Genomic DNA, 115,343 nt, shown 5'->3' with positions numbered 1-115,343 from the left:
AAGCGTATCTCCTTCGCCGACCTCCAGCATACGGCCCTCCGTCAGCGCACCTGTGCCGAAGAACTGCTTGATCATGGTAAATGTTTTCGCATTTCCCACGAGCTTCATCTCCGGGTACCTTTGCGCCAGATGCATGAGGCTGCCGGAATGATCCGGCTCCATGTGTGTGACCACAAGATAGTCGGGGCTACGCCCCTCCAACACCTGCGCTACATTGGAAAGCCATTCCTCCGCCGCCCGTGCGTCCACGCTGTCCATCACGGCGATCTTCTCATCCAGAATGACATAGGAGTTGTAGCTCACTCCCATAGGCTGGACGGGGTACTGGTTTTCAAAGAGTGTCAATGTGTTGTCGTCCGCCCCTACATAGCGGATCGCATCCGTTACCGTTCGAATGGCCATCGGAAAAACACCTCCTGATCTTCTGTTTGGAACCGGCATTATCCGGTTTTTCTATCTGAATCGAATGCCCCAATAGGGACGGAAGCAGCTCCGCTACACCCGGCACACGGCCGCCGCGCGATGCCCTGCGGGCAGGCCGTCCGGCGCATCCGGAGAAAGCTCCCAGCGCACCTCTCCCGCCCACCGGGAGGCGACAGCGGAGAAGTGGAGCAGCACGATGCCCAGATCCAGCGCGGCGTCAAGGTTGTCGGTGTAGGCGTCCTCCTGCTGCACCAGATAGATGCTGTGGCCGCGGACAAGGAAGCCGTAGGGCTGGCGGTTGAGGTAGCTGGGGGACAGGGAGGCGGCGTAGAATGCCTGCCAGAGCATATCGTCATAGAAGTCCATCATTTCATCAAGACCGGACTTGTTGCTCCAGCTTTCCATGTGAACCAGCTCATGCACGCTCTTTTTCGGCGCGTAATACTGCTGCTCGGCCTGCACGTCGATCTGCGACATGCTCTGAATGTTCATCCGCAGCTTTTTCGCCGTCTTTTCCCCGTAGCCGAAGGCCACGATGGCCGCCACCTCCAGCGGGGTGGTAAGGGACAGAGCCTTTTTGATCTTGTCGCTGTCGGTAAAGGTCAGCCAGCAGGTGTCGATGTCCAGCTCCGTCAGCTTGAGGACAAGATCCTCCATCATGTACCCGGCGTTGACGCCTGCGTGGATGTGCCGGGCGGACATAAGGAGCAGATAGTGCGGCGCACCGATGAGGAACTGCTGGTAGCCCGCGGAGCTTTCCAGTGCCGGCTGCGCGTCCTTATCCAGCACGATCAGCTCCGTGGCGATCTCCGGAACAAGGCGGGGGCAGGTCTTTTCGTAGTAGGTGCGAAGCTGGGCGAGTGCCTCGTTCGGCACCTCCTTTCCGCGAAAGGCGCGAACGGACTTGCGGTTTTGGATCATAGCACTGTAATTCATGGTAGCATCTCCTTTCCGAAACTCGTTTTGTTACGTTCTGACTTGCTGTGCCTCTTTTGGAAAAAGGGCGGACAAGCGCGGGATCGTGCTTGTCCGCCCCATCTCGCGGAATGCGGTCTCCCCGGCAGGGAGGCGGCAGCCTATTTCTTTCTTTCACTCCCTGCGCCGGTCACTGCACGGACTCCAAAATCGCGTCCGCCAGCGTTTCCAGCTCAACGGCCTTGTCCTCCCCCAGCGAGGAGGCAAGACTGAGCCGCTCGTTGAGCACCGTCATGTTCTTCAGCTCGTCGTTGACGAATTTTTGCATGAGGTCGCCGGACTTCACCGCCCATGAGCCGTTTTCAATGAGGGCAAAGGTACGGTTTTGCAGGTTCAACGCCTTCATGTCCATAAGGAAGTCGTGCATGGCGGGGTAGATGCCCAGATTGTAGGTCACCGAGGCCAGCACGATGTGGCTGTACTTGAACGCCTCGGAGATCAACTGGGACACATGGGTGGAGGACACGTCGTACAGCGCCACACGGCGCATGCCCTTGTCGCAGAGCCGTGCCGCAAGTGCCTGCGCCGCGTTCTCCGTGTTGCCGTACATGGAGGCGTAGACGATCAGCACGCCCTTTTCCTCCGGCGCGTACCGGCTCCACGTGTCGTACTTCTCAATGAACCAGCCCAGCTTCTCCCGCCACACCGGGCCGTGGAGGGGGCAGATATACCTGATCTGATCCAGGATCCCGCCGGCCTTTTTCAGCAGGAGCTGGATGTGGGGGCCGTACTTGCCCACGATGTTGGTGAGATAGCGGCGGGCATCGTCCAGCCAGTCCCGCTCAAAGTCCACCTCGTCGGCAAACAGCTTGCCGTCCAGCGCGCCGAAGGTGCCGAAGGCGTCGGCGGAGAACAGCACGCCGTCGGTAACATCGAAGGTCACCATGGCCTCCGGCCAATGCACCATGGGCGCGCCCACAAAGGTGACGGTGTGCCGGCCGAAGGAGAAGGTGTCCCCCTCCTTCACCTCGATGCACTCGTGGTCGTCCACGTGGAAGCCGAACTGCCGCATGAGCATGAAGGCCTTTTCGTTGGAGATGACCTTCACCTTGGGGTGCCGCAGCAGGATCTCCTCGATGCAGGCGGCGTGATCCGGCTCCAGGTGGTTGATGAGCAGATAGTCCAGCTCCCGCCCGTTCAGGACGTGGTTCAGGTTCTCCAGCAGCTGGCGGCAGGCGGACCAGTCCACGGTGTCGAACAGCACCGTTTTCTCGTCCAGCAGACAGTAGGCGTTGTAGCTGACGCCGCGGGGAATGGGGAAGCAGTTTTCAAACAAGGCAAGGCGGTGGTCGTTGGCACCCACCCAGTAGAGGTCGCTGGTCACATTACGCACACAATACATATCTCATACCCTCCCGGCTCAAGCCTTCACAAATTGATCCTTGCCCTCCGCGCACTCCGGGCATACCCAGTCGGCGGGGAGCTGCTCAAACAATGTACCCGGCGCGATCTCGCCGTCCTCGTCGCCCAGCTCCGGCACATATTCGTAGCCGCAGCCGCCGCACACATAGGTGTCGCCGATGGGCGTGGGCTTGGGCGGCGTGGGACGCTTCATCTTCACCATCGGCGGCGCGGGCAGCTTCTCGCCGCTGTCCATCGCGGCAGTGAGCAGGGGCAAAATCTCCATCACGTCGCCCACGATGCCGTAGTCGCAGTTCTTGAAGATAGGCGCGTTGCCATTTTTATTGATGGCCACGATGGTGGAGGCATCCTTGATGCCCTTGAGGTGCTGGGTGGCGCCGGAGATGCCGCAGGCGATATAGAGGTTGCCGGTGAACTTCTGCCCGGACATACCCACATAGCGGTCAAGGGGCAGATATTTCAGCGTCTCCGCCACGGGACGGGAGGAGCCGATAGCCGCGCCGGCGGCCTTGGCCAAGCCCTCCACCAGCTTCATGTTCTTCTTCTCGCCGATGCCCTTACCGGCGGAGACCACACGCTCCGCCTTGGGAATGGGCGTATCCATGGGGATACCCACGGAGAAGTCATGGCCGTCCTTTTTCAGTGCCGCCACCAGATCGTTGACCTGCTGGGCGGCGTCGCCCTCCCGGAAGATGGTGCGCTTGCGGATACCGGTGATGGGCGCGGGCTTCTTGGCCGTTGAGCGGCTTTCGCCGCCGCTGCTCTTGCCCAGCCTGCCGATGAGATGGGAGGCGATGACCACCCGCTGGATCTCGTTGGTACCCTCATAGATGGTGGTGATCTTGGCGTCGCGGTAGGCCCGCTCCACCTCCATCCCCTTGAGGAAGCCGGTGCCGCCGTGGATCTGCACGGCGTCGTTGGTGACCTCCAGTGCGATGTCTGAGGCGTACATCTTCGCCATGGCGGACTCCATGCCGTAGGGGGCGTGCTGCTCCTTCAGCTCCGCCGCGGAGTAGACGAGGAAGCGGGCGCAGCGCAGCTTGGTGGCCATATCCGCCAGCTTGAAGGAAACGGCCTGCTGTGCCGCGATGGGCTTTCCGAACTGGACGCGCTCCTTGGCGTAGGCCAGCGCGTGCTCAAAGGCCCCCTGAGCGATACCCAGCGCCTGCGCCGCGATACCGATGCGGCCGCCGTCCAGCGTGGACATGGCGATCTTAAAGCCGTCGCCCTCCTTGCCCAGCAGGTTCTCCTTGGGCACCTTCACGTCGTTGAAGATCAACTCCGCCGTGGAGGAGGAGCGAATTCCCATCTTGTCGTAGTGGTCGCCGAATTCAAAGCCCTTCCAGCCCTTCTCCACGATGAAGGCGGAGATGCCCCGGGTGCCGATGTCCGGCGTGGTGACGGCGAATACCACATAGGTGTCCGCCTTGGGCGCGTTGGTGATGAAGATCTTGCCGCCGTTGAGCAGGTAGTGGTCGCCCTTGTCCAGTGCTGTGGTTTCCGTGCCGCCGGCGTCCGACCCTGCGTTAGGCTCGGTAAGGCCGAAGGCACCCAACTTCTCGCCTCTTGCCAGCGGCACGAGATACTTCTGCTTCTGCTCCTCCGTGCCGTAGGCGAAGATGGGCCACGCGCCCAGCGACACGTGGGCGGAGAGGATCACGCCTGCACCGCCGTCCACACGGGCCAGCTCCTCCACCGCCATGGCGTAGCTGAGAATGTCAAGGCCCGCGCCGCCGTATTCCTTGGGGAATGGCAGCCCCAGCCAGCCCAGCTGTCCCATCTTTTTGACAGGTTCGTCAGGGAATTCATTGTTCTGATCCAGCAGGAATGCAAGAGGCTTGATCTCCTCCTCCGCAAAGGCTCGGATCTTGGCGCGCAGCTCCTCGTGCGCGGGTGTGGTCTGAAACAGCATACGGTGTACCTCCTTATGTCACATTTGTTGGGTCATTTCCTCTTTTTGAATTGCTTCGCCGGTCAGCAGCCGGTGCAGGCTCACGGCGCGGAACGCCTCGTCCTGCTTTCGCTGCAGCTCCGTTAGCTGGCAGTGGATGGCGCATTTCCCATGTTCGCTTTGCCAGCGGCAGTCATACCCCGGCTCCATGCAGGCACACAGGACGTCATGCTCTCCCATGACGACCATGAGGTCGTAGAGGGAAACGCCACACAGGTCGCAGGACAGCCGGCAGCCGCCGGCTGCGCCCCGGCTCACCTGCACCAGCTCCCCAGCGGAGAGCTTTCGCAGGATCTGATAGGCAAACTGCATGGGGATCAGCTCCGTTTCCGCCATCTCGGCGGCGGAGTGCTTCTCTCCGTCCAGCAGCACCCGCAGCATCCGCAGCGCATAGTCCGTTTCCCTTGTGATGAGCATATCCCTGCATCTCCTTTTTTGTTATATACCCATTCTATCAATCTTGATAAATCTTGTCAAGATATTTTCGGAGGAATTATACCGTCATTCTGTCATATTCCGAAAAAACGCACCGCCTTGCCATGCAAAATATTGGTAGAGACAGCCTCGGCGTGGAGAACCATTGCGCACGAGAAAGACCATGCCCGCTGAAAATCAGAGCGGCGGGGCAGTTTACTGTCCCGCCGCCCATGGTTCAAGCTTCTGTTAGACTGATAGATTGAAATGGATGGAGATGCCTTTGTTCAGGCGTTTGGCGACGCTCCCCCGGTTTACCAATGTGTAGCATTGGTAATCAACGCCGTCTGTCCGTCCGTCACGGGAATGAAACCGCAAGTTGAATTTGTTTCCGCACTGGCAAATCATCAACCGTCCGTAGACAGTGGTATGCTGCATAGAGATTTTCCAGACGCTGTCTGGAAAATCTGCGGGTAAGCCTTAAAAGGATTTCGGCAAAAATTATTGTCCGTGTCCACTTTTGAAAAAACAACTTCTGCAAAAATGTTCCTCATGTCTACTTTTGAAAAAGTAAATTAAAAATTAATATTTTTCGTGTCTACTTTTCTTGACTGCTACACTTATTGATGCGGTTAAAAGAAAAAGTGTCAATTTATAATCGCATTTCCCTTGAAAAAGTGTCACATCATAGGTATAATAACCTTGTAAAACGCACAGGATAGATGTGGAGGTGCTGATGATGCTAAAAAGGAAAATTGAAAAAGAGATTATGCACTGGATCGAGAGCAGCGACAAGGCTTTGCTGATCTATGGTGTCCGTCAGGCTGGAAAGACATTTATTATTCGGGAGTGTCTGAAAGCGGCGGGGTGTGACTATATCGAGTTCAATCTCATACGGCAGCCGGAAATTGTCGAAATTCTGGCCGGTGCAACAAGCATTGATGACCTGATTCTGAAGCTATCCCTGTACAGCGATCAAAAAATAGTTCCCGGTAAGACCGTCTTTTTCTTTGATGAGATTCAGAAATACAAGGAGATCGCCACGAAGGTCAAGTTTCTCGTGGACGATAAACGATTCCGGTACATTCTGTCCGGCTCCCTGTTGGGTGTGGAGATCGTGAATCTGAAATCCGCACCGGTCGGCTATTTGCAGACGCTCAATATGTACCCGCTGGATTTTGAAGAGTTCCTGCAAATCTTCCATGTCGGCCAGCCCGTATTGGATACGCTGCGGAAGGCGTTTACATCCAAAACGCCCGTAGAGGAAGTCATTCACGGGAAAATCATGGAGATGTTCAATCTCTATCTGATTATCGGCGGGATGCCTGCTGCGGTGGAAAAATACCGGACGACCGGAAGCATTGATGATGTGATGGATGAACACAGAGCGATCATCGAGCAGTACAAGCTGGATTTTACGCAGTATGAAGCGGAAAACCGCAAACTGCTCCTCACGCACATTTATGAACTTATCCCGGCCGAACTGAATGAGAAGAACAAGCGGTTTATGATTGCGGACATCAAGAAAGGACTGCGCTTTGACCGGATCGAGGACAGCTTCACCTGGCTTTGGAAAGCTGGTGTTGCTTTGGGTGTGTTCAACACAACGGAACCTACGGTGCCGCTCATGCTGAATGAAAAAAGCACGCTGTTCAAGCTGTTCCTGTCAGATGTGGGACTGCTCACCACCTTATACGGAAAAGCCTGTAAGCTGAAAATCGTCACCAAAGAGAAAGATATCAACAAAGGTGCCGTCTATGAGAATGTGGTGGCTCAGGAACTTTATGCCCACAAATATTCCCTGTATTATTATAACAGCAAGAAAAAGGGGGAACTTGATTTTGTTGTCGAGCAAGCAGGGCGGGTACTCCCCATTGAAGTGAAGAGCGGAAAGGACTACGAAAAGCACTCGGCACTGGACAATGTGATGGCGGTTCCGGAATACGGGATTCAGGAAGCCTATGTATTCACGAATGATAATGTAAAGACTGACGGAAAGCTGACCTATCTCCCCATTTACATGGTCATGTTCCTGCAAGACGAACCGATTGGGTTTATCGATATTTCTGTGGATAAATTCAAACTGTGAAATACCAGAACGGCAATGGAAGCACTCCGTTCCCTAAAAGGGATGCGGGGCGCTTCCATTATATCCTTTCCTGCGCCAATGCTTCTGCCTGAGTGGATATGGGACTGCTCTTATGTTTCACGCTGGATATAAATCGTTTTAGAGGTACAGGTGTTTGAGCTTTTAGCTGCCCAGAGCGTTTGCCGCCATTATTGGGGACTTCCTTGCGATGCTGATCGAAATGGAAGTAGCGAAATGAGATTTGTTTTCCATGATTGATGGCCGTATTGATGTTATCTACCAGATAGTATATCTGCTCATTGAACGACTTGACCCGTTCGGAGACATACAGATTGCTTTTTAACTCCGCAGCCTGGTATATGCTGCTCATCCGGGAGAGCTTTTCGATAAGCTCTGCGCTTTTCTTGGCTGTAATAAACTTAGAGGATTCCACGGCATCGATCAGTAGCTTCAATTCCGGCAGCGTAAGCAGATGACTGCTCAAAGAATAGCGATTTTCCCGGCTACGCTCCTCCTCAATGTCAATGCCAATGTCACAGAGCTTCTGAATATCCCCGGGTATAGTCTTCCGGTCGCAGCGAATATCATTCTCCCGCAAGTATGTAAGGATATCCCCGGTCGTGGCATAATGCTCAGCATCTGTTTTTAGCCAAAGATATTGCAAAATATATAGGAGTCTGCTCTTAGACTCAGCCATACATCCACCCCATTTTATCAATTCTTCTGTGATTATAGAAATGGCCTCCCCTGCTTGCGATAGGGTCAAGCTGGGGAGGTCATTTCATATCCGGGTTATTTCCGTGTACCACTATGATTTATTGTTCCACCGGGAACTTTGACAGCTTTCCGTTTGCTACACGGTAGATCAATGCAGCATCCGTCGTGTTCACGACACCATCACCATTTACATCAGCTGCCAAAAGTTGATCCGCAGACAACTGATATTTTCCATTTGCATAACGGTAGACAATGGCGGCATCCGTGGAATCGACTTTACCATTCCCATTTACATCACCGTATTTGACCTCGGTCTGGTCCCCAATGGTCAGGGTCAGGGTAGTCATGGGCTTATCGCAGTGGACGCCGTATTCCATCTCCAGGGTGTCGCTGTTTTCTCGGTTTTGGTACATGGCGTAGGGGAAGGTGATCTGGAAGTCGGTATCACTGGCCTTCAGCGGCTTATCGGACCAGGTGACATACTTTGTCACATCACGGGTCATGCCGTTGGCGTAGTAGGCCGTTACCTGCATACCGGTGGGGTCGAAGGTGTCTTTTACATTGTAGGTCGTCTTGTCCGGCAGCTTCGTGACCTCGATGCGTTCAATGGTGCTGCCCACGGCCATCAGGTAGGCGGAGTCGTTTTTGAAGTAGATCGTGCCGTACTCATCCATGATGGGGCTGCAAATGGCATACTGGGCCTGTGCGCCGCTGGGCGTAAAGATGTTGTAGGGCGTCGTATAGGTCTCCGTCTGGCCGCTGGCCGTGTTGGTCTCCATGGTCTTCAGAGACACCTCGGTTTGGCCGGGCTTGTCCTCCAGCACCCGGAGCTTGCCGGGGGTGAAGTTATCGAAGAAGTACACATAGACGCAGCCTGTCTCCTCCATATAGGCCGTGGTCAGAACACCGCTGGTCTGGGGATAGCCGTGGGTGCGTACCGTATAGGCAATCTCCCAGTTGGGGATGTCGATGACCGTAAGGTTATGGCCACTGTATGCGCCGAACTGTGCCGTGCCGGAGATGCCGATATAGGCCCGCCCATTGTAAATGGTGGGTGTGCAGGTGGACATGGCGGGATTGGCGGGATCGTCCGCATAGTTGTAGAGCTTCAAGGTGCGGACATCCTCAATGGTACCCTTTTCGTCCACAGTGGCCTCGTAGAAGTAGCCGCCCTTGCTGGTGAAGTAATACTTGCCGTTGTAATGGGTGATAGAGCTGCGGATGTCGCCGGTCACATTCATCTTGTAGGAGGACAGCAGTTCGCCGGTTTTGGGGTTAAAGGACAGCAGACTGGGCTTGCCGGTGGTGTAGCCGGAAGCGCCGTCATCCGTGCCGATCAGCAGGAAGTCGTCGCACACATAGGCACCGGCCCAATAGAAGCCGCCCTTGCTGGTGTAGTACCAAGTGGGGAGCTTTTCTTCCATCGTCTGGGTGGGGTCCTCGTCGGTGGCGCTCAGGCAGACATAATGGGCTTCGTTGATCTCGCCTACCCAGAAGCCGGTGTAGATGTAGCCGTCGTGATAGACAATAGAGCTGTTGGGCTGACCGCCGATGGAGTCCCGGTAGATCCACAGGGAGTCCAGGGTATTGGCGTCGAACGCCTGGATCGTGCCGTCAGACAGGCCCACGAAAATCATGCCGTTGGCGTAGGTGGGCGGGTTGATGGCGAAGCTGGAGTTGTGATCCATGGGCTTATCAATGAGAATTTCGCCGGAGATAGCATCCACCTTGTAAATGCGGGAGCCGGAGTAGGTGTAGATGGCACCGTCCACCAAAATGGGGCAGCCGCAGGCGTTCACATCGTAGCCGGATCCAATGGAGGTAGCCCAGTACAGCTCGGCATCCTTGGCGTAGACCGGCGTCTTGTAGTCCACCACACCGTTATTCTCATTGTTTTGGCGTAAGTGGGGCCACGCAGAATCGAAATTGATGAGCTTGTCGTTGGCTGGAGCCTTCTTTAGCGTAATGGTCAGTGTACCGTCCTTGTCGGGGGCGGTATAGTGCTCCACCGTTTGACCGATGTACCCGGCGCAGGTGGTAGTGTAGGAATAGCTGGCACCGGGGGTCAGGCTGTAGGTGCCGTTTTTCTCCACGATGCGCTTGCCGTTCAGGTCGTTGGTCAGGAACACCGTGGCATCCGCCGGAGTCGTTTGGATGGTCAGTTGGATGGGGTCACTCTTCTGAACATGGACGGTATAGGTCAGCTCAATGCTGCCGGTATCTGCGTGGCAGACCTGTACCGAAATATCCTCATTATAAAGGTCTGTGTTCAGAACCGCTTCCGCGCCGGCCAGCGCATCATAGCGTACGCCGTTGACCTTGGCATAGTACCCGCCGCAGCAGGCGGTGTCTGTGCTGCTGTTGGGATAGGTGCCGGAGAGGTAGAGAGCGGTGGTCTCCCGGTCTACCTTAACATAATAATCCGTGGTATCTCGATCAAAGCGGGCCGTTCCGCCCTTTAGAGTTACAAAGGGCAGTGTCTCATCCTTTGTGGCAATAGTCAGGCTGGACAGGTGCAGCTGCCGCAGCAGCTGAATATCGTAGTCCTGATAGTAGGTAGTGCCGTTTTCTGTCTTGGAAATGCGGATCGTCACCGTCTGGCCGTAACCGGCCTTGGCCACGGCGTAGGTCAGGCTCTGAGCAAGACCCGTTTTGCTGACAGGCGTTGTGATCGTCTCCATCCGTGCGAGATTATGAATCTCCGGCACGGTGCTTTGGGTCCGATACAGCGCCGTCACGGTTCCGGTTGCCGTGGCCTGCATGGCAACGGAGCTGTTGCAGTCGGACACCGTATAGTTGTAGGTGTGGTCTGCCGCCGTGAAGGTCTTGTCGGCGGCGTAGGCGATCCGGCTGGAAGCATAGGTGCCGTTGTAGAATGCCAGATCGGTCAGCCAGTCGGTGGTGACAGGCTCCGGGACGGACACATTCAGTCCGCTGGAGGCCGTGAAGGTGATCTGCGTATGATACCAGGTGTTCTTCGTGGCGATGCAGGTATAGCTCTCGCCGGGGACCAGGTGATAGATCCCGTCCACCGGGGCAATCTCGGAGCCTGCTCCATTGATCACCTGCACCGTTGTTCCGGAAGGCACAGCCAGCGTCACCGGTACGGAAGCTACCTTCTGAATGTGGAGGGTATAGGTGCTCTGCTCCCCGTTGGGCGCTGCTACCTGAATCATGTGATCCTGCGTGTCTCCGGTCAGCTGCACCGCCCCGGTTCCGGTGACGGTATAATCCTCACCAAATGGTGCGGCGTCAATATCCACAGTGGAGGACACGGTTTTTAGGCTGTACTCCCGGGTGTTGGGCGCAAACTCCAGGGGCAGCTTGGTCCCCTCCGCCGTGGCTGCCAGAGCCTTCAGCGTGGGCACACGGGTCACGGTGACATCGTAGGACTGAATCTGCGTGTAGCCGTCCGAGCCTGTATACTGTGCTTCCAGCGCGAAGGTCTTGCCCTCCATGCCAGAGGTCAGCAGATAAGTAAGGGATGTGGCTGTGCTGTTCCAGCTGCGGGATATGCCCGACATATCCTTGCCGTTGGTGCCGGTATAGATGGTGCGGAGCTTGGTGGTCTTGGTATTCGGGACATTGCCCATCGCCGCATTCAGATACACGCTGCTCAGAGCATTGGCTGTATCCTCGATCCAATACTGCGCCGTGTGGTTTGCACGGTTTTGTGCAGCGCGGTAGGGTTCTTGATCGACATCCAGCAGCCGGATATTGCCGAACCACTCGCCGTAGGGCAGGGTCGCAGCGACCTGGGCGTCGGCGGAGACCGTCAGCGTTCCCTCTGTGCGGTTATATCCGCCGTCGGACACACAGAACTTATAGTCGCCGGCGATGACTTGGACGCTGCCGGTGCCGGTGGTAACATTGCCATAGACATCCGTAAGGGAGAGGATCGGTGCCTCCACCGCATTGCCGTTTTGGGTTGCTGTGGCGGAGACGGTGTATTTGGTCCCGTCCAGAAGGGCCGCATATTCGGCAATGGCGTCTTTCAGGTTTTTCAGCAATGGTCCTGCCGAGTCGGCAGTTGCCGTCCGCAGGCCCTTCAGCGCCGTTGCGTAGGCATTGGCCGCTGCCGGATAATTCTGCACATGGTTGGTCATGTCCAGGTAATCCGCCATTTGGATAATCAGCTGGATAGCTGCGTCCGAATAAGTCGAAGATACATGGAAGCAAAGGGCCTTGACGGAAGAAGCCGGAGCGTCCAGCTTATAGCCACCCTTGTCATAATAGAGCAGGTAATTGGCGGAAACGCCGTTGATCTCATAGACGAATCCGTTTTCCAGGCCGACAAAGTCAATATCTGAATCCGCCAGCGCCTGTTGAATGGTTTGCCCAGATTTATACTGGATACGGGTCGGCTCCACGATGGTGCTGTTGGCGTTCATAGCCACAAGCACAAAGCTACCGGCGTACTCCTCTGCGGCCATCGCCGTGACCGGCATGGCGGCAGAGAGCAGAAGCACCAGACTCAGCAGCAGAGCCATTACTCTTTTGTGCATTTTCCTTCCTCCTTGTTTTCAATACAGGCAGTTCCATAGCCGGTACCGTATTTTCTCCCAGGTTGTCCAGCTGCCCTTGCAGGCATCCAGTACACGCACGGCAAATGAGTCAACCTGCTTGCGCTGCTCCGGGGTCATCTCCTGGGTGCTGAACAGCGCCTTTTGATTCAGTTCTGCGGCCTCCGCAGCATCCTCCGGGAACTGCACCGTACTGTGGCGCAGCAGGCAAACGGCATAGCCATAGCGCATGGCAATGGCCTCCCGGTCGTTTGCGGCGTCGATAGCGGCCATCTTCTTCCGAAACACCCTGCGGCGATGGAAAATGCACCCGGCCAGCAGCAGGATCAGCAGCAAGGGAAGAAGCAGTAGGTAGTGGGCATTCAGTGAGAAGGTAAATCGGTCCTGCTTGTGCTCGTTGATCTCCTCTGGCTGCTCCACCTCTACAAATTGCTGGGTGTTGTTCTCATAGGTATTCTCATCAGGGCTGTCGCCGCCCAGGGACAGTTCCTCGTCGTCTATGTAGCCGGGAGTCACCTCGAACGGCACAAAGCCGACACCGCTGACATAGTATTCCGCCCAGGCGTGGGCGTTTTCTTCCGTCAGGGTAATGGTCTCACCGGCCTTGTAGCGGGCGGCATCCTCTGCCGAGAGGTAATATCCCTCCACATAGCGGGCCGGAACGCCCATGTAGCGCAGCATCAGCACCGCTGCCGTGGCGTAATGGACGCTGTAGCCGTGTCCGCTGCGCTCCAGCGTATATTGCAGGAAGTCGCCGCTGCCGTTCATGGTCCGGGCAGTCGCATCGTAGGTCATGGCTTCCCGTAGATAGTCAAAGATGATGGTGCGGATGTCGCTGATGGTCCGGGTCTGGGTGTCCAGCTTCAATTGCCGCTGGAGGACGGCCCAGCTATCCTGGGTCATTTGCAGGTCCACGGCCCGGAGATAGTCGGCATAGGCCTGCTCCTTGGATAGATAGGTCTCGATGTTTTCCCGGCCCTGGGCTGTGGAGAGGTTCCGCTGGATCTGATACCAGTCCGGGACGCTGCCTTTCAGATAATACAGGCTCTCTGCCGGGGGCAGATTCGTGTCCCCGATGCGGTCCGCTGCCAGCGTTTCGCTGCCGTAGACGGCGTAGGGGTAGTAGCCGTGGGCGGAACAGGCGGAGAGATTTCGTATAGTCATGGACAACGGTGTGGCCGTCTCCGTATAGCCATCCGCCAGTGCAATTTGACTCTGGCCGTAGAAACCCGCCTCATGGAGCCAATAGAAAAGGTCCTCATATTGGGCAGTTTCTTCGGTATCGGCTGCTTTCCAGCCGGTGCCGGTGTAGGTGTCGTAGACCTGCCCACGCAGATACACCTTTTCCGGCTGCTCCATTGTGACTTCCAGCGCCGGGGTGTCGCTTTTATTCCAGGCGGGTAAGTTCTTGAGGTTTCCTTCCGGCATGGAATTGGTATCGCTGTCGTAGTGCCGCTGGTGAAGCTGGGTTTGCATCGTCTCGACCATGTCTGTATTCAGCTTGTCTTGGCAGGACAGGCCCATCAGCAGACACAGCGCTGCACACAGGACCGGCAAGATCAGCTGCGCCGGAACGCCTGCAAGGGCTTCTCCCTCTGCCGTGTGCTGCACCATCAGCAGCACCGTGCCAATAATCAGCAGCCCACCGCCGATGCCTATGGGAAACAAGCCCAGCAACAGGGCTGCATAGCAGGGCAGCAGAATCGGCAAGGCCAGCAGCATCCGTCCGCTCCATGCGCTACGGCTGAGAAGCAGCGACACCGCCAGTAGCAGAACCGTTACCGCCAGAGGCAGAAATTGGGCATCCGCTGCCGCAAGGTCCAGGTAGATCTTCCCGGTCTTTTTCGTCAGCAGGGTCAGGAAATCATTTGCCAGTGTTCCAAAACCGGGTAGGACAAATTTGTTCAGTGCCAAGCTCAGAAGAAGCAACACGCCGATGCCCGCTGGAACGAGCCAGTTCCCGATTCTGGTTTGGTATACTATCAGCAACGCCGCCTGCACCAAAATCGCAGCTGCTGTCATGGCCCACCATGGGTAGGGAACAGAGGGAAATGCAGCGGTTAAAAGCAAGCAGAAGCCCACCGTCAGAACGGCACAGACCACCCAAGCACCCCAGGGAAAGTGCAGCTTTTTCTGTGCCGTTTCGGTGACAATCCACTGGAGTCCGTTTTCATTTTTTCGCATGATGGATTAAACCTCCAGTCGCTGCATGGCCTCGGAATAATTCTGCGGGGCAAAGGTGGTCGCACCGGGGTACTGTTCTTCGGTACAGAGGATGAAATGCACCCGTCCGTCCGTGAGCAGCTGTTCTTCCGGCGCTGTGCCGAAACAGAGAATTCGGCTGTAACCGTCAGTTTTGGGCAGGCGGCACTCAGCGCTGCCCCTGGTTTTTACCAGAGACGGGATGGCCTGCAAAAGCTGGTTTTCCTCTGAAATGTCCTGGACCTGCAGATCGTCCCGGTCCGTCCAGCACAGGGTATAGGGTACACCACTTTGCAGCAGTGCCATGCCTGCGGAGGACACGACCTCCGCCAGTGCGTCCATCTGCTGGGGGTTACCGCCGGGACGCTTATCCCAGAATACCAAAAGGGAACGGCTCTCCGGCTGGCTGGCCTCTTTCAGAATCAGCTCATCTAACTTGGAGGACAGCTTCCAGTGAATTTGCCGGATATCATCGCCGGGGCGATACTCCCGGAGCTGGTACACCTCGCTGCGGTCCTCACCCCGTCGATTGGAAGTGCCGTCGTCGGCATAGGCCGGTCGGGCGGTCATGTCCGCCTCCATTGGATACAGGTCCGGGAGGATGGTCAGACGGGCATCCGCTTTCACGAGGGCCTTCATGGGAAGCAGGCCCAGATAGTCCAGCAGGGTAAACCGGCTGATCTGCACATACACTCTGCCGCAGAAGCTGCTTTGCAGCAGGATGGTTTGGCTGCTTTCGCCCTTGGCTCCGATGCTGCCGGTCAGCGTCACTGTCTGGTCTTCCTCAGTGAGATCATTGCGGATAGAGACCTGACAGCCATAGCGCATTACGGGCAGAAACGCTCCGTTGCGGATACGCACCCGACAGCTGACTGCCGTGCGTTTTGCCGCTGTGGCCGGGGTCAGAATGTCCGCCTGCAGGTGCCTGCGAACATAGAAATTGACCGCCCAGGAGGCCAGGGGCAGCAGGAGCAGCAAGCAGAGTCCGGCCAGCGCCCAGAAGGAGCCGCTTGTAAGAAGCAGCGCCGCCAACGCCAGCAGCAGGATCAGATAACACAGGGCGCTGCCTAAGATCGTTTTTCTCATTTGCTGGAAAATTCCCGGACATCCGGCTTCTGGACGGAGGTAAGTACATTTTGCAGGATCAGTGCCGCTGTATAGTCCTGGAGCCGCGCCTTGGAGTTGAGGATCAGACGGTGGACGCACACATCCGGGAACACGGCGCACACATCGTCAGGGATCACATAGTCCCGGCCCTCTAAGTAGGCGTTGGCCTTGGCCGCACGGGTCACAGCCAAAGCGCCACGGGGACTGACACCCAGGGTCACATAGGCGTTGGAGCGGGTCAGATCCACCAGCTCTGCAATATAGTCATAAATTCGGTCTGCCACATGGATATTGCTGACCTCTGCAATGAGCTTTTCCAGCTCGGCAGGGGAAGTCACTGTCTGGCAGGCAGAGAGCGGGTCCACATGATGGCGATCCTTCAGCAGTGCCGCCGTGCTGGCCCGATTGGGATAGCCCATGCTCAGTTGGAGCATAAAACGGTCCAGCTGGGATGCGGGCAGCATCTGCGTACCCGCAGAACCCACCGGGTTTTCCGTTGCCAGCACGATAAAGGGCTTCGGCAGGGGCCGGGTCACGCCGTCCACGGTGACCTGCAACTCCTCCATAGCCTCCAGCAGAGCGGATTGGGTCTTGCTGGAGGTACGGTTGATCTCGTCCGCCAGCAGCAGATTGGTCATAATGGCTCCGGACTGATATTTCAGCTTGCCGTCTGCCTTATCGAATACGGAAAACCCGATAATATCCGATGGCAGGGTGTCGGAGGTGAACTGGACACGCTTGGAGTCCAGACCTAGCGTTTTGGAAAATGCCTTGGCCAGCGTCGTCTTGCCCACGCCGGGGACATCCTCCAGCAGCACATGGCCCTGTGCCAGGATGGCCAGCAGCACCTTGCGGACGATGTCCTCCTTGCCCAAAACGACCTTGTTGACCTCTGCCTGAATTTGATCTGTCAGCTTGTTCATGCCTTTTTCCTCTTTCTGCCGATGATGTAGATCGCACCGGCGGCGATTACGACTACCGCACCGATCACGGCGCAGATGATGATTCCATTTGTGCCGAATGCCTCACGGGGCGCTTGAGTGCCGTCAAAATGCAGCACCCACGGCTGCCCGGACCGCACACGCTGCACAGCCACTAAGGCCAGGACGGATTGGGCCGTTGCCAGGCCGTCGCCGGCCCCCTCCAGCACATGGCGGTAGGTGCCGTCCGCTTCCCGGAACTGGGAAAGCTCCGTCAGCAGGGTGTGCTCGTCCTTGATAAAACGGCTATCCGTCTCCGGGTCAATGCCCAGGGCGCACAGGGCCAGGATGACCTGGGCTGTGCTTTCCGCGTTCTCATCGCCGTAGGCGATATACCCGCAGGTGTCCGTCAGCTGGCCGGAAAGATAAGTAAGCGCTGCGTCGATCTCGGTCTCCAGCTGGTTCCGATAGGGGGCCAGTGCCTGCACCGCCATAGCGGTGATGTCCACATCCGATTTTCCGGGGATCAGGCCAAAGCCGCCGTCCGGCTCCTGGGCAACGGCAATGGCATTTACCATGTCCTCTCTGGAATACCGTGCATCGTCCGGGACCTCCGTATCCTCGGCATCCAGAGCCAGCAGCGCCCATATCCAGCCATTTAAGCCCTGAGCGCCCGGATCACCGGCGTAGTTATAAGTACCCTCTGCGATCAGGTCAATGGCCGAGCCGTCGGGCTTCGTGCCGAAGTTGGTGGGGTTGCCCCCCAGTGCCAGCACCGTTAAAGAAATCCGGTGGTATTCCGTGGCCTTGTTGCGGTCCAGGCATCCGTTTTTGGCGTATGCGTCCTCCACATGGGCCTTCAGTTCCGCCAAATAGTCGGAATAGCTCTCCCTTGTGCCGGACAGCGCCATAGCTATGGCCAACCAATCGCAGACGGAATCGCCTGCAGGAAACAGTTCCCGGTCTTTCAGCAATTCACCCTTCTTGCCGCCCAGAGCGGACATTCCCTCCGCACTCTGTGCGATCTGTTTTTCCAAAGAAGGCTGCGCTTGCGCAAAGACCACCGTTGGGAGCAGAAGCAGCACACAAAGAAGTGCCGCTAATATTCGTGTTGCTCTTTTCATGCAGTATCCTCCATCGTTCGTTTCAACGCCCTTCTACTTTACCGTTCCCGTGTCCCGTTAGAGCGTTTCCCATCCTCCGCCGCATCAGCCGGTCCTATTCGAAAGTTGGCTCTGTGGGCGTAGGGTCACTGGGGTCCGTGGGACTTGGTTCGGTGGAGTCCGTAACGACCGGGTCGCTGGGTTCCGTGGGCGTCAGTTCCGTGGGGACCGGCTCCGTAGGGGCAGGCTCTATTGGCTCCGTTCCGCCGCCGGTGGCCGGGAGAATATCTGTTTTCTCCTCATGGCACTTGGAGCAGCAGTAGTGGATGTAACCATCCTCTGTTTCGGTGGGTTCCAAACGGTCCGTCTCCACGAAGTCGTGGCCCAGGGCTTGGTAGCTGCCGTTGATCCACAGGCCGCAGTAGCTGCTCAGTGAACCGTAGCCGCCTCCGGTGGAATCGTAGCCGCCGATGTCCTTGCCGTAGGACAGGGTGAAGCGCACATAAATGGTAATGCCGTTGCGGACCTTGTAGCCACTCATGCCGGTACCCTCATACAGGGTGCCGTTGATGGAGTACATCCAGCCCGAGCCTTGGGTATAGTCAAACTCCCCGATGCTGTCCCGGTCATAGTTGTCATTGGTGGTGATGCCGTCCCGCAGGATCAGCTCCCAAAGATGCTCCGGGACATTGGCACGGTAGGCAATGTCGCCCCGGCTAATCCGGCGCAGATAGAAGTTCATAGTGGTGGACCCCTGGTAATCCGGCTCATAACCGCGCTCCTGCAGGAAGCGCAGCAGCACGGATGCCGCCGTTTCGCCCTCCACGATGTCCAGCGTACCGGTATCCAGAATGCCCAGGCCGATGGTGGTCGCATCCAGCACCACATCCACCGAGCCTGCCGGGTCGCCCTCACTGATCTGGTGATAGGTGACGGTGTAGACCTTCATGGTGGAGTTTCCGTTACCATCCCAGGCCAGCACCCGGACAATGTGGGTTTCTTCATCGCCCGACTGAGGGGGATCGAAATACAACTCGTAGGTGGGTTGAGAATCGCCGTAGCTCTTTTCCACAGTTTTGCCGTCCAGCGTGACCCGAATTTGATTGGAATAGATCACACCGGCTCCCAGCTCTGCGTTGGCACGGGCAATCACCGTCAAGGGGAAGGTTTGGGAGCTCATGTCCAGGCTGGCCCCGTCCAGATTGGTAACGATGGAGGGTGGATAGTCCCCCACCGTCGGGTGGGTATCGTCCGCAAGATTCGCGTAATAGCCCACCCGGTACTGAACAAGTCCCAAAAAGGTCTCCCCATCATAAAGAGACAGCACAAAGAGGTTATCTGCGTTGAAATCCAGCTGTGCCTCGTAGTCCTGGTTATTCTGAGAAGTAAGCAGCAATCCGTTTCCGGAATTGGTCTCATTTTTCAGCCGGACACGGATATGCAGATCGCCCTTACCCAGGGGATAGGCCACAAAGGTCAGCTTGCTGTCGGGCAGCTCTGCCTTGGTAAGCTGCTGGGTTTTCAGTGTCGTATAAATGCGGGGGGTATCATCCTCCTCACCGCCGCTGCCGTGGTCACCTCCGCTGCCGCCGTGGTCCCCATCGTCTCCGCCGGTGCCATCACCATGGTCACCGGAATCCTCGGAGCCGCCTTTGTTATCGTCTGACTTGGAGCCGCCCTGGTCGCCCTTGCCGGGGTTATCCGTGGGGTCTGTGGGGCCCGATGGATCCGGCTTGGTGTCATCGGGTTTCTGCGTGTCATCCGGCTTCTGTGGCTCATCAGGTTTCTGCGGCTCGTCGGGCTTCTGCGGCTCGTCGGGCTTCTGCGGCTCTGATGGGTCCTGGGCAGTATCCGTATTCTCTGTATTATCCTTGCCGGAGCTTTGTCCGCCGGTGCTGCCGGAGCCTTGCAGCGACTCTGCCTGGAGCCGATCCGGCTGAGTGCTGATGGGATTCTCCGGCCTTGTCCGACCGGAGGAAAGAAGTGAGAGGCTGATCCCTGCCACCAGCACAATGACCAGCAAAATACTCACGGCGCTATATAGGCCGCTATGTTTTTTCATACGGGTATCCTCCAAATGCTTATTTTGGATTCTTACCATCGTCTCCTAAAACAGGAGGCAATGGTAAAGCCTCAAAATATGGCGAATTGCCTCCCCTCCCAAAAGGGAGGGGAAGCTATGGCCCCGCCTGGTTTTATTTGCTGTTTGCGATGATCGCAACGGCGTCAGTGGAGTTGACGACCTTATCTTTGGTCACATCCGCGCGCAGAAACTTCCGCACAGAGACTTTTTCGAAGTCGGTGTACTTGCCGCTGTAGATGTCATAAGTAAGTTGAGCATCGTTGATGTCCACAAGGCCCGTCTCGTTGACATCATAGCTCTGGGTCACTTCCTCGGCAGTAGCACTGGCCTGCGTGATCTTGGCCTCAGCCGCAGCCTGGTCGAATGTCTCATTCTTGTCCACGATCACCAGCCAGCTGTACACATTCTCACCGTAAGCGGTAGTCTTATACATGACATTATCGCCGTAGGCAAAAGCCTTGCCCTCTTCGGGGGTGCCGGTCACGGTTACCAGAAACACGGTCTTGTTATCCATCTGCACATACTCGGAAACAGCTACCTCCATGGTCAGAGTGGATTTCTTCTCGATGGTGATGACCAGATCGCCGGTGACATTGACGATAGTGTAGGTGTTATCGGCTCCCTCGGTGATAGTCACATTCTTGCCGCCCATAGTGGCAGTGATGGTGTACTCAAAGTTCTTCTGCTTGGCCACGGTGAAGGTGTAGTTAGCCTTTTCCTGAACGGTGCTCTCGCCGGTAGCATCACCTGCGCCGGTACCTGCAAAGGTGACCTTGTAGGTTTCCAGCGGCTTGACCTGCTTATTGCTGTTGATGACGATGTCGCCGATCACATCCACACCGGGGATGGTGTAGGTGGTGGTGCCGTCGTCATTTACCTTGGCCGTAAAGCCGGTGTATGCCTTGTCGCCGATGGTCACAGCCATCTTGTAGACATAGCCATCCACAGGGGTCAGCTTGAAGGTGTAGTCAGTCTGGTAAGTAGCAGTCGCAGCACCGGTGGTATCCGCGCCCAGGGTGACGTTGAAACTCTTGGCGGTCTTGGTGCTGGAGACAAACACATTGCCGTTGACATTGGGCACGGTGTAGATGCCATCCTCGTCCGGGCTAACTGTCGTTGCCTCACCGCCGCCGACGGTGACGGTGACAGTGTAGTTATAGTTGGGGTCTTTGGGAACGAAGGTCAGGTTGCCGCCTGCTGCGATCACGGAGCCCTCCGCGTCGGTGCGGGTGAAGTCATCCGGCAGAGTCACGGTGTAGCCGCTGACGGTAATAACGGCGGTGTCATCCAAAATGGCAGCCGCAGGTGCGTCAAACTCAACGGCGTTTGCATTGGCATCCACACACGCTTCCGTTACTTTCACATCAGATCTACCCTGGCCGGCTGCCACAAAGCTCAGAGTCAGTGCATCGCCCAGCTCGGCGGCTTTGCCGTAACGCACGATTCGCACGGTGCCGTTGCCGGGGATCACGCGATAACCCTCGATGCTGGTGGCTTCCATGTTCAGCGTCAGAATGGCGGGGTCAAAAGAGAAGGTCATGTCGTAGGCGTTGTAGGTGGTCTTGCCGTCGTTGTTGCCGATGGCCACAGGGATCTCCACGATTTGGCCGGAGGCTACCTGCTTGTCCGCACCCAAGGACACGGTGTAGCCCTTGGCTTCACTGGACTTCACTGTGACATCAATGATGTTGCCGGTTAATTTGACATCGTTGTCTTTAAGCGTATCATAGTCAGGCAGCGCTTCGGTTTTGACCTCAATGCGAGCGTTTTCTGCCGTGATGTTCTCCGTTGCCGTAAAGGTAACAGTGGCAATCTTGCCGGTGTTAAGAGTGACAGGGTCGCCTGTAGTGCTCAGGCCGGATACCCGGATGGCATTTTTACCAAGGATATCAACATTATCTCCCACTGCGCCAGTAATGCCCGTGCCCGACATACATCCAGGTTCAAGCTCGCCGCTGGTTTTGACATAAGCAGTCTTGTCAAAATAAATTGCCCACTCCCAGTTATTCAGGTTCGTAATGGTCTTGTCGATCGACAGTGTAAGCGTAATCGTATCACCCGGCTGAACCTCTGTCTTATCAACTGTTGTTGACATCGTCGGAACATCAGCAGCAAATACAGCAGGGATAAGGCTGATAATCATGGCGATTGTCAACAGAATGGAAAGAGTTCTTTTCATTTTGTGTTTAACCTCCTTATGGTATTTAGGATTCTGCGGGGAATTTACTCATTTTCCCGTTTGTATAACGATAGATCAACGCAGCATCTGTGGAGTTTACAGCACCATCGCCGTTAACATCTGCCGACAACTTCTGAGAATCTGTCAGTGTGTATCTTCCATTAACCGAGCGATAGACGATTGCTGCATCCGTGGAATTTATGATGCCATCTCCGTTCACATCCCCATATGTCACATCCGGCTTCGTGTCTGCCTTTGCATACTCAAAGGTGAACAGCGCGACGGGCGCGGAGTTCTTGTCAGCGGGGGCACTCAGCGTGATCGCCTTGCCGCTGCCGTCCTCGTTGCGGACATACCCTGTCACCGGCATGATCACGGTCTGCGTGCCGTCCGCATTGAGGGTATAGCTGTTCTCCAGCGTGATGGGCTTGAGGGTATAGCCGCTTGCCTGCGCCGCCGCACGGTTCACGGCAGTCGCCGCGAACTCCACCTCATAGGCGTAGACCGTGGTGCCGTCGTGACGGATGTCCACGTCCTTGTTGTAGGTCACGGTCACCGTTTCCGCGCCTTCGGGCACGGTCACATGGTACTTGGGCACTTCCTTATAGGTCGTCTGGCCGTCCGCGCTGGTCAGCGTGGTGATGCCCTCGTAGCTGGTATTCTTTGCTGCCAGCTTTTCACCATTCACGGCAGCGTCCTGGAAGGGGCGCTCCAACTCGGCGTCCGCCGCCACGTTCAGGATGGCTGTGGCCGGTGCGATCTTGGCATAGTTCGTGCCGCCGCTGTCGTCCTTGGGGATCGTCCGGTTGGGGTCCATGCCCACGAGGTAGTAGGTGCCCTCCTCTGTGGGGGCGGTGAAGGAGAAGGTGCTCTTTCCGTCAGCCGCTTCCTTGTACTGCTCGATTTGCTCCCACTTGTCGTTATACAGGAACACATCCAGGTTCGAGAAGGGATAGAAGTCGCTGCCCTCAAAGGTCGTGCCGTAAGCCTGAGAGGAGATCGTCATCTCCATGCCGGGGCGGGCATTGTACGCGTCCTTGTCAAAGCAGGTAAATGCACCGCCGCTGGACCAGAAGCTCCAGTTGGTGAACATGGCCACATCCCACGTATCGCCGTCCGACAGCACGATGTAGTCGGAGGTGGAGCCCCAGCCGGGACTCATGTAGGGAAAGCAGTGGTTGCGGTAGTACATCAGGTTCTCATCATGACCCCAGAAGTTGGCCATATACAGGCTGGTGGGCGAGCCGGTGATAGTCAGAGCGGCAAAGCTGTCTGCCGTATAGGCCGGTGTTTCATCCATGTAACAAACATCTTCACCCAGCTTAAAGCTCGCCAGCGCGTCACGAGGATAGGCACCCTTGCAGCATTGCTCCTCCGGCAGGCCGATGAAGTAGCGCTCCAGCAGATAGAGATACAGGTGCAGGCCGGTGGGCCGCTCCACGATGTTCTCGTCGATGTATTTGCCTTCTCCGTTTTCCGTGTGATAGCGGTAGTATTCGCTCAAGTTGTACCGGCCCAAGTCAAAGTAGGGGACGGTGATGGCCTTGTGGCACAGCACCGTGCCGTCGCGGCCCCTGATGGGTACGCCGTCGTTGGAGATGGTCACATACACCGTGACCTCCTTGGCGGGGGTCTCATCGTAGTTATACTGTGCGTCCAATCCGTGGGGAGCTTCCTTGACCGTGATGGTAAAGGTCGCTGTAAGCTCTTTGCCGTCCGAGCAGGTCGCCTTGACCTTTGGCTCATAGGTGCCGGGGTCTTTCTCTGATACATAGAGTGAGCCGTCCTTGACCTTGGTTTGGACGCTGAACTGCGCTGCGTTGGTCAGCGTGTAGGTCAGCGTATGGCCGTCCGTATCTTCAAAGACATCTGAAAGCTTGATCTCCAGCAAGCTGCCGGCCACAACCTCGCCGGTGGTGACGGCATCCGCCTTCACGGAAACGCAGGAATCCGCAGCCAGCGCCGGTATGACGCCGAATACGCCTGCCGACAGAGCCAAAGTCAGTGCCAGCAGCAGAGATAGTATGCGTTTTCTCATATTTGTTTACCTCATCTATGCGTAGATTACATCCAGCGTGCGTAGAGCGTCATGTTGCTGCGCACCGGGTCTTTCTGTGTATCCCAGGGCTTGGTGAGCGCCTGATCTGCATACCAGCCGCCGAACACTGCGCCGGGCTTCGTGGGCGTCATGACTTCGCCAATGACGCTGCCCCGCTTCACGGAAACGGCCTCCAGCTCTGTGCCGCCGCTGGTCTCAAAGCGAACCTTCTTCTTGCCCAGCAGAGCCAGCAGAATCAGCAGCAGGGCCAGCAGGCCCACGCCACCGATGATCCACCAGGTGACGCTTCCTGCGGCGGCACCCTCGGCCCAGTTGGCGTAGAGGGTCATGTTGCCCTTAACGGTGTCCTTGTGGAAGTCCCACTTTTGGGTGCGGTCCAGGTCTCTGTACCACCCCTCCAGGTGGTAGCCCTCCCGGATGGGGTCCTCGGGCTTTTTCACCTTTTCACCGTACTGGACGGTCTGGGAGGGGACCTCCGTGCCGCCGTTGCTTTCAAAGGTAACGGTGCAGTCCGTGGTGACGATGACGGACACGCTATTATCCTTCACGGTGTATCCGGCCATGCCGTCCTGGGTGGAAACCAGGGTGTTGGTGGGGATAAGCTGCGACACACCCTTCGTGCCGATGACCTTCATCTGAAAGCTGCCGACTACCACCTCCGGCTCCCAAGCCTCGCCGCCCTTAAAGGACACGAAGTTCAGATAGAAGGCCCGCCCGCCGGTGCGGCGGCCTAAATCGCTCCAGCGGATGCCGGGGGCGGTCATGACGCTGCCGTCCACCAGCTGGAGGAAGGTGTCGTCGTACTCAATCTCGGTCTGCATACCGTACATATCGGCGCTTTCCTGGGCGTCGGTGCGCTTGAGCACCAGGGTCACGGTGATGGTCTCGCCAGTGGTGGCCCGCACCTCAGATGCACCGCCTACGGACAGGTCAAAATTGTAGCTGCGGCCCTCGTCTGTTTTGCTGCCTGTCTGCGAGGCAAAGGCTGCGGTGGGCAGCAGACACAGCAGCAGACACAGGGCTGCCAATAGTGTAAAAATGCGTTTTCTCATGCTGATCTCCTTCTCTCTCCGACCGGTTGGGCCGTTTTTTGCCCGGCCTGGCCGGTGCGAAGCCCCCAACGGGGGATAGCCTCCCCTCCCGCCGGGGAAGGGAGGCTGGCAGGACCTTACTTAAACTGATTCACGATGGCCACAGCGTCGGTGTGATCCACCACCTTAGTGGCGTTTACATCGGCCCGCAGGAACTTCTCCACGGAAACCTTGGTGAAGTCACTGTATTTGCCGTTATACATATCGTAGACCAGCTGCGCATCGTTAACATCCACCTTCCCGGTCATGTTCACATCGAAGCCCAGGGTGATGGTGACCACATTGTCTGCGGCAGAGATGGCGACCTTGGCGGCGGCCTCCTCCTGGGTCAGAGTTTGACCCTTGTCCACGATCACCAGCCATGCGTACTGATCCGTGCCGTAGGCATTGACCTTATACATGGTGTTGCAGTCATAGGTGAAGGCTTTGCCTCCCTCGGGGGTGCCCTTGACCGTTATGAGCATCATGGTCTTGTCATTCAGCTCCAGATATTTGGACACGGTCACTTCCTCCGCGCTGTGGGAGACCTTTTCCACCTTCACGACCAGGTTCCAGCTTCTGGCGTATACATACAGATAGTCGTTATAATTCACGGCCTCGACCACATATTTCCCATTGCCAAGGCTGCGCACGGTGGCGGGCCTCTTAGAAGCTGTGGGAGTGGCGAGGGGCTGATAGTAAGCCGTGACGGTGTAGTCGCAGCTCTCGCGCTGGTTCAGCGTGAAGTAGTAGGGCATATTCTTGCCCATAGAGCTTGCATTCCCGGAGGCTGCGTCCTCAACGCCGTTGCCGGTGAACACGACCGGAATACCAGATTCTGTGTTGGGGTCGATCCATATTTCCACACCTCCAACGATTTCTTTTCCAGGGATCGTGTAGGTGAGGGTGCCATCGTCATTGGCAGTGGGGACCGCTATGACTGTATGGACAAAGGGATCCCCGTTGTCTACACTGTAAATTACACGGTAGGAGTAGCCGGCCCTCGGGGTGACGACGAAGGAGTAGTCATTCAGATAGGTGACTGTCTCCGGGCCCTTGGTCACATCCTGCTCCACATCTTCGTCAATCTTGTATTTCACATCGTACTGCTTGGGGGTCTTGCCGGTGTAGGTGACCTCCACATTGCCGGAGATATTCTCGATGGTGTAGGTGTCATTTGCGCCGAAGGTCAAGCCCTCGGTGGCGCTGTCGCCCATCTTCACGGTGAAGGTGTAGGTATAGTGGCTGTCCACGGGCTTGAAGGTGAAGCTGCCGCCCTTGGGGACCAGGCGGGTCTCGTCAGAGGTGAACGCATCCGGCAGGGTCACGGTGAAGTTATTGGCGTTGACCACGGTGTCGGCGTCGGAAATGGTGGCCTCCGGAGCGTCAAAGTTGATGGAGTTGGCATCCAGATCAAATTTGGCGTTGGTCAGCGTCACGGCGGAGGTGGCAGTCGCCTTGGCGGTGAACTCCAGGGCCAGGGCCTCGCCCAAGGGCACGGCATCGCCGTAGCGGCGGACCCGAACGGTACCGTTGTTGTCCTCCACCGTCAGGTTGGCGGCGGCACCGGTCTTGGTGTTCAGGGTCAGGGCCGCCGGGTCATAGGTGAAGGTCATGTCATAGGCGTTGAAGCCGGTGATCTTTTTCTCGGAGGAGGCGACGGTCACGGGGATACGCACCCGCTGACCCGAAACAAGCTGCTGGTCAGCACCCATGGAAACAGAGTAGCCGGTTTCAGTTTTTGGAACGGTGATTATACTGCCACCCTGCTCAGTAACAGCAAGAGAGCCTGTTACTCTGGCGTTATTGATGGCAGCCATTGCTTTTGCATCATAAAATGAGCCGAGAAATGTGTAGTTGATCGCTTGTCCAACCTTACAGGAGTCATTTACCTTGAATGTAACTGTGGCAAACGCACCAGTTTGGCGCGTCTGAATTTTATTCAAAATATCTGTATCTTTGCCTTTGTTGCTGTCGATTTTGAAGAAAACCTTCGATTTGTCGTCACCAGAGTTTTTTTCCGTTACGGTACAAGTCATACCCTCCCAAGAGCAGGTATAACTCTCATAAGTCAAGACATCCTTGTTATACTTAAGAGTGGTAGTGACTTTATAGTAGTCAGATGGAGTTTGATCCAAATTAATCGTTGCAGTTATTTTATCTCCAGCATGAGGAGCTTTATTATCAAAAGTTAAAGTGAAGATTTGACCAGTTTCAACGGCAAAAGCCACAGGAACTACGCTTAAGAGCATTGCAATCGCAAGTATAAACGAAAAAATCTGTTTTTTCATACTATTCTCCAGTATATAAGTATAAGGTCCGGGGAATCCGCAAGCGGATTCCCCGGACCTGCGTTCAAAGGGGTACAAGCCTTTTGGCCTACCGAGTGTTTCAGTTAATACGGCTGATCAGATGAACATTACCCGGTTTTACTTGGATAATCAATTATCAAAGCGGGTTTTCCCTAGGATCTTCCAAATACTGGATGAGGGCATTAACATCCTCTTCGTCAAGGTCTCCGCTTCCGTCCATATCCGCTTGTGCCCTCTGTTCCAGCGTGAGTTGATTTATGTCCTTACCCTCATCGACCCACTCCTGTAGCAATGTCAAATCATCCTCGTCCACATATCCGAAGGGATCCAAATTCACATTGCCCTTGGTGGGTGTGGACAAACCAATCAAGCCGGTCTGCCAACTCAAAGCAGGGCTATACCTGCTGGAGCCAAAGGTACCCGCCATACCAGTGTTCATGGTCGTCACGAAATCAGCGGAGGCCATTTCTGCTCTGGTCTTAGCGGTAGCCGTCTGAGAGGTGCTCTTGGCACTGCCAATGCCCTGACTGCAGGTGAAGTCCAGATAATACAGGTTGGACATCGCTGCGGAGGCGTTGTTGGTCATGCCGACCACTGCGCCCACATTGCTGCCGGTGCTCTCCACATAGGCCCGGTTGTAGCAGTTCTTGACGGAGGCAGACGCGCCGGAGGCAAAGGCCACGATACCCGCCACATAGTTGCCGGCACCGGTGATGCTGCCGGTGTTGTAGCAAGCGGTGACGCCCTTGGTGGTCTGACCCACGATGCCGGCCACATAGCCGTTGCCGGTGATCGCACCGCCGTTGTAGCAGCCGGTAATGGTACCGGTAGCGTAGCCGGTGATGCCGCCCACATACTGGTAGGCATGGATGGTGCCTTCGTTGCCGCAGTTGGTGGCGTTGGAATTCACCAGACGGCCTGCAACGCCGCCCACGCTGCTCCAGTTGCCATTCACACGGGTAACGGTGATGTCAACATCGGAGACAACGCCGGAGATGTTGGTATAGTTGGCGTAGGCCACCACGCCGCCGGAATAGGCGTTGGCAACGCTGCCCGTGGAGGTCAGGTACATCTTGCCGGTCACCTTCAGATTCTGAATGGTGGCGTAGCTGCTGCTGGTGCCGTTCACATAGCCGAACAGTCCCTTATACGGAGCCGAGGTAGTGGTGGCACTATAGTAGATGCCCATGTTCTTCACGGTATGATTATTACCGTTAAAGCTGCCCTTGAAGGCTGTGCTGGCGGTAGTGCCGCCGATGGGCGTCCAGTTGTAGCCGGCCAGGTCAATATCACCCGTCAGCGCACCGTTGATGGCATAGCTCCCGCCGTTGACTTGCGCCGCAAACCAAGCCAGCTCCGCTGCGGTACCAATCTGATACACGCCATCGGTCAGAGTGGGCTGCGTCTTGGTGGTGCCGTCCCATGCGCCGGCAGCAGAGGCCGTCAGCGGAATGGTCTTGGTCAGCACACCGCCGGACACATTGGCCTTGTCTGCACTGCCCAGGTAGAAGCTGCCGTAGACATAGTCGCAGCCGGCGCAGAGCACCGCATAGGTGTAAGTGCCGTAGGGCAGGTTCTCATACTCGCCGTTGCTGTTGGCGGTATGGACATTGCCTGCGGCATCCGTCAGCGTCACAGTGGGCGTGGCGGTGGTGGGATTGGTAATATTCAGCTTCAGCTTGAAGTTATAGCGCGGAGTGACCTCCACATTCACATTGGGGAAACGGTTCAAGCAGAAGTTCACCGTGACCGCATTGAAGTTCGTGCCCACGCCGGTATTCGACATGTTATACAGGGTGGCAAACGGATTCGCCGCCGAGTACATGGAGCCGTAGGTATAACCGTTGGTGAGCTGAACATTGGCGGTGCTGCCGGAGCCAAAGTCCACATTCGTCGGGATTGTCAGCTCCAGCTTGGCCTGATCCATCTGCTGATACTGGGCGACATTGGTCTTATAGGCCGTATCGCCGATGGAATAGAACAGGTTGTAGGTAGTGGGGTTGAAGATACCACTGTACTTGTAGATGCCACGGTAGCTGCCCTCGAAGGTGAGAGACACCTTATCGCCGGGCATGATCTCCGTCTCCTGGGGATTGGAGGCGTTGGTGACCGTGGCGGTCACTTCGGCCACGCGAGCCAGACTGTAGGAGGTGCCGGTGCTATCATGCATCTTGATGATCACAGTACCGCCAGCCAGCCCAGCATTGCGGAAGCCCAGGAGACTTGCATGGTACTTGCCGTTGGAATCCGCCGTCAAGGTGGTCCAGCCGGAAAGATGGGTATCCAGGTCACTTGCATCGGTGGTGACGATGGCGTACTGGACCGTCGTTGTGCCGCTGCTGGACACCGAGAAGTCCAGAGTGGGAGCGGTGTCGTTACTCAGATAGAACCAGTTGTCGTAGTTATAATCCCAGGCCGACGGACGGGAAGATGTCAGACCATTGGAATTATAGGCGATATTGGCTTTCGCGTTGCCGTGTTCATCCTTGTCGTTGGTAAGCACGAACACGCTGGTGCGCTCGGGATTGGTGGCCGGGTAGAGGCCGCCGTGGGTGCCGTGCTCGTCAGCGGTCGTGTAGACATCCAGTGCCTTATAGTTCACGGCAACGATCGTTGTGCCATTGGGTGTGACATCCAGCCAGTTGCCCTTGGCGTTGCCGCCGGTCACTGCTGTGACAGCGTTTTCGTCGCCGCTCAGCACTTTGACCTTGAACTCGGGCTCGATCATGATATTTGCCGCGTCAGAGTTGATGATCTGCCACAGGCGGTAAGAACGGATACGCTCTGTCCCGCTCGTATACTTGTAGCCGCTGGGGGACAAGAAGGTCTGAATCTCCGCTTCGTCACGGGTCTTGGCTATCGTGCCAAGATTAGAGAAGCTGTGAGAATACTGATCCGTGGAGTCTCCAGCATTGAAGGTGAATTCCTTCGCAAAACTGGTGGTGCTGCTCTGGAGCCATCCGGCCTTGGTCACATAAGTGGTGCCGCTGCGGATGTCCTTCAAGCGCCAGGTGTAGTTGGAATTGCTCTTGCTAATTTTGTAGATCAGCGTCCTGGTAGCGTCAGCGGATGCGCTTGCATCGCCACTGGTGCTGCCCGTCTTCGGCTCAATGATCTGTGTGTTGAAATTATTATACTGGAAAAACAGGTTGAAGTCCGCATAGGCAGGAACCGTCACCGTCAGGTTGATGGCCTGGGAAAGCGCCAGATTCTTTGTAACAACCGTGTATCCGGCGGCAGTCGTGTTGTTGATCGCCTGAGTGAAGATGTAGTCCTCGGCACAGGTGCCGATGGGTTCCACATAGGCATTCCAAAGGGCTGCGTTTCCGGCAGAGTACAGCATGAAGGGGTAGTAAGTATAATTGCCGGAAGGATAGGGCGTACCATGCTGCACATCGCCGCCCATGCTGGGCATGACCACACGAGCCGTATAGTCATCAGCAGTAAAATAGTCGCTGCTGTTCTTTTTGCTCGTGGTATAGATGGAGTGCAGGCGCAGATAAATATCCGCGCCGCCGCCGGTGCCGCCGTCCACATTGGTCTCAGTGGGCAGGGTCAAGCTGTGGCCGCCCAGGTAAACATTTGCGCTGGTTTCCGAAGCTTTGTAGCCATAGGCGCGGAAGGAATATCTGCCGGCGGCCAGGCTGGCATAGAAATTGTTGTAGTTATCTGCCAGCGTGCCGGTGGAATTGGGGTCAGCCGTGGTAAAATCACTGGCCTTAAAGGTCAGAGGGCTGTAACCTTTCAGCTCATAATCCTGCCCCTTGACAGTGATCATGTATTTGCCGTTAACCACGGCGATGGACTGGTCATGGTCCTCATAGATGTACTGGGTCTTGCCATCAACTTCATAGGAAGCCAGGTAGTCAGCGCCCTTATCGTCAAGACCAGCCGTCTTGTAGAGCTTGATCAGCGGATACTGGCTGCCATTGGTGGAATAGTTCATATCCTGACCAACATGGAAAGTATAGTGCTGCTCGATCGAGTCACTTACGGTCAGTGTCAGCGTCCAGGTGTCCGTGGACAGACCGGCAGAGTTCATGGCATGGAACTCATAGACATATGTATCGGCGGTGTTCTCCGTGATTTGGATCGTGGTAGCACCGAACAGAGCCGTGGAGAAGTAGTAAGGCCCCTTCCTTTCGCCAGTCCCGGCTGTTCTATAATAATAGTAGTCGGTGTAGCTCAAGGAAGAACCGTCCGGATTCTCGAAGATGTTGCCAGCCTGCAGATCGGACAGGTTATAGGCGTATCCTACCGAAACGGTTGCACTTGCGGTGACCGGGACGCCGCTCTTCAGCCGCGGGACCTGTGTGCCCTCCGCAGCGGTCAGAACAATGGTGTGGGTGGCCGTGCCGCTGTCGTCGGTAGCGGTAAGCACGATCGTATACTCACCAGCCGCAGTAGGGGTATAGCTCAAGGTAGAGCCGTTCAGCGTTTGCGTAGCGCCGTTGACGGTTGCCGTATAGGTCAGCGCATCGCCATCGGCATCCGTAAACATTTCAGCCACATCCAGCGTCCAGGCATTACCGAGTGTTACATTAGCTGTGGCAATTGCACCGGGAGCGACCGTAGGTGCCGACTTGCCTTCATAGGTGAAGGCGAGGAAATGGACGGGCGCATAGCTGGCGCTGCCGTCATACTCCGGCGCATAGGCAGTTCCGCTACCATCTGCACCCAGCACAAAGCTCTTTTGGACCGTAGTCCCATCCTCGGCGGTACGGGAGTAGTTCAAGGGAATTGTAATTGTGATATCCCCACCGCTCTCCGTATAGGCCATTTCTACACCGCCGCCAGTCCACTGCGGCACATCGGCGTAGTAGCCGGATGCAACACCGCTTGTGGCATTGGTCAGTATGGCAGCGTCTTTGTATGTGGCCTTTACATAGGTCGTGCCTGCGGGAACGGTGACCAAGTAGTAGGGCACATTCTCGAAAGCAGAGTAGCCGGTAAAGGTCACAGAGTTCTGCACACTGATAGTTGCCGTTCCTGTGGTCTGGTCATTCGCACCATAGGGAACAATACTATCCAGCGGCGCAGCTACTGTGCCTTGTTCCGTTGCAAAGACTGCCGTGGGAAGGATGGATAGAACCATCATGAGCGCAAGCAGCATTGAAAGGAACTTTTTCGCTGTCTTTTGCATTTCCAATCTCCTCTCAGAAATTTTTTTATAATAAGGCCTGCTGGCATTATTACCTTAGCTGCGAGCACATTTTCGCATCCAATAAGAAAATAACAAGGTTATATAGGGGCGCGACACCCTATTATAATTGGTGTCGCGTTCCGATCTGTCCAAGGCGAAAGGTGCTTTCGTTAAGAGGTTGGGCGGAAGGGGCTGGCTAAGCCCCTTCTGCCCATATGGAAAAGCTGGCGGATCTCCGCCCTCGACTTGGCAAACCTTACTCAAGCATTACATCTGTTGCAACGAAGGTTTCCTCTGTGGCTTCGTGAACAGCGCATTTGCTTTGGCGTTGCTTGACTCGCTCAACCCGTGCTGCCCGTTTAGCGTCACGCTCGCTCCGATGCATCTGAATTTGGATTTTCTTTTCGTTTTGATAGCGCCCGCAATCTCTATTGCGGGGTTTTTTGTATATAGGATTCAAGTGGGCGGCTCTCAGCGCATCTTTCCAATCGCCAAAGCGCTCTGCGATGTAACTGCCACCGACGATCTCGATGGGGGCAGGGGACTTTCCCCAATGTCCGGCGCAGCGCCGGAGATAGGCCGCCAGCTGATCCAGGCTGTCGCCTGCGTGTTTTTCCGCAAAAGCGCGGTCCTGCTCAGCCAATGCATCCCGTGTTCTTTTGGCAATGTGCTGCTCGTACCAATTCGCTCCGTCAAAATTTTGCGCACCTGCTACTTTACCCATGGGCACACCTCCTTAATGATTCATGACAAAAAAAGCGCTGATAAACCCATACCGGGTCATCAGCGTACACTTCTGCCATATCAGCACCACGGAGAGAGCGCCCGCTGCCTTTGAGTCCTAACTACACAATTCTACTGACTTGCGCCATGAGATACTCTCTGCGTTTATGATCTGTCTTCTCACGATTTTCTCGCAATGACGGACTTTCGTCCCAGTGGTTTCCCGCCTCGATCATATCCTTGCGCTTACAGTGCCGACCGCATGGGGAATTGCACCCCTTTCCTTTTAGGCGGTCGCCTGGCCTTTTACAGCTCGGGCAACAGCCGTGCAGCATCCTCGGACTTCTTATGAAATTTTACGGTATTATTTATCCTTTTAGGGGGATAATGATTTTGGTTGGTGTAGAGGTGAAGTTTTCTTTCGTAAATCTATACAATTTGCGAAAGTAGAATCCACCTATGTATCCACATTGTATCGTCTTTTTTGAGGGAAGTCAATACCTAAATTGCGGAAATTTAGCGAAAAGTAGGTACAAATTATAAATGCCGCATAGAATCACTTGCTACTCAAGGGCCTATTTTACAAATATTCCCAATCACAAAATCGTTTACGCCGTCAAAAACATCGTCAAGGAGGAGCGTTGGTCATGCCTAAAAGAGGAGAAAATATTTACAAGCGGAAAGACGGACGCTGGGAGGGGCGATATATTCGCGGCCGCACAGCTTCCGGGCAGGCTGAGTATGGGTATGTTTACGCCGACAGCTATAAGGCGTGCCGGGCCAAGCGGCAGCAATGCATTGAGACGCTGCCAGAGAAGCCTGCCGTGCAAGCATCTGCTGCGACCTTGGCCCAGGCCGCAGAACTGTTTTTAAGCGAGAAAAGCCATGTTCTGAAAGCATCATCCTGGAATCGGTATTCCTATCTGACGCAGCATTATATCTTGCCTGCTTTGGGAACGGCCCCTATCTGCCAGCTGACGGCGGATCAGATTTCTGATTTCCTGCGCCGCTTGCAGCGAAGCGGACTATCCGGCAAAAGCGCCAGGGACATCGGCGTATTACTAAAGTCAATTCTGAAGTATACAGCCAAAAAGCTGGACTGCAGCTGTCCCGGTGTGAATGCCGAACTGCCCGTCTATCACCGAAAAAAGATCGAGGTATTTTTCGCAGACGAGATTGGGCGGTTGGCAAAAAAGGTCCTGGAAGCGCCCAGCATGGCGGGCGTTGGGGTCCTGCTTGCGCTGAATGCCGGTCTGCGCTTGGGGGAGCTATGTGCGCTCCAGTATAAGGATATTGATTTATGTAATGGGGTGATCCATGTCACCAAGACGGCCCAGCGAATGAAAAAGGGCATGCACACCCACCTGGTGGTGCAACCGCCGAAAACCGACAACGCCCGGCGCACGATCCCGCTGCCAGAGGATATGCTGGCCCTTTTAAGGCAAACGGTTTGCCCGGCCAGGAATGAGGAGAACTATTTTCTGACCGGTAAGTCTGCTCCGCTGGAACCGCGGACACTGCAATACCAGTACCGCGCATTGCTGAAGGCGGCGGGGATCCCTTATCGAAATTTCCATGTGCTGCGGCACACCTATGCGTCGCGCTGCGTGGAGCAGGGTGTGGACATCAAGAGCTTGAGCGAGATGCTGGGCCATGCCGATGTCCGGACTACGCTCCAGGTCTATGTCCATTCCTCCCTGGAGCACAAGATGCGGGTGGTTCAAAGCATATGCTTCCTTTCTCTTGCCCCGGCGGCGGACTTTGCGCCGTCAGCATTTCCGTCACACGGGCCGGAAACGGCGCTGCGACAACGGGTTTTTCCGAACCTTTCGCAAATTGTATAGATTTACGAAAGCTCCGCCTTGTTTTTTTGCCAAGGGCAGCTGTGCCGAGTTCGGCTTGTTATTCCTCATACAAACTCATAAAGACCCATCACTGAGAGTTTACCTCTGAGTGACGGGCTTTTTTTGTCGAAAAAGATGCGGAATTATCAAAAAAACTTTATTAAGGCTATTCCCTGGCGTATAATGAGAGCTATGCTGTGAGAAAGGATAATCGAAACAAAATGAAACAGGCAGAGCTGAGATACTATATTTCCATCAATGTAAACGGCCAACATCCATTGATGAGGTCAGCGCAGGGCTACACTGAATATTATAGTGAAGCACTGGAATTCTCCGATCTTTTTGATGCCTATCGTTTTGTTGAACGGCACGGTTTGGAAAAACTGGCATCCATCATCACACGGCCAACCTAATCGTGCGATTGCCCCTCTATTATCGACCTCCTATCGGGAGCCATACTTTAGCAACAACTGTTGTTACTGGTACAAATGGTTCGTCCCAGTAACGGGAATCATAGGAGTCATCCGCATTGTCTCCCAGCATGTAGTAGGAGCCTTCGGGTACAGACATGTTGATTCCGTTATGCATGACCACATTCCCACCAACCGCTGCAATACGCTTGACAAAAAGATTCCCGCCATGGCAAAAGATAACAACGTCTCCGACTTCAAAGCTGCCTTTGATTCGTACACCGAGGATCAAGCTACCAGCTTCGAGCGTCGGTTTCATAGAGTTAGTAGGCACATAGCCCAGGATAAAAACCGTGCGAAACATAACGAGTACAAGCAGCGCCGCTATAACAGGCAGCAAACGGCTTAGACATAACTTCTTTTTCCTCATTTTGGATACCTCTAAATAAGAAAACAGGACAACGGAAGGGAGACCGCATGAGAAAGTAGCAAGTCTTTCGACTTTTAGAATCCGTCGGAATGATTGAATTGATAGGACAAATCAAAGAATAATTATTGTGAACCAATACCGCGGTATTTGCTGCGAGTTCTACAAGAAGTACTGGTTCTGAGTGGAACTGATGAAGCAAGGGCTGAAAAGCGGCTTTTCACGAGAGTCCTGGAAGAATGCTTTATGACTCAGCCTGTAAAACAGCAGCCCAAGTTGTCAATATTCTAAAAGTAGAACATACACTACCCTTGCGGGATGGTGTATGTTCTACTAATGCACAGATAAGGGATGGCAACATCTACTTAGTAATACGAAAATCCGGAACTACAGTTACTCCTCACCTATATTCACTCGAACGATTTTTCTGGTAGGATAATTTGTCACTTGCAGCCAGATATTGCTTTGCTCTAAACGATTCCATTCAGCGGATGTGAAGCGATATCTATACAGATCAAATGGCAGCAAAATATCACATGAGGCGCCATCCTGTAACCGAATCCCGGTGGCACCGTCCAATATAGGATTGACCACACCCAAGAGATCCCAATCCATATTCATGAGCATATCCGTGGTGTATAATGATAGTTCTGTTAAAGGGAATCCTTCTGCGGGACTATTCTGCTGCGAAACAGTAACGCTGACCAATGCGACCTTATCGGGGATCCGACTTCGATCGGTCCCGTCATACTGCAAAGCTGAAGTATAGGCACGATAATCTACAATTTCAAAACGGTTGACCCGAAGCATATAGCCTTCAGCCGCCAAATTATACCCGACAAAATCCGGCGCAATAGGAACGATTTCTCCAACGGAGTATGTCTTCTCTGTATTGGCAGACCATCGTTGACGATAATCCTGATTAATTGCTTTATAGCGGATCATCCAAACAAAGAGCACTACTGCCGCAACGGAGAAAATCAGCCAGAATTTCTTTTTGTCTTTCATTTGCCTATCACCGATGTTACCCTTCCCGCTTGCATTTGAATAACAACATCCGATACGCTCTGCACAAAGTCAGCATCATGGCACGCAACGACTACTAATGCACTGCGCTGACATTCTTTACGGATCAACTGTGCGATCATAGCAACGCCCTGCTCATCCAGTGCATTTGTGGGTTCATCCAAAATCAGCAGACCGGGCTTTTCCATCAAGGCCGCAGCAATACCCAGACGTTGTTTCATGCCTAATGAATATTTTTTGAAAGTCCGTTTATCATTCGGGTCCAGGCCAACCGCTTGCAGGGTGTTATGGATGTCGGAGACCGAGATCAGCTGTTTTAGACCGGCAAGCAACTCCAGGTTTTTTTGCCCGGTATACTCGTCAATAAATGCGGGACTCTCGATCATCACGCCCACAGATTCAGGGAAATCCAGATCCTTCCCCAGGCGACGATCATTTACTGAAACACTGCCCTCTGTCGCATAGATCAACCCACACATCAGACGTAAAAGCATCGTTTTACCCGATCCATTTTCCCCTTGCAATCCGTAGACTTTTCCGCTTTCAAAATTCAAACTGATGTCTTGCAGCACGACCGCTCTGTGAATGGTTTTTGTGACATGATCCACCACAATATTCATCGTATCACCGTCCTATTTTTCAAGAGATATGAGGTCTTTTCTTTGTATCAGTAAATATCCTGCGCCTATTGATAAGAGCAACAGTAGCAGTGTAAACACCAGTTCTTTACGATAACTCAATCCATTTGCATCAAAAAGCTGGTATCGCATCACCATCGCTCCGTTGCCGACCAACCATTCAATGGGGAAATATGCGGCAGCAATATATGTGACAAAGCATATTAGAAAGCTGATGGCCGGACGGGCCACAAGGTTTAAGAGTGTTTGCAGCATACATACGGCCGTAAGCGTCACAAACGGAAGGAGCAAAGCGTATAGGATAACACTTGCCGGCGTGAGTGAAATTGTCTCTCCACACAAGACCTCCGAAAACAAGAATGCGGTGATTTCGGGCGTGTTGTTTAGGCCGAAGGTAACGGGTGTCAGAATCGCTGTGCCTATTATGGCAATCATTTCACAGGCAAAGTATAAAGTACAGCTTGCTATGCACCATATACACTTAGACAGCCACCATTTCCCACGCGATGTGCGTAGGAAAACTTGCTGACCTTGTACACTGATACCTTGCGCAGGATATGCTGCTGTTATATACAGGCAAAAGCCGCACACAATCAGCCATTCGATGGGGACCGACACCTTTTCTTCCATAGAGCCGTGTTGTATGATTGCCATGCCGCGAAATAGACACAGCATATAGTCGCCAATTGAACCCCGGCTCGAAATGGATTCCACATTGCAATAGAATTGCACAGAGCGATATACTGCGAATAAGCGCATGGAAAAGAGGAGAGTGGCAATCAGATAGTTTCTCCTTTGCAATCCCTGCCGCAGATCATAGCGCAACAGCCTATAAAACCTCATGTCTGTATTTCCTATATATCCCCGTAAGAACAGATACGAATGTCAAAAGAATAAGTTCCGCAAGTATGATCCATGTGGGACTGGGATTTGTACTTGCCAAATTGCACAGCCTTAAAGGCGAGAGCTCTATATACCAGTTCATTGCGTCGGCAAGCATGGGGGTAATGAAATCAAGTAATAGGAACAGCAGAAGTGGAGTTGCTGTCACAAAGAATCGGTGTTTTACCTTATGCCCGACGATAATGCACAGACTGGCCGCAACGCCGCCCCAGAAAAACTCAATAATGCACCAGATGATTGCATGCAGCCAAGGGTGGGTATAGTATAGCTTCGCCAAAAAGGCTGTGCCTGAACAGAATCCTGTAATAGGCAGTGCAACCCGAGGAATACAGGCGGGACATACCATCGCGGATGCAAACAGATCCGTAGTTACCGGCAATGCAATAGCAATGCCGCCACTAACAAATACAGCCGCCATTTTGGCTGTTAGGTATTGAGAATACGGAACTCTGGTAAGAATATTATTTGTCATATGAGACCTGTTGTCCTCATACAATGACCACCCATAAGGCATAGCAGCCAAAAATGGCCAAACGGCATAGAAGACTACAGCCCCGACGGTGACTCCGTTGACGCCGATCCAATTGACAAATAAGCTGCACCCATCATATCCGCCCGGGGAATGTGCATAGGATGCGCCTAAGTCACTGACGGTAATTGCAGTTTGAACCAAATCAGCTATGACAAGAATAAAACCGATCAGCAATGCACTGCGCATCATTTTGTTGTGAAATGCTTTCCACATTTCGGTTCTAATACAGTTCCCCATTATGTTATTCCTCCGCTAATGTTTACTGCTCCATCTCGGCTTGTTTTGAATGCTTTGTATTTGATTTACTGTCAGGGCGTTGCATCCTTATACGAGTTTGCGCTATCAGGGCTCCATTCACCGGACATGGTTTCACCAAAAAGATTGGGGCACGAGAAGGAGAGCGTTGCCCAGCGATAGCCGTCCTCATTAATGAAGGAATGGATACTGTACTTATTCCCGTTGTGACATGTCACATAATTCACGCGAGTTCCGCCAGATACAGTACAGTTATTCATCGATCCGTTTTGTGCGGATCCACCAAGGGCTCTTGCTCTGATGTGATCGCGCTTTCCGTCACGATAATAAAAATACACAGCTGATGAATCATCTTTTGTTCTGGGTGTAAGACGATGGTAGGAATACACATTTACACTAAACCCGGTGATTCTTGTGTCAGATGTAGAGGCAAACGCAGGAACAGCCATTGCTGCGCATACGAGAAACGCCATAATCAAGGTAATAATCTTCTTCATCTTTATTTCCTTTCTTTGTACATGTTTGGGTTTCTTATGTACTTATGTAATTAATATGATTAAATCATTGGAATCACCCTCATTCTGTCAACCGCTGTATACATGGACTGTAATATAGAATATTCATCTATATTACAAGTTACCTATTATGCTGTTGCAGTAGCGGGATTCACATAAAAGCTTTGCCCATCAACTGTGCATACTACTTTTACTGTATATGTTTTCCCTTTTGTTACCTCATGAGAGCCTGTGATAAGCAGATACGATGTCCCGTTACCGCTCCAGGAGTCGATCATCGTACGGCCTTGCCATAATTGAAGTGTTGCATGGATGGTTTTTCCAGGCTTGGCGATAGACACTCTGCATGTAGCTGTTGTTCCATTGATGGTGATTGAAGCCGACGGCGTAGCTGCTTGTACGGATGTAGCTTGCGCTGTCGCGGAGCAGGATAACAACAGGATCAATGCAAGGATGAGAGAAATCGTCTTTTTTTTCATAAATACACCCCCTTTCTCTATTCTTCTAAGCATTAGAACGGAGAAAGGGGGTGCTTTTTGGACACCATAATTACATGATTTTATTATTTTGTAGGAATCGACAAAATAAGGGATTGTGCTATGTGCACTATGTCCTCGTTGCTGATATTTCCCTGTATATTAAACACAACCTGATTCGCTTCGTCCACCCATATTAAAGCTTTTTCTGGTGAAGTTTCATTGCCAATGTATAAATTTGCTGGAATTCCGTTGATATCGACTTTGACTACTTCGCTATACTCCTGTGCTGTTGTGCTCATGCTGGTATGCTGCATCAAGGTATATTCAACAGAAAACATTTTTTCTCCGGTATCGTTGGCATATACGCGAAGACAATAATCGCTATCTTGATAGTTATCTACCAGCGAAAATCCGTCCGGTATCCACGACGGCTCATAACAGATGTGATCTATTTCATTATCTTCGCTATTGAAAAGATAGATCGTTATGCTCTCGTAGATTTCTTTTATCCATTGGAAGGCGCGCTCTCTTGCCTGTATATCAACTGTCAGCCATGTGCTGACAGACAGAATCGTCACAATTAATATTACCGCAGCCCGCTGCCATATTTTATGCGCAACAACCCTATGCTTGCTTTTTTTTCGTAATATCTCCATGCTATGTTCAAAATCATCGGAAAATACATGTTCGCATTCACTGGGAGACGGGAATGAAGTAAGCATGGACTCTGCTACACGCTTTGCCGCGTTGGCCAGTTCCTGTTCTGACCATGCCATGTTTGACATTTTACGCATCTCCTTTCAAATGTTTTTGCAAAGCGGCCTTGGCTCTCCAAAGCTGCTTTTGTGCGGTATCCTTTTTTATATGCAGCATAGATGATATTTCTCGTACAGAGTATCCATTATAATAGCGCAGCAATAGGATATCACGATAGGCAGCCGGTAATCGTGCCATAGCATCGGCCAAACCATGATCACCAGGCAATGGGATTTCGATGCCATAGGTACTCTCCCAAAATTCCATATCTACCAGTTTTGATCGGCTGCGAATGATATCTATTGCTTTCCGTTCTGTAATAATAACGATATAAGCTCTGGTTTTTGGACATTTGACATCCGATATTTTTTTCAGATTCTCAATAAGGGATAGAAACGCCTGATGTACTGCATCCTCGGCATCAAATTCATTCTTCAGAATTTTCATGGCAACATGGAACATCAAGCCCTTGTACATTATGTAAAGCTGTTCAAACTTGGATTTATCTTCGTCGCTTTCTATCATCTGTAAGTAGATAATCAACGAAATTCCCTCCTACAATAATGATGTCATTATATGTCGTTAATTATATCATCACACGATGTAGAAGACAAGAAGCAGCTTGCCGCCAGGCACCGGGAGCTGAGCAAGGTGAAGAATCGTATTGCTGAGATTGACACATTGCTCTAGAAAAACTACGAAGGTAACGATAGAGGGAAGTTGACTGACGAGCAGCGCTATGCCGCATCCCAGTCCTACGAAGATGGGGAAAATGTGGGCGATGCAGCAGATCATGTTCAAGGGATTGGATCGGCGGCTGGCAGAATTTCTCCTGGCCGAAGCGGAGCGTACCGGCTCCGACACGATACGCATGACCCATGAGCAGATCGCCCAGCACATCAGCTCGGCACGGGAGGCGGTGGCGCGGATGCTCAAGAGCTTCTCGGAGGACGGGCTGGTGGAGCTGAAGCGCGGTGCGATCACGCTGCGGGATACAGGCGGATTGAATCACTTAAAATAAAAATGTGGTTTTTGCCACATAGAAAACCACGAATCCGTGTTATAATATAAGTAGAAAAAGCTGAAAGGAGCATCGACCATGAAAGAAACGAAATACGCAGGTACTCAAACCGAAAAAAATCTGATGGCTGCCTTTGCCGGTGAGTCCGAGGCACGCAACAAGTACACCTATTTTGCATCCAAGGCCAAGAAGGAAGGCTACGAGCAGATCGCGGCGCTGTTCCTTAAAACCGCTGACAACGAGAAAGAACACGCCAAGCTGTGGTTCAAAGAACTGAACGGCATCGGCGACACCGCCGAGAATCTTCTCGCCGCCGCTGAGGGCGAGAATTACGAGTGGACGGATATGTACGACGGCTTTGCCAAGACTGCTGACGAGGAGGGCTTTCACGAGCTTGCACAGCGTTTCCGTCTGGTCGCCGCCATCGAAAAGCACCATGAGGAGCGCTACCGTGCCCTGCTGCACAATGTGGAGATGGCGGAGGTCTTTGCCAAGAGCGAGGTCAAGGTGTGGGAGTGCCGCAACTGCGGTCACATCGTCGTGGGTGAGAAAGCCCCGGAGGTTTGCCCCACCCTGCAACCATCCCCAGAGCTATTTTGAAATTCACGCAGAAAACTATTAAAGAAAGAAAAGGAGAATCATCATGGAGCAGAAGTTTTACATTTGCAAGCATTGCGGCAACATCATTGCCAAGGTCAAGGACACGGGCGTTCCCGTCATCTGCTGCGGTGAGCCGATGAGCGAGATCATCCCCGGCACGACCGACGCGGCCGTGGAGAAGCATGTCCCTGTCTGGACAGTGGAAAACGGCATCGTCCATGTCAAGGTCGGCTCCGTGGAGCATCCCATGCTGCCGGAGCACTACATCGAGTGGGTCTCTCTCCACACCAAGCAGGGCAACCAGCGTAAGGAGCTGCACCCCGGCGAGAAGCCCGAGGTCTGCTTCGCTCTCTGCGAGGGCGACGAGGTCGAAGCGGTCTACGCCTACTGCAACCTCCACAGTCTGTGGAAAGCGTGATCGTTCCGCGCATGGTATCTTAGAACCAACATAGAGAACTGAATGACATGTATTGCAGGCAGGAGGCAAACAAGTCATGAAAGCACATAAATATTGGTCAATCGGAGCGGTAATTACCATGTTTGGAACTTTTTGCACTGGATATAAAGGCTCAAAAACAGCGCATAAGTACCTTGCGCTTAGTTCCTTGATCTGCATGGTTATGGCAGTATATACGGGTCATAAAATGATTTCAGGGAATAAGAAAACAAAGAGAGTAAAACAAGCGGAAGCTGTGGATATTCTTTGAGTAAGATAGGAATCGTTATTGTTTCTGATGACGATAAAGTCGGGCTAATGTTGTGTGCGAAATAAAAAACATCAAAGGAGAATTTCATTATGAAATATGTATGTGATGTGTGTGGTTGGGAATACGATGAAGAAAAGGGCTATCCGGAAGGCGGCATTGCACCGGGTACAAAATGGAAAGATATTCCGGATGATTTTGAATGCCCCTTATGTTCAGTTGGCAAAGATCAGTTTTCTGCGGCTGAGTAAGGAAGCACAACAAAACCTATAAACAAAGAGCCGTGAAGCAGTATGTAAGATCCCGCTTCACGGCTCTTTCTCGCGTATATAAAAATTTGCCGTAACGTAACCTCGTCACAGAAAAATGCTTTGCCATGCGGTATGATAAAGCCACGATAAAGAAAGAGGTGGCGAACATGAAAATCAAGCTCAATCCCGATCAGGAGATTGTCAATACCATCCGGGAAGGACTCAAGCGCACCGGCGGATACTGTCCCTGCCGCAGAGAGCGCACAGAGGCAACCAAATGTATGTGCCAAGAGTTTAAGGATCAGATTGCCGATCCTGATTTCGAGGGCTACTGCCACTGTATGCTCTATTACAAATCCTTACAGGATTAAAGGGGGAAAGCTATGTTGTCAAAGAAACTGGCCGCCGTAGATAGGACGCGGTGTGTCGCCTGCGGTGTGTGTGAAAATACCTGTCCACTGGGGGCCGCCAAGGTGCGCCGTGGCTGCTACGCCGCCGTGGAGGCGGAACGCTGCGTAGGCTGTGGCAAGTGCGCAAAGCTCTGCCCCGTCGGCTGCATTGAGGTGAAAGTGAGGGCTGACGCATGAAAGCGAAGCATTGGTACGATTACCTGTGGGTATATGCCATCATCTATTTTACACTGGGCTTCTTCAATATCCTGTTCGCATGGCTGGGCATGATCGATTTTCTGCTGCCGCTGTTCTTAGCCATCTTCGGCGGGAACAAATTCTTTTGCAACCACCTCTGCGGACGAGGTCAACTGTTCAGCAAGCTGGGGACGGACCTTAAATGCTCCCGCTGCAAGCCCACGCCCCGCTGGATGTCCTCCAAGTGGTTCCGTTACGGCTTTTTGACCTTTTTCCTGACGATGTTCGGCAACATGGTGTTCCAGACCTATCTGGTCGCTGCCGGTGCTGCGTCCCTGCGGGAGGCCATTAAGCTGTTCTGGACCTTCCGTGTGCCGTGGGGCTGGACTTACACCGCCGGGACGGTCGCTGATTGGGTGGCGCAGTTCAGCTTTGGCTTTTATAGCCTCATGCTGACCTCTCTGCTGCTGGGTCTGATCGTTATGGTGCTCTACAAGCCCCGCACATGGTGTGCGTTTTGTCCGATGGGAACCATGACGCAGGGTATTTGCAAGCTGAAAAACAAAGAATAAAATAAAGATAACAGAAAGGAGCCTTACTCATGGCTGAACTGAAAATTACTGCTGCGAATTTTGAAAACGAGGTACTGCGTTCCGACAAACCCGTTTTGCTGGATTTCTACGCGGACTGGTGCGGACCGTGCAAAATGCTCTCTCCCATACTGCATGAGCTTGCCGAAGAAAAAAGCGGTACGCTCAAGGTGGGCAAGGTCAATGTGGACGAGCAAATGGAGCTGGCAATGCGTTTTCAGGTATCCAGCATCCCGATGCTGGTTGTATTCAAGGACGGGAAAGCCGTCGCCAAGTCGGTGGGCTATCGGCCTAAGTCGGAGATCGCCGCAATGGTGGAGGGCGTAAGATGAAAGTTGTGATCGTAGGCGGCGTGGCGGGCGGCGCGTCTGCCGCCGCCCGCATCCGCCGTTTGGATGAACACGCCCAGATCATTATGATCGAGCGCAGCGGCTATGTGTCCTATGCCAACTGCGGTCTGCCGTATTATGTGGGCGGTGTGATCAAAGAGCAGGAAGAACTGACACTGCAAACTCCGGAGAGCTTCTGGGACCGCTTTCGCATTGATGTACGAGTACGGCGGGAAGTAACTGCGATCAATCCCGCAGAAAAAACCGTCACCGTCCGTGCACTGGACAGCGGAAAGAGCTATATGGAAACCTATGACAAGCTGCTCCTCGCCCCCGGCGCAAAGCCGACGGTTCCTGCGCTTTCCGGCGTCAGCAGTGAGCGTGTTTTCACGCTGCGCACCGTGGAGGACACCCTCCGCATCAGGCGCTTTGTAGAGGATCAGAAGCCGAAAACCGCTGTTTTGGCTGGCGGCGGCTTTATCGGTCTGGAAATGGCGGAAAACCTTGCAGAAATGGGTGTTTCCGTCACCATCGTCCAGCGTCCCAAGCAGCTATTAGCACCACTGGATGCGGATATGGCGAGCTTTGTCCATGCGGAAATGCGCAGACACGGCGTGGCTCTGCGGTTGGGTGAAACCGTCGCCGGATTCCGACAGGACGGAGATTCCGTGCTGACCCTGTTGGAGGGTAGTGAGCCACTGCATTCGGATATGGTGCTGCTGGCCATCGGTGTTACCCCGGATACGCATTTGGCAAAAGAAGCCGGACTCAAACTTGGTATTCGTGGCAGCATCGCTGTCAACGAGCGGATGGAAACCTCCGTGCCGGACATCTATGCTGTGGGCGATGCCGTAGAGGTCACCCATTTCGTGACCGGGCAGAAAGCGTTGATCTCGCTGGCGGGGCCCGCCAACAAGCAGGGACGCATTGCCGCTGACAATATCTGCGGCGGAAACAGCCACTTTCACGGCTCTCAGGGTTCGTCTGTTCTGAAGCTGTTTAGCTTGACCGCGGCCTCTACGGGAATCAATGAAAAAACGGCGCAGGCAGCAGAGATCGCTTACGACAAAGTTGTACTTTTCCCGGCATCCCACGCTGCCTATTATCCCGGCGCACGGTCTATGGCAATGAAGGTACTGTATGAAAAAGAAAGCCTGCGGCTGCTGGGTGCGCAGATCGTTGGCGGCGACGGTGTGGACAAGCGCATTGATGTACTGGCAACGGCCATCCGCGCCGGTATGACGGCGCTGGAGCTGACAGAGATGGACCTCGCCTATGCGCCGCCCTATTCCTCCGCCAAGGATCCGGTAAACATGGCCGGTTTTATGATCGAGGATTTGGAGAGCGAGAAAGTGCGGCAGTTCCATTGGAATGAGGTTGAGGACTTGCCTTGCGATGGCAGTGCGACGCTGCTGGACGTCCGCACGGCGTGGGAGTATCAGCGGGGCCATCTGGATGGCTTTCGGAATATTCCCTTGGACGATCTGCGGGAGCACTTGGACGAGTTAGACCGTGGTAAGCCTGTTTATGTGAATTGCCAGACAGGGCTTCGCAGTTATCTGGCCTGCCGGCTTTTGACGCAGTATGGTTTTACCTGTGCCCATCTCTCCGGCGGATACAGCTTTTATCGGGTCGTAACAAAAGAGCAGCAGACAGCGCGGAGCGCCTATCCCTGCGGAATGGAGAAGCTATGAGTGAAAATCTATTTGGTTTGACGGTTGCAGCAGATAAAGGCTTGGATGATTTGCAGTGCCAGCGCCTTTTAAGTGAAAATCGCAGGTATCAGGAAGTCATGCTGCAATACCGCTGCGCACTGAAAGCACTTGAAAGCAGGTTGGAAATTCTGAACGAAGAGTTTTCATTGCAGCATGACCGCAATCCGATAGAAAGTATGAAAAGCCGCTTGAAGTCGCCGTCCAGCATTATGAACAAGATGCAGAAGCGCGGACTTTCTCTGGATTTCCCGACCATGCAGGCAAATATCATGGATATTGCCGGTGTGCGTGTGATCTGCTCTTTCGAGGAGGATGTGTTCTTTTTGGCAAAGTGCCTAAAAGAACAGTCTGACATTGAAATTATCACAGAGAAAGATTATATTTCACACCCTAAGCCAAATGGCTATCGCAGTCTGCACCTGACGATCCGGTTGCCGGTATTCTTTGCTGAAAAAGAGAGCCGTGTGCCGGTGGAGATACAACTCCGTACAATCGCTATGGACTTCTGGGCAAGTCTTGAGCATACCATCCGCTATAAGAAAAACTTGCCGATAAATACTGAAGTCGAAACTGAACTGAAAGAGTGCGCTGATTCCAGCAGAGAGTGGGACACCAAAATGGAACATCTACTGCACATCTTAACATAATACATCGGATATAAAAGGACAAGCATCCATTTTAGATGCTTGTCCTTTTATATGCCGCCATCATTCGGGCGGTCTGAAGGCATTCGGGCTATGGCAGCGTCAAGAAACTGCAAGTCAACATGAGGAACATCCTCAAGAAAATGGGCGTAACGCCTGGCGAGAAGCGCTACATCATCAACGAGCTTGGCGTCGGATACCGTATGCTGGCGGAGGATGAGGCATAGCGCTGCCAAAGTTCTGCGCCGCTTGACAGTCGTGGTACAATACAAATGAGTTTTTTCCGTTTCTATGCCAAACGGAGAAGGCTCATTTTTCATATCATGCGGGAGCGGCGATTTCTACCGGTCTGAAAGTGCTGGCTTACTTTCGACCATTGTCTCCTTACAGGTCAGGAGCCAGGCTGCGTAATACGCGCAGTCTGGCTCCTGGCAATTTATGTATGCCGAAGTATGCTCCATATGATCACCTGTCGATTTCACGGCTTCTGTATTGCAGCCAATGAGTCCATGAGCGAATGGAAACCATCTTCTCCCAGCATGGCCGCGGCATCGAAGGGGATGTCTTCAGAGGCCGTAATGGCCGGATCGCAGCCGGGCATATCCTCGCCCATTGCGGGTACGGGTTCCGGGTGCATATTGGACAGTATCTCACGAACCAGTTGCTCCACTGCTTGCCGGTCTATCCTTGGCGCAGCCGCGGCCTCCGGTGTTTCCGGGCAATTCATATAGTGGGTCACGGCGTTGACCAGGAACTGTGCCTTGCGCCGACCCTGCTCGTTCAAGATCGCGGCTACCTGCTGGTGGCTTGGGTCACCGGCATTGAATTGGACGGTAAATCTGAAGGAATCCTTCTTTTCGCCCATATGGATCACCTACTCGTCTTCGTAGCCGCATACAAGAGACCGTACCCGGAAGCGTTGGCGCCGATCTCCTCCACAAAGATGGCTGTACCGACCTTACCGGACTTTTCGATCTGTTTCCGAAGCAGCAGAGAGCCGCCGCCTACAAAAATAACCTTGCCGGTACGCAGCTCGATCTTCCGCTCCCGCAGAGTACGGAAAAGGTCCGCCACGAAGGACTCCGCGCCGCGCTCTACCAGTGTTTGGATCTCACTGCCGTACTCTGTACTGCAACCTGTGAGAATGGAGTCAATGTCCGTTTCCTCCAGCAGCAGATCATGGTCGGCACGAATCTTGGACAGCAATCGGTTATAGAGTGTAATGACGCCGTTTTCCAGCGAATCGCAGGAAGCCCAGTCTGCTGCGCCATAGCGCAGGGAGAGGTAATCGGCAGTAAAACCGCCTATGTCGATCACAGTGGCCTTGGCAACTGTGCCGAGCTGGAGCCGCTTGAACACCGGAGCCGTAGCTGCCAGCGCCTGTGGGAAGCAGACCGCCTCCGTGATGCAGATGGAGTATTTCCTCCCATTGAATTCAAACCCGATCACACCGCGGTTCAGGAAATACTGGGCAAAGCGTTTATACTGCGTTCCATAATGCGCAGGGGGCAGCCCAACGGCAAGCTGAATGTTCATCAGCCGATCCGGGGCATACTGGCCTGCCGCGTTGATCTCGTAAGCGATGGCGAACAACGTCAGGATAAAAAATCGGTCGTCCTCTGTTTTATCCCGGGTATAGGGGATTCGCTGGTCGGAGAGCGTGTAGTATTTTCCCCGATAAAATAGGATGTTGTCACCGAAAGGGGGACGGGTATCGCTCTCTACCAGTCCGGATGTAAATACCCGACTGGCCGTTTTAATTTGTTTATTTCCGTGGTCTACACAGACTAACATAAGATCAGCTCCTTCTCTTTTTGTGCTTATACTGTGTTTATACGACTTTAATGCGCATTACTGCAACAGATAGAAAAAAAACAGACGTGGAAATCTCCACGTCTGTTTTATACACATTTGTCAGAACTTCTTTAATCCCCTCAAAGAATTTTGGAGCGCATTGAAGATATTGAACCGGCTGGTCGATCAGCTATCTTCCTCCATCATCAATCAAAAGAAGATCGTCCCGTGTTGCGGCATGATTGCGTAGCTCATCCGAGAAGCCGGAGATGCTGAACAGGACGTACCACACTTTTCGCCGATCCCGCTCCCATGCGACATCGCCAGCCTTAGCTTCCAACGCATGAAGGACATTAAGACCAACGGGTTCTTTCCAGTACTTGCACTCTCCCAGAATCAGGTTCTTGCCCTCCGGATCAAGAGCTGCAATGTCGATCTCATTCTTGGCATCCCAATACCCACCCAGCTTGGAGAACTGGAACGGCCATGTGTTATTAACATTCAATTCCCACATCCGCTCCTCACAGATGTCCTCATATACGAAGCCAATGTGGCTGGTAGTGAGGCCCTTGCGGATCTTATCCATCACGATACCGCTATGCCCACTTTCGATAAAGCTCATATTGGGATAGATAAATGCGAACCAAAACCGCAGATAGTTATCCTTGATCTTGTAAAGGCCGCGCTTGCTCTTCTCGGGATTTTCCTCTGTGACAGGCACCCTTCGTTCCAGAATATCCAGATCCATCAAGGTCTTCAGGTACTTGGTCAGGTTCGTTGACTTGACCTCCAACACAGAGGCAATCGAGGAAAGCTTGTGATTTCCGGCTGCGATCGCCTTGATAATGGAAAAGTAACTACCAACCTCACTGACCTCCTGCTGCAGCAGGAAATGCGGTTCATCATAGAGATAGCCAGAACGGTTCAGTACGCATTTTTGGATAGCACGATAGATATCGCCGCTCTCCGAAAATAGCTCAATATATTTGGGGACACCACCTGTAACAGAGTATAGCTCAATGAGTTCTCTGCGGGTTTTGCCAGGGAAAAACTCATGGTAATAGGCGAACGGGATCTGCTTGAGCCGGATCTGCGCGGTTCGCCTTCCGTATAAAGGGCTGCCGTAGGCCAGTGTCTGAGACTCCATCATGGAGATCAGGGAGCCGCAAAGGATGACCATAACAGACTGCTTCTTTAGTATTTCTTCCCATATCCGTTGGAATATGGAAGGAAATGCAGGCTCTGCCTTGCCCAGATACTGAAATTCATCCAGTACGATAACGGGCTTGCTGTCATGCTTGGCATCCATGATTGACTTGAATATCACGTCCCAGCTCTTGACATCTGCATTACGCAGAAGATCACTATCAATGAATTCTGCCGCTTTCTCTTTGAATGCCGCTCGGTTTTGTGCTTCGGACTCTTCACTTGCAAGGAAAAACAGGGCGTTTTTATCCCGAATAAACTCGGATATCAGCGTAGTCTTTCCCACTCGCCGGCGTCCATACAGTACGACAAGTGCGCTGCCATTCCGCTCATACTCACTTTGCAGCGTCTCCATCTCCTGCTGTCGATCAACAAATTGCTTCATAAGCTCACCGCCTCCATAAAGTATTATACCGCAAATTATAATAATTTCAATTATAACTTTTCGGATTTTCTATAAAATCTGGCGGCAGCATGAGGGACAGCTTTTCAAGCGATATGACGAAATGATTCTCGAAGTATTCATCACGATACCATGCCTCATAGCGGTCAATGCCATATTCTTCTTCCAGTACGTCCCTATCTGCCCAATCCTTTACGCAGCCATCCTGTTGTTCCTCCCGGACACTTTGCAGTAGGGCAAAACGTCCGGCATCGTAGTCGGCGTATAGCTCAGTGAAGCTGCTGGAATCCAGATTCGTCGTGCAGTGTGTGGTAAGCAGGTAAAGCTCGCAGGCCTTACACTCCTTTGGGTCAGCCGAGATCACCCGAACCATCTCTGGTGCCATGATAACCATATCCAGTGTGATCTCATCGAGCTTCTTAGGCGATTGATATAGTTTTGTGAAGCGTTGCTCCAGCTCTTGGATCTCTTCTTGAAACAGAGGTGGTTCAAAACAGCAATAGATGTCAGGCGTATCGTTCTCTGTCTCTCGGTCAGATCCATCACGGATCTCCGTGATGGTGCCATAAAGTCCACGATATTCACTTGCCTCTGTTGCCATGACAGCGGCACCGACAGTGTAGGTCATGCCGTTGTATGTATAGCGCATACCCTCTTGGTTGATGATCATTTTATGTCCTCCTGATTATATTCCTCCCAGCCTTCCATGCAGTTGGTGCGTGCGCGATCAGCATCGAAGCACTGACAGCGCGTATAGCCTTCTTCCGTTTTGAAGAAAAAGCACGGGGCAAGCCCATCGTCTATCTCTACTACGGACTTGGCTTTGACCTCTATGCCTAACAGCTCCGTATCCTTCTGTGTGAGCAGCTTTAGCCAAAACTCCCGCGGGGAGAGCGAGGAAGTTCCCTCATATGCCATTGCATAGCGGCTTGCCGTGGGCAGCGGTGTGAATGCAAAGCCCTGATGCAGCACATTGTCCAACATATACGTTTCCGAGCTGCGGTAATAGTAGATCCGCAGCGTGTTCGGCACTTTCCGCTTCGGGCACCATTCCGGTGCCCGTCTGTTCAGATCACGGCTTTTAAGATGTCTGGCTCTCTTCGGCAGGGTGCAATAGCTTTCGCCAAAGTGCATCATGAGTCCCTTTGACTTCTGGGGAGCGGGGATCGCATGGTAATACCGTTCCGGGCAATTCCGACAGGTATACTCCTGCGGGGCAGATTCTCTTTTCATGTTTATACTCCTTATTGACTTATATTTGAGGCCCCGGAAATCATCCGGGGCCTCTGACTCATGGGCGCAGTGTAAAGCGGTTTTCGCCCGTAAATGCACTCTGCAGGCGTCTTACTTCCGCCTCCAGTGCCGCTATGATCTGTTCTACCTGTTCCGGCGTGTAATCGTAACACACACGGCTTGCACAATTAGAAAGCGAATGGATAGCGTCTACGGCTCGTTGTGTGCGCTGTTCAGCCACACGCACGAACCGTTCCGCCTTGGTTTCTCTTTACCTCAATGCTCGATATCTCCTTTACGCAATTTCCTGTTCGCCCCAGCGAATGCTGAAACGGCCGTCTTCATCTATGTCGCGGTATAACAGCAACGATGTGAGATCGTAGTCCACTCCAAATCGTTCGTAAATATCATCCATATCTGTTTCGTCGCCCTTCATGAAGAGATTGAGCTTCTCTTTTGCCAATATCATCTGCATCAGGTTGGACTCAATGCTCTGTGCATAGGTCAGGAAATAGATGTCCTTCCAGTCAACGGAATTAAAGCGGATGAAGCGCATGTAAAACTGGCTCATGCGGGAGTTGTTATAGTGCAGCTCCGGGATGATGACTTTGTTGACGAACTCGAAGTTGACTGAGCTGGGCAAGCTCTGCTGCGTACACAGCAGGATGCCGTTTCCGCTCTCGCGGAGTGTTTGCCGTAATGCCCTGCGTTTTGCAAAGGTAGTCGTCGCGCCGGTCACAATGAAAAGTGGCCGGTTGGGAAACGCTTCCCGCAGGGCTGCCGCATAGGCGTCCAGCACCACGGTATGGCGGACGCCTATGGCCACGATCTCTTCTGCCCAGCTGCCGGTAAGCTGGATCGTTCTCCGCAGCTTCCCGGGAAGCTCGCCGCTATACTCCGAAACCGTATTGGGCGCGGCACTGATCCGCAGCAAAAGCGTGATCTGCTGGATGATCCGCAGCATAGCATCTTTCCTCGCGTTTTTCGTTGAGGTGAAATATTTCTGGCGCATGGTATGGAACTCCTTGACCGCCTGTACCCATACAGCCTTCTCCTCTGCTGAAAACGGAATGGGCTCCTGATGGATACGTTTGATGTCCTTCCCGGTGACCTCCTCAAAGGTACGGGTGATTACTGTCTTGGCGAGGATATCACGCAGAATATCTGCATTGTAGATGTCCTGTGTGCGCTGTCCGACACCAAATACGGTGATCTTCTCCGGCAGATGTGAATTGGCAAACAGCGTGTACCCACGACGATAGGCCGGGATCGGTTGACCGTACCACGGGTTAGTCTCTCGTGTCGCCGTGCCGTCCTTATCATAGTGATAGATGGTGTGGCAGCAGGATAGCATATTGATGGAATTGTTATAAAGTAATTCCATCTGCGGTGCGAACTCAGAGATGTTGTTCCGGGTACTGGTTCCTGTGGTCAGCAGCTTTGATTGGCATCGTCTGAAGCAGGACAGCACCGCCTTGGCACGGCTGCTGTACGGATTGCATATCTCATCGCTTTCATCCAGTACAAGACAGGTCTTGCGGCTATGGATCTTCAGCCATTTTTTGATCTGCCTGCGATACTTGCACAGCGCATTAAAGGTCATCAGCACAAAGTCGCCGGGCTTGATCCGCTCCAGATCCCTCAGCCGTTCCACGAACACATACGACACGTCATAGTTGGGCAGCACCACATTCCAGTTATTGCGGATAGAGATGGCCGATGAAATGACCCAGGTGTTACGATACCCTTGTCTGTCCATGCGGTATTTCCCATAGGCAATGCCAGCCAGTGTCTTACCGGAACCCTGTTCCCATTGCAGCAGCGTATAACGCTTTTGCAGAGCAAGATTCAGGTCGTGGAGTTGGGTATCGTTCAGCAGGATCTCCTCCTCGTTCTCGGCATCCCATAACCAGAAATCATCCAACCATTTCCCAATTCCCGTGTCCGGGGTCATTTCCTGAAAAGGCTGGCTCTGGATCAGGTATTCATGCCGCTTTTTACGCAGCAGCCGTTCGTAACCAGGGAGTGTTTCACCGCGCAGCACTGCTTCACAGACCGGGATAGGTTGGCGCAGCTCTTCGCTCATGCGGCGTCGCACTACAGCACTATACCCTTTATAGGCGAATGAATAATCCCGCTTGACAAGGTGGATCTCATCACGTTCCGGCTGCCGGTTCTGACGTCTGAGTGTCTGACGAAGATAATGCAGTACCTTCGCCTCGGTCAACCGCCGTTTGCACCATTCCTCATATCGCATCTCTGGCGGCTGTGTCTCCGTATAGAACCGATGCAGATACGCGCAGCATTGGGCATACCGATCCTTCAGGGACGGATGTATCCTGATTTGGTACAGCATCTTCTCTACCGTATAAGTAAACGATGCAGAGGTTTGACGCTCCTTTGCCAGTTCCCGCAGGATCTTGGCGCGATTTTCCTTCAGCATGGCCTTTGGCATTTGCAGCAGCGACATGTGGATCGCTTGTGCTGCACCAGCATAGATACCGCCGGAAAGATCGTTATCCATTCCTGTGCGATAGCGAGCCGGTGTTTCGGAATCCACGCCCTTCTTCTGCCAGAACTGCAGCTTTATTGGGAAGTGCGAAACACCCATCTGCGCAAAGGTATCATCCGGCAACAGGATCTGACCAAGAAACCGGAATTGTGCCTCCATCTTCCGAATCATTGAGCTGTCCGAAAACGAGTCGGCCAGAAATGAGTTGGGTACGATCAAAGCCAGGATTCCCAGTGGCTTCAAGAATTGGGCAGCCTTCAAGCAATAGTAGAGCTGCGATAGATACTCCTTTCCATTCTCAGCCATCCATTGCAGGTTGAAGGGCGGGTTGCCTACCACATAATCAAAGCGTACCTGCGGCATATAATTGCGAATATCCTTATTAACCAGATTGGCCTCCGGATAAAGATATGACGCCACCTTGAATGCCTTGGTGTCCAATTCACAGCCATAGACATTGGCTTCCACCGGCATTACGTTGAAGAAGTTCCCCATCCCACAGGTGAGGTCCGCTACCAGATCGTCCTCCTCCAGACAAAGGCAATCCGCCACGAACTGACACAAGGCGGGCGGTGTAAAGAACTGGCCGTTTTCCAGTTCCTTTTTTGCCTCACTGTATGTATGGTAGCTCCGATAGTTCTTCCGGGAAAGCCCGTGCAGGCCCCCATCCCCTGTATAACCCTGAAAAACATCCTGCTTCGTGATACCATACGCTTCGCAGCAGTTGTTGTCGATCAGGTACAGGAGCTTTTCGTTAACTGCTCTGCGACTGCTCTGGGGGATCGATTCTGTCGAGGGTGTATACTTCATGACGACACCTCAGCATGAATAGTCAAGATACGTTTCGGCAAACTCCTTTGCAATAGACGCCGTCTTAAACTTCAGATCCACGCGCCCATTTTTGAACATGCGCAGTTGTATGAGCTTCTGGCAGTCTGGGAACTGAAACACTGAGGTGGACACATCGGAATAACCGAGTAGCTCGGAGAATCCCGCAGGCTTGCACCCAAAGGTATTGGTTTCAAAGTGCGCCACGCCGGCAAGGACATCCTTCATGCGGTCTGCAAGGCTCCAGTCTTCACGACCCCAATTTTCATCACAGGTGCAAAAGTATCCGCCAAAGCGAAGCGTATCCCCTTTACTGTCGTAGCTGGGCTTGTCGTTGTAGCTATGCGCCGCTTTATAGCATTTAATGCGTAGCTCCTGATAAGCGCGTTCTACAAAACTGAGTCCATCCAGTTGTATGAACATCTGGTCAACCACATCTTCATAGTGCAGCGAAAGAGCCCGCAGATTGCGATGATACTCCTTGCTCGTATCCATATCGCACCTATACGGGTCTGGCTCTGCGGGGATCAGATGCTCTTTGATGGCATCCGTTGAGATCGTTACGCTATATTTCTCATTGAAATGCTGTGTGAGCTCAGAGATGAACCTACTGTGGAACTTCTCCAGTTCTCGGTTCAGATCCGTTATCCCGAACCGGTAATTGCTCCCAAAGTAGGGCAGCGACCCATCCTGCCCAATGCCGAGCAGGTCTCTTTGCGCCTGAATCGCTTTTTTCCACTGTTGGCGTATTTCACGGAGCGCACGGCAGGATTCATCATACGCCTGTTGCTGGGTTTCGCAGAACATCAGGTCATCCTCCGGCAGGCGAGAATCCGCCTTGATCTCAACTTGCTCCAATTTATCGAGTAATCCCATAATTAAAAGTCCTCCTACAAAAACAAAAGCACCGCTGAACTGTCGTCAAACAATTCAGCGGTGCTTCTCCGCATTTATTCTTATTGTGCTGCTTCGATTAACTCGTTTGGTATCGGGGGAAGATGCATAGATTTGCACCGGACTTTACTGTCGCATAAATCGGTATGTTAGCTTCCTTCGATCCCATTATACTGGGAGATGGGGATATAGGAGGACGGCGTTTGCCGCCCTCCTATACCATTCGTCATACTATGCGCACATCGCTTCCGGCAGCTCCATCACAAAAGGGTACGTTTCCAAGGACACATGATACATGGAGTTCATGGTCTCAAAAACGGCCTTTCTGTCAGTGAGAGATTGGATACGGACGACCCGTGAGGTGCAGACCAGACCGCTATGATGGCGTATCCATGCACGGCTGCCCTCGCAGAGCGGTGCGGCCAACCGGCCGGTAAGAATGACCTGCTTCTTATTCATTTTCTTTCTCCTTCCTTCGACCTGTGTGGTCGTGAAAAGCGCGATCATTATCCGAATCGAAAAACAGCTTGCGAATGATCTAATAGGCACACTTGAGAATACTCCGCACCATGTGCACGGTGGTATTCTCCCTCTGTGCGATCTCCCGCGTACCGTAGCCATCTGCCTTGAGTCGCAGTACGTTCATATCACGGCGGGGCATATGCCGGCCCAGATCGTGGAACAGCAGGCCGGTCTCCATCTCCAGAAAGCTCTCATCCGTTGCGGAGAGCATATCGGACAGAGACAGGCCGGCATCGTCCATAACAGCATTGAGGCTGACCGTCGGTGCTGCACGCTTGGTAGATGCCTGATGGCGGAAGTGGTCTGCCAGGCGGCTCTCCATCTTGCGCCATGCAATGGTGGCGAAGCTGAAACGGCTGGACTCACCCTGCGTGGTATAGTCCATGACTGCCTGCAAGTAGCCAAAGACCACCACATCGTAATACTCATCCTCCGGCAGCTTCTTCTCATTGAGAAAAGCATAGACCAGATTGTGATGCTCCTCCGCAAATAACTGCTGCGCCGGGGTCATGGGGGTATTTTCATTCATTACAGTTCCTCCTATATGCCGGGAGCCGCAGCCTGTGTTTTACACAGACTGCGGCTCTTCACATGTTTCAGATCCTTATAAGGTCTGATAGGTTCATTTAGTGGGGAAGCTCCTCACGCTCGCCATCGATCACATCCGCACCGGAAATGCAGAAATGCTGGCCGCTGTCGGCAACAGCATACTCGGTGTTTGCGGTGGCATACTGGTCCTCCTCACCCTCACGGGCGGCAGACAGCTCCGCACGGTTCTTCAGCATCTCCTTCGCCTGCTGGCGGAACGACTCTACAAAGGCGCGGAACTCGCCCACCTGTTCAGGCTGGAGATCTTCCACTTTACGGAAGGTCGCCACGCTGTAGGTGTTGTTGCCGTTGTCCACGCGCTTCAAGCCGATCTGCACCACGCTGCTCCATGCCGGACGGCGCCGGGCCACAAATGCGGCATTCATGAAATCATTGAACGGTCGCAGGCTGGTAGGCGGCAGAGAGAGCTGCAGCGGGATATAGTCACCGTCCTGCAGAAGATACAGAATACGCATATTCTTGCAGGCCTTCCCCCTTCCGTCTGTTGCCGTCCCATAACGGTTCAGCTCACAGGCAGCGCAGGCGCCGCCGGGTGTACCGTAGCCCTGCTTTCCGTCCACGGTGGAGCACAGAGGGGCGGTGTTATCATCGTATTCGCAGCCCTCGGGCCAATACGCGCCACTGGCATGGTGATACAGGATAACGCCCTGCAGAAACCGGGTATACTCCGGATTCTCCGGGTCGCCGGTAGGCAGCTCGAATTGCAGTGCGCCGCCGGACGGGATCTTGACCTTGGGGAATGAGAGCGTCAAGCCCTCCATATCGTCGGCAAGATCATCGTTGCCGAAATCAAGGCCGGCCATGGTGGGAAGGTTGAATGCACTGGCAGTTGCCATCGTAGTAGTTTCAGGATAACTCATTTTTTGATCCTCCATTTTATCTTTTTTGTTTTTTCACATTACGCCGCGGATACCTGATTCAGCCGCGACCACACACTTCTGGGCATTGCCAGAATGTTGTAGCCGATGATCTCCAGATCCGAGGCGCGGTCATAGCTGCTTACGTCTTGACTGTACCGTGTTACCGCATTGGAAAGACCGTACAGGCTCAGGTCATGGCCTTCGATCAGATGTTGCAGGATGCCCTCACCCTCCGAGTCCGTAAGGCCGAACTGTCTGCTGGCCAGCTTCACAACGCCGGGTACATCTGCGGTGTTCATGGGGATGGCCGCAGCCTCCCGCATCATGCCCACCACCTGAGCGAACCGCGCTTCCTCTGCGGCGGCACGGACAGTGTCCTGCACCTTCAGCAGAAAAGCGTGATCGTCTGCAGCCAGCGTCTTTTCGGAATAGAGCTGGAAGTTCTCCTCCGCATCCGTTGCCCGGCCAATATGGTTGCGCTTTGTGGCGGCGTCGTTGACCACCATACCGTTGCTGCATACCAATCGGTAGATCAGAGGCTGGATGTTGACAGAGCCTAAGCCCACCTCGCTGTTGCTGATGACCACGCCGGCCTGCACTGTGTCACCCGGCGTCACATCCTCCTGTAAACGGGGATTGACCGCCTTGATATACATGCGGGAGTCGGTGATCTGACAGCTCTCGATGCGCACATCGGGGATCTCCGCCAGGATGGGCAGCACCGCTGAGGCGATACTGTAGTTGTCCATACGCAGATAACGATTGCTGAGGTAGGCGCGTGCCTTACCGTCCAGCACACGGATCATGCGTTGGGCAGGTGTCCGCTCCAGCCATGTGTTGACATTGTGTGCCAGTAGTCCGGGGTCTTCGCTGCGCATTCGCTCATAGTACTTGGCAGGGATGCTCAGGTGCGTACCAATCTGCCGGTGGGCGATATCGCCGATCTCCAGCGGTTCGATACGGTCTGCACCGTCACTGTCCAGCACGCGAAGTGTCAGCTCGGGTCCATAGCTTTCCAGCCGAAGATTGCCGGTATTGACCACATAATCCTCTTTGGCACTCTGCTGCCGGGTGATCTCCGCGGCAAGCTGCTCCAGGGTTAAGCCTGTTTTCATGGCAGCACCCTCCTTACCAGTTCAGCGCGATGGCATCATCCGTCATGCTGGCGGCGATGCCCTCACGCTCGAACACCTTCAGGAGCCGGGGCCAGTAATGCTTCTCCGGCAGGCTTTTGAATGAGGTCTGCGCTTTCTCTACGTCACCCTGACGGATGCAGATGTCACCGTTGTCCTTGATGACAAGGCTGCTATAGCCACGGGAGTTGAGGTCGTAGATCAGATCATCCAGAACCTTGCGTCCCTGCTGCTCGAACCAGACCTGCGGATCGATCTCACGGGGCGGAGCAGGCAGCTTCTCGGAGGTGCCGTTCTCTGCCGCACTCTGTACCACAGGTGTGACCTTCAGCAGTGAGCAGGAGAAGTTGGCCTTTTGGTCAAAGGTCACCTCCGCCTGATCATAGTCGGGAATACCAGAGATGGTGATACGGCCTGTACCGCCGTGAAGGATCAGTTTCTCCGGCTCTGGGCTGCGCCACTCCCATGTGGCATCCGGATACACTGCTTTCAAATATGCTGATATCCGGTGGTTAACATGGCGGAGCAGCAGTGGGCCGAAGCCATCCTCCTCTTCCACAGACAGTGCGCGAAGACTCTGGCGCTGTGCGTCATAGGCTGCTCTGCGGGCGGCGCGCCGCTTTTCGTTTTCCTGTTCCTGTATATAAGGGAATACGAATGCGGCCGTGACCCAAATCGCCCAAATGGTAAATGCAGCTGTCAGAAGCCAGATCTGTGTGTCGCTGCGTACAAACGCAACGATGGCCAGAACGGCTGCGATAAGGACAGATACGCCAGACCAGATGGACTTCTTCTTATTCATGCTTTGCACATCCTTTCCTTTTCGTGATGAAAACAAAAAAGAGGAGCTGCCACGCATCCTTTTGATACATGACAGCTCCTCTTATGCCCGGCATCCTATCCGGGCAAGGGTTCTCGTTCTCCGTCGATCTCCGGTACCTGTTCAGGCACTTTCGTGTCATAGGGCTGGAGATAACGCCATCGCAGCGCGATGACCTTCAGACGCTTATCCCGCGTCCAACCATCCCGTTTCAGATAGTCCTCCAGCTCCAGCGTGCCTTCCACACTGATCAGCGCGCCGCGGCACAAGCCTCTTTTGGCGAACTGTGAGGCAATAGCCCCAAAGGCAACGACCTGATAATACTGCGTTCTTGCGTAAGCCCCCTTACCGGTACGCTCCGCAAGGTCGAACCGTAGATAGGGCCGATTATTGGCGCTGATCTTCAGTTCAATATCATCCGATACAATACGGCCAACGACGGATATGTTTGCCATTACACTCCTTTCTGCCTTACGGCTTAAATATCTATAATAAAAAGTGCCGGCATACAGCATCAGCAATAAGCCAAAGCTGTCATGTCGGCACTAAATTACAATCTTAACAAACGTGTGCGATCCGAAAGGTATTCGGAAACCCTGAATAGGCGATGCACAAAGAACAATTACAAGTGTATTGTAGCACTATATATTGCGATTGTCAAGAGTCGTAATTCTATATATAGATATTTATTGAAACGCACGCGAATCAATGATGTGCTGCAGCGCAGTGATTGCGGTGGAATATGACACGTCTTCAAAAAGGAGTGCGGATGTAATCTGCTCATAGTCACTCCTATATGCATCGGAGTCAAGGATCTGCCGAAGGAGATTCCTTGATTCGAATTACACTATAATCAACGCACCGTGTCAATATTACTATAATCCGACGCCGCCTCAAGCCCAAGAAAGCCATCGGTCGGGAGAGATTCGTCTATGAAGCTGCTGCCAGTCTGTACCTGTGCAGGAGATTTATGTGCAGAGGATTTGAAATAGAAACGATATCGGCGGCCAACCTCTATCTTGTCCTGCCTAGGCAGTACAAGCGTCCTTTCACGCTCCTGACTGTCTATGATCCGGACATTGCGGTACTTGCGGAGCGGCGTCTGTGTGATGGCAATGCAGATGCCATCAATGTCCGTGTAGTGCCCGGTGATAATTAGGCGGTAGAGTTCTGCCGTTTTAAAAGCAAGTCCTATGGCGAGGATGCCGCTGAGCAGAGCTGTAACGGTATCGAGGGAAAAGAAAATGGCTGCCAGCCCTACAAGGAAGAAAGCCGCCCCTGCCAACGCGGTGAGGAGCAGCTTTCTTCTCAGAGGCAGCGGTGCTGTCCTGAGCTTGTCCATCATGACAGCCTCTCAAAGATGATCTGACGGCGCAGATAGAGGTTTGCCACAGCCTGCAGCACGGGGCGGCAGCAGACGAAGGGCCTGACCATATCCGCGATATTGTCGCTGGTGGTGGTATCGTCTGCATACAGGGCGTCCATCAGCTGCGAATCAGAGTGGATCGTATGGATGTCATACTCCACACACTTGATCAGTTCTGCCGTGGATAAGAGTGCCTGACGGGACAGACGATAAACCCGCCGTTCGTTTGCGCTGCGCCGCTCCTTGCGAAACAGCTTCCTGGTAACCGCAAAAGGGACATGGCCGAAAACCGTCAGCTTGATAAACGAGATCAGCCGCAGCAGCAGACTGTCCGAGATTGGCACCACGTAAAGCCCTGACAACAGAGCATACAGTGTATCCTCATCGGTTTCGCCGCAGCCCTCCACCACCAGTCCGCGCTGCATCAGTCGGCGCATACAGTCGGAGATACTGCGCTGGGGTCTGATGCCGCTGGCTTTCAGCTTGGCAGAATAAGCATCCTCAAGGGATCCGGCGTCCATGATCTGCCAGTTCAGCGCAGCCCAAAGGATCATCTCCTGGATGTCCAATGCATATTCCCGGTTGTTGATGATGACCATAGGGCAGGTCATATCGCCCATGCGGCCTTTGCGCTCGAATCGGCCGACGGCCGTATAGTATTTCTGCATGAATTTCACCTCACATTTTTCACGAAGCCTTGGAGCTTTTCTTCATCGGCTCATATTCAAGGCTATTCAAAAACTCCGCATTGTTCCTCAGCCGCTCAGCGGCTCTATGTACGGCCGCGCCCAAATAGTTGGCCTTGATCCCATAATAGGCAGCAATGTCCGTATTGCTCAGGCCGATAAATTTCAGCTGCATCGCCTCGATACCCAGCCGTGCGACACCGTTGTATTGCTGCTTCGCGCTTTCCAGAAGCGATAACGCATCTACCTCAGCCAACTGCTCCTGAAGACTGCAGATGCCGGTGGCCATGGCACGGTGACCGTCAGCCTCCGTGTCAAAGATCTCCGATACAGGAAAGCTGCGCAGCTCCCTGCTGTGCTGCAGCCGGCAATAGGTACGCAGACCGTTCTCAACGACCCTCTGAGCATAGGTAGAAAAGCTGGCGCCGCCGTCCGGGTCATACGTCACTGCGGCCTTGCAAAGCCAAATGCAGCCCTCTTGAAACAAATCGTCATAGCCGAAACCATAGCGCTGCTCATTGACCTGAATGCTGGTACGGATGGCCCAGCGTACCACGTCCATATTCGCCTCTACCATACTGCGCTGGGCATCAGTAAGGGCAATATCCTTATTCTTCATCGTCAGATTCACCTCTCTTTCTCTGTGGCTTTAGGCGTGCTCTCTATGCAGCCTCTGCGCTGTGGATACGAAACTTCTCGCAGGCGCAGATCAACCGATCACACATGTACGCGCCGAATTGTGCGATATGCGCCTGTTCCTCGTGCAGACCGAACTCTGTCTGCATCCATTGATACGCCTCTTTCTTGGTCATCAAGCCGGAACGCCACAGGCGGTCAAATGCCCGGTGTGCCTGGATACGCTTATGCCGAAGCTCCCCGTCAGCCAGAGAGCCCATGGGCTGCCGTGTGGTGCGATGGGCAGCCACATAGCTGTTGCAGGCGGGATAGCGATCACAAACATACAGATAGCTTCCTGCACTACGACTGTTGCCATATACAAAGCTGGCAGGATGCAAGGTAGCCTTAGCTCCGCAGTTGGGGCAATGGATATTGACTCTTTTCAGAATGTTCACCTCCTTCTTTCGGCTTGTGTGCGTTCATTGTTGGCAGCTCTCCCACAATTGGGATAAACTGCACCGTTTCGGGTCTTCTACGTTCCAGACAAGCCAGCTGGTGTAGAAGCGTTGGAATCCCTCCAGCGTCATAATGCCGATGCAATCATATTTATCCACGGTCTCACCGGACAGTTCCTCGAATACCGCCACAGGGATGATTGACGGCACGGCATTGTGATTTACAGACAGGAGAAAACCGGAGCATCCGTCACAACGGTGGCAATCAACGAAGAAGCTGTTGTGCCAGTTACAGCAGGTTGCCTGTAAAAATCGGTAAAAACGCTTGTCCATAAAATTCCCTCTACTATCATTATCCGTAAAACGAAATCAAAAGTGCGCCACTTTTTGAAAAAATTTTCAAATTTCTCTGCGGCCACGGGGTCGGAGGCGTCTGGAAACGATAATTGCCACGGCAGCTGCCGCAGCTAAAATGATACAAATTGCTTTTTTCATTGTGCATTTCTCCTTAATTTTCAGTTCGTTCACAGTAGACCACAAACCGCTGCCGCCCGCCGCCGGCGTGGGGGTGGCAGGTCAGCCGCGTCGCAGTTCTTGTCAACTTTCAGGCTTCTTTACCTCACAGGATCGGGGGTTTGAATTGCCGCCCGCTGAAATGTTACCGGGTTTATCTGCAAACATTTCATCAGAGCTATTGATTTTTATCTCACGGTGCCGTATACTATCCATTGAAATGTAGCATGATAATACCAGCAAGTTTTCAATGGAGGTTGGGCTATGGAAATAAAACGAGATCGCTATTTGAAGAAAATCATCTCCTTTATGTGGGATGGTCAGGTGAAGGTGATTACCGGCATCCGCAGATGCGGCAAGTCCTATCTGCTTCGCAATCTGTTCAAGAGCTACCTTCTCAGTGAGGGTGTTGCCGAAGATCATATTCTGTCCTTTGAGTTGGACTTGACCCGTGATATTCGCTATCGCAATCCGTTGGAGCTTGCGGCTCATGTCCGGGAGATCGTAGAACACAGTACAGACCAATATTATCTCTTTGTAGACGAGATTCAGATGTCCGACGAAGTTCCGAATCCCTATAATCCGGACGGAAAGAAGATTACCTTCTACGACGCGCTCAACGATTTGAAGTCCTTGCCCAACTTAGACATTTATGTGACCGGAAGCAACTCCAAAATGCTGTCCTCTGATATACTGACCGAGTTCCGGGGGCGCAGCGATGAGATCCGTGTGCATCCGCTTTCCTTTGCCGAATACTACTCGGCTGTTGGCGGCGATAAGCAGGACGCTTTTGACGATTTTGCTTTCTACGGCGGTATGCCGCTGATCCTGTCCCGTCCCACGGATGCCGCGAAAATGGCTTATCTGAAATCGCTGTTTTCTGAGGTCTATCTGAAGGACATTGTAGAGCGGAAGAAGATCAAGCGTGAGGATGTGCTGTCCGCGATTCTTGATCTGCTGTGTTCGTCTATTGGCTCTCTGACCAACCCAACGAAGGTTGCTGCCGCCATCAACACAGTGCAGAAGCGTAGCGGTGAAAATGTCGTTGCCTTGAACACCGTGAAAGCCTATATGGATCACTTATCGGATTCCTTCCTCTTTACCGAATGCAAGCGCTGGGATGTGAAGGGCAAGAGCTATTTTGACTATCCCAACAAATACTACTGTGAGGACATTGGACTGAGAAATGCCCGTATCGGCTTCCGCCAGCAGGAAATGACGCACATCATGGAGAACATCATTTTCAATGAGTTGATGATCCGTGAATGCGCCGTTGACATCGGCATTGTCTACGGCAACGAGAAAAATACCAAAGGAAAGGTCGTGCCGGTCGCGCGGGAAATCGACTTCATTGCAACCTCCGGCGGCAAGAAGACCTATATCCAGTCTGCCTACGCATTGGGAACAGCGGAAAAGGCGATCACCGAGAATAAGCCTTTCGCGCTGACCGGTGATTCCTTCCCGAAGATCATTGTCCGTCATGACATCCGTAAGCGTTGGTATGATGAGGGCGGCATTCTCAATATTGGCGTCATTGACTTCCTGCTGGATGACACGCTTGTCTGAATCCTCTCAAAATAAAACTGCTCACCGTGATTGGCTCATGGTGGGCAGTTTTTCGCAGTACACCACATACCTCTCCCGCCCACCGCTGGCGTAAGGATGGCAGGTCAACAGCGTCAGCAGGTCGCGGTCTTGCTGTATCTTGATCTTGTCCACCTCGTGGGGCTGGATAATCTGAATGTCCGTTACGGTATAGGTCAGCGTTTCCCATAGATTCGTCAGCTGCACGGTGTCTCCAACCTGTAAGCGGTCTATATGCCGAAAGTAGTCCGCGCCGCGCCAGCCACGGTGACCGGCAATGACGCAGTTGGTGTTATCCCCACCGATGGGCGCGGACGTGTTGCCCAGCACCGCCGCGCCTGCGGCAAGGTGTTCATCGGATGCACCCAAGTAGACCGGCATGGTCAGTTCCATGGTGGGAATTTCCAAGACGCCTATTACCTCGTCCTCGATGCCGTAGGCAGTCAAGTCGGCGGCGGGCTCCTCACAGGCTTCAAGGTCGGTGAGGTTGCACTGCTTTTCTGCGTAAAGCTGGCGGTTATACTCTTGTAGAGCCGCCAGCAGTTCGGGATATTGCTGCTCCGGATTTCGTTCTTTGAGGAAGCTCTGCACGGCGGCGTCTGTGTCGGCTTGCAGCCTATGTCCTGTGAACGCCGGCCACAGCATGACGCAGATGCCCGCCACGGCCAACAACAGTACCGCCAGCAAGAGGTATGTCTTACGCATGGCGTTTCCTCCTCATCAGGAAGTATCCGCCGCCTGCAACAACTACCGTGCCAAGACCGATGCCCAGACCGGTAAGGTAGTGCCGCGTCCACGAGGACGCGGCTGGTTTTTCTGCGGCGGCAGATGCTTCCTGTTCGGGGGTATAAGGAACGCGGTGCCCACGAACTAAAAGTCGGTGGGTGTTGATGGCAAACGGCGTACACGTCACCAGTGTAACCAAGTCCTTGCCATCCTCAATTTGCAGCAGGCTCGTGTCTGCGGGCAAGACTGTGTTGATGCTGTCTACTTTATAGGCCAAAGTGTCACCCAGCACATGGATGTAGAACACATCGCCCCCTGTAAGCTGGTCGATGTCCGAAAATAGCTTGGAACTCGCCAGCCCACTGTGCGCCGACAGTACCGCGTGGGTACTGCTACCGCCTACCGGCAGAGACGTGCCGACCACATGGCCGACCGACTTTTCAAGCGTGTCTGCCTCCGTACCGTGCTGCACCGGCAGATACACTTTGATTTTGGGAATGTCCACATAGGCCATGACGCCGCCCACCGTGAGTTGTTCTTCATACGCCAAGGGAGGGGCGGAAGCCCCTCCCTCTGTAATGGTCGCCGTGTCGGACAGCATGGCGTTGTACTGCTCTGCGGCTTCCCGCTGTGCAGTCAGTTCGGTTTTGTCGGTGCCTTCTATGGCTGCGGTGTAGACGGTTTTCACATCCGAATGATACTTTTCACTCAGAAGTTCTCCCACCAATGGGTAAAGCATCAGGCCCAGCGCCGCAACGCCGCAAGCCGCCGTCAGTAGCCAGCGTTTCACTGCTCGTTCTTATGCTTGCGGCTGCGGATCACGATAAACGCCGCCGCGCCCAGCAGCGCCACGCCGCCGATGGTGAACATCCACGTGCCGTAGCCGCCTGTCTTGGGCAGATTGAAGCCGGGGTTATTGACCACGGTCAGAGGCACAATGGCGTTGCCGTCGGTCATGGTAACGTCCTTGCCGTTGACGGTAGCAGAGGCGGTCAGCAGCTTTGCGCCGCACTTCTCACACTGCCCATTCTCAGCGGTCTTGATAACGATCTTGACCGCGTCCCTCAGCAGCACATAGCCCTTGTCGGTGGCAATTTCGGTCAGAGAATAGGTGTCGTCCTCCAAGCCATTGACCATCACATGACCCTGCGCGTTGGGAACGAAAGTGGTGGCATCTGACTTCTTGGCGGCGAAGCCCTTGGCGTAATACACGCCGTTCTTCTGCTCAGCAATCACATACACATCGTCGGTATCGTTGTGCAGCAGGAACTTCACGTTCTGCACCTTGCCGCCGTTGTCGCTGAACTGCTTGAGAACGTCGATGCCGTAGGTGTAGACATGGCAGCAGTCCTCCAGCGTGTCAAAATAAGTGGCGTTGGTGCGCTTCCAAGTCAGCACGACATCGTTGGGGTTGTCCTTGTCGCCCATCTGGGCGTCGGCAGTCAGAGTGGCGGCGTAGGTGATGCGCATGGTGCAGTCGGAATAGCCCCGCTTCACGCTGTCGGTGTAAACGGTAGCCGCTTCGTTGATCTCGGTCAGACCGGCCTCGGTCATGCGGATGGTCATGGTGTTGGCAGTATCGTCATAGGTCACGGTGAATTTGCCGGAATCCTCCGCCCAAGTGGTGATCTTATCGGTGCAGCCAGCGTCCTTGAAGAACTCGATGACTACATCCTGCTTATTGTAACGGATGCCCTTGGACATGGTATCGACGTAAGTATACTCACTCAGGCTGGTCGCCTTGGAGGTAATAGTGGGCAGGGTGCTGATGATCTGATAGTCGACCACATCACCCACTGAGGCGGTGGCGGTGTGGGCGTAACCGTCCCCAATGTCTGTCAGACTGCCGCTGTTCTTGCCGGTGGAATTTTTGCTCTCGCGCACGGTTTTCTCCAGCGTGGGGTTGCCGGTCTGGTTTTTGGGATAGACAGTCACATCATAGTTCCAGCCTGTGCCGTCCACGGTGGTCATGGGCAAGGACACGAAGAAAGGGTTGCAGGTAGAGGTGACATTCTCCGGTACTCTGGTTTCGACAACGAGGTACAGGCCCTGCCCAAGGTTTTCCGCAGAGGTGTGACCGGCAGCGTCCGTCTCGGTCATGGCCGTGCCGTTCTTGACCGCAGCTTCCAGCGCATTTTTCACCGTGGTGGCATTGGCAGCCAGCGCAGCGGCCAGCTTGCCATTCAGCACATCGCTGGTGTAGTAGTTTTTTCCGTTTTCGCTCTTGTAGGCATCCGCGGCGGTCACGCCGATGGCGGGCAGCACCGCGTCCGCGCCGTCAAAGCCGTACAGCACACCTACCCGGCGCCGACCATTCACCAGCTCATTGTTCATGGCGATGCCCGCCACTCTCAAATAGGTGAATTCCACGCCCTGCACGGCATATTTTGCCAGCTTGTCGATGACGGCGTCGTCATGCAGGCCGGTGCTGACATAGGATTCTGCGTCCCACGCGCCGTCCGCGCTGGCCGTGGTGATATCGTACTTGTAGATGTTCAGGGACGCTCTCTTGCCGGTGTTGATGGTAGGCTCTGCGGCAAATGCCGTGGTCATGAGGCCGATGGCCATAAGTGTCGCCAGCAGCAGCGATACTATGCGATGGTTCTTTTTCATGTTCAGTTGTTCTCCTTCCTGATATTAGATTTTTTGCAAAAATAAACACCCATGCAGAGCATGAGTGCCGCAAGCAGGAAATATGTTGTGAATCCCGTGCCGCCTGTGAATGGCAGCTCAAATCCTGCATTGTTGCAGAGGGTGATGGTGATGTCCGCTGCATCCGCCGTCAGCGTGCCCACCTCCACCGGCTCAGGCAGCAGGGTATATCCGACGGGCGTTTTCGCCTCGGTAATGCGATACTGTACGCCGGTCTTGAGATTTTCCCACTGGGCAAGTCCATCTGCACCGGTGTTGACACTGCAGACTTCTGTCCATGGCTGTCCGTCCGCAGAGGTTTCCAGCAGAAATTCCACCCCGGCGAGAGCCTCGCCTGCGGCATCTACCTTACGAACGGAAATGCTGCCCACCTTGTTGACTTTGAACTGGATATACGCCCACACGGGATCGGGCAGGGTGGTCAGTGCGGCACACGACTGGAAGTTGCTGCCGTTGCTTGGCTCCAGCAGCACGGCCTCCGTGCCGTCCACATCCAGGGAATAGCCTTTTTCGCTGCTGACATAGCCGTCCAGCTTTTCGGCGGCCTCCTTGGTGGCGGTCACTGTCAATGCGTTGCCTTCCTGGCGGATTGTCACGCCGCCGATGTTGCAGCCAAAGGAATACTGCGACAGCACGCCGTTGGTGTCGGTGACCGTTCCTGTGTACCGGCTGCCGTCCCAGTCCAGCTCGATGGCATTGCTTTCGCTCAACTGGTTTCGGTACCGCACCGCAAAGCTGGGGAGCTTACCGTGCTGCATCATGCGGTCAATGATGGTGTCGTAGGCTTGTCCCACGCCTGCGTCCACATAGCGGAACATCCGATTGCAGGTGATGTCGTGCAGCGTGTAGGGGTAGGTGGGGCTGCGGTAGCCGCAGACAAATTCCCAGATAATGGCTTGGGTCGCCAACTGCGCATAATCGGGATTCATATCAAATGTATAGCTGCCGCCGTGGCCGTAGGCCAGTGCCAAGGTCACCGCATAACGTTGATTCCAGCTCAGAGCACTCCAGGACACGGATGAGTAGCCCAAGGCAGACCCCGAGGAGGCTGCGGCAGGCTCCATACAGTAGGCAGGCACCGTCTTGCCGGTATCACTCCTTGTAAAGTATTTCAGCTTCGTGCTGATGAATGGACCCCACTGGGGCACATTGGATTTGTCCTCATAGTAGTGATAATTTCTGCCGCCCGAGATGGTGCCGGAGATGGTTTCAGCGTGAGCTGTCACAGCGGACAGCCCCATGAGCACCGCCAGCAGGCACACCAGCGTTAGCGGCTTGGGAATGGTTTTCTTCATAATGTCCTTTCTCCCGACGCAAAAGCCGGCAGCTCACGCTGTCGGCCTTCTGTTGGGTATTCGATTTTATCCGTACAGCACCACCACGATGTACTCGTCCGATGCTGCGCTATAGCGCACGGTGCAGTTGAACCGTGCATAGGCTCTGACGGCATCCGCACTGTCCATGGCTGCCAAATACTGGAAGGTGGCGTCCACATTGCCCCGTACCGCGCGGTTTAGTGCCTCCTGCCCGCCGTTGGCCGCCAGCCACGCCACGCTGTCTGCCGTGCCGGGGAAGTAGCTGGTGTTCTCCGCAGTCAGACCGGTGTCAATGGTCACGCCGCACTGCGCTCTTGCATACTCGTTACCCGCCCGGATAGCCTCCGCAATAGAGTAGATGTTCCCGCTGGCGGCAGGCTTAGGCGTAGGGGCAGGTTCGGGCTTAGGCGCAGGTTGCTCCCCCTGTTTCTCTGCCGGTTTCTGTGTAGGTGCCGGTGTGGGTGTGGGAGTAGGTTTATCCTCCGGTGCAGGCGCGGGTATTGCCGGCTCTTTCGGTGCAGCGGGCGGTGCCGTTTCAGCGGGTACAGGCTGTTTTTTCGCGGCTTTATCCGTATTCTCCGCACCCGCCCGCTCAGGAGCGACGCTACTCTCGGATGCATCGCCTCCATCTTCTGTTTGCGGCAGCAGAGATTCGGCCACCGTGCGCTCCTCTTCGTTCTGCTCGGCCTGACTTGCTGCATAGGCAGAGACCTTGGTGTTGGACTCAGACGAATCCGAGACCGGTGCCGGCTGGACTGCGCAGCCTAACAGACACACGGCACTCGAAATTAGTGAAACTAAACGCATTCTTTTTCTCCTCATGGGCGTTCTCTCCTTTACGTAAATATCGCAGCACTGTTTAATGTGCTTTGAAGATATTTACGACTGGAGCCTCGCCTTTTTCAACACTATGTACTGTCGTTTGGGTTTTGCAGTGATTGCATTTGCCGCTCGGGCGCGAAACGCTGCTCTGCCTACCACATATAAAACACCCTCTTCCTGTATGCGAAAGACCGCCGAGTTACCACCCGGCGGTCTTTACAATTTTGACTGTACCAAGTATAGCACATGGTGATTTACGGCGAAATCGCAAAACAGTGCCAATCCATTGCCATACCCTGCCGATACCGTGTCAGATCAGACATGCTGCTTGATAATTCGGGTGATAATCCCCAGCGCAACGCCATGTTCCTCATCCAGGTGGGTAACGGCAAAGCTGACATCATCCTTTCGTCCGGGTCTGCGCCGATCATAGCAGGAATGTGCTATGGCATTGGCCCCGTTGCTAAGGCGGATATACACAACGCCCTTATGGATATGGGTGACCTTCCCGGCATATTTGCCCTGAATACGGCATTTCTGGAGATTGTCATTCTTGCTGTTGCCGGATACGCTTTTGATGTCGGCTTTAATTCTGATACGCTCCGGCTCTGTGCGGTCAATCTCCAGCACGCGTACCAGAGTCTTGTCGCCCACAGCATAGCGGTCATGAGCATCGCCGATCCAGTCCCACGAAAGGTCGCGAGCCAGAATTGATGTCTCCACGCCAAACACTTCGACCCGGACGACCTGCTCCGCCACGGCGATCACACGGGCTTCTACCACGCGTCCGTCATAGATACGATACTGTCCGTCACTGTCCTTACCGAAATAGTAGATCTGCTGCTTCTTCAGCATGGCATCCTTTCGGCTGGCAACAACGGTTCGGCTTTTGGCGTCGATGCCCTTGACCATAAGATCCACCTCTGCGCCCAGCATCTTATTGAGGATCTTCTGGTGTCGAAGGATCATCTCATTATAGTCAGCACCGTACATATCTGCCGGGAAGTCCAGCACCATCTCCTTCAAGGGGATCACAATGCGGAATCCCTTGTAGTCCACAATGGCAATGGTTTTCCCCGCCTCCGTTCTTTCAATGCCGCTCAGCATACCGGAGAGCATGCGCCGGGTGCGGTAGGCATTGTGGATCTCGTGCCAGATAATGTCCTCCATCTGCGCCTGCGTTTCCGCTTCGCCCCGGGCATCCAAAGTCAAAATATCTCTCTGTTGGACAGCGGCAGGGGCAGGTTCAGCAGAGGCGGCAGCATCCTCAGTAGGCGGCGTAGCCTGCTTCTCCACCTCTACCGTCTTTTTTGCAGCGGTTCGTTTGCGGACAGTGCGCTTCGGCTTTTCAGAGGGCTGGGGATCCTCCGGCACAGTCACCACTTCCGCAGGCTCAGCGAGAACACTCTCTGTAGGTACAGTATCCTCCACAACAGGATCGGCTGCGGTTTCCGGCAAACACTCTTCTGTCACCGGCTGTTCTGCCGCTTCCTCGGGGACGACGGGAAGTGCCGGTGCTTCCGGCATCACGGCAAGTTCTTCTGTTTTCTTTCTCGGCATATTACTTTCCTCCTTAGCTCACATTTTGGTTGACATGATGGAATCCTTATCGGTTTTTACAAACTCACTGCGCCTGTTCGGCACCTTCTTTGACTTAATAGGCTGCTCTGTTTGTTTCGGTGCGGGCGAAAACACAGGGCTTTTACGCCATTCCGGGATATGGGCGGAGGCCTTGCAGTCCCGCAGTTTCTTTGCCTCGTAGTGATTGGTATAGTCGTACTTATCTACCTGCAGCACCTTGTTGCCGCGTGCGATGACCAGCGCGCGGTTTACCGGCAGGCGCAGCACCTCATCCATAGTCAGTAGCTTGCGCTTGCCCACGCCGCTGGTTTCGCGGAACTCCGGCGTGTAGTTGCTGATACGCCATGTACCCAACTGCTTGGCCTTGCTGGAGACATGGACGCTGACCTCCCCGGTGCGGTCACTGAGGAATTTGGCAGTCAGCTCATCGGTGCAGCCCAGTGCAAGCTGATAGTCGCAGCAGCCCAATATCTCCTGCCATTGGTTGTAGGGATACCGGTTCTGCAAGCCCGCCAGATTCTGAAACACGCAGCTCATGCTGACGCCCCGCGAGCGGATCACACTGATCTTCCGGCTCAAGTCTGGAATAACGCCGCAGGCTGTCAACTCTTCGCCCAGCACATGAACGGGGACTGGCAGCCTGCGGTCGGCACAGTTTTTATCCGCGTAACGGATCAGCTTGATAAACGCGAAGGACAGAAACAGGGACGTGAGAAAATCAAAGGTACTGTCCTGATCGGATGTGATGCAGAAATAGGCACAGGGCTGCTTGCCCGGCAGCTCCATGTCAATTTCATCATGGCTGGTGATCTGGCAGATGGGCCGATTCTGAAACACCTGCAAGCGGCTGCCCAGCCCAATGATAACGCCGCTGCGCACCGTATCTGAGGATTGGCTGAATAGCGCATAGGGTGCTCTGGCAGGATGGCTGGCAGGCAGCATGGAAAAACGGTTGTCCAGCTCATTCTCCGCGTTCAGCACCAGCAGCTTATAGACCTCACCGATGTTCCGGCTCTCCGGTGGATAACCCAGCGCCACATACAGTACCAGCGCTTTCAGGAGGTTCATCTCCGCGGCGTTCCAGAAATGGTCGCCCTTTTCGCTGCCGGTATTCCTGATGATAATGTCGCAGAAGATCTGCGCCATCAGCTCATCACCCTCAATCTCCGCCAGGCAGTTCCATGAATCAGAGTTCTCCGGCTGGATCAGGTTGAACACCTTTACCACGTAGCCCTTGCTGCGCAGATATTCGCTGGTCTTTTCGTAAAGCTCCGATTTCGGGTCGGTGATGATCAAGGACTCCTTGTGGCCGTTGTGGGTCTCGGACGCGCTTTGCAAAATGCGATTGATGCAGTAGGCTCGCGTTTTCATGGAGCCGCTGGCGCCGAACACGGCGATATTGCCGTTAAGCCGGGAGTTCTCGGGAATACACACCACCTGATTGTCCAGCTTGCCCAGTATGACGCCGCTGTGTTTGCGGATATCGGACACCAGATCAAGGACGCCCTTCATCTCCGCTTTCTCCATGAAACCAGCCGTTCCGTAGGTGCCTTTGTTGGAGTAGGTCAGGTTGCGCTCCGCGTCATACTCCCCAACATCGGAATAGCCCATGCGCATCACCATGACGATCAGCAGGCCCAGCAGCAACAGGCAAAGCCCTACGCCGATGAGCCCGCTCTTACTGAACAGTGCTTCGCAGCAGGCGGAGAAGGACAGCACCGGCGCGGCCGGGGAGCTTCCGTCGCCTGGCGTTCCGCCCGCGTCCTTCCACTGCTGATAGTTCCGGACGAATTGCGATAGATAGCCGCCGCCAAACAGCAGCCCCACCAGAAAAAGCGGGAGCGAGAACAGCAGACTTCGCAGTTTCTTTTTCTCTACGGCAAAAACCTCCTTTCAAACGCATCAAAGTCAATGGCCTGCACAACGGCCCTGTTACCGCAGTAGCGGCGCAGCACTTCGGCCTGATGGTCGAAGCAGATCAGGATGCCATAGCGGTCCTGAAGCCGCAGTGCCGTATCGAACCGCCTGATCCGCGGCAGGTCACAGTCATAGGCGAACAGCACCGGCGCACCATCCGGCGTCATGGCGTCATTCTCCACTGTTTCACTCAGCTGCCGGGGCTCCAGATCGAGGAGCAGCAGCTCGCGCAGGTCATTGTCTAGTTCTTTATCACAGAGGAGGCGCAGCAGCACCTCTCCATGATGGTCGTTAGTCAAGAAGCAGAACTGCTCATAGCTGCCATCCAGAACGAAATGGTTTTTGCCACCCTGATCAGTCAGCAGCTCATAGGCCAGTTCCATGCTATCACCCAGCAGGAGACCCCGCACCGCATCCGGGTGATACTGGTGCGGCATTCGTTCACGGCACAGCACCGTCTGCATGAGTGCCTTTGTCCGCATCTCAGCTTTATAGCTCCATTTCATCAGCGCGTTGCCCATGTTGTAAACCACGTGGATATGCTGCGGTGTCAGTAAAACGCCCACGGACCGGGCACCACGGATTTTAACAAAGGTTCTCCCCATCTCCTTGATCTCACGGGAGGTGTAGAAGGCAGGTGTGCAGATGCTACCAATCGCTGTTTCACCGGGACGGAATACGCCTAGCTTTTCATCGCGGAAGATATTAGCGTTGGCGTTACGCATGGTGATCAATGTCTGCGAGACACGGTGGAGTCGAAGCCTCTGCTCCGGTTCACTCCTGATGTGGTTGGTGGTGCAGGCTCCGGACAGGTAGAAAGAAAACCTCTCCGGGTTGTGTTCCAGCAGCAGCTTTTTCGCCGCGGCGGTGAGCCGGTATCCACGCAGTCCGTTCTTGTAGTAGGACAGCAAAAGCCGCTGACGCTTCAGCGACTTGACCACGTTCTCTTTGTAGCTGCTGCCACCGGCGAGTCTGCTCAGTTGGCTGGCCGGCAGCTCACCGGAAAGGGCGACCAGCACCAATAGCTGATAGGCTTGTGATAGGCTACCAGGAGCTTTCTGTGGTAGGGTACTCATACTGACCACCTCCTTCTGGTGTGCAGTACCCAGACTGCCATGACCACGGTATTTTTCGCCCGCACCGGTCATGTGAAAATGCCCAGAAACACAGGCTTTGCCGTACCATTGTCATGTGTACTGTTTTTGATACGGTCGAAACACTATAAATCGGATATAGATCTGAGCCGATTCTCGCGGTCCGAAAGCCAGCCCTGAAAACGCTCCTTATCCATCACCGACACGCGGGTACAGTCACTGTCGCCGATATCCGTCGTGTTATAGGCATCGCACAGCAGACCCGTATCATCCTCCATAACGAAGGTGGCAATCGCATCCAAAAGCTGCTTGAGCTCCAGATTGTCATAGTCACGCACCCGGTTGGGGGACAGCTCGCGGCTGTAGATATGAGAAAAGCAGACAACACAGTGCCGGAACTTGGGCAGCGTGTGTGTCTGCGCATACTTACTAAGCGTGTAGTAGATGGGGTCTGTCAGATACTCGCAGCTATGCTTCTTGCTCTTCTTAGGCAGTAGGCAGGGGAGCGTGATTTCCAGTATGCCATCTTTCTCTATAACAGAGATGCCCTGCATGACACCAGCTGATGTCAGATACTCGGCTTTTCGGATGGTGGTCGTCTCATAGATCAGGTGCCGCAGCCGGCAGGCAATGACCTCACCCCGCAGTGCGGCCTCTGTGGACAGTATTTCATAGCTATCTGAATGCCGCTGGATATTCGTGTTGTCCATAGCGTAGAGCGTGTTGGACAGGCGGGTGATCTCATTCAAAATGCTCTCTATCCGCTGCGAGAGGGTGGCTCTGTCCACAAGGTTCCTCCTTCCTGAAGTACTGTACGCAGCCCTGGTCATCCACCATGCAGTAGGCGGCGATATGAGGGATGTGCAGGTGCTGCATTTGGTCTTCTTCCTCAATGATAACGAGCCGTCGCCCGGAATCATCTTCCGCGACCAGTGCGTGCTGCAGCAACGCTTCCTTACCCGGGCCTACATAGACGACCTCATATACCTCTCCATCAGCGAAGAATACCAGCTTTGCCGGCATATTGTCGGGGCTGTGATACTCCACCTTTTCGATAAAGTCCAGCAGCACCCATAGTGCCGCTGTCAGTTCTCTGTCCTCGCGGCAGTCAGGGACATCTCCGTAGCAATCCCGGTCAGTGTTATAAAATATCCGCTGCTGCTTGACCAGATAGCGCAGCAGGTTTTCAATCACGCCCTCCTTGCCCGGATACAGGCGTAGAAGCTGGTCACGGCGTATGCAGTGATAGACGGTTATGTTCCGCAGCAGCCCTGCGGCCTCCTGTCCATAGATCTGCTCTCTGTTTCTCATAGGCGGCACCACCTCCGTAATGCGTATTAACTCCGTATTATATGCGTATTGATTTTGTAATGCGTGTTATCTCCGTATAAACGCCGTATTAGGCTTCCGGTCGATTCATGCGGCGCAGCAGGTCAAGCAACTCGCGGCGGTCTGTGGTAATAAGGTCGCGTTCCAGTGGGCTGGCTTTGATTTCCACTGTGATATTGTTGTTATTGCTGCTGATCAGGCCATTGCCCCGCTCAAAGTGGGTGATCTCCATGACCTCCGCTTCGGAGAGATGCAATACCTGCTGAACGCGCTGGGCTTCCTCGTCCTCCAGATTCAAGATGACTTTCGTGCGGCAGTTGTTGATAATCCCCTTGCCGTACTTGCCGTTGTCCAGGGAGAAGAAGTCGTTCAGATCCTGCGTCGCGCAAATGCCGCTGCCGGAATAGGCGCGGATGGTCTTGAAGATCTCCAGCACCATCTCGGCCGCAAGACGGTTGCCGACGCCGAAGGTGCCGGAGCCGCCGCCAATGAGCTGCCAGCATTCGTCGATGAAGATGGCCTTTTCCTCCGTGCGGTTGGCTTTGGCTTTATCCCACACGAAATCCAGCGCTACGAACATGCCGATAGGCAGCAGATCGCCGCTGAGTTCCGAGATGTCCAGCACCGTGAACTTGTTATCCAGATTCACATTGGTCTGCTGGTTGAAGGTGCTGGCCGAGCCGTGTACAAAGCGGTTGATGATGTTGGAAAGGCGTTTGGTATCGCTCTCCTCCCGCAGAACGTCGTAGAGGTCGCCCAGCACAGGCATCTGGCGGTAAACGTTGGGGTTATTCGGATCACTGAGAGAAGTGTTATCATGGGTGATACCTTTCCGTGCGTAGGTACGAATCAGGGCATCGTCCAAAAGCTGTTTTTCCTCATAGGACATATCGGGGATCAGCAGGGCAAAGAAGATATGAAGCCGCTGAATTTTTGCTGCCAGCTCAGAGCGTTCGATACCGGGGCCATCCAGCGTTTCCTCCACGGACTTGTCTATCTTGCGTATCTCCAGCACGTTGATGCAACTTTTGGAGGCGGGGGAGATACTGATAAACTCGCCGCCTGTATTGACGCAGGCACGGTGGAACTCATGACCTTTCAAGGGTGCCAGCATGAAAACCTGTATGCCCTTACGCCGCATACGGAGTGCCATCAGCAGGATCAGGAAGGTCTTTCCTGCGCCGCTGGTGCCGCATACGGCAATATTGGCGTTTTTATAAACCTTGGAATCAAAGATGTCGATGATGACCGGAGAGTTGTTGTACTTGTTCAGGCCGAACAGGATGCCGTTTTCGTCGCTCAGCTCGTAGGACGTAAAGGGGTAGCAGCTTGCCACGCCGGTGGTCAGCGCATTGCGCTTGGAGCGTTCAAAGAGGTGCTTTTCCATGCTGACCAGCGGCAGCGACGATAGAAACGCCTGCTCCTCATGAAAGGCGCAGCTGCACACGTCCATATCACGGGACACGAGCAGCTTTTTCAGTTCATTGACCTTCCATTCCAGTTCATCCACTGTGGGAGCTGTCACTGCGATCAGCAGATTCAGGTAATAAAAGTCCTCGTTGTTGCCCAGCCCTTCCTTCAGGAAGTAGCCGCTGCGAATGGCCCCATCCAGATCATCAAAGTCTGTGTTTGTATCGCTGGCGTCCTTGATCTTACTGCGATTGATACGAAGCTGCTGTCCCAGCCGCTGCACCATGCGGGCTTTCGGCTGGCGGCTGATGAACATATCCAGATCAATGCCATCCCCGGCGTTAACGATAAGGGACAGCCAGCCGGCCGGCACCTGCGCCTTATAGCCAGTGGAGGGCACCAGCAGATAGGCATAGTAGAGTCCGTCAATACAGATATGCCGCCCGTTGGTGAAGTCGATGCTGTCAGGGGCGAAAAACTCTGTACAGGGAATGGCGTCGATCTCAGATTCCAGTCCTTTCTCCTGATACTGGGCAACGATCCGGCGAACTCGATCCGGCAGCGATGTAGTGGTGTTGCGGCACAGCAAATGGTAGAGGGTATCGATCATAAACTCATCGTCGTTTTCCGGGATCAACACCTCATTGCCGCATTGCTTGAGATAATTGACTGCGGTGCGGGCTGCCGTTTGCAGGGAGGCGATGGCCTCCGCTTCCTCGTTATCCCGTTTCCGGCCTGCCCATGCCTCATATTCAAATACCATGAAGAACCGGCGCGAGGTGGCTTCCCGTGCACCGATCCGGTCAATGAGCGTCAGGTAGTCCCGCTGCAGCAGGCGACAGTTTTCATCGGTTTCTCGCGCCATCTCCCGCTGCACGATCTCTCTGTGCCGGTTCAGGTCGGCACGCTTGGCAATGACCTTGATCTGCATTTTGACCGGGCTGATCTTCAGAAACGAAATAAACGAATAGATGATGTTTCGCTGCTCTCTGGCACTGCGCAGCAGGAAGTTGATAGGTATAACTTCGACAATCTTCAGGTAACGGTGATCCCGTGTGTAGATGATGCCGTTTTCGATCTTCTCCACAGGCAGGTATTCCGCCACTGGATTGATGTACTTGGGCGCGTCGTCACCGCTCTTAGCTTTTCGCTTCCTGCGTTTTTCCCGCTTGTCCTGTTCCTCTTCATTGCGTGTAATAACACGGCGGTTGCAGAGATATTTCAGAACAAGAAAGATAAATGACGAGAGGCTTTCGCCGTTGATGCCAACCAGTGCGACGATGCCAAGAGGCAGTGCGGTCAGGCACAGAATGATGATCTTGGCAGTCAGTGTCAGTGCGGACACCGAAAACACTGGTATGCCGATAGCCAACACGATAACCAGTGCCTCGGCTGTATTGCGGAGCTTCAGCAGTCCGCCGAAAAAAGTCCCGCCCTCAATAAAATTGGGCGGGATGATATAGGTTTCATATTCATTTGGTTTACTCACATTTAGTTCTCCTTCCTACCCTATGATCCAGAAAGGCCCACCGGCACCGGCACGGCCGCTGGCTTCATTCAGGATGATAGCCAGATCCCATGCCTGTTGGCTTCGGGTATAGTTGGCAGGGTCGGCCACCAGTATCTTTCCGTTCTCCACACCGCGCAGCACGATGAAGTGTCCTGAGCTGGTGAAATGACCTTTCAGCATGATTGCAACCACCAGCTTGCCTTGAGAGAGCGCATCCGCAATGCGCTGCCCTTCTGTTTTCCCGCAGCCCTGTACCGGAAGCCCCCACGCTTTGGCAGCACCGGGGATCAGCGAATGGTAGGAACCGCTTCTACTGCACCAGTAACCGTTTTCATAGGCCCAACGTGCCATCTCAACGGGATCGACCGTCTCGTTGGTCAGAGAAGATACCACCATTGCCATACAGGTAGGCCCGCAGCCGTAGGTGCCGATGTCGTCGGTGCCGTAGGGCTTGTGCGCGTACCGCTTGTCCAACTGATTATAGTAGACCACCTGCGCCGCGCCATCCGAGAAACGAATGTCGCCCAGAGATACAAGGCCGGTGAACTCGGCAGGCAGCAAGCCCTGCATCATACCATCGCCCAGGAATACGCTCAGGTTCTGGGCGTAGTTTTCCGCCAATCCCTTTTGTTCATCCGACAGAGCGAATATCTTATCCTCAAAATAGGCTTCTCCGTTGTAGACAATGGTATAGATCTTCCATATCTCCGTGACCTCCGTTTCCGTCACTGTGACCTTACCGGTTTTGGGATCCGTATTCGTTTCCGTTACCGTAGTCGTGCGAGACTCCTCCGTGCTCGCGAAGGTATAGAGAGCGTCCTTGGCCTTACGGATTACGTCCTCCATATCCTTGAGGGAGATAGATGTGTAGTCCTGATTTTTGGCGGCACAGTACATGGCAATGAAGCGGTTGGCGTTGTAGGTCGGGGAACTTTCGTATGGATTGATGATCTCCTTCTGGTCAGTGCCGGAAGCGGTAAAATCCGCGTCAATCCGGGCGCGAACATCCTCCTGCCCTTCCTCCAGCAAGTCGCTGATTGCCTGCGAGATCTGATTGATGTTCTCCACAATGACGGCGTTGTCGTTAAGAATCGGTGTGTCTGGACTTCCTTCAACCCCTGCCTTGGTCAACCCGCCGAAGATCAGGGAGGGCAGCAGCATGATGAACAGGACGGGAAGCACCAGCAACCCGGCAATGATGGCAGCAACCGCCTTGCGATGTGTCCAGAGTGCCGCTGCCGCCGCACCGTAAGGGCCTGCGGCAGCAGCACCTTTTGCCGCGCCGCTTACCATTTTTCCTGTCTTGATGGCGCCGCGCACGGCACCGGCAGCGTGTGCGCTGATCTCAGCGGCTTCGTTCAGACCGTTGCGTTCTTGCTGGGTCATATCAGGTCTTGTCCTTTCTGCGAGGCGGGTCAGGCAGACGCCGAATCAGGCTCTCACGATAGGAAATGCCGCCATCCGGATTCTGATAAGGCTTTTTCTCCACTATGTCCTGTGCGTACTGCCTATACCACTTTGCGCCATCCACGGTGGTGACGATAGTGTATTCCCGTTTTGGCTCCATATACTGTTCAGTGCTGTACATGGCAAAGGCACGACCGTCAGGTTCTTCCTCAGAGGTCTCCGTGCCGGTGATATACCCACCGCCGATCTCCACATTGGAGAAGGTCGGAATATCCGCCGCGCCTTCACCAAGAGCCGTATAGCCCATATAGGACATGAGAGCGTCCGCTGCCATATTGCCGGACATGACATCCCCTGATCCCGCGCTGCCGGTGGCAATCCGGCTGATAACGTTATTGGCAATATCGCCGCCCTTGGTCATAGAGGCACGGAACGCCATGCCGCCAACGCCGCCGCTGCCTGTGCCGGTGGCGTTTCGGTATGCGCCGTTATAGAAGCTGCGATTGGCAACACCGGCCAGACCACCTTGCAGGAAGGTGTTGCTGTCACCGCCATTGCCACCGGTGCTTCCGGCTCGCCCTGCATTACCGCCTCGACCGCGTCCAGCGACGCCACGGGCGGCAGCAGTGCTCCGCGCGGCCAGCATCGCTTCTGCCAGCATAGAGCCGCCTGTATGACCCACATTGATGCCAAGGCCCTGCATGAAGCTGTCGATTTTCTGTGAGATCTTCAAAAATGCCACTGCGCACAGAAACCAGATAAACAGGTTTCCGGCCACGCCTTCTTTACCGGAGGCTGAGACCTGAGACTGCACATCTGATTCCGTCAGAGCAAAGGCCGGGATTGTGAGCGCACATATAACCAGTACGGACAACACGATCCCTGTGATGTATTTCGTTTTTTGATTCATGATCGTCTCCTATAGGGATAAGGGGTTTGCCAGGAAGGTTCCCACCATGGTGATGAACAGGCGAAGGCACCATGCGTTCATCAGCAGCAGAAACATCTGGCCGCCGAACATCCGGCACCACGCCTTGAAGATGTTGGAGGTGCTCTGCGCCGCGCCCGTAGCAAAAGCCACCGGTGCCGTGAATACCAGAACGCCCAGGAGCACATAACGCTCCGCCGCCTCAAATAGCAGCTTGATATAGTTCCACGCCAATATGAGTACGAGGATCAGGGCGATTAGAGCCACCGCGCCGTTGGCACAGACCCCAAGGATGGTAAGTATGACCGAATTGAAGTCGGCAAAGTTCAGTGTGGGCAGCTCAGACGACATGATCCACGCGTAGGGTGTCCCGCCGATTTTCAGTATCAGCTCCACGATTTCATCTGCGAAATAGGCCAGCAGGATAAACAGCACGGAGCGGATCGTCAGTTTTACCGGGTCTTCTGCCTCTACGCCTGCTATAAGGCCGTAGTTCTTGAATAGCTGCCAGATCAGGTTCAGCAGGATCATGCCGATAGCCAGTGCCACGAAGATGTTGTACATCGTCTCCGCGGCAGGGAAGTAGCGCAGGAAGGTGGTCATGTCGCAGCCCAGAGCCCCCAGCACAGAGGTGTTGATAAGGTCAAGACCGTACATGACCTGTTCCGCGATCCATTCTACAATGCCATCTAATATGCCCATAGCACTTCTCCTTTCTCAGCCGGGCAGTTTGGCGTTATCCGTTCCATCTGCCATCTGCGAAGAAGGGCGTCACATAGGACATGATGAAGCCCAAACCGTTAAGGATCGCCCATGTGATGATGATACGCTTGAGCCATGCGCGGCTCTCGTCCACAGTGCGGCCATTGCGGGAGAAGTTCATCATCAGCAGTGCCACCGACGCGGTGACAATGGCGGCAATGGTGGAGATAAGAAGAATCTGGTTATAGACATCCTTCATGATCTCATTGGCCTTCTCCCAGACGGTGGCGGCAAAGACAGGCTGGCAAAGCATTGCGGCCATGGTCACGCCCGCGAAGGCCGCATATAGTGCCATGCCGGGGCTTGCCCTGTGGAGATGTGTCTTGGTCAGGTCATGTTTTTTCACTCGTGATACCTCCTGTGATAGAAAAGATGTGGAGGGGCTACTCTCTAAAAGTCGCCCCTCTTGGACTGCCCAAATACCCGGAAACAAAATAACACCACCCCGTAGGATGGTGTTACTCGTATCGCCTTGGCATAGTTTTGAGCATACACAGTATAGCACACTTGGATTTACGCCGAAATCGCAAAACCGTGCCAATGTTGTGGCAAGAGGGTGCCAGTAAGAATTGCAAATAAGTACAAGAAAGGTTCTTTACAATTATTTGCAGACAATGTGGACAATTTGCTCAATTATTGTTATAATAAATATATTCAATTTACGCATTAGGAGAGAAAGATATGGCGCAAGCTAAACATGGCTCGGATATTGAAAACACACAAGACGATCTTCTAAATAAAGCCCAAGTAGAATTTCATTCCGTTATTAACACTTTTATTCTTCCACTTTGTGATTCACGGGGTAACCTGAAGCTTGTTAAAAAGCCTTCAATGAATACTGCTTTAGTTTCTTATGTGGAAAACGGAAAGAACAGTCCCTGCTTGTATTTTTTCCCGTGCATTTCCCGAAACGGCCATACAACACCATTTTGTTATAAGGTAAAAACATATTCCCCCAAATCTATAGTTAAGCGTCTCAATGTCATTCTAAGGGAACTCTTAAAAGTCACTGAATATAATTGCTTCGATGGTAAAATACGAAAGCAACGTGACTACGGGAACGGCAAGCGCAGATACACATCATATAAGAACAAGACCCTCCAATTGGCATTTGAGCTTGGTATGTGTTCTTGGCTGGCTCCACACGATGGTGCATTCACACTACACGCCATGTTGTGCCGCATGGAGGAGTGGGCCTCAAAAACATATGAAGGGAGCAGTGTTCCGTTTGGTTTTGTAGTAGACTTTGACGCGAAAGCAAATAAAGACGCTGCCAGTTACTTGAGTTTTCTGCAGAATGACTGCAGTGCCGTTTTTACAGACGGTGTATTTTCTGGAATAAGACTGGATCAAAAAGGTAGAGTGCTTTCGTTTATAACACGGAATACCCCAATTAAAAATCACCAGCCAGAAAACGAAATGTTTGTGCCCTATCAGTTTTCGGATATCGCACAACATTGTTCCGGCAATGCAATTGGCGTTATTGTTCTGACTAATGGCGAAATACTCTTAGTTAAAAAACGTGCCATCTGCTTTGCTAAGCGAGGAACAAAATGGGTATCATTTGATTGGGATCGTATACGCTCACAGCTACTGCCTTACTTTTTGACAACCGAGAATGCTGATATAATCGATATTGAAAGAAAGATCAAGATTATTTACAACACAATACTGGATGTATCGTTTTCTCATGTTGGAGGTTGCTTATCTATCATTGTCCCTGGCATAGATGATGACGAAATATCTAAGGTAATCAAAGAGCGCTTCGATTTGAGTGTTGCTGGAAAGTTGCCTGACGGGGTAAGTTCGGAGAGCCAAGAAAAAATTAAGGTACTTAGCTATCTGCTAGTTGACAACAACTTTAACATTCGCTCGTTTTTCGAGCTTGATGCCCCGCTGAGAAAAGAAATATTGAGTCTTGATGGCGCAACCGTAGTTTCTCTTGACGGCTCGTTTTATTGTGCAGGTTCAATCGTTGCAGTTCCCTCAGGAAGTACAGGCGGTGGGCGTACAGCTGCAGCAAAAAAGCTTGCTCATCTTGGAGTAGGCATTAAGATTTCAGAAGATGGCTACGTTGAAGCCTATGGCTTACCAAGCAGTAAGACATCGGTCAAGTCAGAGAAAAAAGAACGAATGGATCTGCTGTTTAGGATTCGATAACTCTTCTTCGCCTTAAGCATATAGTGGCTTGACAAGCATGTGCTTGTTATGTATAATGTGTAGAACAAAGATTTTTTGTGGTGATGGTATGCTTGCGTGCTTATACGCATATACTTTTGTTAAACCATATGGGAACGGCCCATATTGTTTTACGTTCTTCTTGAGCCAGGATCTACTCTCTGAGTTGACTCCTCAGAAGACGAAAGATTCCTACAATACGGATTGTAGGAACGATAGCGGAGATGTTGCTTTTGCACATCTCCGCTATTTCATTTGGACACCAAAGAGAACCCCCGGCTCTGCCGGGGGGATACAAAAGCCTATGGCGTGGAAGAGAGCAAAAAAGAAAAAGTCTCCAAGTTAGAGTAAGTGAAAAGTTTGCCGACCAACACTTACAAAAACGAGGAGACTAATTCATGACAAGCAATACACCGACAAGCAAAAGGCTTCCGGTGATGGTGATAGCCCGTTTACGGGCGGTAGGGCAGAGAATGCAAGCGAAGAAAAATTCAGTGCCCCTTGAGGGGCTTGCCAGTAATAGGCCCTTATAGGGCCTGATCAAACCTCCGGCTTAGCCGGAGGTTTTGATTGTATGATTATTTCTTCATGGTTTGTTTTCCTCCGGCACAAACTTCTCCAACAGTGCCAGACTCTCCTTCGACGAATACCCCCACAGCACCGAACTCAGGGCATCAATCGCCATCTGACGCTTGCGGAAGTAGGTGCGGTAGCTGATGTCCCGAATGTGCGGCTCCAGCTTGTCGATGATCTCCTGCGTGTTCGCCAACTGCTGCGGTGACAGGTAGGTGTAGTACAGGAGCCAGTAATAGCTCTCACCGTACTTGTGCTTTGTCCGCAGCAGCTCCACGGAGGTATCCAGCAGCTTCAGCATCTTGTAGCTGCGCTCGATGCAGCGGGCATGATCCTCAATCGCCGAGCCATCGAAGGTGATGCCGGCCACATAGAGGGATTCCAGAAATTCCTCTATGCTGCTGCCATACTCGATCTGGAACTGCCGACGTACCTGCTGCACGGACAGCTCCAGGCTCCACACCACGTCCCGGTACTTGCGTAGCAGCATCCATGTGTCATGGTACAAGGGGTTCTCGGTCACTTTGGGTTCTTGTGCAGTCTTTTTCATCGTTCGACCTCCTTATCGCCGCGCATCCCTGTCGGGTGCAATCTGAGTTCAAAGTGATAGACTTCCTGAGCATCACCGCAGGTGACCACCAGTTGAAGCCACCGGCGCAGCGGAGGCCCCCCTTCTATTGTAACCTCGCAGTCGTCGGATAATGGTAATAACATATACTTGGATTTAGGGCATGACGCACACGGCAGCCCTTGTGCCACAAGGATCTCCCGCATCTTCCGCTCGATTCGATGGCGGTTCATTTCTGAAACGCTACCGGTCTCATTTGAACCGCTTGTTACCGTCGTGGTCAGGGCGGTTTCCTCCTGAAGCTCCAGCTTGATGCCAAGGCTCATGGCGATCTCTTCCTTATCCACCACGATGTCAGAAATTTGGAACATGGTGGAGAGATAGTTCTGTAGATAGATCGTGGTGCCATGTGTGCCGGGGAATGCTGCCAGTTGCAGATAGCCCCGTTCAGCCATGCGCTTGAGGTATCGGCCGGCAGTTGCCTTAGAGACGCCCCAGCGGGATGCCAGTTCCGCGTAGCTGACCAGCGGGCAGCCTGTACCGTTGCGGAGATAGACCACCGGCCCGACGTCTGAACCGAGGACTTGCGGATCGTTATAGACCGTGTTCAGCCATAGATCCAATACGGCGTCCATCTCCGAGCAGTGACCGGCACTGACCAGCTCTGTGGCAGTGGATACAGGGAAGAAGAAAAAGCCGGTATCCTTCTGACAGGGCGCATTGTAGTCGAGAATCGTGTTGTGACGCCGCCACCCGCGAATCTTGAATTTGACCAGCTTACCATGTCCGAGAACAAGAAAGCTGATAAGTCCTTTCTTTTGCAGCCCCTCCAATGCGGTTAAGGTCTGGCGGCGGAAGCGTGTTCGGAAATACCGGGACAATTCCTCCACGGACATAATCCATTCGCCGGGGTAGATGGTGTAACTAATGCCATCAATGCGCTTGTATGAGGTGCGGAAGTTGGCATAGGAGCATAGCACGACAAAATAAAAAAGACCGGAGCCTCCGCTCACGCGAATGCTCCGGTCTGCTATCAAGGCTTGTACGAACTGCCGGTAGATCCGGCATCGTGGATAATCTACGATCTGTTTGATCTCAAGTGTATATTCGCGCATATTTATTACCTCGCTTTTTGTAAACAACTTAATTCCGAAAAGCGAAGAGATTATGTTTGCCAAAAAAGATGCGCACAATTAAGAAAGGAACCTTTCCAATCATGCACATCCTTATTTTGCTGCCGCGTTGGGTTTTCTCGTTTTTCTTCGCACCATATCCGCACCATTTTGACATTGAGATATGGCGTTTTACATCGATTTACATTCTTCTGAAAAATGTGGAAGCCCTTATATTACAACGATTTGTGGAGATTTATAGAGATACATAAAGATGCACAAAAAGGTTAATTTATATCGATTCCTAATTTCATTTGTACTCATTCTCCTTCGATTTTCCCTGATTTTCAAGGGGTTTCAGCGTTTGGTGTCTTGGCTGTTACACCATTTTTACACCGTTTTAGCATTTGGCTTTATTGGATTTCATCAGGCTGCACCATTTTGCCGGAATTGCCCGATCCCTGCTTCGATGCAGCGCTTATATAAGTGGGTATCCTTGGAGCTGTTCTTTGCCGCCTGTGGGCGGAAAACTCAGCGAGGTTTTTTGACACGCTGCGGATTTTATAAATTATAGCATATAACCTCTTTTTTCTCAAGCCGTTGCGCGAAAAAACTCTCCGCCTGTTTGTGAATCCTCCGAAGCCATTTAAAAAAATCGCCTCACAAGAGATGCTTTCTTATCCTGTTTGAAATTGTTTAGATGAGATTGCTCGGAATCCCCCGCTTTTACGGCTCTGCACCGCTTGACAGGCATGGTACAATTCCCCCGAGGTCTACGAGCTTTTTGTGAAGGAGGTCTCCGCCCATTTCGGCGCAGACATCAACCGCTTCAAAACCGGCTACGACTGCGTGAGCTGCCTGATTGGCGTGGCGATGAGCTTTCTCGTCTTTGGGCTTTGGCACTTTGAGGGCGTAAAGTGGGGAACGATTCTGTGCGCGCTGATCAACGGCCACATCATCGGGCGAATCTCTGCATTCTATGAAAAGCACTGGACATTCTGCGACCGCTTTCCTTGGCGGAAATATTTCATGCCGGACGCAGTGACGCAGACACCCAGGGAGTGAAGCGGCTTTTAAGGCTGTGGATAAAGCGGTAGAATTTGCGATAACGGTAAGATAAGAAAGGCAGCATGAGGGACACCCAAAAAGGGTGTCCCTCGGCGCTGAAATCAGTATCTCCGCTTTTTCTGTTTTACAGGCTGATCTGCCCGTCTGCCGCCGCAGCGTCCCGCAAAAGCGGCTCACACTCATCAAGGAAGCGCTCCACCTGCTGCTTGCAGCGGCCGATGTAGAGCTTCGGCTCCATAACGGCGTCCAGCTCCTCCCGCGTCATGCCGAAAGCCGGGTCGCCCGCAAGGCGGTCTAAAAGGTCACACGCCTCCCCCTTCTTCATGCGGGCGGTGGCGGCCATGGAGTGCCGACGAATCTTTTCGTGCAGCTCCTGCCGGTCGCCGCCGCGTTTGACGGCCTCCATCATGATGTTTTCCGTTGCAAGGAACGGCAGGTACTCCCGCAGCGCGCGCCGGACGATCTCCTCATTCACATGTAGGCCCTTGGTCACGCTTTGGCACAGGCGCAGTACCGCGTCGGCGCAGAGGAAACCCTCGGGCATGGAGATGCGGCGGTTGGCCGAGTCGTCGAGCGTGCGCTCGAGCCACTGGGTCGAGGCCGTCATGGGCGCGTTGGCCGCGTCGGCCATCAGGTAGCGGCTAAGGGAGCAGATGCGCTCGGAGCGCATGGGATTGCGCTTGTAGGGCATGGCGGATGAGCCGATCTGGTTCTTTTCAAAGGGCTCCTCCACCTGACGGTCGTGCTGGAGCAGGCGAATGTCGTTGGCCATGCGGTATGCGCTCTGCCCGATGGACGACAGCACATTCAGGATGCGGCTGTCGGTTTTGCGCGGATAGGTCTGGCCGCTGACAGAGAAGCATTTTTCAAAGCCGAACTCGGAAGCGATGCGGCGGTTCATCTCGTCAACCTTGTCTCCGTCGCCATCGAAGAGATCCAAAAAGCTCGCCTCTGTGCCGGTGGTGCCGCGGCAGCCGAGAAATCGCATGGAGTCAATGACGAAATCAAGCTCCTCCAGATCCGTGCGGAAGTCCTGCATCCACAGCGTCGCGCGCTTGCCGACAGTCACGGGCTGCGCGGGCTGATAGTGCGTGTAGCCCAGGGTCGGGGTTTCAGCGTATTCGCGCGCAAATACAGATAGGTTGCGCATCACGCTCAAAAGCTGCCCCCGCAAATATCTGAGGCCGTCACGATAGAGGATGAGATCGGCATTATCAGTTACATAGCAGCTGGTCGCGCCCAAATGGATGATGCCGGCGGCGGTGGGCGCAGCCTTACCGTAAGCGTACACATGCGCCATCACATCATGGCGCACCTCATGCTCCCGCTGCTCGGCCACCGCATAGTCGATGTCGGTGATGTGCGCAGCAAGCTCGTCCACCTGCTCCTGCGTAATGGGAAGACCCAGCCCGTGCTCTGCCCGGGCCAGGGCCACCCACAGTCTGCGCCAGGTCTGAAAGCGCGTGTCAGGGGAAAAGAGGTGCAGCATATATTCGGAGGCATAGCGGGACGAAAGCGGGGACTCGTAAATATCCTTACCCATGGGATTCTCCTTTTCTTTTGCAGCGATCACTGCTCATATTTTATATAGAAACATCTGAAAAGTAAAGAGGCTGCCGATAAGGTGACAGAAATTGTGATAACGGCAAGGAAGGGTGTCAAACAGATTTATTTCGGCACGCTGAAAGAGGGGGCTTTCGTCCCCTCTTTGCCTTTCTTTCCTGTTCTTTACTTTCCTCAGCGGATAATGAGGCTGTCACGCTCTGCACCCACGGAGACGAAGCCAATGTGGCAGCCAATGGCCTTTTCGACATATTCCACATACCTGCGTGCATTCTCCGGCAGATCCTCCCACTTGCGCGCGCCGGAGATGTCGCACTGCCAGCCGGGCAGATACTCCACAACGGGCTTAGCATCCTGCAGCAGCACAGGGAACGGGAACTCGTCGGTCTGCTGACCCTTCAGCTCATAGTGCGCGCAAACCGGGAGCTTCTCCATGTAGCTCAGGACATCGAGCTTCGTCAGTGCAATATTCGTCGCCCCCTGGGTCTCCACGCCGTAGCGCGTGGCAACCAAGTCGATGGGGCCCACCCGGCGGGGGCGGCCCGTCTTTGCGCCGTACTCCTCCCCCGCATCCCGCAGCTGCTGTGCCTGCTCACCAAACCACTCGCAGACGAAGGGGCCCTCCCCCACGCAGGAGGAGTAGGCCTTCACCACACCCACGACCTCGTCGATCCTCGCCGTAGGAAGGCCGGAGCCCACAGGTGCATAGGCCGCCACGGAGTTTGACGAGGTGGTATAGGGATAAATGCCGTAGTCCAGGTCCCGCAGAGCGCCCAGCTGGGCTTCAAAGAGGATGGACTTGCCCTCCTTCTGGGCGCTTCTCAGGAAGCGGCCTGTGTCGGTGATGTAGGGCTTGATCGCATCGCCATAGGTCTCGACCCAGCTCATCAGCTCCTCCATGGTGTAGCCCTTGGCGCCGTAGACCTTCTGAAGCGTCAGGTTCTTCCAGGCAAGCAGGTCGGCAAGATGCTCCTTCAAATGCTCGGGATGTAGCAGCTCGCCCGCCTGCACGGTCTTTTTCTGGTACTTATCGCCGTAAAAGGGCGCGATGCCCTGCTTGGTCGAGCCGTACTTCTTATCGGCAAGCCGCGCCTCCTCCAGTGCATCCAGCTCCCGGTGCCAGGGCAGCAGCAGAGAGGCGCGGTCGCTGATCTTCAGGTTATCCGGCGTAATGGCGACACCTGCGGCACGGATGGTGTTCATTTCGCTCAACAGGTTCTCGCAGTCCAGCGCTACGCCGTTGCCGAGAATGTTGACAACGCCGTCCCGGAAAATACCGCTGGGCAGCAGGTGCAGGGCGAACTTGCCCTTTTCGTTGACCACGGTATGTCCTGCGTTGCCGCCGCCCTGATAGCGAACGACGATGTCATAGTGGTTCGTCAGGTAGTCCACCATACGGCCCTTGCCCTCGTCACCCCAGTTGATGCCTACGATCGCGCAATTTGCCATGAATAATAACCTCCGATCGATATATCGGGCCGCACCGCGGCCCGGTGTTTGGATTTTTTGACCGTGTTATTATAGTCGCATTCCCACCCTAAGAAAAGAATGAATTTCGCATATTTGACATAAGCTGTGCTTATACTTTCCTCAGTGCCGCCGCCAAACGGGATATTCCCCCGCTGCGCATCCTTGGGGATGCTTCGCCAGCCAAGCACAATAGGGGCGCATTATGCCCCATAACCGGCCACGGCCTTGTCTCATCAAAGAAAAAGGTGGATATGCAAGCTCTGTTCAAGCATGCATATCCACCTTTGCAAGAGGAAAAAATTCTATGTCAGAGAATCACTTCTGGTCAAACATGAATGTCTCGCCCAGGCCCATGGAAATTGCCTTCTTATACACGATGCCGGCACACGCCACATCCAGGCAGCCCATTCCGATGGGGACCATGAGGATCTTCTTCTGGCTGACATTTTCAACGCTGCGCAGACCGGCAGCCATCTCACCCACGGTGCAGTAGAAGCTGCTTTCATCCAGCTTCCCCTGATCTGCCAGGCGCTTCAGATTGCCTCTGTGGAGGCACTGCTGCACATGGTCGACAATAATGTGATCGGCGCCCAGAATTGCCTGGTCGTCACACTCGCTATAGGAGCCGAGGGACAGATAGACGCTGCCCTTGCCGAACCACTCGCCCTTGATAAACTGATCGTTTGCATTTGTCACAGAGATGCAAGCATCAGACTCTGAAACCTCCTTGGGCTCCTTGGCAACGACGATCTCGCCCTGCACCACATCCTGCATATCCTTCACAAAGCGCTCGGTAGCGGCGGGAATGGGATCGTATACGATCAGCTTGTCAATGTGATATTCGCTGGCCAGAGCCATCGTCTGGGTACGGCCCTGCAGTCCGCAGCCGAAGATGCCGAAGGTGCCGCTCTTCTTACCGGGCCACAAATGACGCAGGCAGACCGCGCTCTGTGCGCCGGTACGCATGGCCATGATCCAGGAGCCATCCATAACAGCCTGGAAATCGCCGTAGTTAGGCTGGATCAGGAGAATCAGTGCGTTCAGGAAGGGACGGCCGATCTCAATACGACCCTTACCGAATCCGCCTGCCCATTTCATTCCGGCCACATCCTGCCAGCCGATATAAGCGGGCATTGCGTTCAAGGAAGCCTTATAGGGCAGCTTGGTGGGCTCACTATCGCCAAGGTTCAGGTTGACCTTTGCCGGGTTGAGCGTATTGCCCAGTGCCAGATCGGCAAAAGTTCTGTCGCAAATATCTATGGCTTCTTTCATGGTCAGCAAGCCTTTGATCTGCTGTTCGTTAAGCAACAATGTATTCATAGCTTTTTCTCCTTCTGTTTTATTATTCTTTTACCACATTGGCTTTTCCCTTAACCAAGAAAACCATAACCAACATAGCAACAGTCGAAATAAGAATGCCATAGAAAGCGGCAGGCAGGAATGTATCAAACCAACGAGACACCACGAAGCAGCCCACCACACCGCTGATCATGCTGACAAGACCGCAGGCCGGTGTAAGCCGGCGTTTCTTGCTGAGCAGATACCCACCGTAAATGGGAATCAGCAGACCGGACGCCGCGTAGGAATAAGTGGAGGTGATCAGATTCAGCACCTGCTGGAAATTGACCGCCAGCAGGATCGCCGCCACCGTGATAAACAGGGTAAACAGCCGCGACATCTTCATGAGCTTTTTGTCATCGGCACCGGGGTTAACATAGCGGGCATAAATGTCGTTGGTCAGGTTCACCGCCACAGATTGCATGGCGCTGTCGGTGGTAGTGAGAATAGTGGTGGTAATAAAGCCTGCGAACATAGCCGTTGTCCAAATGGGGAGGCGGGGCAGCAGAATACCGATGGCGTCCTCTCCGGAGGGGAGCTCCGGCTGCAGGGCGCGGCAGGTAAGAGCTATGACCACGACCCATATTTCCAAAGCCACAATGATGATAGAGCTCAGCCACAGCACTTTTCGTGCGCTCTTTGTGCTGTCTGCAGCGCAGACACGCTGAATGGACATCTGGTTCGTCATCATACCGGGCGTTGCCGCAACAAACCACAGCAGCGTTGTAGACAGGCCTGCGCCCATAATACCCCCGGGGAACGAGACATGCTCCTGCTCCGGGAAAGACTGCACAATGTGCTCCCAGCCGCCGCCCAGGTGAATTGCCTGATAACCGGTGATGCAGCACAAAAGCAGCATCATCAGGCCGAAAATAAAGTCACTCCATGCCACAGAGTTGAATCCGGCCGGAATTGTGAACAGCATGCAGATAATAGCAAAGACAACAATAAGTACAGTCGTATCGAGTCCGGTAATAGCCGCGTACATTTTGCCAAAGGAGACAATTTGACTGGCGATCCACCCAAAGGGAACAATAACTGCCATCAAGGTCGCTAAAATCATCAAAGCCTTGTTCTCACCATAGAGCTTCAAAAAAATGTCAGGAATAGTCGTGAAATGATTCTTACGAAACCACCCGGCGGCGATCATCATCAGCAGAAGTCCGGCGATCCCGCAGGTGGCGTATGCCAGCGGTGCCAAGCCGTAGGAATAGCCGATGCCCACATGTCCTACCAGCACACCGCCTCCAACCTGCGTGGCAAACATAGTAAACACCAGAACGATCGTCGGCGTTTTCCCTCCGCCTGTCGCCCAGTCTTGACTTGTTTTTGTCTTTTTAGTAAAATATGCTGTAATAATGGTTCCGATAAGCATAACAACGATCGTGCTTACGACAATCAGTGTTATGCCTCCGGAGGACATACCCGAAAACACAGCGCGTCCCTCCTTTGTGTTGATTTTCTTGTCTTTCTTCCAATTTACCGGCACCGGTGTGCCTCTCTTTTATACACGATTGTATTTATACACGCTTATATTATAAATTCCGGATAACGCTGCAAGTCAATACCGTTTTTCGCCCTGTTCTTCCCCAAACTTAAAGTTGGGTATAGATTTTGAGGCTGGGTAAGTGAGGTTCCCATGAAAATTAGCGAGTTTTCTAATAAAAGTAATGTTTCTGAGCAAACCATACGGTTTTATATCAAAAAAGGCCTTTTGATTCCCCTGCACACCTCGTATCAGTATTCCTTTTCGGAGCAGGATCTAAAGGATCTGCGCTATATTCAAAGCTGCAAGAGAATGGGCTTTTCTTTAGAGGAAACGCTTCGTATTCTGTCCCTTCACCGTGTAGCTTCCCTGCACGGGCCGAAGGAGGTCTCCTATCTGCTGAACATCCTCCAGAGAAAGCGCAATGAATTAGAGAAGGCCCAAGAGGCGCTTAAAGACTCCATTCAGGAGCTAAGCCGATCCATCGAGGAATACCAGCTGAAAATCTCTAACCCGGTACGCACAAGCGGAATGCCGCTCAGCTTTTTAGACCTATTGGAATGCCCCGATTGCCATGGAGCCTTCACGCTGTCCGACGCTGTTATCCGAAACGGGCAAGTCCTCTCTGGGAAGCTCTCTTGCGGATGCGGCGCGGTCTTTACCATTCAAGACGGCATTCTTTACGACAAGGATCTTCCCAGCATCCTGGATAATTCCTTTTTCAATGCCCACACCACTTTCCTGGAGGAGTATGATGCGCAAGCCGTCACAGCGATCAAAAAGGACGAGCAGGCGCTGCTGGCTCTCATCCCCCAAAAGCTCATGGCGGAGCCCAAGGTTATTATCGAAACAAACTTTAAGCGATGGTTTTTCACGGCGCAAAACATAGAGTCCATCGGAACGCAGCACCGCTACATATTTGCCGAAAGCTATCCCGAGGTCGTTGCCTATCACAAATCCATTTTTGATTCCGGCGATGACAGACGCCAGTGCCTGTTTATGGCGTGTCGCCCAAACCGATATCCGCTGCGCCACGGCTGTGTTGACCTGTGGATTGATTATATGGATAGCACAGATTTTTCCGAGTCTAATTGCGAATTTCTCCCGGCCGTTCTTCGCGCCTATATGAAGCAGGAGGCCCATATCTACGGCGTGAGTCTGGTAATTAAGGACCCGATATACTTCGAGAAATTAAAGCAGCTTCATCCTGAATTGCCGGATAATCTCTATAAACTATACGCTCCCGGCGGATTTGAGGAGAATCTCAAAAACGCGGGGTACCAGATTAAGGATACCATCTTTTTGCGAAACATTTGGGAAACCAGCGCGCAAAGCGGTATTTCCGTCAGCAAAAATCCGCCATATAGAATGCTGTATAGCGCCAGGATCAAGTAGAGCGTTTTCCGCTTCCGCCCCCCTATCCATCCCGCCCCTTCGGGCAAAAAGCCCCCGGTAGGCAAAAAAGTTAACCGCCGCGCGGATGCCAGTCCGTACGGCGGTTTTTTTATCGCTTCAAATCAGGCGGCTATGTGCCAGAAATAGTCGGTATTGTCTATGTCCATCTGCGCCAGATACCCGCCTGCACCGTCAGAGAAGAACAGCGTAGGCCAATTCTGATAAGTTGCGGTATCGGTGTTTATCGTAAGGGTATCGGTCTGCTGCGTATTCGGATAGAAGATGTGGGGTGCAAAGGCCCCGTCAACATACATACAGCTATGGCCGCTTCCGGCCAGCCGCCACATGGGCGTCGCGGCGTCGGCTGTGGTTGTATTTCCATCGCCGATAAGAATGGTTTCATAGGAAAACGCATCTGCATCCGGCGTACCCAGTCCGCACACCACATAGTCGTCCGTGATGGCAAAGGTGGTAACCGGCTTGGAAAGCTCCTTCTGCCGGAGAATCCCGGAGCCGTCGCAGATAAAGACGGTACCGTAGGCAGCTCCGTTGACGGCCGCCAAAAAGGCGTATTGGGTGCCGTTGCTGCATACGGCCACAGGGCCGAGCATGGTGCAGTCGGGAACGGTCAGCACCGCAGAAACCTCGCTGCCGTCAACCCGGCATACCGACAGGCCGGAATCCTCCGCCAGCAGATACATCGGCTGCTTATCCAGGGTAAACAGAGCGGGAACCCGGTCATAGGAATCGGCCTGCCCGGAGGCAAGGGTGGTTTTCCCCGCTTCCGTGCAGCGGATCAGGGACCAGGCAATGTGCGCATCCGCCGCTTCATAATCCACATAGAGAAGATCGGATTTGTCAAAAACCGCAGAGGTGATGTAGGCCTGGGACTGGATAGGCACCTTATCCGAGGTCCCGTCCGCATAATTCCAGCGAAGCAGGTAATCGGTATTATAGAGGGGGCCCTCCTGCGCGCCGTTGCGATGCCCGACGGCCAGCAGGGCGCGGTTTTCTTCGCAGCACAGCATCAGGGCGTCCTCCTCTGCGGAAAGCGTCAGCGGAGAAGGGAGCGGCTGCACCGTGGGCTCCGGCGGCTGCCGGCTCTGCTTAGAGCAGGCGCAAAGAGAAAATACAAAGACCAGGGATAGCAATAATATCCGCTTCATACAAGTATATCCTCCTGTCAGTGGGTAATATAGTACCCGGCGTTTTCGCTGCTATTGGATGTCCTTTATTTGCCTGTGGGTTTTATGAAATCGGGTCACAAGCCTCCCTTCTTTCTATATTCAGCTATATTATACGAAAAAGAACGGCCTCTGTCAATGAATTTTAGTGAATAATGAGGTCATTTCTTCTTTTCCAGATATTCCCTGCAGCGCCGCCATAGACCGCAAAAGCGGCAGGCTCCTTTGATTTGAGCCTGCCGCTTTTGCGGTAGCCGTTACAGCCGCCCCGGTATACGCCCAGGGTCGGCGGGTCGGTCGTATTCTTTTCACAGCACCTTATTGAGAAAACTGATCAGACGCGGGCTCTCTGGGTGCGCAAAGAGCTCGTGAGAGGGCTTATCCTCCTCTATGTGCCCACCGTCCAGGAAGATGGTGCGGCTGCTGACCTCACGGGCAAAGCGCATCTCATGGGTGACGACGATCATAGTCATGCCGCTTTCGGCAAGATTTTTCATAACATCCAGCACCTCCCCGATCATTTCCGGGTCAAGGGCGCTGGTCGGCTCGTCAAAGAGCATCACCTCAGGGTCCATCATCAGCGAACGCACAATGGCTATGCGCTGCTTCTGCCCGCCGGAGAGCTGGCTGGGATATGCGTCGGCGCGGTCGGCCAGCCCTACGCGGCCAAGAAGCTCCAGGGCCTTTTCCTCCGCCTCCGCCCGATCCATGCCCTTAATGCGGACGGGTCCGGCGGTCAGGTTTTTCATCACATTCATATTGTTGAACAGATTGAACTGCTGGAACACCATGCCCATTTTCTGCCGGTGCTGGTCGATATGCTTGCTCTGCCCCTTGGCGCAGATGTCCACGCCGTCAATCAGAATCTGCCCGGAGGTGGGCTTTTCCAGCAGGTTTAGGCAGCGCAGGAAGGTGCTTTTGCCGCCGCCGGAGGGGCCGATGATGGATACCACCTCGTTTTTCTTGAATGTGACGCTGATGTTCTTGAGAACCTCGAGCTTATGAAAGCTTTTACACAGGTCTATCACCTGCAGGACATTTTCACTTGCCATGATTCATCTTCCTTTCTGCCAGCGAGATCAGGCGGCCGCCTGTAAAGGTCATCGCAAAATAGCACAGCGCCGCGATAGCAAGGCAGGCCAGGCTCTTGTAGGTGACGGCGATGACATCATTGGTCCGGAACATCAGGTCGGCAAGGCCGATAACGGATACGATGGAAGATTCCTTGATAACGGTGACAAACTCATTGCCCAGGGCCGGGAGGATATTGCGGATCGCCTGGGGCAAAACCACCAGCCGCATAGCCTGACCGTGGCTGAAGCCGATGCTGCGCGCAGCCTCCATCTGGCCATAGTCCACGGCCTGCACGCCGGAGCGGATGATCTCCGCCACATAGGCACAGCTATTGATGCTCATGGCGATAATACCTGCGGAAAACCGCGAAAAATTCGGGATCCAGGAAATATCGGGAAGCGTAAAGCCAATCATGGGAAGACCGTAAAAAATGAACATGAGCTGCACCATCAGCGGCGTTCCGCGGATGAACTCAATGTAGGCCACTGCGAACCAGCGAAGGGGCAGTATTTTGCTCATGCGCATACAGGACATGAGCGTGCCGAAAATCGTGCCGAATAACACGGTGAAAGCTGCGATGACCAGGGTGTTGACGATGCCCTCCTCAAAGAAGCTGTGGTACCGGGCGATGAGCTGTCCGATGGTCTCGATAAACGCAATGAATTTCATGGGGAACCCTCCTCAATGCATAGCCGGGCTTCGCCGTTTCGGCGGCGAAGCCCGTGGTTTGCTTACTTATGCTGTTTTCTCTCCCGTGGTTTTACAGGCCCAGGCTGGCAGCCAGCTTAACAGCATCGTCGTAGGCCTTCTGATAGCTGCCGTCGGAGGTGACCTTGTCGATGACCTGGTTCACAGCGGCCACCAGATCCTCGTTGCCCTTGGCGATCACGACGGACTTACCGAAGGAGGCCTCCTCTGCGGTGAAGGCGAAGTTGGAAACCTCCAGGCCGCCGTTGCTGGTGGCCACCAGAGACTCACCCACAGCCTGATCCACTACCAGACCGGCAATGTTGCCATTCTGCACCTCCAGAGCAAGAGCAGGATACTTTTCCAGCTCAAACAGCTCGCTGTCCGGAAGGGCGGACTGGATCAGCTGAGACTGAATGGTGCCCTTCTGTGCGCCGACCTTCTGCCCGGCAAGGGACTCCTTGGTGGAGTAGACATCTGCGTTGCCGGTCTTGACGATCAGCAGCTGTGCGCTGGTCTCATACAGATTGCTGAAGTCGATCTCCTTTGCACGCTCAGGGGTGTTGGTGAAAGCCGCGATGCCCAGGTCAACCTGTCCGGACTGCACAGCGGGGATGATGCCGTCGAAGGACATATCCACTATCTCCAGCTTAACGCCCAGGCTGTCGGCAATCTGCTGTGCCAGCCACATATCGCAGCCAACAAAGTTAGCGTCCAGGTCCTTGAACTCATAGGGGGCATACTGGGCCTCGGTGCCCACAACCAGCTTGCCGCTGTCCTTGATCTTTTTGAGCAGGGCTCCGGTCTGCTCCTGCTGGGTGTCGCCGCTTCCGCCGCCGGCCTGATCGTTGGTCTTGCCGCAGCCGGTCATAACCGACAGCAGCATCAGCACGCCCAGTGCCAAAGCAAGCATCTTCTTTGTCAAGTTAAATTTTTTCATACTTTCCTCCGTTCCATGCATTTAAATGCATATTCTCTTGATTTATGTGCATAATTATACACCCGTGAATTGATTTGTAAATAGCCGCGTGTCACAAGAATGCAGGAAAAATATACCCTCGAATTGTGTAAATATGCAAAAAAGGAAGAAGCTGTCCGGGCGGCAGCTTCTCCCTGCGTAGTAAAAGGTCTTAGGGAAGCCGTCAAAACGACAGCTTCTCCATGCGGTCAAATGCGATTTTAAGGTGTTCGATGCCCACGGTGCAGGCGATGCGGAAGTGTCCCGCGCCGCTTACGCCGAAGGGCGTGCCGGGCGTGACCAAAATGTGCGCCCTCTCTAACAGGGCCTCGCAGAACTGCTTTTCGTCCAGTCCGGTTTTCTCGATACCGGGGAAGAGATAGAAGGTGCCCTTGGGGCGAACGAGGCTGAGGTAGGGGATCTTTTCGATCCGGTCGGCAGCGTAAAAGATACGGTCGCGGTATTCGGAAATATACTTTTCCCGAATCGACCTGCGCATGGAAAGCGCCTGGATGGCCGCACGCTGGGAAATAGAGGGCGCCGTGTAAACCAGCGCGCCGTTGATGCGGTTCATCACCGCCAGCAGCTCCGGCTCGGCAATGATGACGCCGACACGCCAGCCCGTCATGAGGTAGTTTTTGGAAAAGCTGTTCAGGGTAATGGTACGCTCGGCCATACCGGGCAGGGTACGGATAGGACAGAAGTCCCCCTCATACAGATAGGTGGTATAGATCTCATCGGCGGCAATCAGCAGATCATACTCCTGCGCAATGCGGGCCAGCATGGACAGGGTGTCCCTGTCATAGCTCATGCCCGTGGGATTGGCGGGGTTATTGAAGATAATGGCCTTGGTGCGCGGCGTGATGGCGGCGCGGAGGCGGGCCTCGTCGATGGCGTAATTCTCATCGGCATAGGTGGGCACATCCACGCACACGCCGCCGGCCAGCTCGATCTGGGAGCGGTATACGGCAAAATAGGGAGAAAAGACGATCACCTCGTCGCCGGGGTCCAGAATGGCGAGCATGGTAAGGGCCATACCCAGGCAGCTTGATGCGCTCACAAGCACATGGTTGCCGGAGAGGGGCTGGCCGAAATCCTCCTCCCAGGCCCGGCAGACCGCGGAGATAAGCTCCGGATCGCCCTTGGGGTCGCCATAGTGGGTGTGGCCCAGTCCGGCGTCCCGGAATGCGGCGGCGATGATGGCCTCATCGGTGGTAAAATCGGTGTCGCCGATGCTCAGGTCAATAATATCCTTGTACTTGGAAAGGGCCTCGGTGTCAAGGGATAAGCCCGTCCCCCCCAGCTGAAAACGCCGGGCAATGTAGTTACGCTTCATTTGCAGATACCTCCTTAACAACATGTGGGATCACAGTGGACCCATTGGGGATCACATAGATGGTTTTTCCCGGGAGCCGAGCCGCCTCAAGCAGCGCATCCACATCGGAGAAGGCCCGTATTCCCATGGGCTCCACCGCCTTGGGGTCGATGCTGGAATAGAGTAGGATATTATAGCGCTGTGCCTGCTCGCAGTTGAGGAAGAAAACATACCCGGCCACCGTGAAATGCTCCCGCAGGCGCCGCTCAATGGTACCGGCAAGGAGATCCTTCGACCAGCCGAAGTATTCGGCGGGTCCGCCCCCCTCCCGGGCCTCGATCACCAGGATCAGCGTGCCCCCCGGCTTCAGGGCCGATTCCACATTATCAATGGCCTTGGTGCCCTGGTAGAGCGAAATGTCCTTGGGAAAGCCGCCGCAGCTTGTAATGACAACATCCGCCTTCCGGGGCACATCCACCTGGTAAATGCGGTTAACCGTCCGGCAGGCCTGCTCCCAGGAGGTGAGGTAGTGGCCGGAAAAAATGGCAGCCAGGCGCATCTGCGTGTTCATGACAAGATTGACCATAAACAGGTTTTTCACCAGGCCGGCGGCTTCGCACATATCCTCGTGCAGGGGATTGCCCTGCAAAATGCCATTGCCCACGGCGGGGTTAGACCGCAGGGCTGCGGCATCCAGGGAAAAGGCATGGTTGTGAAAGATGGTCTCCCGGCCGCTGATGCCGGGCAGGATGCTCTTGCGTCCGCCGCCGAAGCCGGCCATCACATGATGGGTTGCCGCGCCGAGGCAGATGACCATATCCGCCAGGGCCGCAGTGCGATTGATGGAGACCGGCGTGTCGTGGGGCGTTGTACCGAGGTAGACAAGATCCTCCGATTCGCAGTTGTGGTTTTCCACGGTGATCCGGTCGTAAACGGCGTCCGTCACCAGGGTGCGCAGCTCCGCCTCATCGCCGCCGGTATGCGTGCCGTTGGCGATCACGATGGTGATGTCCCTCTCGCGCACGCCGCAGCGCTGGGTGAGATAGTCCACCAGATGCGGCACCACCAGATCCTGCCGCATCCAGAAGCGCGACATATCGCTGACCACCAGCGCAACGGTGCTGCCCGGGGTGACCCGCCGGCACAGAGGTGCGCTGTCGATGGGCGCATCCAGCGAGGCCCACAGCTCCTTGCGTATGTCGGAGATCGGCTCCACCACATTGCCGTGCAGCTCTCCGATGATGTTCTTCTCCTCCAGCGGGAACTCCACCGTGCCGCTGCCGTATGCAAATCGATAGGTTTTCATTCGCTCCACCTGCCTATCCTGTAAAAATAATAGTTAGAGTATACGGCAATGAAGAAAAAGATGCAACAGACAACATTCATAAAAACGAGAAAAAATTACAGCGTGTAAAAAAACTCACTGTGATACCTTTGTCGAAAAAAACGGAGCTTTTCCCCGACAAAATCACACCCGGCCGCTTTTGGCAGCCGGGTGTGATTTTGTTGGAAAAACCCGGAGGGTTTTTCGACACGCTGATATAGGATTTGCTTTAGTCAACCACCACCGATGCAAGCTCCTCGGCGGAAATGCGGTATACCGCCCCGTCGATGCCGTGGCTGCGGAGGGCTTTCAGCACCGCCCCCCGCTCATAGGGGCAGCCCAGCAGCGCGGCGCAGAGGGTGTCGGCGTCCAGGGTGGAGAAGAAGTCGCCGTATACGGCGGCATCCCGGATAAGCCCCTTCTGCACATCCAGCTTGAACTGGACCTTCCCGCCGGCAAAGCGGCCCGTGCGGTCAATGGTGAACTTCGGGCTTCTGCCGAAGATCCGCTCCCAGCTTTGAAACTGCTCCCGGGCGATCTCCCGGATGCGGGCGTCGTCCTCCGGCGTGACGGTATAGGTAGCGGTGCTGCCGTTCATAATGTGGCGCACCATGGTCTCCTTGAAGGTCTCCGCGTCCATGGGGCCGGGAAGATGCTCAGAGATGTTGGTCACGCGGTCCCGGACGGACTTGATGCTCTTGGAGGTGATCTTGTAGCTGTCCACGGTGGTGGAGGCCACCATCTGGGCAATATCCGTGTCAAACAGCAGGGAGCCGTGATGCACGATGCAGTCGCCCAGCCGGTACTGGGCGTTGCCGGAGAACTTCTTGCCGTTGATGGTCAGGTCGTTGCGGCCGTTGAAGGCGGTGTTGACCCCCATCTCCCGCAATGCGTCAATCACCGGGGCGATATACTGGCCAAATTCGATTTCCCCAGCCTCCTTGTGCTGGATAAAGGTAAACTGCCAGCCGCCCATGTCCGTATAGATGGTGCCGCCGCCGCTCATGCGGCGCACCAGATGAATGCCGTGGGCATCGGCATAGGGCTTGTTGATCTCCTCCAGCACATTCTGGTACTTGCCCACCATCAAGGTCGGCGTGGTGCGCCAGAATAGGAACACCGTATCCGGCAGACGCTTTTCCAGGGTGAAGTAGTATTCCAGAGCGAAGTTATAGTACACATCCGTGGAGCCGGTCTCAATATAGATCATGGACATCCTCCAGTGCCTCCCAGGCCTTATAGGAGCTCCGGGCCAGCGGCGCGGAGGCCACATGGCGGAAGCCCTTGGTAAGCGCCAGCTCCTTCCAGCGGGCAAAATCCTCCGGCGTGGCGTACCGCGCCAGGGGATAGTGCTGGGGCGAGGGCTGGAGATACTGCCCGATGGTGAGAATGTCGCAGCCGGTCTCCAGAATGTCGTCCATCAGGCGGCTGATCTGCTCCTCCGTCTCTCCCAGCCCCACCATGAAGCCGGTCTTGGTCAGCAGCGTGGGGTCCTGCTCCTTGCAGTAGCGCAGCACGCCCAGGGACCGCTCGTACCGGGCCTGGGGCCGCACGGCAGCCTGCAGCTCCTTCACCGTCTCCACATTGTGGTTCAGCACCTCCGGGTGGGCGGCGATCACCGTGTCCAGAGAGGCGTGGTCGCCCTTCATGTCGGAGATCAGCGTCTCCACGGTAGTGCCGGGGCAGACCTCCCGAATGGCCCGGACGCACTTGGCGAACTGCTCCGCGCCCCCGTCCGGCAGGTCGTCCCGGGTGGAGCAGGTCAGGACCACATGCCGCAGATTCAGCTTTTTGGCTGCCTTTGCCACATTCATAGGCTCCTCCGGGTCGGGGGGCAGAGGGTGGCCGGTGGTCACATTGCAGAATCGGCAGTTCCGGGTGCAGACACTGCCGAGGATCATAAAGGTGGAGGTGTGCTTCTGGTAGCACTCGCCCAGATTGGGGCAGTTGGCCTCCTTGCAGACGGTGTTCAGCTTCAGATCCCGCATCAGCGCCGCCACCTCGTTGACGGCGTCCTGATTGTAGCGGACCTTCAGCCATTCCGGTTTCTTTTCCATGTCTTACTCCGCTTCCACCACCGCCACGGCGGTGTCCACACGAACGGTGTCCCCCTCCTCCACCAGCTGCTTTTTCAGCACGCCGGAGGTAGTGGCCTCCACCTGGTTAACTACTTTATTGGTCTCAATCTCAAAAAGGGGCTCGCCTGCCGCGACGCTCTCGCCCTCCTCCTTCAGCCATGCGCACAAAACGCCGCTTTCCATTTCCGGTGCCAGCTTAGGCATATTGATCTTCTTTTCCATCGTGTTGTTCCTTTCTGCCGTACCCGGCAATACGATTTTCAAAAGCGCTTAAAGCTTCTTTACATGAGCCAGTCCATCAGCTCCTCCGCCCTCTCCCCTGCCAGTCGGCGGCAGATGGCGGCAAAGCCCTCCGGGTCTAAGCGCGCGCCGTTCAGAAGCTGCGTCGCCAGGACCCCGTCAATGGCGACGCAGTCGATGACCGCGCCGGAAACGATACCCCCCTTGGCCTGATAGGCCACGCGGATGGGCGCGCCGCGAAAGGCCCCGGACTTTTCGTAGGTAAAGGCAGGGGTTTTCCCCCATGTCCACTCCCAGCTGCGGTATTTTTCATCCCGCAGGCGGCAGACCTCCGCCTCCTGCTCCTGCGTCAGGGCCAGATGCGGACTCCCCGGCGGCACCATCTGCCTCAGCAGCCGATCCTGAAATTCCCCAATGGTCATGGGGCTTTCCAAATGCTCCTGAATATTTGTGACGGTGCAGATGGCGGACTGGGTCCCCCGGCTTTGGAAGCAGTCGTTTTTCCGGTGGGTAGTGATCTGATCCAGCACGCCCAGATCCGAGGAAAACAGCAGCGTTCCGTGGTGCAGCAGCCGCCCCTTTATCATCCTTTGGGCGCTGCCGGAAATTTTCAAATCGCCGATGGCGATGTCACAGGTTCGGTTCTTCCGGGCGGGAACGCCGATGGCGTTCAGCGCCGCGATCACCGGCGAGAGCACGGCGTCATAGTCCAAAGCGCCGTTCGTGCGGATAATGTAGGTATAGTTCACATTGCCCAGGTCGTGATAGACCGTCCCGCCGCCGCTGATCCGGCGCACCACGGGAATTCCCCGCTGCCGCAGGGCCTCCACATGGACCTCCCGGCAGATGTTCTGGTAGCTGCCCACCACCACCGCCGGGGAGTTCTGCCACAGCAGGAAAATATCATCGTCCTGATAGGTCTGATAGATGTATTCTTCAAAGGCCTGGTTATAAAACGGATCGTGGGAAAGATTTTGCACAGTTAGCATATAAGCCTCCGCCTTTCGCCTTTGCTGCAAGGCACGCTGATTTTTATGTCACCGGTTTCATATTTTATTAATGGCGCAGAACACCCTTTTTGGGTCTCCCACGCGCACCCTTCTTTACCGTTATTGCAATTTTACTGCCTTATCGGCAGCCATTAAGCACCATATTACAGGAAACACCCCGGCGGTGTCAATGAAAAACTTCCTTTCCGCAAAGCAGCGGCAGGCTGCCCCGCCGCATCCGCCCCTATATTTTTACAGTGCCTTGTTATCTCCCGCATATCCTGCTATAATACCATCGATTGACAAGGGTAGACACAGTTTGCCCTTGTCAATCGATGGTATAGAAAAAAATAAAGGAGTCTCCCACTATGCAATCCATTAAGAAAAATATACCGGGCCTGGCTGTGTGCCTTGCCATTGCCGTTCCCTCCTGGCTGCTGGGAAAGCTGGTGCCGGTGATCGGCGGGCCGGTTTTCTCCATCCTCATAGGGATGCTTATTGCCCTGTTCTGGACACCGGGCGCATCCTGCAAGCCGGGCATAGGCTTTACTTCTAAGAAAAATTTGCAGGCAGCCGTGGTGCTGCTGGGCTTTGGTCTGAACCTGAATGTGGTGCTGCAAACCGGAAAGCAGTCGCTGCCCATCATCGTCTGCACCATTACCACATCGCTGCTGGTAGCCTTTGCCCTGCACAAGCTGCTGCATATTGACGGGGAAACCGGCACACTGATCGGCGTGGGTTCCTCCATCTGCGGCGGCAGCGCCATCGCCGCCACGGCCTCAGTCATAAACGCGGATGATGAAAAGGTTGCCCAGTCTATCTCCGTCATTTTCTTTTTCAATGTACTGGCCGCGCTGCTGTTTCCGCTGCTGGGGCAGGCCATCGGCTTTGACACCACCTCCGGCGAGGCCTTCGGCATCTTCGCCGGAACGGCGGTAAACGACACCTCCTCCGTCACGGCGGCAGCCTCCACATGGGACAGCATGTGGGATCTGGGAAGTCAGACTCTGGATAAAGCCGTGACCGTCAAGCTGACCCGTACCCTGGCCATCATTCCCATTACACTGGTGCTCTCGCTGCTGCAGGCGAAGAAGGCCGGAGACGGTCAGGGACGCTTCCGGCTGAAAAACGCCTTTCCCCTGTTCATTCTGTGGTTCATCTGCGCTTCGGTAGTCACCACCCTCTGCACATCCCTCGGCGTGTCCGGAGCCGTGTTCCGGCCCCTGAAGGAGCTGAGCAAGTTCTTCATTATCATGGCCATGGCGGCCATCGGGCTGAACAGCAATCTCGTCAAGCTGGTAAAAAGCGGCGGCAAGCCCCTGCTGCTGGGTGCCTGCTGCTGGGTGAGCATCACCGCCGTCAGCCTGCTGATGCAGCATGTAATGGGCCTCTGGTGATGCGGCGCAGGGTGCCGCGCCGCCCCAAGATCCCTTCCCTCAGTGCAGCGCCTTTGTGGGGCAGGCCTTCGTGCATTCGTAGCAGAGGATGCACTCTGTCCCGTTTTTCCGCTTGCGGGATTCCCGGTTGACCTCCACATCCATAGGGCAGGTGCGCAGACATTTGCCGCAGTGGATGCACTTTTCCTCGTCGCAGTGGACCCGCAGCAGGGAGAAGTAGCTCATGGGCTTGAGAAACACCGTAATGGGGCACAGGTACTTGCAAAATGCCCGGTTATCCCTGAACAGGAAGGCCAGCGCAATGCCCGCGATGTAGTAAAGCGCATTTCCGGCAAGGAAAAGCCAGAACATGATCTCCTCCAGGTGCGCGGCCTTCATCAGAAAGAGACCGGAAACCAAGGCCAGAGACAGCGCAAACATCACATAGCGCAAAATTCCCAGTTTTTTCTTCCGTGGCTTCTGCGGCTGCTTATAGGGCAGAAAGTCCAGCACCATGGCCGTCCAGCAGGCGTAGCCGCACCAGCCCCGGCCAAAAAGCAAGGGCCCAAAAATCTTCGCCACGGCGTAGTGGATGGTCGCCGCCTCAAATACGCCCAAAAACAGATAGTACCAAAAGCCCTCGATCTGCATATTCTCATGGGAGATCACGCCCAGGTACAGCAGCATATAGCTGCCCACCGCCACCTGCACGAAATGCCGGGCATAGCGCTTCCCGGCGGTAAACAGTGCCGTCCCCAGGCCGAGACAGGCCCCGATATAGCTGAAATTCAGCAGATAAAACAGGTTGCCCTTTGTAAGCCACAGCGTAACCGCCACAGCTTCAAACAGTAAAAACAGCAGTGCCGAGGGGACATATTGGGAAAGCCCTCTGCTATTTTTCCTTCTTTTCCTCATCCTTTGCCTCCTTCCTCCTTCCTCGCAGCGTCCCCACTGCCCAGCCGCCGCACAGACCCACGGCAACGCCCAACAGCCTGCCGGACCCGATACAGGGCAAGGCAGTCATCCACGATGACCGCCCTGAAGCATTTTCGTATGTATAGTTTATTATAGAGTCGAAATGTAAATTGTTCAACCCAAACCGCATAAAATAATAGTAAAAAAGAGGCTGTCGATAAAGTGGCAGGAATTGCGATAACGGCAAGGAAGGAAGTGCGAGGGACACCCAAAAAGGGTGTCCCTCGCCATTAAAATCAGTAGTTTTTGGAACTTTTTCAAAGTTTCAAGGACCGCCCCGGGCGGGCAGGCCATCGGCCTGCCCACCTTAGGGGGCTCAGCGATCCGGCTCCGCCTCCTGCTTGACGATCGCGCCGGTGGCGGCGTTAATCTCGTAGCTGTACTCCATGCCGCCGGACTTGAACTCCACCTCGTAGACGAGCATCCCGTCCTCCTCGTCCAGCTCGATCTCCATGTCATACGCCTTGCTCTCGCTCACGCCCGCGTGGTTCAGGGCGATGGCTTTCGCCTTGGCGTGGCCGATGTCGCCGGAGGAGGTGGGCTGCGCCGCAGATGTCTTTTCCTCCGTCTCGCGCTTACTCTCCAGGATCGTGCCGGTGTAGGCGTCAATCTTATACTCTATTTCCTCGCCCTTTTGGCCGGTGATCTCCACCTCATACTGTGCCGGGGATTCATCCAGCTCCGCATCCACCTCACTGTACCGTATCTCATCTGCAAGATCCCTGCTGAAGGCCGCCGCAGCAATGCTCAATGCCTTGTCCTTGCCGATGGGCATGGCAGGCGCGCCCGCCTCCGCCAGATCCTTCAGCTCCTCCACCGAGAGCTTTGCAAGCGCATCGAATTGCAGTGCCGGGTTGATGGCGAGAATGCGATTCACCAGCGCCGCCTTGCCGGTAGAAATGCTGTTTTCCCGGGCCTGCTGCTCCCGGGCCGCATCCTGCGTCAGGGTCTGCGTCAGAACCGATGCCTTTGCATCACTTGTCTGCAATACGCCGTCCACGGCGTCCGTCAGCTCCCGCTGAAGCTTTTCCGCCCGGGCGGTATTCTTGTCCTCCACCGAGATCATAATGGCGGAGGAAATGCTGCTGAGGTAGCCGTTACGCACAAGGCTGCCTACAATGGCGTTCACCGCCACATCCAGCTTGGCCCCCTTGAGGTCGGCCCCACCGCCCATATCCGCAAGAATGGCTTTTGCATCCTCATTGAGCGGCGCACAGGCCAGCACCTTTTCACTCCGGCTGACCCGCAGCTCGATGCTGGGATTTACATCCAGGGACACCACGGACGCGGCCGCATTTGCCTGCTGGTAAAGCACGCCTCCGCCGCCCAACAGGATCACCGCCAGACAGGCGGCCACAAGGGTTGCCCATTTTTTCTTTATTGTATGGTTTGCTTTCATGCTGCTTACCGTTCCTTTCCGCACTTCACAGCGGGAGAGAACGCCGCTCACATCGTCCGGCGCAGTCTTTTCCAGGGCCGAGGCCAACCTCTGCTCCATTTTTTCATTGGTCATCGGGCGTCATCTCCTTCCAGAGTACTTCGCATCTTTTTCAATGCTCTGTGATATTTTGACAGGACGGTAGGAAGCGGCAGCTCCAGCAGGGCCGCAATCTCCCGATGCTTCATGCCCGTAACCGCATGGAGCAGCACAATGCGCCGCTCCTCCTCTGCCAGAGACCCCAGCGCCTGCTGCAGCAGAATGCGTTCATCGGCATCCAGCCCGCACGCCTGGGCAGGAATGGCGTCCCATTCCTCCTCACTGAGGGCGGCATTGTTCTTTTCCCGCCGCAGACGCATCAGGCACAGGCTCCGGCACACGGTCAGCAGCCAGCCTATGGGCGAGCCGGTGGGGCGGTACTGCTGCGCGCAGTCCCACACCTGCACATAGACATCCTGGGTCAGGTCCTGGGCGTCGTGCGCATTTTTAAGGTACGACAGCGCCAGGCCGTACACCGCCGCCCGGGTGTGCCGATACAGCTCCGCCAGTGCCTCGCGTTCCCCTTCGGCAACCCGGAGGAGCATCCGCTGCAGCCGGTGCCGCTCCTCCGCCGGGGCATATTCACTTGTCATCAGCATATTGAGCATGGGCTTTTTTCTCCTGTCATCCGGGTAATGCACGGGAGGGTCGATTTATTGCACGGAAAATAAATTTTTTCGGTTTGGCTGGGCTGCCCGGGAAATCAGGACATTCCCTCTGCAGGGAAGAAATGTGAGGGAAACCCAAAAAAGGGCTTCCCTCACCGCAGAAATCAGTCCCGGAGGCTGCCAAAAAGGGCCTGCGGTGAAATTCTTCCGCCGCCTTCCCGGTTTTCCCGTTTTCAATACTGGAAGCAGCTGCCGCCCACAAACTCCCGAACGATGGAATTCAGGGGCACATAGGGGGTGTGCAGGGGAGGAACGCTCTCCACGGCCTTCATCAGATCTGTAAGGCCGTACTGGCTGATGAACTCCGGCGTCAGCTCCTCCCGGAAGCGGGGGATCTCCTCCAGGTATTTGGCCAGGATGCAGGGCTCGTAGTCGTGGAAGCTGTCAATGTGGATGGCGGCGTTATTCTTATAGGGCTGGATATAATTCACCTCGCCCCGATCCACGCTTTGGGCCTTGCGGACGGTGTCCTGCAGGGAGTGGCCCCGGGTCTTGTAGTCCCGGATCATGCGCCGGACCACCCGCAGCTGCTCGGGCCGGACGATCTTATCCTCATTGGTTATAATGCGGGTGCGGGGGGCCACATAGATGCCGTTGGCCTCACTGCGCAGCTGGTCGAAGATCAGGGGATTGAGCATATGGATGCCCTCGGCGATGATGATGGCGTCCTTGTCGCCCTGCATCTTGTGCCAGCCGCCGGTGTTGCCGGTGACGAAATCGTACCAGGGAATATCCACCTCCTGGCCGTCGGATAAGCGGTGGATGCAGTCCACCAGGAGCTGGCGGTTGACGCAGTAAGGGCTCTCCCAGTCCGCGGCCTCCGGAGGACGCTGGTTCAGGGGCAGGAAGAAATTGTCCATGCTCAGCATGCAGACCTTTACGCCCAGGTTTTCCAGATACTGCTGCAGGCGCATGGCTGTGGTGGTCTTGCCGGAGCCGGAGGGGCCGGTGAGGGCCACAATGGGCTTTTTGGCTTTATCAGCTAAAATGGTAGCCGCGGCGGAGCCGATCTTATCGTGAAAGACCTCCTCGCAGCGCAGAACGAACTGCTCCTCATTGCGCATGGCTGTGTTAATATTTTCCAAATCTATGACGCGCATAAAACAGAAACTCCTTTCGGGCAGGTATACAACTTATTATTATAACAGAAAGAGGTCTCCGGTGCAACCTCGGACTTCTGGGTGTGAAATTATAGGAAGAAACGATAAATCAGGGCATTCTATGCAGTAAATCTATTTTACATTCCGGGGTTTTGTGCTATGCTTAGAGTGTAGCCGTTTAGCAAGGACTGTCCTTATCAGGCGGCAGAATAAGGAGGCACCTTATGGGTAACGAAAAACTGTTTTGTAAGGGCGGCGGCTGCACCGCCAAGCTGGGCGCCGGCATTTTGAGCCGGGTGCTGGAAAGGCTGCCGAAGTTTGACAAGGACCCGGCGCTGCTCATCGGCTACGACAGCAAGGATGACGCCGCCGTGTATAAGCTGACGGATGAGGTGGCGGTGGTGCAGACCCTGGACTTTTTCCCGCCTATGGTGGACGACCCCTACACCTTCGGGCAGATCGCAGCCACCAACGCCCTCAGCGATATATGGGCCATGGGCGGCCAGGTAAAAACAGCGCTGAACATTGTGTGCTTCCCGGAGAAGTCGGACCTGAATATTCTGGGGGAGATGATGCGCGGCGGCGCGGAAAAGGTGGCGGAGGCCGGTGGCGTGCTGGCCGGAGGCCACTCCATCGCCGACAGCGATGTGAAATACGGTCTGTCGGTTATGGGCGTTGTCCACCCGGACCATATTTACGCCAACAACACGCCCCAAACAGGTGACTGCCTGGTGCTGACCAAGCGGCTGGGCGTGGGCATTCTCTGCACCGCAAACCGTGTAGGCGAGGCCAGCGCCGAGGCTATGGAAGCCGCCATTGCCTCCATGACCACCCTGAATAAATATGCCGCCCAGTGCTGCCGGGCCTACGAGGTTCACGCCTGCACGGATGTGACGGGGTTCAGCTTCCTGGGCCACCTGCATGAGATGATGGACGGGGCCCACAGCTGCCGCATCGAGGCCGGGGCAGTACCGGTTTTCTCCGAGGCGCTGCGCCACGCGGATGAATTTTTGCTGACGGCGGCGGGGCAGCGAAACCGCAACCACACCGGGCCCTTCGTGCGGTTTGAAAATGTCCCCTTCGCCATGGAGGAGGTGCTGTTTGACCCCCAGACCTCCGGCGGATTGCTGGTGGCTCTGCCCAAAGAGCAGGCGGCGGCCTTGGTGGAGGACCTGCGCCGGGGCGGCGCGCCGGCAGCCGTCGTGGGAGAAGTGACAGACAGCGAGGACATCGAAATTCGCGTTATCGGATAAATACTATATTATACTGCATATTGATTGGAGGATATAAAAATGCTGAAAGTGAACGCTATAGGCGATACCTGCCCCATCCCCGTGGTAAAGACCAAGGACGCCATCCGCCAGCTGGGCGCAGACGGCGGTGTGGTGGAGACCTTAGTTGACAATGAAATTGCCGTGCAGAACCTGACCAAGATGGCCAATCAAAAGGGCTACGGCGTGGAGAGCGAGAAGCTGGGAGAAAACGAGTACCGGGTCACCATGACCGTGGGCGCCGGGGCCGACCTGCCCGCCGAGAATGAGGAGACCGTGTGCGCCGTTCCCGCCGGGCAGAAAAACACCGTTGTGGTGGTGGCGGCCGACCACATGGGCGAGGGCCAGGGCGAGCTGGGTAAGAACCTGCTGAAGGCCTTTCTCTACGCTCTGAGCCAGCAGGAGCGTCTGCCTAAGACCATCCTGTTTTATAACGGCGGAGCGTCCCTCACCTGCCAGGGCTCCCTGTCCCTGGAGGACCTGCAATCCATGGCGGAGCGGGGCGTGGAAATTCTCACCTGCGGCACCTGCCTGAATTTCTACGGGCTGACGGAGAAGCTGGCCGTGGGCGGCGTGACCAATATGTACGACATCGTGGAAAAGCAGATGGCCGCCGACCTCATCGTAAGGCCCTGATATGCTGCAAAAAAAACTGTGCCTGGTGGTGACCTTTGACGCCACCGCCGCCGCCATGGCGGCGGAAAAATACTGCCTGGAAAGGGGCGTTCCCGGGCGGCTGATCCCGGTGCCCCGGGAGATCACCGCCGGATGCGGCCTTGCCTGGAAGGCGGAGGTGGACCAGGAGGAGGCCGTCACCGCCGCTTTGGAGGCGGCTGGCATCGCATACAGCGGGGTGCATCGGGTCATAATTTGAGGAAAAGTCCCGGATCGGCGGCGGTCCGGGACCTTTTTGCGGCAAAAAGGTGTGAATTGATGCTTTACAGCGGAGACGGATTCGGCTATAATAGTAAGGCTAAGGAATTATTGAGAAGGAGACACCGACCATGGCAGTCATTGAATATGATGCTTATAAGCAAAAGCTTCTGGCCCTGGAGCCGACGCTGAAGGAGCTGGAGCAGGCTCTGAATATTGAGTCCGCCCGAAAAGAGCTTTCCGAGCTGCAGATCGAAACGGAGCAGGAGGGCTTTTGGAACGATGTGGAGCGCAGTCAGCGCATCGCTCAGAAGATCAAGCGCCTGGAAAATAAAATCAAGAAGTACGACCACCTGGTCTCCGACTGGGAGGACACCCTGACCCTGTGCGAGATGGCCCAGGAGGAGGACGACGCCAGCCAACTGGACGAGGTGGCCCAGGGCTGTGAGACTCTGGAAAAGGAGATAAGCGAGCGCCGTCTGGCAGCCCTGCTCACCGGGGAGTACGATGCCAACAACGCCATCCTCACCTTCCACGCCGGGGCCGGCGGCACCGAGGCCCAGGACTGGACAGAGATGCTCTACCGTATGTACACCCGCTGGGCCGAGCGCCACGGGTTCACCTACCAGCTGCTGGACTATGAGGACGGTGACGAGGCCGGCATCAAATCCGCCTCCATCCTCATCGAGGGGGACAACGCCTACGGCTATCTCAAGAGCGAAAACGGCGTACACCGCCTGGTGCGGGTGAGCCCCTTCGATGCCAATGCCCGGCGGCAGACCAGCTTTTCCGCTCTGGAGGTCATGCCGGAAATCGAGGACGACAGCGAAATTGAGATCCGTCCCGAGGAAATCGAGATGCAGGTGTTCCGTTCCAGCGGCGCCGGCGGCCAGCACATCAATAAAACCTCCTCGGCGGTGCGGCTTATCCACATCCCCACCGGGGTGGTGGTCTCCTGCCAGACCGAGCGCAGCCAGTTCCAAAACCGGGACAACTGCATGAAGATGCTCCGGGCCAAGCTGGCGGAGATGAAGGCCCAGCAGCACGCGGAGAAGATTTCCGACATCAAGGGCGTGCAGATGAAGATTGAGTGGGGCAGCCAGATCCGCTCCTATGTGTTCATGCCCTACACTCTGGTGAAGGACACCCGGACGGGCTTTGAAACGGGCAACATCCAGAATGTAATGGACGGGGATATTGATGGGTTCATCAACGCCTACCTCACCGCCTCGGCCAACGGAACGCTGAAAAAATAAGCCTTGCCCTATAGCCATTGTGTCAAAAAGCCTCGCAGAGTTTGCCGCCCGCAGGCGGCAAAGAAATAAAACCTTTTGTCGGAAAAACCCGGAGGGTTTTTCGACAGTCTTGAAAGCCGCTCCCATGGGGGCGGCTTTTGTGCTGCCTGTTGCCTGAAAACAGGCAGCGAAGCAGGCAACTTTGGTTGACTTTCCCCCCACAGGCAAGAGGAGCTTTTGCCGGAGGGGAGGGAGAGAGATGATCGAGACCGTATTGGCGGCTATTATCACCGGTGCAGCCACCTTGGCGGGGGTGCTGATCTCCAACAGCCGACACGCCCGGGACATGGAGAGCCGCCTGGAGCGGGCCCAGGCCGTGACGGACACGAAGCTGGAGGCGCTGACCCGAGAGGTGCGGATGCACAATGAGCTGGCCCGTCGGGTGCCGGTGCTGGAGGAGCAGCTGCACAGCATGAGCCACCGACTTAAGGATGTAGAGCATTTGAGAAGCTGAACGCAATAGCCCTGCCTGCCGAAAAAATCGGCAGGCCGGGCTATTGCATTGAGATGCGGCGACGCCCCCCCTGCCGAAGGGAGAACGGTGTCGTTTCAGGAAGAAATATTTTTTCACGGACACATATTGTTATAGTCCGAATTCTTCCCATATATCCTTTGTTTTTCTTATAAAAAACACAAT

General features: G+C 54.3%; 104 protein-coding genes and 2 pseudogenes (1 of these 106 running past the window's edge). 25 read left to right on the top strand and 81 right to left on the bottom strand.

Annotation, left to right across the window (positions count from 1 at the left end):
- The 6 genes from KI236_RS11945 to KI236_RS11920 form a co-directional block, all read right to left on the bottom strand.
- Positions 1 to 402 carry the beginning of an FprA family A-type flavoprotein gene (locus KI236_RS11945; protein WP_212822218.1) on the bottom strand. Its footprint begins 780 nt before the window's first position, so the window shows 402 of its 1,182 coding nt (coding positions 1-402); its start codon is at positions 400 to 402; its stop codon lies beyond the left edge, outside the window.
- Between the two features lie 93 nt (positions 403 to 495).
- On the bottom strand, positions 496 to 1,359 hold the full coding sequence (locus KI236_RS11940; RefSeq protein ID WP_212822216.1) for a nitroreductase family protein: 864 nt from the start codon (positions 1,357 to 1,359) through the stop codon (positions 496 to 498).
- Between the two features lie 169 nt (positions 1,360 to 1,528).
- Positions 1,529 to 2,740 carry an FprA family A-type flavoprotein gene (locus KI236_RS11935; RefSeq protein ID WP_212822214.1) on the bottom strand — a complete coding sequence of 404 codons (1,212 nt, stop codon included), beginning with the start codon at positions 2,738 to 2,740 and terminating at the stop codon, positions 1,529 to 1,531.
- An 18-nt stretch (positions 2,741 to 2,758) separates the two neighbouring features.
- Positions 2,759 to 4,672, bottom strand: coding sequence for an acyl-CoA dehydrogenase family protein (locus KI236_RS11930; protein ID WP_212822213.1), 1,914 nt, complete (start codon positions 4,670 to 4,672; stop codon positions 2,759 to 2,761).
- A gap of 18 nt (positions 4,673 to 4,690) precedes the next feature.
- Positions 4,691 to 5,128: an RrF2 family transcriptional regulator gene (locus KI236_RS11925; protein ID WP_212822212.1), complete on the bottom strand. Its 438-nt coding sequence runs from the start codon at positions 5,126 to 5,128 to the stop codon at positions 4,691 to 4,693.
- A gap of 246 nt (positions 5,129 to 5,374) precedes the next feature.
- Positions 5,375 to 5,563 carry a hypothetical protein gene (locus tag KI236_RS11920; protein WP_212822211.1) on the bottom strand — a complete coding sequence of 63 codons (189 nt, stop codon included), beginning with the start codon at positions 5,561 to 5,563 and terminating at the stop codon, positions 5,375 to 5,377.
- A 298-nt stretch (positions 5,564 to 5,861) separates the two neighbouring features.
- On the opposite strand from KI236_RS11920, the gene KI236_RS11915 reads away from it, so the two are divergent.
- On the top strand, positions 5,862 to 7,214 hold the full coding sequence (locus tag KI236_RS11915; protein WP_329958980.1) for an ATP-binding protein: 1,353 nt from the start codon (positions 5,862 to 5,864) through the stop codon (positions 7,212 to 7,214).
- A 58-nt stretch (positions 7,215 to 7,272) separates the two neighbouring features.
- Here KI236_RS11915 and KI236_RS11910 read toward each other — a convergent pair whose 3' ends face one another.
- From KI236_RS11910 to KI236_RS11850, 13 genes are all read right to left on the bottom strand, one after another.
- Complete coding sequence (locus KI236_RS11910; RefSeq protein WP_212822210.1) at positions 7,273 to 7,911, bottom strand: hypothetical protein; 639 nt, start codon at positions 7,909 to 7,911, stop codon at positions 7,273 to 7,275.
- Positions 7,912 to 8,029: 118 nt separating this feature from the next.
- Positions 8,030 to 12,436 (bottom strand): dockerin type I domain-containing protein, encoded by a 4,407-nt coding sequence (locus KI236_RS11905; protein WP_212822209.1) that lies wholly within the window; start codon positions 12,434 to 12,436, stop codon positions 8,030 to 8,032.
- 18 nt (positions 12,437 to 12,454) lie between these two features.
- Positions 12,455 to 14,638: a transglutaminase-like domain-containing protein gene (locus tag KI236_RS11900; protein WP_212822208.1), complete on the bottom strand. Its 2,184-nt coding sequence runs from the start codon at positions 14,636 to 14,638 to the stop codon at positions 12,455 to 12,457.
- Positions 14,639 to 14,644: 6 nt separating this feature from the next.
- The gene (locus KI236_RS11895; RefSeq protein ID WP_212822206.1) at positions 14,645 to 15,742 is read right to left on the bottom strand and encodes a DUF58 domain-containing protein; all 1,098 of its coding nucleotides are present in this window, start codon (positions 15,740 to 15,742) and stop codon (positions 14,645 to 14,647) included.
- Positions 15,739 to 16,686 (bottom strand): AAA family ATPase, encoded by a 948-nt coding sequence (locus KI236_RS11890; protein ID WP_212822204.1) that lies wholly within the window; start codon positions 16,684 to 16,686, stop codon positions 15,739 to 15,741. The genes KI236_RS11895 and KI236_RS11890 overlap by 4 nt, the downstream gene beginning before the upstream one ends.
- Positions 16,683 to 17,807 carry a terpene cyclase/mutase family protein gene (locus KI236_RS11885; RefSeq protein WP_212822203.1) on the bottom strand — a complete coding sequence of 375 codons (1,125 nt, stop codon included), beginning with the start codon at positions 17,805 to 17,807 and terminating at the stop codon, positions 16,683 to 16,685. The genes KI236_RS11890 and KI236_RS11885 overlap by 4 nt, the downstream gene beginning before the upstream one ends.
- A gap of 94 nt (positions 17,808 to 17,901) precedes the next feature.
- Positions 17,902 to 19,848 (bottom strand): DUF4430 domain-containing protein, encoded by a 1,947-nt coding sequence (locus tag KI236_RS11880; RefSeq protein WP_212822202.1) that lies wholly within the window; start codon positions 19,846 to 19,848, stop codon positions 17,902 to 17,904.
- A gap of 133 nt (positions 19,849 to 19,981) precedes the next feature.
- Positions 19,982 to 22,048 (bottom strand): hypothetical protein, encoded by a 2,067-nt coding sequence (locus tag KI236_RS11875; RefSeq protein WP_212822201.1) that lies wholly within the window; start codon positions 22,046 to 22,048, stop codon positions 19,982 to 19,984.
- Between the two features lie 25 nt (positions 22,049 to 22,073).
- A complete protein-coding gene (locus KI236_RS11870) occupies positions 22,074 to 24,086 on the bottom strand; it encodes a dockerin type I domain-containing protein (RefSeq protein WP_212822200.1) in 2,013 nt (670 codons plus the stop codon).
- A gap of 26 nt (positions 24,087 to 24,112) precedes the next feature.
- A complete protein-coding gene (locus tag KI236_RS11865; RefSeq protein WP_212822199.1) occupies positions 24,113 to 25,159 on the bottom strand; it encodes an InlB B-repeat-containing protein in 1,047 nt (348 codons plus the stop codon).
- 116 nt (positions 25,160 to 25,275) lie between these two features.
- Positions 25,276 to 27,429, bottom strand: coding sequence for a cohesin domain-containing protein (locus KI236_RS11860; RefSeq protein ID WP_228738182.1), 2,154 nt, complete (start codon positions 27,427 to 27,429; stop codon positions 25,276 to 25,278).
- Between the two features lie 196 nt (positions 27,430 to 27,625).
- Entirely contained in the window at positions 27,626 to 32,632 is a 5,007-nt protein-coding gene (locus tag KI236_RS11855) for a dockerin type I repeat-containing protein (protein WP_212822195.1), read from the bottom strand.
- Positions 32,633 to 32,888: 256 nt separating this feature from the next.
- Complete coding sequence (locus KI236_RS11850; protein ID WP_212822193.1) at positions 32,889 to 33,356, bottom strand: homing endonuclease associated repeat-containing protein; 468 nt, start codon at positions 33,354 to 33,356, stop codon at positions 32,889 to 32,891.
- A 646-nt stretch (positions 33,357 to 34,002) separates the two neighbouring features.
- On the opposite strand from KI236_RS11850, the gene KI236_RS11845 reads away from it, so the two are divergent.
- Together KI236_RS11845 and KI236_RS11840 are read left to right on the top strand one after the other, a co-directional pair.
- On the top strand, positions 34,003 to 35,199 hold the full coding sequence (locus KI236_RS11845) for a tyrosine-type recombinase/integrase (RefSeq protein WP_212822192.1): 1,197 nt from the start codon (positions 34,003 to 34,005) through the stop codon (positions 35,197 to 35,199).
- Positions 35,200 to 35,396: 197 nt separating this feature from the next.
- The gene (locus tag KI236_RS11840) at positions 35,397 to 35,612 is read left to right on the top strand and encodes a hypothetical protein (RefSeq protein WP_212822191.1); all 216 of its coding nucleotides are present in this window, start codon (positions 35,397 to 35,399) and stop codon (positions 35,610 to 35,612) included.
- Between the two features lie 19 nt (positions 35,613 to 35,631).
- Here the strand turns inward: KI236_RS11840 and KI236_RS11835 are convergent, their stop codons facing one another.
- From KI236_RS11835 to KI236_RS11795, 9 genes are all read right to left on the bottom strand, one after another.
- Positions 35,632 to 36,039, bottom strand: coding sequence for a S26 family signal peptidase (locus tag KI236_RS11835; protein ID WP_212822189.1), 408 nt, complete (start codon positions 36,037 to 36,039; stop codon positions 35,632 to 35,634).
- A 390-nt stretch (positions 36,040 to 36,429) separates the two neighbouring features.
- Positions 36,430 to 37,044 (bottom strand): DUF5028 domain-containing protein, encoded by a 615-nt coding sequence (locus tag KI236_RS11830; RefSeq protein ID WP_212822187.1) that lies wholly within the window; start codon positions 37,042 to 37,044, stop codon positions 36,430 to 36,432.
- Entirely contained in the window at positions 37,041 to 37,682 is a 642-nt protein-coding gene (locus KI236_RS11825) for an ATP-binding cassette domain-containing protein (protein ID WP_212822186.1), read from the bottom strand. Before KI236_RS11825 ends, KI236_RS11830 begins: the two co-directional genes overlap by 4 nt.
- A gap of 12 nt (positions 37,683 to 37,694) precedes the next feature.
- On the bottom strand, positions 37,695 to 38,543 hold the full coding sequence (locus KI236_RS11820) for a hypothetical protein (protein ID WP_212822184.1): 849 nt from the start codon (positions 38,541 to 38,543) through the stop codon (positions 37,695 to 37,697).
- Entirely contained in the window at positions 38,530 to 39,372 is an 843-nt protein-coding gene (locus KI236_RS11815) for a hypothetical protein (protein ID WP_212822182.1), read from the bottom strand. The genes KI236_RS11820 and KI236_RS11815 overlap by 14 nt, the downstream gene beginning before the upstream one ends.
- A gap of 71 nt (positions 39,373 to 39,443) precedes the next feature.
- Positions 39,444 to 39,887, bottom strand: coding sequence for a hypothetical protein (locus KI236_RS11810; protein ID WP_212822180.1), 444 nt, complete (start codon positions 39,885 to 39,887; stop codon positions 39,444 to 39,446).
- 146 nt (positions 39,888 to 40,033) lie between these two features.
- Positions 40,034 to 40,384, bottom strand: coding sequence for a hypothetical protein (locus tag KI236_RS11805; RefSeq protein WP_212822178.1), 351 nt, complete (start codon positions 40,382 to 40,384; stop codon positions 40,034 to 40,036).
- An 83-nt stretch (positions 40,385 to 40,467) separates the two neighbouring features.
- Entirely contained in the window at positions 40,468 to 41,169 is a 702-nt protein-coding gene (locus KI236_RS11800; protein ID WP_212822176.1) for a DUF4367 domain-containing protein, read from the bottom strand.
- A 1-nt stretch (position 41,170) separates the two neighbouring features.
- Positions 41,171 to 41,683 carry an RNA polymerase sigma factor gene (locus tag KI236_RS11795; RefSeq protein ID WP_177305684.1) on the bottom strand — a complete coding sequence of 171 codons (513 nt, stop codon included), beginning with the start codon at positions 41,681 to 41,683 and terminating at the stop codon, positions 41,171 to 41,173.
- Between the two features lie 196 nt (positions 41,684 to 41,879).
- Here KI236_RS11795 and KI236_RS11790 point away from each other — a divergent pair, with 196 nt between their 5' ends.
- From KI236_RS11790 to KI236_RS12375, 12 genes and pseudogenes are all read left to right on the top strand, one after another.
- Positions 41,880 to 42,161, top strand: a complete 282-nt coding sequence (locus KI236_RS11790; RefSeq protein ID WP_228738172.1) for a Crp/Fnr family transcriptional regulator — start codon at positions 41,880 to 41,882, stop codon at positions 42,159 to 42,161.
- 78 nt (positions 42,162 to 42,239) lie between these two features.
- Positions 42,240 to 42,783 (top strand): annotated as a pseudogene (rbr, locus tag KI236_RS11785) (rubrerythrin).
- A gap of 21 nt (positions 42,784 to 42,804) precedes the next feature.
- A complete protein-coding gene (locus KI236_RS11780) occupies positions 42,805 to 43,179 on the top strand; it encodes a desulfoferrodoxin family protein (protein ID WP_033120174.1) in 375 nt (124 codons plus the stop codon).
- Between the two features lie 76 nt (positions 43,180 to 43,255).
- Positions 43,256 to 43,468: a DUF6219 family protein gene (locus KI236_RS11775; protein WP_033120173.1), complete on the top strand. Its 213-nt coding sequence runs from the start codon at positions 43,256 to 43,258 to the stop codon at positions 43,466 to 43,468.
- Between the two features lie 89 nt (positions 43,469 to 43,557).
- Positions 43,558 to 43,716, top strand: coding sequence for a rubredoxin (locus KI236_RS11770; protein WP_118601949.1), 159 nt, complete (start codon positions 43,558 to 43,560; stop codon positions 43,714 to 43,716).
- A gap of 125 nt (positions 43,717 to 43,841) precedes the next feature.
- Positions 43,842 to 44,087 carry a ferredoxin-thioredoxin reductase catalytic domain-containing protein gene (locus KI236_RS11765; RefSeq protein WP_212822174.1) on the top strand — a complete coding sequence of 82 codons (246 nt, stop codon included), beginning with the start codon at positions 43,842 to 43,844 and terminating at the stop codon, positions 44,085 to 44,087.
- A gap of 12 nt (positions 44,088 to 44,099) precedes the next feature.
- Entirely contained in the window at positions 44,100 to 44,303 is a 204-nt protein-coding gene (locus tag KI236_RS11760; protein WP_212822172.1) for a 4Fe-4S binding protein, read from the top strand.
- Positions 44,300 to 44,875: a 4Fe-4S binding protein gene (locus KI236_RS11755; RefSeq protein WP_212822171.1), complete on the top strand. Its 576-nt coding sequence runs from the start codon at positions 44,300 to 44,302 to the stop codon at positions 44,873 to 44,875. The genes KI236_RS11760 and KI236_RS11755 overlap by 4 nt, the downstream gene beginning before the upstream one ends.
- A gap of 29 nt (positions 44,876 to 44,904) precedes the next feature.
- Complete coding sequence (gene trxA, locus KI236_RS11750) at positions 44,905 to 45,225, top strand: thioredoxin (protein ID WP_212822170.1); 321 nt, start codon at positions 44,905 to 44,907, stop codon at positions 45,223 to 45,225.
- Positions 45,222 to 46,916, top strand: coding sequence for an FAD-dependent oxidoreductase (locus KI236_RS11745; RefSeq protein ID WP_212822169.1), 1,695 nt, complete (start codon positions 45,222 to 45,224; stop codon positions 46,914 to 46,916). The genes trxA and KI236_RS11745 overlap by 4 nt, the downstream gene beginning before the upstream one ends.
- Positions 46,913 to 47,584, top strand: coding sequence for a GTP pyrophosphokinase (locus tag KI236_RS11740; RefSeq protein WP_212822168.1), 672 nt, complete (start codon positions 46,913 to 46,915; stop codon positions 47,582 to 47,584). Before KI236_RS11745 ends, KI236_RS11740 begins: the two co-directional genes overlap by 4 nt.
- A gap of 50 nt (positions 47,585 to 47,634) precedes the next feature.
- A pseudogene (locus KI236_RS12375) lies at positions 47,635 to 47,808 on the top strand (DNA-binding response regulator); the annotation flags it as partial.
- A gap of 251 nt (positions 47,809 to 48,059) precedes the next feature.
- On the opposite strand, the gene KI236_RS11735 reads toward KI236_RS12375, so the two are convergent.
- The 18 genes from KI236_RS11735 to KI236_RS11650 all read right to left on the bottom strand — a co-directional run bounded on the left by KI236_RS11735 (position 48,060) and on the right by KI236_RS11650 (position 63,853).
- The gene (locus KI236_RS11735) at positions 48,060 to 48,446 is read right to left on the bottom strand and encodes a hypothetical protein (protein WP_212822167.1); all 387 of its coding nucleotides are present in this window, start codon (positions 48,444 to 48,446) and stop codon (positions 48,060 to 48,062) included.
- 5 nt (positions 48,447 to 48,451) lie between these two features.
- Complete coding sequence (locus tag KI236_RS11730; RefSeq protein ID WP_212822166.1) at positions 48,452 to 49,375, bottom strand: ParM/StbA family protein; 924 nt, start codon at positions 49,373 to 49,375, stop codon at positions 48,452 to 48,454.
- Between the two features lie 190 nt (positions 49,376 to 49,565).
- Complete coding sequence (locus KI236_RS11725; protein WP_212822164.1) at positions 49,566 to 50,966, bottom strand: ATP-binding protein; 1,401 nt, start codon at positions 50,964 to 50,966, stop codon at positions 49,566 to 49,568.
- Positions 50,967 to 51,012: 46 nt separating this feature from the next.
- Positions 51,013 to 51,654: a hypothetical protein gene (locus KI236_RS11720; protein ID WP_212822162.1), complete on the bottom strand. Its 642-nt coding sequence runs from the start codon at positions 51,652 to 51,654 to the stop codon at positions 51,013 to 51,015.
- Positions 51,651 to 52,217 carry a hypothetical protein gene (locus KI236_RS11715; protein ID WP_212822160.1) on the bottom strand — a complete coding sequence of 189 codons (567 nt, stop codon included), beginning with the start codon at positions 52,215 to 52,217 and terminating at the stop codon, positions 51,651 to 51,653. Before KI236_RS11715 ends, KI236_RS11720 begins: the two co-directional genes overlap by 4 nt.
- A gap of 295 nt (positions 52,218 to 52,512) precedes the next feature.
- Positions 52,513 to 55,539 (bottom strand): Eco57I restriction-modification methylase domain-containing protein, encoded by a 3,027-nt coding sequence (locus KI236_RS11710; RefSeq protein WP_212822158.1) that lies wholly within the window; start codon positions 55,537 to 55,539, stop codon positions 52,513 to 52,515.
- A 9-nt stretch (positions 55,540 to 55,548) separates the two neighbouring features.
- On the bottom strand, positions 55,549 to 56,433 hold the full coding sequence (locus KI236_RS11705; protein WP_212822149.1) for a hypothetical protein: 885 nt from the start codon (positions 56,431 to 56,433) through the stop codon (positions 55,549 to 55,551).
- 249 nt (positions 56,434 to 56,682) lie between these two features.
- Positions 56,683 to 56,910, bottom strand: a complete 228-nt coding sequence (locus KI236_RS11700; RefSeq protein WP_212822147.1) for a hypothetical protein — start codon at positions 56,908 to 56,910, stop codon at positions 56,683 to 56,685.
- A gap of 79 nt (positions 56,911 to 56,989) precedes the next feature.
- Positions 56,990 to 57,502 carry an ECF-type sigma factor gene (locus KI236_RS11695; protein WP_212822145.1) on the bottom strand — a complete coding sequence of 171 codons (513 nt, stop codon included), beginning with the start codon at positions 57,500 to 57,502 and terminating at the stop codon, positions 56,990 to 56,992.
- A 97-nt stretch (positions 57,503 to 57,599) separates the two neighbouring features.
- Complete coding sequence (locus KI236_RS11690) at positions 57,600 to 58,442, bottom strand: hypothetical protein (RefSeq protein WP_228738171.1); 843 nt, start codon at positions 58,440 to 58,442, stop codon at positions 57,600 to 57,602.
- A 38-nt stretch (positions 58,443 to 58,480) separates the two neighbouring features.
- Entirely contained in the window at positions 58,481 to 59,557 is a 1,077-nt protein-coding gene (locus KI236_RS11685) for a DUF932 domain-containing protein (protein WP_212822143.1), read from the bottom strand.
- A 13-nt stretch (positions 59,558 to 59,570) separates the two neighbouring features.
- Entirely contained in the window at positions 59,571 to 60,377 is an 807-nt protein-coding gene (locus KI236_RS11680) for a hypothetical protein (protein WP_212822142.1), read from the bottom strand.
- 95 nt (positions 60,378 to 60,472) lie between these two features.
- The gene (locus KI236_RS11675) at positions 60,473 to 60,850 is read right to left on the bottom strand and encodes a single-stranded DNA-binding protein (protein WP_212822141.1); all 378 of its coding nucleotides are present in this window, start codon (positions 60,848 to 60,850) and stop codon (positions 60,473 to 60,475) included.
- 398 nt (positions 60,851 to 61,248) lie between these two features.
- Positions 61,249 to 61,740, bottom strand: coding sequence for a hypothetical protein (locus KI236_RS11670; RefSeq protein ID WP_212822140.1), 492 nt, complete (start codon positions 61,738 to 61,740; stop codon positions 61,249 to 61,251).
- Positions 61,737 to 62,429 (bottom strand): hypothetical protein, encoded by a 693-nt coding sequence (locus KI236_RS11665; RefSeq protein WP_212822139.1) that lies wholly within the window; start codon positions 62,427 to 62,429, stop codon positions 61,737 to 61,739. The genes KI236_RS11670 and KI236_RS11665 overlap by 4 nt, the downstream gene beginning before the upstream one ends.
- A 19-nt stretch (positions 62,430 to 62,448) precedes the next feature.
- Positions 62,449 to 63,066, bottom strand: a complete 618-nt coding sequence (locus KI236_RS11660; RefSeq protein WP_212822138.1) for a sigma-70 family RNA polymerase sigma factor — start codon at positions 63,064 to 63,066, stop codon at positions 62,449 to 62,451.
- Between the two features lie 43 nt (positions 63,067 to 63,109).
- Positions 63,110 to 63,520, bottom strand: coding sequence for a zinc-finger-containing protein (locus KI236_RS11655; RefSeq protein ID WP_228738169.1), 411 nt, complete (start codon positions 63,518 to 63,520; stop codon positions 63,110 to 63,112).
- Positions 63,521 to 63,544: 24 nt separating this feature from the next.
- A complete protein-coding gene (locus KI236_RS11650) occupies positions 63,545 to 63,853 on the bottom strand; it encodes a hypothetical protein (RefSeq protein ID WP_212822136.1) in 309 nt (102 codons plus the stop codon).
- 444 nt (positions 63,854 to 64,297) lie between these two features.
- Here KI236_RS11650 and KI236_RS11645 point away from each other — a divergent pair, with 444 nt between their 5' ends.
- Positions 64,298 to 65,599 (top strand): ATP-binding protein, encoded by a 1,302-nt coding sequence (locus tag KI236_RS11645; RefSeq protein ID WP_212822134.1) that lies wholly within the window; start codon positions 64,298 to 64,300, stop codon positions 65,597 to 65,599.
- A gap of 21 nt (positions 65,600 to 65,620) precedes the next feature.
- On the opposite strand, the gene KI236_RS11640 is transcribed toward KI236_RS11645, so the two are convergent.
- From KI236_RS11640 to KI236_RS11570, 15 genes are all read right to left on the bottom strand, one after another.
- Positions 65,621 to 66,322 (bottom strand): class C sortase, encoded by a 702-nt coding sequence (locus tag KI236_RS11640; RefSeq protein WP_212822132.1) that lies wholly within the window; start codon positions 66,320 to 66,322, stop codon positions 65,621 to 65,623.
- Entirely contained in the window at positions 66,315 to 67,133 is an 819-nt protein-coding gene (locus tag KI236_RS11635) for a class C sortase (RefSeq protein WP_228738167.1), read from the bottom strand. Before KI236_RS11635 ends, KI236_RS11640 begins: the two co-directional genes overlap by 8 nt.
- Complete coding sequence (locus tag KI236_RS11630; RefSeq protein ID WP_212822130.1) at positions 67,130 to 68,956, bottom strand: SpaH/EbpB family LPXTG-anchored major pilin; 1,827 nt, start codon at positions 68,954 to 68,956, stop codon at positions 67,130 to 67,132. Before KI236_RS11630 ends, KI236_RS11635 begins: the two co-directional genes overlap by 4 nt.
- A gap of 2 nt (positions 68,957 to 68,958) precedes the next feature.
- Entirely contained in the window at positions 68,959 to 70,290 is a 1,332-nt protein-coding gene (locus KI236_RS11625) for a SpaA isopeptide-forming pilin-related protein (protein ID WP_212822129.1), read from the bottom strand.
- Positions 70,291 to 70,356: 66 nt separating this feature from the next.
- Complete coding sequence (locus KI236_RS11620; RefSeq protein ID WP_212822128.1) at positions 70,357 to 71,118, bottom strand: hypothetical protein; 762 nt, start codon at positions 71,116 to 71,118, stop codon at positions 70,357 to 70,359.
- A gap of 330 nt (positions 71,119 to 71,448) precedes the next feature.
- Positions 71,449 to 72,693: a S1 RNA-binding domain-containing protein gene (locus KI236_RS11615; protein ID WP_212822127.1), complete on the bottom strand. Its 1,245-nt coding sequence runs from the start codon at positions 72,691 to 72,693 to the stop codon at positions 71,449 to 71,451.
- Between the two features lie 18 nt (positions 72,694 to 72,711).
- A complete protein-coding gene (locus KI236_RS11610; protein ID WP_408059071.1) occupies positions 72,712 to 74,577 on the bottom strand; it encodes a VirD4-like conjugal transfer protein, CD1115 family in 1,866 nt (621 codons plus the stop codon).
- 11 nt (positions 74,578 to 74,588) lie between these two features.
- A complete protein-coding gene (locus KI236_RS11605; protein ID WP_212822121.1) occupies positions 74,589 to 75,707 on the bottom strand; it encodes a hypothetical protein in 1,119 nt (372 codons plus the stop codon).
- A gap of 143 nt (positions 75,708 to 75,850) precedes the next feature.
- Positions 75,851 to 76,513 (bottom strand): DUF6100 family protein, encoded by a 663-nt coding sequence (locus KI236_RS11600; RefSeq protein WP_212822120.1) that lies wholly within the window; start codon positions 76,511 to 76,513, stop codon positions 75,851 to 75,853.
- Entirely contained in the window at positions 76,467 to 77,036 is a 570-nt protein-coding gene (locus KI236_RS11595; RefSeq protein WP_212822119.1) for a DUF5697 family protein, read from the bottom strand. The genes KI236_RS11600 and KI236_RS11595 overlap by 47 nt, the downstream gene beginning before the upstream one ends.
- A gap of 88 nt (positions 77,037 to 77,124) precedes the next feature.
- Complete coding sequence (locus tag KI236_RS11590) at positions 77,125 to 79,953, bottom strand: VirB4 family type IV secretion system protein (protein WP_212822118.1); 2,829 nt, start codon at positions 79,951 to 79,953, stop codon at positions 77,125 to 77,127.
- A 15-nt stretch (positions 79,954 to 79,968) separates the two neighbouring features.
- Positions 79,969 to 81,360 carry a C39 family peptidase gene (locus KI236_RS11585; protein WP_212822117.1) on the bottom strand — a complete coding sequence of 464 codons (1,392 nt, stop codon included), beginning with the start codon at positions 81,358 to 81,360 and terminating at the stop codon, positions 79,969 to 79,971.
- Between the two features lies 1 nt (position 81,361).
- Entirely contained in the window at positions 81,362 to 82,291 is a 930-nt protein-coding gene (locus tag KI236_RS11580) for a hypothetical protein (protein WP_212822116.1), read from the bottom strand.
- Positions 82,292 to 82,300: 9 nt separating this feature from the next.
- Positions 82,301 to 83,011, bottom strand: coding sequence for a hypothetical protein (locus KI236_RS11575; RefSeq protein ID WP_212822114.1), 711 nt, complete (start codon positions 83,009 to 83,011; stop codon positions 82,301 to 82,303).
- Between the two features lie 34 nt (positions 83,012 to 83,045).
- Positions 83,046 to 83,366 (bottom strand): fimbrial protein, encoded by a 321-nt coding sequence (locus tag KI236_RS11570; protein WP_228738180.1) that lies wholly within the window; start codon positions 83,364 to 83,366, stop codon positions 83,046 to 83,048.
- A 386-nt stretch (positions 83,367 to 83,752) separates the two neighbouring features.
- Here KI236_RS11570 and KI236_RS11565 point away from each other — a divergent pair, with 386 nt between their 5' ends.
- Positions 83,753 to 85,231 (top strand): hypothetical protein, encoded by a 1,479-nt coding sequence (locus KI236_RS11565; RefSeq protein WP_212822112.1) that lies wholly within the window; start codon positions 83,753 to 83,755, stop codon positions 85,229 to 85,231.
- Positions 85,232 to 85,835: 604 nt separating this feature from the next.
- On the opposite strand, the gene KI236_RS11560 is transcribed toward KI236_RS11565, so the two are convergent.
- Positions 85,836 to 86,372 (bottom strand): hypothetical protein, encoded by a 537-nt coding sequence (locus KI236_RS11560; RefSeq protein ID WP_212822110.1) that lies wholly within the window; start codon positions 86,370 to 86,372, stop codon positions 85,836 to 85,838.
- The gene (locus tag KI236_RS11555) at positions 86,369 to 87,505 is read right to left on the bottom strand and encodes a MarR family transcriptional regulator (protein WP_212822108.1); all 1,137 of its coding nucleotides are present in this window, start codon (positions 87,503 to 87,505) and stop codon (positions 86,369 to 86,371) included. Before KI236_RS11555 ends, KI236_RS11560 begins: the two co-directional genes overlap by 4 nt.
- 783 nt (positions 87,506 to 88,288) lie before the next feature.
- On the opposite strand from KI236_RS11555, the gene KI236_RS11550 reads away from it, so the two are divergent.
- Entirely contained in the window at positions 88,289 to 88,567 is a 279-nt protein-coding gene (locus KI236_RS11550) for a hypothetical protein (RefSeq protein WP_212822107.1), read from the top strand.
- A 127-nt stretch (positions 88,568 to 88,694) separates the two neighbouring features.
- On the opposite strand, the gene purB is transcribed toward KI236_RS11550, so the two are convergent.
- From purB to KI236_RS11530, 4 genes are all read right to left on the bottom strand, one after another.
- Complete coding sequence (gene purB, locus KI236_RS11545; protein WP_212822106.1) at positions 88,695 to 90,113, bottom strand: adenylosuccinate lyase; 1,419 nt, start codon at positions 90,111 to 90,113, stop codon at positions 88,695 to 88,697.
- 194 nt (positions 90,114 to 90,307) lie between these two features.
- Positions 90,308 to 91,582 (bottom strand): adenylosuccinate synthase, encoded by a 1,275-nt coding sequence (locus KI236_RS11540; protein ID WP_212822105.1) that lies wholly within the window; start codon positions 91,580 to 91,582, stop codon positions 90,308 to 90,310.
- A gap of 336 nt (positions 91,583 to 91,918) precedes the next feature.
- Complete coding sequence (locus KI236_RS11535; RefSeq protein ID WP_212822104.1) at positions 91,919 to 92,923, bottom strand: ornithine cyclodeaminase family protein; 1,005 nt, start codon at positions 92,921 to 92,923, stop codon at positions 91,919 to 91,921.
- 22 nt (positions 92,924 to 92,945) lie between these two features.
- On the bottom strand, positions 92,946 to 94,316 hold the full coding sequence (locus KI236_RS11530; protein ID WP_228738178.1) for a sodium:solute symporter family protein: 1,371 nt from the start codon (positions 94,314 to 94,316) through the stop codon (positions 92,946 to 92,948).
- A gap of 264 nt (positions 94,317 to 94,580) precedes the next feature.
- Between KI236_RS11530 and KI236_RS11525 the strand changes: the two genes are divergently transcribed.
- On the top strand, positions 94,581 to 95,822 hold the full coding sequence (locus KI236_RS11525) for a MerR family transcriptional regulator (protein ID WP_212822101.1): 1,242 nt from the start codon (positions 94,581 to 94,583) through the stop codon (positions 95,820 to 95,822).
- A gap of 122 nt (positions 95,823 to 95,944) precedes the next feature.
- Here the strand turns inward: KI236_RS11525 and KI236_RS11520 are convergent, their stop codons facing one another.
- The 10 genes from KI236_RS11520 to KI236_RS11475 all read right to left on the bottom strand — a co-directional run bounded on the left by KI236_RS11520 (position 95,945) and on the right by KI236_RS11475 (position 105,671).
- Positions 95,945 to 96,988, bottom strand: a complete 1,044-nt coding sequence (locus tag KI236_RS11520) for a hypothetical protein (protein ID WP_212822099.1) — start codon at positions 96,986 to 96,988, stop codon at positions 95,945 to 95,947.
- A 326-nt stretch (positions 96,989 to 97,314) separates the two neighbouring features.
- On the bottom strand, positions 97,315 to 98,058 hold the full coding sequence (locus KI236_RS11515; protein ID WP_212822097.1) for an amino acid ABC transporter ATP-binding protein: 744 nt from the start codon (positions 98,056 to 98,058) through the stop codon (positions 97,315 to 97,317).
- Complete coding sequence (locus KI236_RS11510; RefSeq protein WP_212822093.1) at positions 98,048 to 98,749, bottom strand: amino acid ABC transporter permease; 702 nt, start codon at positions 98,747 to 98,749, stop codon at positions 98,048 to 98,050. The genes KI236_RS11515 and KI236_RS11510 overlap by 11 nt, the downstream gene beginning before the upstream one ends.
- A 91-nt stretch (positions 98,750 to 98,840) precedes the next feature.
- A complete protein-coding gene (locus tag KI236_RS11505; protein ID WP_212822091.1) occupies positions 98,841 to 99,707 on the bottom strand; it encodes a transporter substrate-binding domain-containing protein in 867 nt (288 codons plus the stop codon).
- A gap of 202 nt (positions 99,708 to 99,909) precedes the next feature.
- Positions 99,910 to 101,061 carry an aminotransferase class I/II-fold pyridoxal phosphate-dependent enzyme gene (locus tag KI236_RS11500; protein WP_212822089.1) on the bottom strand — a complete coding sequence of 384 codons (1,152 nt, stop codon included), beginning with the start codon at positions 101,059 to 101,061 and terminating at the stop codon, positions 99,910 to 99,912.
- Positions 101,051 to 102,346 carry a nickel-dependent lactate racemase family protein gene (locus tag KI236_RS11495; protein WP_212822087.1) on the bottom strand — a complete coding sequence of 432 codons (1,296 nt, stop codon included), beginning with the start codon at positions 102,344 to 102,346 and terminating at the stop codon, positions 101,051 to 101,053. Before KI236_RS11495 ends, KI236_RS11500 begins: the two co-directional genes overlap by 11 nt.
- 247 nt (positions 102,347 to 102,593) lie before the next feature.
- Positions 102,594 to 103,574, bottom strand: a complete 981-nt coding sequence (locus KI236_RS11490) for a lipoate--protein ligase (RefSeq protein WP_212822085.1) — start codon at positions 103,572 to 103,574, stop codon at positions 102,594 to 102,596.
- Positions 103,561 to 104,421: a lipoyl synthase gene (gene lipA / locus KI236_RS11485; protein ID WP_212822082.1), complete on the bottom strand. Its 861-nt coding sequence runs from the start codon at positions 104,419 to 104,421 to the stop codon at positions 103,561 to 103,563. The genes KI236_RS11490 and lipA overlap by 14 nt, the downstream gene beginning before the upstream one ends.
- A 3-nt stretch (positions 104,422 to 104,424) precedes the next feature.
- Complete coding sequence (locus KI236_RS11480) at positions 104,425 to 104,664, bottom strand: biotin/lipoyl-containing protein (protein ID WP_212822080.1); 240 nt, start codon at positions 104,662 to 104,664, stop codon at positions 104,425 to 104,427.
- A gap of 59 nt (positions 104,665 to 104,723) precedes the next feature.
- Entirely contained in the window at positions 104,724 to 105,671 is a 948-nt protein-coding gene (locus KI236_RS11475; protein ID WP_212822078.1) for a lipoate--protein ligase, read from the bottom strand.
- 368 nt (positions 105,672 to 106,039) lie between these two features.
- Here KI236_RS11475 and KI236_RS11470 point away from each other — a divergent pair, with 368 nt between their 5' ends.
- Positions 106,040 to 107,068, top strand: coding sequence for a YeiH family protein (locus tag KI236_RS11470; protein ID WP_212822069.1), 1,029 nt, complete (start codon positions 106,040 to 106,042; stop codon positions 107,066 to 107,068).
- A 39-nt stretch (positions 107,069 to 107,107) separates the two neighbouring features.
- Here KI236_RS11470 and KI236_RS11465 read toward each other — a convergent pair whose 3' ends face one another.
- From KI236_RS11465 to KI236_RS11450, 4 genes are all read right to left on the bottom strand, one after another.
- Positions 107,108 to 107,962: a 4Fe-4S binding protein gene (locus KI236_RS11465; RefSeq protein WP_212822065.1), complete on the bottom strand. Its 855-nt coding sequence runs from the start codon at positions 107,960 to 107,962 to the stop codon at positions 107,108 to 107,110.
- A gap of 376 nt (positions 107,963 to 108,338) precedes the next feature.
- Complete coding sequence (locus KI236_RS11460) at positions 108,339 to 109,535, bottom strand: PepSY domain-containing protein (RefSeq protein ID WP_212822061.1); 1,197 nt, start codon at positions 109,533 to 109,535, stop codon at positions 108,339 to 108,341.
- Positions 109,532 to 110,107, bottom strand: coding sequence for an RNA polymerase sigma factor (locus tag KI236_RS11455; protein ID WP_212822057.1), 576 nt, complete (start codon positions 110,105 to 110,107; stop codon positions 109,532 to 109,534). The genes KI236_RS11460 and KI236_RS11455 overlap by 4 nt, the downstream gene beginning before the upstream one ends.
- A 233-nt stretch (positions 110,108 to 110,340) precedes the next feature.
- Positions 110,341 to 111,267 carry a uridine kinase family protein gene (locus KI236_RS11450; protein ID WP_212822056.1) on the bottom strand — a complete coding sequence of 309 codons (927 nt, stop codon included), beginning with the start codon at positions 111,265 to 111,267 and terminating at the stop codon, positions 110,341 to 110,343.
- A gap of 224 nt (positions 111,268 to 111,491) precedes the next feature.
- On the opposite strand from KI236_RS11450, the gene selD reads away from it, so the two are divergent.
- From selD to KI236_RS11425, 5 genes are all read left to right on the top strand, one after another.
- Entirely contained in the window at positions 111,492 to 112,520 is a 1,029-nt protein-coding gene (gene selD, locus KI236_RS11445; RefSeq protein ID WP_212822054.1) for a selenide, water dikinase SelD, read from the top strand.
- A gap of 39 nt (positions 112,521 to 112,559) precedes the next feature.
- On the top strand, positions 112,560 to 113,174 hold the full coding sequence (yedF, locus tag KI236_RS11440; RefSeq protein ID WP_212822052.1) for a sulfurtransferase-like selenium metabolism protein YedF: 615 nt from the start codon (positions 112,560 to 112,562) through the stop codon (positions 113,172 to 113,174).
- A 1-nt stretch (position 113,175) separates the two neighbouring features.
- Positions 113,176 to 113,412 carry a DUF3343 domain-containing protein gene (locus KI236_RS11435; protein WP_212822050.1) on the top strand — a complete coding sequence of 79 codons (237 nt, stop codon included), beginning with the start codon at positions 113,176 to 113,178 and terminating at the stop codon, positions 113,410 to 113,412.
- 130 nt (positions 113,413 to 113,542) lie between these two features.
- Positions 113,543 to 114,667: a peptide chain release factor 2 gene (gene prfB, locus KI236_RS11430; protein WP_212822048.1), complete on the top strand. Its 1,125-nt coding sequence runs from the start codon at positions 113,543 to 113,545 to the stop codon at positions 114,665 to 114,667.
- A 238-nt stretch (positions 114,668 to 114,905) separates the two neighbouring features.
- A complete protein-coding gene (locus tag KI236_RS11425; protein WP_212822046.1) occupies positions 114,906 to 115,160 on the top strand; it encodes a hypothetical protein in 255 nt (84 codons plus the stop codon).
- Positions 115,161 to 115,343 lie beyond the last annotated feature (183 nt).

The sequence above is a fragment of the Vescimonas fastidiosa genome, assembly GCF_018326305.1.
In the GTDB taxonomy this organism is placed as follows: domain Bacteria; phylum Bacillota; class Clostridia; order Oscillospirales; family Oscillospiraceae; genus Vescimonas; species Vescimonas fastidiosa.
The sequence above is the reverse complement of the archived record's forward strand: the minus strand, read 5'-3'. Positions and strand labels throughout refer to the sequence as shown.

Excerpts from the sequence above, each read along its gene's own strand:
- KI236_RS11940 (WP_212822216.1), bottom strand. The coding sequence starts at position 1,359 with ATGAATTACAGTGCTATGATCCAAAACCGCAAGTCCGTTCGCGCCTTT.
- KI236_RS11935 (WP_212822214.1), bottom strand. The coding sequence starts at position 2,740 with ATGTATTGTGTGCGTAATGTGACCAGCGACCTCTACTGGGTGGGTGCC.
- KI236_RS11930 (WP_212822213.1), bottom strand. The coding sequence starts at position 4,672 with ATGCTGTTTCAGACCACACCCGCGCACGAGGAGCTGCGCGCCAAGATC.
- KI236_RS11925 (WP_212822212.1), bottom strand. The coding sequence starts at position 5,128 with ATGCTCATCACAAGGGAAACGGACTATGCGCTGCGGATGCTGCGGGTG.
- KI236_RS11920 (WP_212822211.1), bottom strand. The coding sequence starts at position 5,563 with ATGCAGCATACCACTGTCTACGGACGGTTGATGATTTGCCAGTGCGGA.
- KI236_RS11915 (WP_329958980.1), top strand. The coding sequence starts at position 5,862 with ATGATGCTAAAAAGGAAAATTGAAAAAGAGATTATGCACTGGATCGAG.
- KI236_RS11910 (WP_212822210.1), bottom strand. The coding sequence starts at position 7,911 with ATGGCTGAGTCTAAGAGCAGACTCCTATATATTTTGCAATATCTTTGG.
- KI236_RS11905 (WP_212822209.1), bottom strand. The coding sequence starts at position 12,436 with ATGCACAAAAGAGTAATGGCTCTGCTGCTGAGTCTGGTGCTTCTGCTC.
- KI236_RS11900 (WP_212822208.1), bottom strand. The coding sequence starts at position 14,638 with ATGCGAAAAAATGAAAACGGACTCCAGTGGATTGTCACCGAAACGGCA.
- KI236_RS11895 (WP_212822206.1), bottom strand. The coding sequence starts at position 15,742 with ATGAGAAAAACGATCTTAGGCAGCGCCCTGTGTTATCTGATCCTGCTG.
- KI236_RS11890 (WP_212822204.1), bottom strand. The coding sequence starts at position 16,686 with ATGAACAAGCTGACAGATCAAATTCAGGCAGAGGTCAACAAGGTCGTT.
- KI236_RS11885 (WP_212822203.1), bottom strand. The coding sequence starts at position 17,807 with ATGAAAAGAGCAACACGAATATTAGCGGCACTTCTTTGTGTGCTGCTT.
- KI236_RS11880 (WP_212822202.1), bottom strand. The coding sequence starts at position 19,848 with ATGAAAAAACATAGCGGCCTATATAGCGCCGTGAGTATTTTGCTGGTC.
- KI236_RS11875 (WP_212822201.1), bottom strand. The coding sequence starts at position 22,048 with ATGAAAAGAACTCTTTCCATTCTGTTGACAATCGCCATGATTATCAGC.
- KI236_RS11870 (WP_212822200.1), bottom strand. The coding sequence starts at position 24,086 with ATGAGAAAACGCATACTATCTCTGCTGCTGGCACTGACTTTGGCTCTG.
- KI236_RS11865 (WP_212822199.1), bottom strand. The coding sequence starts at position 25,159 with ATGAGAAAACGCATTTTTACACTATTGGCAGCCCTGTGTCTGCTGCTG.
- KI236_RS11860 (WP_228738182.1), bottom strand. The coding sequence starts at position 27,429 with ATGCTCTTAAGCGTAGTTCCTGTGGCTTTTGCCGTTGAAACTGGTCAA.
- KI236_RS11855 (WP_212822195.1), bottom strand. The coding sequence starts at position 32,632 with ATGCAAAAGACAGCGAAAAAGTTCCTTTCAATGCTGCTTGCGCTCATG.
- KI236_RS11850 (WP_212822193.1), bottom strand. The coding sequence starts at position 33,356 with ATGGGTAAAGTAGCAGGTGCGCAAAATTTTGACGGAGCGAATTGGTAC.
- KI236_RS11845 (WP_212822192.1), top strand. The coding sequence starts at position 34,003 with ATGCCTAAAAGAGGAGAAAATATTTACAAGCGGAAAGACGGACGCTGG.
- KI236_RS11835 (WP_212822189.1), bottom strand. The coding sequence starts at position 36,039 with ATGAGGAAAAAGAAGTTATGTCTAAGCCGTTTGCTGCCTGTTATAGCG.
- KI236_RS11830 (WP_212822187.1), bottom strand. The coding sequence starts at position 37,044 with ATGAAAGACAAAAAGAAATTCTGGCTGATTTTCTCCGTTGCGGCAGTA.
- KI236_RS11825 (WP_212822186.1), bottom strand. The coding sequence starts at position 37,682 with ATGAATATTGTGGTGGATCATGTCACAAAAACCATTCACAGAGCGGTC.
- KI236_RS11820 (WP_212822184.1), bottom strand. The coding sequence starts at position 38,543 with ATGAGGTTTTATAGGCTGTTGCGCTATGATCTGCGGCAGGGATTGCAA.
- KI236_RS11815 (WP_212822182.1), bottom strand. The coding sequence starts at position 39,372 with ATGGGGAACTGTATTAGAACCGAAATGTGGAAAGCATTTCACAACAAA.
- KI236_RS11810 (WP_212822180.1), bottom strand. The coding sequence starts at position 39,887 with ATGAAGAAGATTATTACCTTGATTATGGCGTTTCTCGTATGCGCAGCA.
- KI236_RS11805 (WP_212822178.1), bottom strand. The coding sequence starts at position 40,384 with ATGAAAAAAAAGACGATTTCTCTCATCCTTGCATTGATCCTGTTGTTA.
- KI236_RS11800 (WP_212822176.1), bottom strand. The coding sequence starts at position 41,169 with ATGTCAAACATGGCATGGTCAGAACAGGAACTGGCCAACGCGGCAAAG.
- KI236_RS11790 (WP_228738172.1), top strand. The coding sequence starts at position 41,880 with ATGCCGCATCCCAGTCCTACGAAGATGGGGAAAATGTGGGCGATGCAG.
- KI236_RS11780 (WP_033120174.1), top strand. The coding sequence starts at position 42,805 with ATGGAGCAGAAGTTTTACATTTGCAAGCATTGCGGCAACATCATTGCC.
- KI236_RS11775 (WP_033120173.1), top strand. The coding sequence starts at position 43,256 with ATGAAAGCACATAAATATTGGTCAATCGGAGCGGTAATTACCATGTTT.
- KI236_RS11770 (WP_118601949.1), top strand. The coding sequence starts at position 43,558 with ATGAAATATGTATGTGATGTGTGTGGTTGGGAATACGATGAAGAAAAG.
- KI236_RS11765 (WP_212822174.1), top strand. The coding sequence starts at position 43,842 with ATGCGGTATGATAAAGCCACGATAAAGAAAGAGGTGGCGAACATGAAA.
- KI236_RS11760 (WP_212822172.1), top strand. The coding sequence starts at position 44,100 with ATGTTGTCAAAGAAACTGGCCGCCGTAGATAGGACGCGGTGTGTCGCC.
- KI236_RS11755 (WP_212822171.1), top strand. The coding sequence starts at position 44,300 with ATGAAAGCGAAGCATTGGTACGATTACCTGTGGGTATATGCCATCATC.
- trxA (WP_212822170.1), top strand. The coding sequence starts at position 44,905 with ATGGCTGAACTGAAAATTACTGCTGCGAATTTTGAAAACGAGGTACTG.
- KI236_RS11745 (WP_212822169.1), top strand. The coding sequence starts at position 45,222 with ATGAAAGTTGTGATCGTAGGCGGCGTGGCGGGCGGCGCGTCTGCCGCC.
- KI236_RS11740 (WP_212822168.1), top strand. The coding sequence starts at position 46,913 with ATGAGTGAAAATCTATTTGGTTTGACGGTTGCAGCAGATAAAGGCTTG.
- KI236_RS11735 (WP_212822167.1), bottom strand. The coding sequence starts at position 48,446 with ATGGGCGAAAAGAAGGATTCCTTCAGATTTACCGTCCAATTCAATGCC.
- KI236_RS11730 (WP_212822166.1), bottom strand. The coding sequence starts at position 49,375 with ATGTTAGTCTGTGTAGACCACGGAAATAAACAAATTAAAACGGCCAGT.
- KI236_RS11725 (WP_212822164.1), bottom strand. The coding sequence starts at position 50,966 with ATGAAGCAATTTGTTGATCGACAGCAGGAGATGGAGACGCTGCAAAGT.
- KI236_RS11720 (WP_212822162.1), bottom strand. The coding sequence starts at position 51,654 with ATGATCATCAACCAAGAGGGTATGCGCTATACATACAACGGCATGACC.
- KI236_RS11715 (WP_212822160.1), bottom strand. The coding sequence starts at position 52,217 with ATGAAAAGAGAATCTGCCCCGCAGGAGTATACCTGTCGGAATTGCCCG.
- KI236_RS11710 (WP_212822158.1), bottom strand. The coding sequence starts at position 55,539 with ATGAAGTATACACCCTCGACAGAATCGATCCCCCAGAGCAGTCGCAGA.
- KI236_RS11705 (WP_212822149.1), bottom strand. The coding sequence starts at position 56,433 with ATGGGATTACTCGATAAATTGGAGCAAGTTGAGATCAAGGCGGATTCT.
- KI236_RS11700 (WP_212822147.1), bottom strand. The coding sequence starts at position 56,910 with ATGAATAAGAAGCAGGTCATTCTTACCGGCCGGTTGGCCGCACCGCTC.
- KI236_RS11695 (WP_212822145.1), bottom strand. The coding sequence starts at position 57,502 with ATGAATGAAAATACCCCCATGACCCCGGCGCAGCAGTTATTTGCGGAG.
- KI236_RS11690 (WP_228738171.1), bottom strand. The coding sequence starts at position 58,442 with ATGAGTTATCCTGAAACTACTACGATGGCAACTGCCAGTGCATTCAAC.
- KI236_RS11685 (WP_212822143.1), bottom strand. The coding sequence starts at position 59,557 with ATGAAAACAGGCTTAACCCTGGAGCAGCTTGCCGCGGAGATCACCCGG.
- KI236_RS11680 (WP_212822142.1), bottom strand. The coding sequence starts at position 60,377 with ATGAATAAGAAGAAGTCCATCTGGTCTGGCGTATCTGTCCTTATCGCA.
- KI236_RS11675 (WP_212822141.1), bottom strand. The coding sequence starts at position 60,850 with ATGGCAAACATATCCGTCGTTGGCCGTATTGTATCGGATGATATTGAA.
- KI236_RS11670 (WP_212822140.1), bottom strand. The coding sequence starts at position 61,740 with ATGATGGACAAGCTCAGGACAGCACCGCTGCCTCTGAGAAGAAAGCTG.
- KI236_RS11665 (WP_212822139.1), bottom strand. The coding sequence starts at position 62,429 with ATGCAGAAATACTATACGGCCGTCGGCCGATTCGAGCGCAAAGGCCGC.
- KI236_RS11660 (WP_212822138.1), bottom strand. The coding sequence starts at position 63,066 with ATGAAGAATAAGGATATTGCCCTTACTGATGCCCAGCGCAGTATGGTA.
- KI236_RS11650 (WP_212822136.1), bottom strand. The coding sequence starts at position 63,853 with ATGGACAAGCGTTTTTACCGATTTTTACAGGCAACCTGCTGTAACTGG.
- KI236_RS11645 (WP_212822134.1), top strand. The coding sequence starts at position 64,298 with ATGGAAATAAAACGAGATCGCTATTTGAAGAAAATCATCTCCTTTATG.
- KI236_RS11640 (WP_212822132.1), bottom strand. The coding sequence starts at position 66,322 with ATGCGTAAGACATACCTCTTGCTGGCGGTACTGTTGTTGGCCGTGGCG.
- KI236_RS11630 (WP_212822130.1), bottom strand. The coding sequence starts at position 68,956 with ATGAAAAAGAACCATCGCATAGTATCGCTGCTGCTGGCGACACTTATG.
- KI236_RS11625 (WP_212822129.1), bottom strand. The coding sequence starts at position 70,290 with ATGAAGAAAACCATTCCCAAGCCGCTAACGCTGGTGTGCCTGCTGGCG.
- KI236_RS11620 (WP_212822128.1), bottom strand. The coding sequence starts at position 71,118 with ATGCGTTTAGTTTCACTAATTTCGAGTGCCGTGTGTCTGTTAGGCTGC.
- KI236_RS11615 (WP_212822127.1), bottom strand. The coding sequence starts at position 72,693 with ATGCCGAGAAAGAAAACAGAAGAACTTGCCGTGATGCCGGAAGCACCG.
- KI236_RS11605 (WP_212822121.1), bottom strand. The coding sequence starts at position 75,707 with ATGAGTACCCTACCACAGAAAGCTCCTGGTAGCCTATCACAAGCCTAT.
- KI236_RS11595 (WP_212822119.1), bottom strand. The coding sequence starts at position 77,036 with ATGAGAAACAGAGAGCAGATCTATGGACAGGAGGCCGCAGGGCTGCTG.
- KI236_RS11585 (WP_212822117.1), bottom strand. The coding sequence starts at position 81,360 with ATGACCCAGCAAGAACGCAACGGTCTGAACGAAGCCGCTGAGATCAGC.
- KI236_RS11580 (WP_212822116.1), bottom strand. The coding sequence starts at position 82,291 with ATGAATCAAAAAACGAAATACATCACAGGGATCGTGTTGTCCGTACTG.
- KI236_RS11575 (WP_212822114.1), bottom strand. The coding sequence starts at position 83,011 with ATGGGCATATTAGATGGCATTGTAGAATGGATCGCGGAACAGGTCATG.
- KI236_RS11570 (WP_228738180.1), bottom strand. The coding sequence starts at position 83,366 with ATGGCACTATATGCGGCCTTCGCGGGCGTGACCATGGCCGCAATGCTT.
- KI236_RS11565 (WP_212822112.1), top strand. The coding sequence starts at position 83,753 with ATGGCGCAAGCTAAACATGGCTCGGATATTGAAAACACACAAGACGAT.
- KI236_RS11560 (WP_212822110.1), bottom strand. The coding sequence starts at position 86,372 with ATGAAAAAGACTGCACAAGAACCCAAAGTGACCGAGAACCCCTTGTAC.
- KI236_RS11555 (WP_212822108.1), bottom strand. The coding sequence starts at position 87,505 with ATGCGCGAATATACACTTGAGATCAAACAGATCGTAGATTATCCACGA.
- purB (WP_212822106.1), bottom strand. The coding sequence starts at position 90,113 with ATGGGTAAGGATATTTACGAGTCCCCGCTTTCGTCCCGCTATGCCTCC.
- KI236_RS11540 (WP_212822105.1), bottom strand. The coding sequence starts at position 91,582 with ATGGCAAATTGCGCGATCGTAGGCATCAACTGGGGTGACGAGGGCAAG.
- KI236_RS11535 (WP_212822104.1), bottom strand. The coding sequence starts at position 92,923 with ATGAATACATTGTTGCTTAACGAACAGCAGATCAAAGGCTTGCTGACC.
- KI236_RS11530 (WP_228738178.1), bottom strand. The coding sequence starts at position 94,316 with ATGCTTATCGGAACCATTATTACAGCATATTTTACTAAAAAGACAAAA.
- KI236_RS11525 (WP_212822101.1), top strand. The coding sequence starts at position 94,581 with ATGAAAATTAGCGAGTTTTCTAATAAAAGTAATGTTTCTGAGCAAACC.
- KI236_RS11520 (WP_212822099.1), bottom strand. The coding sequence starts at position 96,988 with ATGAAGCGGATATTATTGCTATCCCTGGTCTTTGTATTTTCTCTTTGC.
- KI236_RS11515 (WP_212822097.1), bottom strand. The coding sequence starts at position 98,058 with ATGGCAAGTGAAAATGTCCTGCAGGTGATAGACCTGTGTAAAAGCTTT.
- KI236_RS11510 (WP_212822093.1), bottom strand. The coding sequence starts at position 98,749 with ATGAAATTCATTGCGTTTATCGAGACCATCGGACAGCTCATCGCCCGG.
- KI236_RS11505 (WP_212822091.1), bottom strand. The coding sequence starts at position 99,707 with ATGAAAAAATTTAACTTGACAAAGAAGATGCTTGCTTTGGCACTGGGC.
- KI236_RS11500 (WP_212822089.1), bottom strand. The coding sequence starts at position 101,061 with ATGAAGCGTAACTACATTGCCCGGCGTTTTCAGCTGGGGGGGACGGGC.
- KI236_RS11495 (WP_212822087.1), bottom strand. The coding sequence starts at position 102,346 with ATGAAAACCTATCGATTTGCATACGGCAGCGGCACGGTGGAGTTCCCG.
- KI236_RS11490 (WP_212822085.1), bottom strand. The coding sequence starts at position 103,574 with ATGATCTATATTGAGACCGGCTCCACGGATGTGTACTATAACTTCGCT.
- lipA (WP_212822082.1), bottom strand. The coding sequence starts at position 104,421 with ATGGAAAAGAAACCGGAATGGCTGAAGGTCCGCTACAATCAGGACGCC.
- KI236_RS11480 (WP_212822080.1), bottom strand. The coding sequence starts at position 104,664 with ATGGAAAAGAAGATCAATATGCCTAAGCTGGCACCGGAAATGGAAAGC.
- KI236_RS11475 (WP_212822078.1), bottom strand. The coding sequence starts at position 105,671 with ATGCTAACTGTGCAAAATCTTTCCCACGATCCGTTTTATAACCAGGCC.
- KI236_RS11470 (WP_212822069.1), top strand. The coding sequence starts at position 106,040 with ATGCAATCCATTAAGAAAAATATACCGGGCCTGGCTGTGTGCCTTGCC.
- KI236_RS11465 (WP_212822065.1), bottom strand. The coding sequence starts at position 107,962 with ATGAGGAAAAGAAGGAAAAATAGCAGAGGGCTTTCCCAATATGTCCCC.
- KI236_RS11460 (WP_212822061.1), bottom strand. The coding sequence starts at position 109,535 with ATGACCAATGAAAAAATGGAGCAGAGGTTGGCCTCGGCCCTGGAAAAG.
- KI236_RS11455 (WP_212822057.1), bottom strand. The coding sequence starts at position 110,107 with ATGCTCAATATGCTGATGACAAGTGAATATGCCCCGGCGGAGGAGCGG.
- KI236_RS11450 (WP_212822056.1), bottom strand. The coding sequence starts at position 111,267 with ATGCGCGTCATAGATTTGGAAAATATTAACACAGCCATGCGCAATGAG.
- selD (WP_212822054.1), top strand. The coding sequence starts at position 111,492 with ATGGGTAACGAAAAACTGTTTTGTAAGGGCGGCGGCTGCACCGCCAAG.
- yedF (WP_212822052.1), top strand. The coding sequence starts at position 112,560 with ATGCTGAAAGTGAACGCTATAGGCGATACCTGCCCCATCCCCGTGGTA.
- KI236_RS11435 (WP_212822050.1), top strand. The coding sequence starts at position 113,176 with ATGCTGCAAAAAAAACTGTGCCTGGTGGTGACCTTTGACGCCACCGCC.
- prfB (WP_212822048.1), top strand. The coding sequence starts at position 113,543 with ATGGCAGTCATTGAATATGATGCTTATAAGCAAAAGCTTCTGGCCCTG.
- KI236_RS11425 (WP_212822046.1), top strand. The coding sequence starts at position 114,906 with ATGATCGAGACCGTATTGGCGGCTATTATCACCGGTGCAGCCACCTTG.